The organism is Bacillus sp. 204(2023) (genome assembly GCF_037027505.1).
In the GTDB taxonomy this organism is placed as follows: Bacteria; Bacillota; Bacilli; order Bacillales; family Bacillaceae; genus Bacillus; species Bacillus subtilis.
On record NZ_JAXCHE010000005.1, the window covers coordinates 57,672 to 173,014 of the forward strand.

Consider the following 115,343-nt stretch of genomic DNA (forward strand, 5'->3'; position numbering starts at 1 on the left):
GGAAGGGCTGTTTATATTGGGATGCACCATTTGGCGCTTTCTGTATAAGATAAAGATATATAGGATAAAATATTGCTGGATAAAACGACGCGGCATGAAAACTCTGCGAATATTGTCGATGAATTGGCTCTTAACAGTTGAATAAACAATTCCACCCTGTTAAAATAATTAAAGAAAGCAGAAATGATTTTTTTTGGCTATGACGGGACGTTTTTTGTCATAGCGGGACATATAATGTCCAGCAAAAAAGGAAGGAACGTTTGAGTCATGAACCAGTTAATACAAGCTCAAAAAAAATTATTGCCTGATCTTCTGCTCGTTATGCAAAAGAGGTTTGAAATCTTGCAGTATATCAGGCTGACAGAACCCATCGGGCGAAGAAGCCTGTCTGCCAGTCTCGGAATCAGCGAGCGTGTGCTGAGGGGCGAGGTTCAGTTTTTAAAGGAACAGAACCTAGTCGATATTAAGACAAACGGCATGACATTGACAGAAGAGGGCTATGAACTGCTTTCTGTTTTGGAAGATACGATGAAAGATGTTTTAGGTTTGACTCTTTTGGAAAAGACATTAAAAGAACGTTTAAATCTGAAGGATGCCATTATCGTATCCGGAGACAGCGATCAATCCCCATGGGTCAAAAAAGAAATGGGAAGAGCGGCTGTCGCATGTATGAAAAAAAGATTTTCAGGCAAAAATATCGTCGCTGTAACTGGCGGTACGACAATTGAAGCTGTCGCCGAAATGATGACGCCGGATTCTAAAAACCGCGAGCTTTTGTTTGTGCCTGCAAGAGGCGGTTTAGGCGAAGACGTGAAAAACCAGGCGAACACCATATGCGCGCATATGGCGGAGAAGGCTTCAGGCACTTACCGGCTTTTGTTTGTTCCGGGACAGCTGTCACAAGGCGCCTATTCATCTATTATTGAAGAGCCTTCTGTCAAAGAGGTGCTGAACACCATTAAATCAGCGAGTATGCTGGTTCACGGAATCGGCGAAGCTAAAACTATGGCTCAGCGCAGAAACACGCCTTTAGAAGACTTAAAGAAAATAGATGATAACGACGCGGTGACGGAAGCGTTCGGCTACTATTTTAACGCGGACGGCGAAGTGGTTCACAAAGTGCATTCTGTCGGAATGCAACTGGATGACATAGACGCCATCCCCGATATTATTGCGGTAGCGGGCGGATCATCAAAAGCCGAGGCGATCGAGGCTTACTTTAAAAAGCCACGCAACACGGTTCTCGTCACAGACGAAGGAGCCGCAAAGAAGTTATTAAGGGATGAATAATCCCTCAATATAAATATCTCTCACTTATTTAAAGGAGGAAACAATCATGGCAGTAAAAGTCGGTATTAACGGTTTTGGTCGTATTGGACGTAACGTATTCCGCGCAGCATTAAACAATCCTGAAGTTGAGGTAGTAGCGGTTAACGATTTAACAGATGCTAACATGCTGGCTCACCTTTTACAATATGATTCTGTACACGGAAAATTAGACGCTGAAGTTTCAGTTGACGGTAACAACCTTGTTGTTAACGGCAAAACAATTGAAGTTTCTGCAGAACGCGATCCTGCTAAACTTAGCTGGGGCAAACAAGGCGTTGAAATCGTAGTTGAATCTACTGGTTTCTTCACAAAACGCGCAGACGCTGCGAAACACTTAGAAGCTGGCGCGAAAAAAGTAATCATCTCTGCTCCTGCTAACGAAGAAGATATCACAATCGTTATGGGTGTTAATGAAGATAAATACGATGCGGCTAACCACGATGTTATCTCTAACGCATCTTGCACAACAAACTGCCTTGCGCCGTTTGCAAAAGTACTTAACGATAAATTCGGCATCAAACGCGGTATGATGACAACTGTTCACTCTTACACAAACGATCAGCAAATCCTTGATCTTCCGCACAAAGACTACCGTCGTGCGCGTGCAGCAGCTGAAAACATCATCCCAACATCAACTGGTGCTGCTAAAGCAGTTTCTCTAGTTCTTCCTGAACTAAAAGGCAAACTGAACGGTGGAGCAATGCGTGTTCCAACTCCAAACGTTTCTCTAGTTGACTTGGTTGCTGAACTGAACCAAGAAGTAACAGCTGAAGAAGTAAACGCAGCTCTTAAAGAAGCGGCTGAAGGCGACCTTAAAGGAATCCTTGGCTACAGCGAAGAGCCATTAGTTTCTGGCGACTACAACGGAAACAAAAACTCTTCTACAATCGATGCTCTTTCTACAATGGTTATGGAAGGCAGCATGGTAAAAGTAATCTCTTGGTACGATAACGAAAGCGGCTACTCTAACCGCGTTGTTGACCTTGCAGCTTACATCGCAAAAAAAGGTCTTTAATTTATAGCTGAAAAAGGACCTGACTTGGTTCTTTCGAATAGAAGCGCTATAATGAAAGCGGACAAGGGAAGGGGACGGACTCCCTTTCCCTTTTTCCATGAAGACCGGCTTTCAGAAAACGCTCTGTGATAGAGAAACGACCGCGTTTTAAGCAGCTTTGCCGGCGCTTTCGCCTAAGGCCGCTGCCCTGGCTTTTAGACGAACTGCCCTGTGCCGAAAAAGACTGCGATCTGCCCTAGCGGAGTTATCGCTTGAACAGACGGTTTCACGTTTTTCGTGCTGTATGCAAACCATTTTGAAGGAGGATCTCCTAGGCATGAATAAAAAAACTCTCAAAGACATCGACGTAAAAGGCAAAGTTGTATTCTGCCGCGTTGACTTTAACGTTCCAATGAAAGACGGGGAAGTAACAGACGATACACGTATCCGTGCTGCGCTTCCAACAATCAAACACCTTGCAGACCAAGGCGCAAAAGTCCTTCTTGCGAGCCACTTAGGCCGCCCGAAAGGCGAAGTGGTTGAGGAGCTTCGTTTAACTCCTGTCGCTGCACGTCTCGGCGAACTGCTTGGCAAAGAAGTGAAAAAAGCGGATGAAGCATACGGAGATGCTGTAAAAGTACAAATTTCCGAGATGAAGGACGGAGACGTTCTTGTATTGGAAAACGTACGTTTCTATCCTGGTGAAGAGAAAAATGACCCTGAGCTTGCAAAAGCATTTGCTGAGCTTGCAGATGTATATGTAAATGACGCATTCGGTGCTGCCCACCGTGCTCACGCATCTACAGCTGGAATTGCCGAGCATCTGCCAGCAGTTGCAGGTTTCTTAATGGAAAAAGAGCTTGATGTACTTGGAAAAGCGGTTTCCAATCCTGACCGCCCGTTCACAGCGATCATCGGCGGAGCGAAAGTAAAAGACAAAATCGGTGTAATCGAAAGTCTTCTTGATAAAGTAGACAACCTGATCATCGGCGGAGGTCTTGCTTATACTTTCGTAAAAGCGCTTGGCTATGAAGTCGGTAAATCTCTTCTTGAAGAGGATAAAATCGAGCTTGCGAAATCATTTATGGACCGCGCTAAAGAAAAAGGCGTTAACTTCTACATGCCTGAAGATGTACTCGTTGCAGATGATTTCTCTAACGATGCAAACGTGAAAATTGTGCCGATCTCTGAAATCCCTAGTGATTTAGAAGCAATCGACATTGGTACGAAAACACGCGAAACGTATGCTGACGTCATCAAAAACAGCAAACTTGTCGTGTGGAACGGACCAATGGGCGTATTCGAAATCGACTTGTTCGCTCAAGGAACAAAAGCGGTTGCGGAAGCATTGGCAGAGGCGAAAGATACATACTCTGTCATCGGCGGAGGAGACTCTGCGGCAGCGGTTGAAAAATTCGGCCTTGCTGACAAAATGAGCCACATCTCAACAGGCGGCGGCGCATCCCTTGAGTTTATGGAAGGCAAAGAGCTTCCAGGGGTAGCTGCACTGAACGATAAATAATCTCAAAACTGCTATAAGGAAGTGGAACAGATGAGAAAACCAATTATCGCCGGTAACTGGAAAATGAACAAAACACTCGGCGAAGCTGTCAGCTTCGTTGAAGAAGTGAAATCTTCCATTCCAGCAGCAGACAAAGCTGAAGCTGTTGTTTGCGCGCCAGCGCTTTTCTTAGAAAAGCTTGCTTCTGCTGTTAAAGGCACTGACCTAAAAGTCGGCGCTCAAAACATGCACTTCGAAGAAAGCGGCGCGTTCACAGGCGAAATCAGCCCGGTTGCTCTGAAAGACCTTGGCGTTGACTACTGCGTCATCGGCCACTCTGAGCGCCGTGAAATGTTCGCTGAAACTGATGAAACAGTTAACAAAAAAGCACACGCAGCTTTCAAACACGGCATTGTGCCGATCATCTGTGTAGGTGAAACGCTTGAAGAGCGTGAAGCCGGCAAAACAAATGATCTTGTTGCTGACCAAGTGAAAAAAGGCCTTGCTGGTCTTTCTGAAGAACAAGTTGCTGCTTCTGTTATTGCGTATGAGCCAATCTGGGCAATCGGAACAGGCAAATCTTCTACAGCGAAAGATGCGAATGACGTGTGTGCGCATATCCGTAAAACCGTCGCTGAAAGCTTCAGCCAAGAAGCTGCAGACAAGCTTCGCATCCAATATGGCGGAAGCGTAAAGCCTGCAAACATTAAAGAATATATGGCAGAGTCCGATATTGACGGTGCTTTGGTCGGCGGCGCGAGCCTTGAGCCACAGTCATTCGTTCAATTATTGGAGGAAGGTCAATATGAGTAAAAAACCAGCTGCACTCATCATTCTTGATGGGTTCGGATTACGTAACGAAACAGTAGGGAACGCAGTCGCTTTAGCGAAAAAACCGAATTTTGACCGCTATTGGAACCAGTATCCTCATCAAACATTGACTGCTTCAGGCGAGGCTGTAGGTCTTCCTGAAGGGCAAATGGGGAACTCCGAAGTAGGTCACTTAAATATCGGTGCGGGACGTATTGTGTACCAAAGCTTAACACGCGTAAATGTTGCCATTCGTGAAGGAGAGTTCGAACGCAATCAAACATTCCTTGACGCGATCAGCAACGCGAAAGAAAACAACAAAGCCTTGCACCTGTTCGGTCTTTTATCTGACGGAGGCGTGCACAGCCATATCAACCATTTATTCGCACTGTTAAAGCTTGCGAAAAAAGAAGGGCTGACAAAGGTTTATATCCATGGCTTCCTTGACGGCCGTGATGTAGGTCCGCAGACAGCGAAAACGTACATCAACCAGTTGAACGATCAAATCAAGGAAATCGGTGTGGGTGAAATCGCCAGCATTTCCGGACGTTACTACTCTATGGACCGCGACAAACGCTGGGACCGTGTAGAAAAAGCGTACCGCGCAATGGCGTACGGCGAAGGCCCATCTTACCGCAGCGCCCTGGATGTTGTTGATGATTCATATGCAAATGGTATCTACGATGAATTCGTGATTCCATCTGTCATCACAAAAGAAAACGGTGAGCCTGTTGCGAAAATCCAAGACGGCGATTCTGTGATTTTCTATAATTTCAGACCGGACCGCGCCATCCAGATTTCCAACACGTTCACAAACAAAGACTTCCGTGACTTCGACCGCGGCGAGAATTATCCAAAGAACCTGTATTTCGTCTGCCTGACTCACTTCAGTGAAACAGTTGACGGCTATGTAGCGTTTAAACCGATAAATCTTGATAACACAGTCGGAGAAGTATTATCTCAGCACGGGTTAAAACAGCTTCGAATTGCAGAAACTGAAAAGTATCCGCACGTCACGTTCTTTATGAGCGGCGGCCGTGAAGCTGAATTTCCGGGTGAAGAGCGTATTCTCATCAACTCGCCTAAAGTTGCAACGTATGACTTGAAGCCTGAGATGAGTGCGTATGAAGTGAAGGACGCGCTTGTCAAAGAAATTGAAGCTGACAAGCATGACGCGATCATTCTTAACTTCGCAAACCCTGATATGGTCGGCCACTCCGGAATGGTTGAACCAACAATTAAAGCAATTGAAGCAGTGGACGAATGCTTGGGCGAAGTCGTTGACGCGATTCTTGCTAAAGGCGGACATGCCATCATTACCGCTGATCACGGTAATGCTGACATTCTGATTACAGAATCAGGCGAACCGCACACTGCGCATACAACAAACCCAGTCCCTGTGATTGTAACGAAAGAAGGCATTACGCTGCGTGAAGGCGGAATCCTAGGCGACCTTGCACCAACGTTATTAGACCTTCTTGGTGTTGAAAAACCGAAAGAAATGACAGGAACATCTTTAATTCAAAAATAATTTGAAATCAAAAGGAGAGACAAAACTCATGCCATACATTGTTGATGTTTATGCACGCGAAGTATTAGACTCCCGCGGCAACCCAACAGTTGAAGTTGAAGTATATACAGAAACAGGAGCTTTCGGCCGCGCATTAGTGCCAAGCGGAGCTTCTACAGGTGAATACGAAGCGGTTGAGCTTCGTGACGGCGACAAAGACCGTTACCTTGGAAAAGGCGTGTTAACAGCTGTTAACAACGTAAACGAAATCATTGCTCCAGAGCTTCTTGGCTTTGATGTAACTGAACAAAACGCAATCGATCAGCTTTTAATCGAGCTTGACGGTACTGAAAACAAAGGCAAACTTGGTGCGAACGCAATCCTTGGCGTATCTATGGCTTGTGCGCGTGCTGCTGCTGATTTCTTACAGATTCCTCTTTACCAATACCTTGGAGGATTCAACTCAAAAACGCTTCCTGTACCGATGATGAACATCGTAAACGGCGGAGAGCATGCTGATAACAACGTGGATATTCAAGAATTCATGATCATGCCTGTAGGTGCTCCTAACTTCCGTGAAGCACTTCGCATGGGCGCTCAAATCTTCCACAGCCTGAAATCAGTATTAAGCGCAAAAGGCTTAAACACTGCTGTAGGTGACGAAGGCGGATTCGCTCCAAACCTTGGTTCTAACGAAGAAGCGCTTCAAACAATCGTTGAAGCAATCGAAAAAGCCGGCTTCAAACCTGGCGAAGAAGTTAAACTTGCTATGGATGCTGCATCTTCTGAGTTCTACAACAAAGAAGACGGCAAATACCATCTGTCTGGCGAAGGCGTTGTGAAAACATCTGCTGAAATGGTTGACTGGTATGAAGAGCTTGTTTCTAAATACCCAATCATCTCTATCGAAGACGGACTTGACGAAAACGACTGGGAAGGCCACAAGCTTCTTACTGAGCGTCTTGGCAAAAAAGTTCAGCTTGTTGGTGACGACCTCTTCGTTACAAACACGAAAAAACTTTCTGAAGGTATTAAAAACGGCGTAGGCAACTCTATCCTGATCAAAGTAAACCAAATCGGTACATTGACTGAAACATTCGATGCGATCGAAATGGCGAAACGCGCAGGCTATACAGCTGTTATCTCTCACCGTTCTGGTGAAACTGAAGACAGCACAATCGCTGACATCGCTGTGGCAACAAACGCAGGACAAATCAAAACAGGTGCTCCGTCTCGTACGGACCGTGTTGCGAAATACAACCAGCTTCTTCGCATCGAAGATCAGTTGGCTGAAACTGCTCAATACCACGGTATCAACTCTTTCTACAACTTAAACAAGTAATAAAAAGACCGCCGGGATTTTCTCGGCGGCTTTTTTATGCAAACTTTCCTAGCCTCAGCTTTTATTCTCCGCCTATCTCATTACCTTGATTTGGTAACTAATGTTCATTTTGTTGCATTTTAAAGGAATCAAGACAGCAAAACCGAAAAGAAAGGGGGTGAATAAGAGGAGGAATGTAAAAATGAAAATGATTTTGATGTCAGCGGCACTGGCTGGAAGCGTCATATGGGGATCTTCAGCTGTACAGGTGAACGGGATACAGTCTCATTCTATTTCTGAGATGGCTCCGTTGTTTGATGAGGAGCATGCATATGAAACCATTCATGAACTGAGTGAGGTCATAGGTCCGAGAGAAACAGGGACAGAGAAAGAAAAAGAAGCAGCGTCATACATATCGAAACGGATTCAAGATGAGGGGTTAGCTGTTTGCATTCAGCCATTTCATGTGAAAACATATTATTCTGGTTCAGTCATGGAAGGCGATCATGAATATCCAATACGATCAGCGGATAAGAGCGCTGTGGAAAATGAAGAGAGAGTGGAGGGTGCGGTCTTAGACGGAGGCTATGGGCTCAATCTTGATGAAAAAGAAGCCAAGGGGAAAATCGCCGTTATGAGAGAGGGAAAAATATCAGTATCTCAGAAATTAAAAAACGCCCAAGATGCCGGCGCAAAGGCTGTCATTATTTATAACAGCAAGACAAAACCTCTCGCTATCCGACCGGTAAAACCAAAACATATCACGATACCGGCTGCCGGAATGAAAAAAGAAGACGGGGAAGCTTTACTGAAAGAAAAGCAGGCTGTCATTCAATTTAAGGACTATCGAAACCGCACTTCACAAAACATAATAGGGACACGCAAAGCGCAGCACACAAAACACCCGGATATTCTTTATGTAACTGCGCATTATGACACAGTTAAAGATGCACCTGGGGCTGATGATAATGCATCAGGCACATCCGCCGTACTAGAGATGATTGAGCAAAGCAAGCACCTTCCCAAAAACAAAGAAATCCGTTTTATCTTTTTCGGAGCTGAAGAGCTGTGGTCAGCGGGTTCCTCATATTATGTCAGTACGCTTACCTCGGATGAAATCAAACACAGCCGTGCAAACTTTAATGCTGATATGATTGCGACTGACTGGAAAGACGCAAGTCAAATGTATATAACGACCCCGGATGGCAAGAAAAATGCAAGTGTCAATTATGCGGTGAATGCTGCCCAGAGAGCACAGCTTGAAGCACCTCGTCTCACACAGCTGGGATACTCGGACCACGTATCATTTTATGAAGCGGGCATACCTTCGGCTAATTGGATTTGGCTCAGTCCGGATACGCAAGAGCCTGGGCCATGGTATCACACCGAAAAAGACAACATCGCACATATCAGCAAAGAAAGATTGAACGAAGCGGGACAGCTCTTGTTATCTGCAGTACAAGAGGCAAATATAGATTAAAAAACAGGCCTCGGCCTGTTTTTGAAATTTTCTATATATTCTTTCAAATAGAGGAAATATTCTCATTATCCCCCTGATAAATACCTTTTCTTAGGCACGAAAAATTCCCCTTAATAGTAAATCGCATCATAATGCCCTACCAAATAAAAGGAGACAAAGCCCATTTACCGTTTTTTTACTTTTGTTATAATTGCAGTATCGATCGATAATTGTTTAATTTTGTAAAAATATATCCTTTTCTATCTTATAGGGGGTCCAAAAATGAATCCTGTCACAAAAGAAGCTCGAAACCTCAGTCATAAGCGGCTTTTAGAATTGATTGAAACAAAACAGGCTGTTGTAGGTGTATTGGGGATGGGATATGTGGGTTTTCCTCTTGCATTAGAATGTGTCAATAAAGGATACAACGTCATCGGCTTTGATAGGAATAGCGAAAAAGTTTCTTTGCTGAAAGACGGGCACAGCCATATTCGAGATGTAGACGATAGCCATTTAAAAGAGGCACTTCACACAGAGCGTTTTCAAGTGAGTGAGAATATGTCTCTCATAGAACACTGCGACATTATTGTGATATGTGTTCCTACACCTTTGAACAAAAAAGATAAGATACCCGACCTTAGCTACATAGACAGTGCAGTTGACACCATGCTGGCTTACGGAAGGCCAAATCAGCTTTTAATTTTAGAAAGTACAACCTACCCGGGCACAACAAAACAAAAAATTGCTGACAGAATGGCAGCAGGGCGGCAGGTCAACATAGGCTCCGATTTCTTTATAGCTTATTCACCTGAACGAATTGATCCTGGGAACAGCCATTACGAAGTCGCCGATATCCCTAAAGTGGTTGGCGGAATGACCCGGACTTGCACAAAACTTGCCTCAGCGTTTTACAACACCATCGTTACAAGCATTCATCCAGTAACCTCACCTGAAGTAGCAGAAACAGCTAAACTCCTAGAGAATACCTACCGTTATGTAAATATAGCTCTCATCAATGAAATGGCACTCAATTGCCGAGAACTTGATATTGATATATGGGAAGTGATCAATGCGGCAGACACGAAGCCGTTCGGGTTTCAAAAGTTCAGCCCGGGCCCTGGGGTAGGCGGCCATTGCATACCGATTGATCCTTTTTATTTTAAATGGATAGCCAATCAAAAGGGATTGCAGACAAAGCTGATTGATTTAGCGGATGAAATCAATTCTGAAATGCCATTTTCAGTGTCCGACTATGCCATGAAGCTGGTTGATAAAGAACACTGCAATATTTTATTAATAGGTGCTGCTTATAAAAAAAATACCAATGATTCTCGTGAGTCTTCTGCATTTGCAATTATCGATGCTTTAATGAAAAAGGGATGCACGATAGATTACTATGATCCTTTTATCAGTGAAATCTGCCTGGAAGACGGCAGCATCAAGCACTCCGTCCCTTTCACCAAGGAGCAGATCAACCAATATGATGTCGTCATTATTCATACCGATCATGATGATATCAATTACAGTATATTGCAGGATACAGCTCCTATTATCTTCGACACGAGAAACATTTGCAGAGAAAAAATAGCTGATAATGCAAAGCTTGTCACACTTTAGGAGGGAACTGTCATTAGTAAACAATTTATCTCTTTTCACAGACCTGATATGACAAACGAAGAATTGGAAACTGTAGTTGAAACGATCAAGTCGGGGTGGATTTCAAAAGGTCCGAAGGTGATTGAATTTGAGAAAAAGCTTGGCGAATGTCTGGGAGCGGAGCACGTAATCAGCTGTAATTCAGGAACTGCTGCCTTACACATGGCTTTGCTTGCACTCGATGTAGGAGAAGGAGATGAAGTCATTGTTCCAAGCTTCACGTTTTGTTCAAGTGTAAATGTCATTTTGCATGTAGGAGCAACCCCGGTGTTTGCCGACATTTGCGAGGATGATTTATGTATAGATCCGGAAGATGTCAGACAAAAGCTTTCACCGCGGACAAAAGCGGTCATTGCGGTCCATTTTGCAGGTTATCCGGCAAATTTGGATGAGCTTAGCAGCATATGCAAGGAAAATGGACTGTACTTGATTGAAGATGCCGCACACGCGCTTGGGACAAGGTATAACGAGAGGATGATCGGCACGCATGGAGATGCCGTATGCTTCAGCTTTTATGCCACCAAAAATATAACGACGGGAGAAGGAGGAGCTCTTATTCTTAAGGATGAAGAGGCTGCCGAAAGAGCAAGACTGTATGGATGGCATGGCATTACAAAAAATGCTTGGAATCGATACGGTGAAAAGGGCAGCTGGCGATATGATGTTTTACTTCCCGGCTTTAAGTACAACATGACAGATATCCAGGCTGCTCTTGGGCTCATTCAATTGAAACGGGCTGCTGAGATCCAAGAAAAACGGACCAGAATCGCAAACTATTATGCGTCTGAGCTTATCAATCATCCAGAAAGAGCAGAACTTCCTTTAACAGACATCCCAAGCCATATCACACATTCCTGGCATTTGTTCATTCTGCGGGTGAAAAAACACGGAGAAATGGACCGAGACCAGTTTATTGAAGAGATGAAAGCGAAGCATATTGGGTTGAGTGTCCACTTTATCCCTGTGCATATGCATCCCTACTATAGAGAGCATTTTCCTGCAAAGCTGCCGGTAACTGAACGCATCTTTCCTGAAATTGTATCGCTGCCACTTTATAGCCAATTATCGAAGGAAGATTGTCAATACATCGTTCAATCAATTAAAGATGTTTTATCTTTGAGCCAGGAGGTCGGACAATGAAACACATTGCTATCTTAGGCGGAGCAGGTTTTATAGGAAGTGAATTAGCGGGGTTATTACAGAAGAAAGGCTATCATACGATCATCGCTGATCAAAAAAAGCCGGATTTTCAGGCAGAATTCCGCCAAACCAATATTTTAGACCGTCAATCGCTTCGGGAATCATTAAAAGGAGCAGATGCTGTCGTTCATTTAGCGGCAATGGTCGGAGTAGACAGCTGCCGCAGCAATGAAGAGGACGTAATCAAGGTGAATTTTGAAGGAACGAAAAACGTAACGGAGGTATGCAAGGAGCTGGGGATCAAGACCCTTCTTTTTTCCTCCAGCTCAGAAGTGTTCGGAGATTCGCCAGATTATCCATATACGGAATCAAGCCAGAAGCTCCCTAAATCCGCTTATGGAAAAGCAAAATTAAAGTCTGAGGAATATTTGAAGGAGCAGGCATCAGCCTCACTGCATGTCAGAGTTGTCCGATACTTTAATGTGTACGGCCCGAAGCAGCGTCAGGACTTTGTCATAAATAAGTTCTTCAGTTTGGCCGAAGCTGGCGCGGAGCTTCCTCTTTACGGAGACGGCGGCCAAATCAGATGCTTCAGCTACATTAGTGATATCGTGAACGGAACATACCTGGCGCTGCTGCACAAAGGGAGTGCCTATGAAGATTTCAACATAGGAAACGATCTGCCAATCACTATAAAAGGACTGGCAGAGAAAATCAACGTGATGACTGGCAGGGAGAAAGAGCATTATACATTTAAAAAGCTGGGCGAGGATGGTGTCCGGGGGAAAGACATTGAAATTTTTAAACGTGCTCCTTCGATCGAGAAGGCAAAGCGTCTGCTTGGATATGCTCCTAAAATTAACCTAGATGAAGGCCTGAGGCTGATTAAAATTGAAAGACAAAAACAAAAACTTCCATTATCCTGAAAACCCCAAACAGATCAAGTTTCCGATTTATCCGGGGCAGCTTTCAGGCAGAAGTTTTTTCACCCACTTAATCTCAGCTAAAAGAACAACGTTGGCAGAAAAATTGGAAAAACGCTATGGAAAGAGCATCGAATTGACTTCGAGTGGAAGCGCGGCGTTGGTGCTTGCATTGACATTATCCGGAGCGGGGACTGGAAAAGAAGTGATTTTTTCATCATTTAGCTGTCCGAATGTAATTGATGCTGTGCTTCAAACCGGAGCTTCCCCAGTGTTTGCCAATCTGGATAATGATTTGTCCCTATCCTTTGAAGATGTGAAAAACAAAGTGACCGAGAGGACATGCGCTGTCATTTTGACACACGTTTACGGCCGGCAGGAAAACATGAAACTTATCGAGTGGGCGAAAGAAAAGCGTATTCGTGTCATTGACGATGCCGCTCAGGCCATGTTTACAAAACAAGACGGAACCTTTGCAGGCGGTTTGGGGGATTTCGGCATCTTGAGCTTTGGGCCGTCAAAGCCCCTCGGCAGTATAGGGGGCGGAGCGTTAATCGCCCGAAAAGAAGTTCTGGACAAAAACGGCAGGCTGCCGATGGAACAGCGAAAGCAAGTCAATGCTGATTATAATGCTTATATGAGACAGCAGCGAATACAGGCTTTGATGAGATCTAGGACTCTATCTTTCTTATTCAGAAAAACGGGTGTTCAGACCTCTATGAAAACGAGCAAGCTTGAAGTCCTTCCGGAAAAACCTGCTACTGTCCCTTTATTGCGAATGCATCCAGTAAGGCAAGCCATTATCGAATACCAGCTGTCAAAGATGGAGCGGCTGGTGAGAGACTCATCTAGAAATTTGGAGACGGCAAGATACATTTTTGCACGGGCAGAAGAGTTATACGGGATCAAGATGATTCAGCCGCAGGAGGGAGAAAGCCTGAACTATTTGACAATCGTCTTCCCTCATGAAGGGGAAAGGTACGACTGCTCTGCTTATTTAGCGGCAAAAGGGATTCAAACCTGCTGGAACTACCTTCCGCTTCACCTTATTCCGCTGTATCAGCCTTATTCACGGCAAGAGGATGAACATTCTCTGTGGAAAAGGGTTCTTTCACTGCCGTTCAAACCGCCTCTTGGCACAGAGCAGGTGAAGTATATTGCTGAAACCGTTTTAGCGTATGCAGAGCAAAAGAATAAGAAATGAATGTTGGTGATATATCGTGCAAAAAACAGCATTTTCCGTAACGCCTCAGGCTTGGGAACGGGCCGCTGGCATTTTTCAGGCTGGATTGTTTCAAAGCTATGATTGGGGGAAGCTCATGGAGGAGCTCCCCAATACCTCGTTTCACCCTGTTAAGCTGACATCGGACGGCGGACAAGTGATATATGTTCCGGTGTTTGAGCAGAATGGCTTGCTCAGCGGGAATATGATAGGATACGGCGGCGTCATTTCAGACCGTCCGATTTCATTTGAATGGCTGCAAAGCGAAATCAAGGCTTTATTTGGACAGAAATTATCGCGGCTCCTGCTTCCGCATGGCCAAACTTCTTTTATCGAAGAAACGGGAGAACATTGGGCGGAAAAAGCCACACACATATTGCCGCTTCCCGATACATTTGAAGAGCTATGGACAAACTGTTCAGGAAAAGCCCGGACTGCCGTCAGATATGCGGAAAAGAAAAATGTGTCCGTCCGCCTTATCGGACAAGAATCACTCTCTGAGTTTTACGAATTGTATAAGGCGCATACAGCAGCCATCGGTGCAGCCTATATGCTGAGTCAGGATTTTTTTCAAAAGCTGCTAGAAAGCCTTGGAAGGCAAGTCTTTTGGGTGGGGGCGTTTCTTGAGGCTGACATGATCAGCAGCAGTATTTTTCTATATGACCATTCCCATTTCTATTATTGGCAGAATGTAAACAGCCCTGCCGGAAAAGAAACGCAGGCCTCTTATTTGCTGATGCGGAACGCTTTATCATTCGCCATCGGCAAGAAACTGCAATGGGTTGATTTTGGATATTCCCACAGTAAAGAAATTGCCAGACCGAAACGATATTGGGGAGCTGAAGAGAAACGATGTCGACATTTCACAGAAACGGAGTAAAAGTGGTAAGCGGCCATCAGTCCAGTTATCTCCCCTGGTATGGTTTTTTTGAAAAAATCCATAAATCAGATGTATTTGCCATTCACGATACAGCCCAGTTTGAGAAAAAGGGATTTCTCAATCGGAACAGAATCAAGACTTCCCAAGGCCCCATGTGGCTGACTGTTCCTTTGCAGATGAAAAATTATAAGGATATCGAGCTTCGTGATATGAAAATCGACCAAGAGCAGGACTGGCGGAAGAAACACTGGATGGCGATTAAAATGAATTATGCGAAGGCTCCCTATTTCGAGGAATATCAAATGTTTTTTAAAGATGTCTATCAGCGGGAATGGGAGTACCTTCATGATTTAAATATGTTCATCATTAATTTTTTTCTGCGGGAACTTCGCATATCGACGCCAATTTGCTATGTGTCGGAGCTCGAATGCCGGAATGAAAAAAAGAGTGATTTTGTGCTCGCGCTTTGTAAAGAACTTGGAGCTGATCACTATTATTCAGGCAGCCAAGGATCAGACTATTTAATAGAAAGTGATTTTGATAGAAGCGGAATTACAATCGAATACCAGCAAATCAGGACCATTCATTATCCGCAGTTGTTCGGAGAGCACATTCCTCACCTCTCTATGCTTGATATGCTTATGAACTGCGGCGCGGATATTTGCGAGACGTTAATCAAAGGGGGACAATATGATGAAAGTAATGGTATTTGCGGCGCACCCGGACGATGAAATTATCGGCGTCGGCGGAGCATTGGCGAAACATGTCCGTCAAGGAGACAGTGTGTCGGCTGTCATTATGGCTGAAGGAAAATCGTCTAGAAAAGAAGACTATGAAAAACCTTGTGATTCAATCATGCAGCATTCCTATAGTGAAACGGAACAAGCGCTTAGCACGCTCGGCATAAGCGATTTTGTCAGGTTAAATCTTCCTGATAACAGGCTGGATTCAATGGATTTGCTGGATGTCGTAAAAGAGGCAGAAAAACAAATTGAACGGTTTCAGCCCGATATTGTATATACACAATACGGCGGTGATATTAATATTGACCATGCCGTCGTATTCAGAGCGGTGATGACGGCAACCCGCCCGCTTCCAGGTCATTCAGTAAAACAGGTTCTGGCATACGAGACCTTATCCTCGACAGAGTGGAACTACTTGAAGAAGGATCAATTCCATGCGAATTTCTTCATTAATATAGAAGAAGAGCTTGAATTGAAGCTGAAGGCCATGGCGTGCTATGATTCGGAGCTGAGGGATTTCCCGCATCCGCGATCCTTGCAAGCGATAGAAAATAACGCATACGTATGGGGAGCTAAATCGGGTTTTTCTGCAGCAGAAGCATTTATGCTTGTGAGAGGAACGTGGTGACGGGATGATTGCGCAAATACCGTTTTTCGGGTTAGACCCGAAGCAAATCGATAAAAAGTGGGTCGAAGCAGGATACGGTCTTGAAGCCAACATCTTCGACGGAAAGTCGTTTGAAGAAACCGATTATGTGCAAACCTTCAAGCGGACACTTGATTACACAAAACAGCTTGAGCCGTCATTATTGACACTTCATTTTCCCACCGACAATGCGGATTATGTTCACGAAGCGCATATAAAGGACCGTCTGCTGCATTTTGCAGAGCTTGCGGATAGGTACGGCGCTAAGGGCATAACTGTTCATGCCAATCAATTTATGTCCGTTGAAGAATTTCAAAGCTATGATTTAGAAGGAAACCGCAGAAAAGTCATTGAATTTTTTGCGGCGTTTGATGATGAGCTGAAAGGAACAGATATATGGATTGGAGTCGAAAATCTGCCGATTATCGGGAATCTGGGCGAAGACTTTGACCCGATTTTTATTTATCCTGAGGATTTTGAGGAGCTGGTTCAGCTCGGTTTAAAACATGTCGGCATTACATGGGATTTGTGTCATTGGGCCATTACCTATCAGACACATCTGTCATCATCACTTATGTTCAGGGATGAAAAGCTGAGATACCCTGATTTTTTTCAGTTTCTTTCCTTAAAGGACAGCATTAAACATTATCATTTCAGTTCGTTTCGCCAGCTAGCCTTCCCGCATGGTGATGTCCGTTGTTTTGAAGGGCGTCATCCCGCTGAAGGAACGATTAATGAACCGTTGCTCAGACAAGCGGCGGAGATGTTAAAGGAGATACACCGCGGGGATGGCACGGGTATCGTATTTGAAGTGATGGAAGAGGACTATACACAAAGAAAAGAATCATGGAGAACATTAGAATGGTTCGGCGGTGCTTCTGATGAAGAAAAAAAGCGGACGTAATTCGGCATATCGAACACCAAATTATGCAAAGCTTTGGTCTGCACAAGTATTTTCTTCCGCGGCGGATGGCGTCTGGCTCATCGCGCTTCCGCTTCTAGTGCTCGATTTGACCGGAAGCAAAATATTGGTCGGTGTGATTTCTTTTATCGAGCTCGTTCCATTGACATTCGGAATGTTTACCGGACCTTTAATTGATTCATTACGAAAAAAATCCATATTGTATGTGTGTAATACCGGAAGAGCAGTCATTATGATTCTCTTGGCAGTCCTTAGTGCGAACGGTTTGTTAACTGTATGGATCATTGGTATATGCGCATTTTGTTTATCGCTGCAATCGATGCTCTTTTCCCCGGCGAAAGTGGCGCTTATTCCGCTGCTTGTCCCTCAGAAACATCTCGATCAGGCGACTTCATTAATTAACACTAGCGAACTTATTGGTCTGATCGTCGGAAAGCTGATTAGCGGCGTTTTGATTGCGGCGATTCCGTTTGGGCTACTGTTTCTCATAAATGGGACGGCATTTTTCGTATCCGCTGCATTGATTGCCCTTATTCACATTTCAGAATCTGTTGGCCTAAAAAGCAAAGGGGCAGAAGCCCTTAAGACAGGCTACAGAATGCTGAAGGGCAACTCATCTTGGATGACTGCTGTCGGTTATTTTTTTATCGTAAATCTTGTCATTGCCGGGTTTATTTCTGTAATGGGGCCGATTCTTGCAGTGGAACGTTTTCATGAGAACTATTCCGTATGGTTCGCTATCATGTATTCAATGTTTCAGGGCGGTATGCTCTTAGGGAATCTTGCTGTATTTTTCAAGTGGAATACGAAGCGGCTAGAACGGCTTTATCCCAGAACTTTAACAGCGGTAGGGCTGCTCATTATGTTTTTGTTTTTTCCGCTTAGCGGGCTGGAATGTGCCATTTTTTTGGTGCTGGGCGTCATCATTTCCTATATTGATGTACAAACGGTTCTGTATTTTCAAAAGACGGTTCCGACTGAATACTTCGGAAGAATATTCGCGCTTATTTTTTCTATCGTAAAGATGGGAGAACCTCTTTCAGCAGCTGTTTACACAGTGCTTCTTGTGTTTATGGACGCTGATTATATTTTTCTGGCTGTCGGTCTGGCTCTCGTCCTGACTTTTTTTATACTGTCAGTGAGGAAAGGAATGCAGCGGGATACCGGAAAAAAAGCGAACCAGTTTTTTTAATTTCTATATAAAAGAGCTGCCGATGATCATGCGGCAGCTCTTTTATTAAAGATCCAAATAAAGCCTTACCATATCGCGGCATTGAATCCCGTTTTCAAAAATGTCCTCATCATAATGTCTGACAAAGAAATCGTGGTCGACCGCCTGAAGGCGGAATCCGCATTTTTGATAGAGAGAAAGCTGATGAATGCTGGAATTCCCCGTGCCGATTTCAATCGTGTCCGCCCCCAGCTCCTTCGCTTTTTCGATGGCGTCAAGTACAAGCTGTTTGCCAAAGCCCTTCTTCTGAAGAGATTCTTTTACCGCAATATTTACAATTTCAACTGTTTGCGGCCTTGTTTTTAGCAATACATAAACACCTGCAAGCTCATCACCGGCCCAAGCTGTGTAACATTCTCCCCTCTCAAGATATTCATCTACAATGTCTTTCGATGGATCGGCGAGCAGCAATAGATCATATAATTCGTCATTTGTTTCTTTTCCTAATTCAATCCTGAGCTTTTGCATATTCGTACCACCTTTTTTAGTCTGATAGACATTTAATTTTTTCATTCGTTCCCAATTTCATTCTGTTTTATTATAAAATATGAAAAGCAGTAAATGTTATCAAATTAGTAGAATAGGAGGAAAGTCATGTTTTTTTGTAAGAATTGCGGCTCCCAGAATAATGAAGGAGCCAAGTTTTGTAAACAATGCGGCACCCCGATCGGAGGGGGCAGCAAACAGGCAAATCAAGAAACAGCTAGCACTGCAGAAACAAGGCAGGCTCCGCGAAAACCGATCCCAAAGAAAACCATCATTTTATGGAGCAGCATTGCCGCGGCGTGCGTTATATTATTCGCCGCATATAAAACCGGAGCGTATTTTACTTCAAAGGATAGGTTAGTAGACAAGTTTGAACAGGCCGTAAATGATGAGGATCAGGACCAAATCGCGACTCTGCTTACACCGGTAAATGACAATCTTAAACTCACTAAAAATAATGTAAAACCGTTTCTTACATATTTGAAGGATCATCCAGACAAAAAAGATGAACTTTTTGCATCGCTCCGTGAGGAAACAGCCCAGAAGGATATCGTATATGCGGAAAAAGACGGAAAAAGCCTGCTGGTATTTGACCATTACGACTTAAAGGTAGCACCTGTTTATTTTGAAGTGACCAGCAATTATAAAAATACCGATTTATATGTCAATAAAGAGGAAGCCGGACCTGTAAAGAAAGCAGATCAAGCACAAACCCTCGGTCCGTACATTCCCGGTGAATATACAGTCTCAGCCAAACTGAAAAACGATGTCGTCGATCTTGTGAAAAAGGAAGACATTCAGGCGGTTGGCGATAGCAGCTTTCGTGTTGATCTCTCATTGGAAGCAGACGATGTGACATTCAGCTTAGCGGATGACATCAAGAGCGGGAAGGGAGATTTGCTGATTAACGGCAAGCCGATTCATAAAGACCCATTCAAATCCGTAACATACGGTCCGCTGCTGACAGATGGATCAATGACAGCTTCAGTCGAGGCAGAATTTCCGTGGGGAAAAACAAAAACTGCCGGCGTTCCGATCGATGATAAAGAAATGGAGTTAACGTTAATTCCTGATCAAGATACACAGGAACAGATTATGAACACAATTGTCAAAACAACAAAACAATACTCCAAAGCTCTATCTGATGGGAATACAGCCCAGATGACAGAGGCAAGTGCCAATTGGAAGGCGGAGACGAAGGACACCGTTGATTCTATGAAAAGCGCGGATTCATACTTAAAAGATAGATACTTGGAAACTGATTTTGACCTGGACACATTTGCCCTCTCTCAGAAAAACGACGGAACGTGGCAGGTATCGGTAACAGGAAAAGAACTTCACCAGTCTTCTTCGTATAACGACTATACAAAATCTGAAATGACTGACGAAAGTCCGAGTTATGAATATCTTCTTTTATATGATAAAAAACAGAAAAAGTGGATTTTCGAAGATGCAGAATCAACATTCCAATCTGCAGGCACAAATATAAAGAAAATCAAAAATGATAAACCAGAGACATACACTTCCGCCTGGGCTGGCTCGAAAAACAAAGGCAGTGAAAGCTCTGCAAGCGGCGATGTTACAGATGAACAAGTGACATTATTTATGGGCAGTTATCTGCAAAGTCAGGCAGATGCCGTGAATCAAAATAATTTCTCACTGATGGAAGACAGCCTTGAAAAAGGCAGTTCCCTTTATTCCGACCAGCAGCATCTCGTGTCGAAATTAAATAAAGAGGGGACAACAGAAGACTTTAATAACTATGAAGTGAAAAGCTGGAGCCAAAATGGGTCGGCTGTCACGATTAAGACGTATGAAGAATTCTATATCACAAAATCAGGCGGCAGTCCAAAGCTCAGAACATATAACTGGACTTATACCGGCGTAGTGAAGAACGGAAGAATTTACTTAACGTCTATTCAATAAAACAACCCCATCACCAGCAGGTGATGGGGTTGTTTTTAAAAGAGCATATAACGGAAAATTTCTTTGACATAGTGTTCGATAATAAGCTGAAATGTAACGCAGATGATCAGATAAATTACAATCGTTGAGTAAATGACATCAACCTTCCCTTTATATGAATGCTGGTAACTGCCCAGCATCGCAGGAGGAATGGCGAAGAATGCACCGATTAAACCAACGGCTAATATGGTAAAGCAAATGTCTGTATGTAATAAAAAGAAGAAAAGGGCAAGAATCAAAATAGCCGTGAACGGTATGAGAAACGCTCCGAATCTTGAGAATGAATCCTTGAAAGATACTTGGTTTCCCGCGATTTTCAGGGCAAAAAAGATGCATGCATGCAGGCCAAATAGAAATAAAATAAAATAAATGGTTGGCTCTAAGAAGATTGCTGTAAAGCTTACGCTTCCGGGACCGTCTGAAAAAAGAATATAAAACATCAAAGGGGTCAGCAAACTAAAAAGAACCATCGTAATGATTGCGCTGATCAGCTGCTCTCCGCCTGTTGTTTTACATTCCTGATAAGGGCGTTTCAGGACGGATAAGACAAATGAACCGAACTGTTTTGCTGCTTGCTTTGCAGCGGCTCCGGTTTGAGCTGGATGCTGGTGGCCTGATTGACCGGGGAGCGGTGATCCGCATTTCTCACAAAAATTTCCGCCATCTGTTTGATGGCCGCATTGAGGACAATACATAAAATAACTCCTTTACCTGTATTATAGGGAAAATAGACTAATAGTTTTATTATAAAAGAAAAAAGTTGTAAAGTAATCAATATTCATACAAAAAAGACACGAGCCCGATAGCAGCTGTGTCTTTTTTTATCTAGTTATTCATATATTTCTCAAATACATCCCCAAAATCCTTAATATGATACTGCGAGCGAACGGATGTCAGCCAAGTGAATCCGAATTCGGTCAGCTCTTTGTATTGCGTTTCAATATTAACGTGCTCAGGGCGGGTATGGTGAAGAATCGTCACTGCTTTATCTAAGCTTTGCTCCGCTTGATTGATTAAAATGTCATTTTCATAGGTTGTTTCAGCGATGCGAAGCAGTGCTTTATAAAGGTCTTTTAACTTTTCAATCTGGTCTTTGTGGACATCAATGTCGAATTGTTCACCGCCCAGCTTGAACTTAATTTCAACATCCAAATCCACTTTTCCGGCAGTTTCAAGAAAAACGTCAGAGATTTTATATTGCGAATAAGGATAGCGTTTCAACGTTCGTTTCGAGGAAGTGGCGCGTTCGCCGTCTACATGGATCAGGGCCAGGTTCGTAAAGCAATACTCGTCTGCTTTTGTTTTAATCAAGAAATAAATTTTCTCATTGTCTTCATGCATGACATAATCATCTGCGTCTGTTTTGTCATAGTCCTGAGGTTCGATAATTTTTCCGATATCAGATAAGCCCAAGGCATCTGCCGCAATTTTTTTGAACATCTGTATACGTCCTTCCTATTCAATTTGTCACTTCATTGTAGCATGGCGCGTTTCTGACAGGCTATAAAGGTTTACCGGGAAATCGCCTCCGGGTAAAAGGGTGGAGAATAATTCTATTTCCTGTGCAGAGACTATCAACAAGGAGGTATATGATGTTCTCATTCATCGTTCACGTCTTCATTTCTTTATTCGCAGTATCGAATCCGATCGGAAACGTACCGATATTTCTGACGCTGACAGAGGGCTATACTGCAGCGGAAAGAAAAGCGATTGCCCGGAAGGCAGCTATTTTATCCTTTTTTATTCTCGCGGCTTTTTTGGTTTTCGGCCATCTTATCTTTAAACTGTTTGATATCAACATTCACGCGCTCCGAGTGGCGGGCGGCATATTCATTTTCGGCATTGCCTATAATCTATTGAATGCGAAAGAATCACACGTGCAATCTCTTCACCATGATGAACATAAGGAAAGCAAGGAAAAAGCGGATATATCAGTCACACCTTTATCCATTCCGATTATTGCTGGGCCCGGAACGATTGCAACAGTAATGAGCCTTTCCGCCGGTCATAGCGGCATTGGTCATTATGCGGCTGTCACGATCGGCATAGCCGCCGTTATTGCCCTGACCTTTCTCTTTTTCCACTATTCTGCTTTTATCAGCAGCAAACTCGGAAAAACCGAGATGAATGTGATTACCAGACTGATGGGATTAATCTTAGCTGTGGTTGCGGTCGGGATGATTGGTGCCGGGCTGAAAGGCATGTTTCCGGTCTTAACCTCATGATGCAAAAAGCAGCTCTCTTATTTTAGAGAGCTGCTTTCTTTTGTTTTCGGCACATACCGAAAGACTTCCTCACTCTCAAAAAATTCAATCAACCTGCTCAACCAATCATAGTAATGAAGCCATTCTTTTAATTCATTCAGCAGCTGATTGACTTTCTCTTCCGCTTCCGGGGTAAGCCCGTCCCTTTGTAAAAGATCACTCAGCTCCCGGTTTAATTTTTTATACAGCACTTTGTTTTTGCTCACGACCTTTGTCCAATTCGCCGCGAATAAAGAAATGAAGGTTTGATAATAATCCTGCTCGACGTCATAAAGGTCTTTTCGTACGCCTTTTTCAAACACCTTTTCGGCGATATTGGCATCGATCATTTCACGGACAACCTGGCTCATCCTTGTTTTGCTCATGCCCGTTGCCTCAGAGAGCTCGCTTAAGGTCATTGGTTTTCGATTCATATAAATAATTCCGAGCACACGTCCGACAGTTGAAGGCATTCCAAACGTATGCATATTTTCGGCAATCCTCTCAATGAGATGCTCTTCAGCATGTTCAATGATGTCGAGAGCGGTTTTTTTCACAGCTGATCATCCCTTCAAATGGCAATTGATGGTGTCAATATATCATATTTCTTCCTGGTGTTGAAAATAGCTGAATGCAGAGGAAGTGGGAGGTATCCGGCGTAATTGTAAGAACACCCTTTCCGTCTCGGTCATAACAATAAATAATCTATAAATAACATATAATTTCAACACATTGTAAACTTTTTATTTTACAAAGTTCAAACTATAATAAGGATTATACTTTTCAGAAAATTTAAAGGAAACCTGCGGAGGTGCACGGATTGCTGAAATTGGAACAAGTGTCAAAAGTATATAAAGGCGGCAAAAAAGCTGTGAACAGCATTGATTTAGATATTGCCAAAGGTGAATTTATCTGTTTTATCGGCCCGAGCGGCTGCGGAAAAACGACGACGATGAAGATGATCAACAGACTGATAGAACCATCGTCTGGAAGGATTTTTATCGACGGAGAAAATATTATGGAACAGGACCCGGTTGAGCTGAGAAGAAAAATCGGCTATGTGATTCAGCAGATTGGTTTGTTCCCCCATATGACCATCCAGCAGAACATCTCACTCGTACCAAAGCTGCTGAAATGGCCTGAGGAAAAACGGAAAGAACGGGCGCGCGAGCTGTTAAAGCTTGTGGATATGGGCCCGGAGTATTTAGACCGTTATCCGCATGAGCTCAGCGGCGGACAGCAGCAGAGAATCGGCGTGCTGCGCGCCCTGGCAGCGGAACCCCCTCTCATTTTAATGGATGAACCGTTCGGAGCGCTTGATCCGATTACGCGTGATTCCCTTCAGGAAGAATTCAAAAAACTGCAGAGAACCTTAAACAAAACGATTGTGTTTGTAACCCACGATATGGATGAAGCGATTAAGCTTGCTGACAGGATTGTGATATTAAAAGCGGGAGAAATCGTTCAAGTCGGCACACCTGATGAGATTCTTCGAAATCCGGCAAATGAGTTTGTTGAAGAATTTATCGGGAAAGAGCGCCTGATTCAGTCAAGACCGGATATCGAGCGGGTAGAGCAAATGATGAACAGAACGCCGGTGACGGTATCTGCGGACAAAACGCTTTCTCAGGCGATTCAGCTGATGAGAGAAAAACGTGTTGACTCGCTGCTCGTTGTGGACCGGCAAAACGTGCTGAAGGGCTATGTTGATGTGGAAATGATTGATCAAAACCGCAAAAAAGCGAGCATCGTTGGCGACGTATACCGTTCAGATATATATACCGTTCAAAAAGGGGCGCTTCTTCGCGATACAGTCCGAAAAATTTTGAAGCAGGGGATCAAGTATGTTCCGGTGGTCGATGAACAGAACCATTTAGCAGGGATTGTGACAAGAGCGAGCCTCGTTGATATCGTATACGATTCCATTTGGGGCGACGAGGAAAACCAGCTCATGACGATCTGACCAGGGGAGGAGCTCTTTTAAGATGAATCAAATGATGACTTTTTTGCAAACGAACGGCGGAGAGCTGTTGTATAAAACAGGAGAGCATTTATATATTTCACTCATAGCCGTTGTATTGGGCATTATCGTTGCAGTGCCGCTCGGCGTTGCTCTTACCAGAATAAAAAAAGGCGCAGGTGCGGTTATCGGTTTCGTAAACATTGTGCAAACCCTGCCGAGTCTGGCGATTTTAGCCTTTTTTATTCCGCTTCTCGGCGTAGGAAAAGTGCCTGCGATTGTCGCTTTATTTTTCTATTCGGTGCTGCCGATCCTGCGCAATACGTATACCGGCATTAAAGGTGTAAATAAAAACCTCCTGGAATCGGGGAAAGGGATTGGCATGACCGGCTGGGAGCAGATTCGGCTCGTTGAAATCCCGCTGGCGATTCCCATCATCATGGCGGGGATCCGCACATCAACGATCTACCTAATTGGCTGGGCGACACTTGCGTCGTTTATCGGGGGAGGCGGCCTTGGGGACTATATTTTTATCGGCCTGAACCTATACCAGCCTGAATATATCATTGGCGGTGCCGTGCCTGTCACAATTCTGGCAATTATTATTGATTATGTGCTGGCTGTGACAGAACGAAAGGTGACGCCGAAAGGCTTGCAAGGGATGAAGGAAGTTTCGTAAGGAGTTGGCTCTGTTGAAAACGACAAAAATCAAATGGCTTGGCGCGTTTGCTCTCGTCTTTGTCATGCTGCTAGGCGGCTGCTCTCTGCCGGGTCTCGGCGGCGCTTCTGACGACACAATCAATATCGGGGCGCAAAGCATGACAGAATCAGAAATTGTAGCAAATATGATCGCGCAGCTTATTGAACATGATACAGATTTGAATACTGCTTTAGTGAAAAACCTCGGCTCAAACTATGTTCAGCACCAAGCGATGCTGGGCGGTGACATTGATATTTCAGCCACGCGCTATTCCGGAACAGATTTAACAAGCACCCTCGGCAAGGAAGCGGAGAAAGATCCGAAAAAAGCGCTGAACATTGTGCAGAACGAGTTTCAAAAGCGCTTTTCTTATAAATGGTTTGATTCCTACGGCTTTGATAACACGTATGCCTTCACCGTAACAAAAAAGTTTGCGGAAAAGGAGCATATTAACACCGTGTCTGACCTGAAGAAAAATGCCTCCCAATATAAATTAGGCGTCGACAATGCTTGGCTGAAACGAAAAGGCGACGGGTATAAAGGCTTTGTCAGCACATATGGCTTTGAATTCGGCACAACTTATCCGATGCAGATCGGGCTTGTCTATGACGCAGTCAAAAACGGGAAAATGGACGCCGTTTTGGCTTATTCAACGGATGGACGGATTAAAGCATATGATCTGAAAATCTTAAAAGACGATAAGCGTTTCTTCCCGCCGTATGACTGTTCACCGGTGATTCCGGAAAAGGTGCTTAAGGAGCATCCGGAACTTGAGGGTGTGATCAATAAGCTGATTGGGCAAATCGACACGGAAACGATGCAGGAACTTAATTATGAGGTGGATGGCAAGCTGAAGGAGCCGTCTGTCGTAGCAAAGGAATTTTTAGAGAAACATCATTATTTTGACTAAGAAAAGAGGTGGATCATATGGAAGTACTACAGCAGCTTGGCACATACTATTCGCAAAACGGCGGTTACGTGATGCAGGAATTTTACCGTCATTTTCTGATGTCGGTGTACGGCGTTTTATTTGCCGCCATTGTTGGAATTCCACTCGGCATCCTGATAGCCAGATACAGAAGATTAAGCGGATGGGTTTTTGCGGTCACGAACGTCATTCAGACCATCCCGGCTCTCGCCATGCTCGCCGTGCTGATGCTTGTCATGGGGCTGGGCGCTAATACGGTGATATTGTCATTATTTCTGTATTCTCTTCTGCCGATTATCAGAAATACGTATACTGGGATTATCAGTATTGAGCACGCCTATCTTGAATCCGGAAAAGCAATGGGGATGACAAAATTTCAAGTGCTGCGGATGGTCGAGCTTCCGCTTGCGCTTTCTGTTATAATGGCCGGCCTGCGCACCGCGCTTGTCATTGCCATCGGCATTACGGCCATCGGGACATTTGTCGGTGCTGGCGGTCTCGGGGACATCATCGTCAGAGGATCAAACGCCACAAACGGAACCGCGATTATATTAGCGGGAGCGATCCCCACAGCTCTGATGGCGGTGATTGCCGATTTGGTCATGGGCTGGCTTGAACGAGCATTAAGCCCGATTAAAAAGAAGAAAAGAAACTATATTATAGCTGAAAGAAAAACCACCTCTATTTAAATCAAACAGGGGTGTTTTTTTTATGAAAAACCTGTGTTAGTCCCGTTAAACGATACTTTCCAGCGTTGAAGTTAACAAGCATTTTTAAAAAAATCTTCAAATATCAGAAGGGAATTACCAATTTTAAGGTTGTTTTGAGAAAAGATTCAAGTTATAATAATAATACATTTATACAAACATCTAAATGTCTAAATGTTTTTTGAAAAGGAGAAAACGCTATGAATAATGTTTTCAAAGCTATATCAGATCCAACAAGGAGAAAAATTTTGGATTTGTTAAAAGGAGGGGATATGACTGCGGGAGATATTGCTGAGCATTTTAATATCAGCAAACCGAGTATTTCGCACCACTTGAATATTTTAAAGCAAGCGGAACTCATAAGTGACCACCGCAGAGGACAATTTATTTATTACTCTCTAAATACAACAGTACTTCAAGACTCAATAAATTGGATGCTTAACTTTATAAATAAAGGGGATAACGATTTATGAAGAAAAATATATTTTCCATAATTATTGTTTGTTTGAGTTTCTTGACTTCAATTATATTTTATCAGTACCTTCCGGAAGAAATACCGATACAATGGTCAGGAAATAAGCCGGCTGCCTTTATATCTAAACCTCTAACACTTTTTATTATACCTGTTGTTATGCTTATTTATTATCTTACTTTTTATATGTTAACGATTAAGTCTACGCAAAAAAATAAAGCATTGCTTTTCCTAGCTTCTAATAATATGTTAATCCTTTTATATATTTTACAACTCTCAACTCTATTGATAAGTTTAGGATACGAATTGGATATTGATTTAATAATTGGGCTTGGTGTTGGTATCTTTTTAATTATTGGTGGAAATTCAATGCAGCTAGCAGAACAAAACCATCTTATTGGATTAAGGACACCTTGGACATTAAAAGATGAGACTGTTTGGAAACTGGGAAATCGCTTCGCCTCTAAAGTACTTGTAGTGTGTGGTTTTATAATAGCTGTTCTTTCATTTTTTACAGGAGAATATATAATTCTTATTATGATTGTGCTAGTTCTTTTAGCATTAGTTATTTCAACACTAGCTTCATATCTTTACTACAAAAAATTAAACGGTTCACGTTGAAAAAGTGTCTTGCGGAGTAATCCGCAAGACACTCAATTATAATGGATTATTGATGAATCAATTTTAGGGTTTTTGCAGCAGCCGCTTCTAAATCAGAATTATTAGAAGCTGAAGAGGAATATTTGGCAACGTATTTCCACACTGCAGTTGTTACCGCGGCAGCCGTTTGTAATGCAACTGCGTTAACGCCCACAACATATAAATATCCAGCTGCTACACAGACGGCATAAAGCCCACAAGATGGAGTTACTTTATTAGAAGAGTATTTTACGTTTTCATTTTTCTTGGCATATTTTTGGATAAGTTGGTCTGCTTTGGTCATATTTTCAATGAGTTTTTTAGGGTCTTTGCTGTCAATCGATTGTTTCAATTCATCCATATATTGTGGTTGATCTTTTTTTATAAATTTGACTACATCATTTACTAACTTTTTACCTTCTGTACTATTTGCCTCTTTTACGAGTTTAGGGTCCAAATCGTTTGAAATTAATTTACCAACTTCCCCTTGTCCAAATAAAAGTCCTCTAAAGTAATCTTCTCCAGAAAATGTATGGTTTTCTTTAGCAGATGTACTTGATTCCTTAGAGAGTCCTACTAATGAAAAAACCAATATCGTCACCATGGAAACAATCAATAGCCTAAGTAATTTACTTTTCAAATTATTATACCTCCATTAAGTTATTTCTCCATTATCTAAATGTTAGCTATGAAACAATTTTGTAAGAAACTTGACTGATTCACCTCCTATTCTTTTGAAATTTCTCTTTCCTTTTACATATATATATTTAAATAAAGGAGAACACCAATTCATAGTGATATTTTGTTGTACAGGATGCAGATATATAATTAATGCTGATATCATGATCAAGCCGAAACTTACAATACCAATGCTGAATATGATCCCGACATGAAATAATATTCCTAAAACAAGAGCAATTCTCTTTATTCTGATATTTGAAATGATACTTGCTGCTAAGAACAACTCAAAAATAGTTACTAACCAAGTGATGACAACAATAAAATTGCTTTCAAGTAGTGGATTCAATAAGTTAAGTTGATATTCAGGTAATCCAAACACCGGATCAGAAAAGAAATAGTAAATTGCTGTTCCTTCTGCCCACTCTTTATTTTTCAATCGCTCTAAAGCTGCGTTTAAATAAATGATAAAAACTTGAATTTTAATTATTGTCATTATATAAAACAATACTGTCTTCTTTGTGAAAGATTCATTATTGTTTTTCTTTATATTCCAATGATTTCGCCTTGAATCTAATAATGTAACAGGTAATATAAGAAAAGAAAGAACAGTTGCAATTTGCTCTCCACCATCGATAGTTAAAGCTGAAGTTTGAATACTATAGCAAATATACCAGTGAAATAAACCGGTAAATCTAGGTCTCCACCCTATAACCACTAAGGTTAATATAAAAATCATTAAGTATCTTATAATCTCAAAATTGATACTATATTCTTTAGCAAAACAAAAGGCGGTAGGGATATAGACATTTTCACATGTGACATTATTTGCACTATAACTAAATAAAATATCAGTACTATTAAATAATAGTACTAGTAATGTTGAGAAACCAAGTAAACTTCTAAAAAGTGCATATGTATTTTTCCATGGATTATAGGTGTCAATATAACCTTCTAAACTATTTAATATCTTCATACTATTTTTATTTTTAGCACCTTTCTTTCAAAAGAGGTAGTTTGTTTAAAGTCTATCCAATACCATGAGAGTGGTTTTTGGCGATATATTAGGTATTCTCCTTTGCTAAGATGTATATAATCTTCATTTTTCTTAACCTTAATAGGCTTTATTTGTTTCTCTAAATTTGTGCAGGAGTTGTTGTTTTCACAAGTTTTCCAATTCTTTGGATCGATATTCTCTACAATTTTGCCTAATTCTATTGCCTGAACTCTTCCTTCTCTTTTTATCCCAAAAAAATTATTGGGAAGTGCATTAGGTAACTTTAAATTTTCTTTTGTGTGAAATGAAATGTTTTCTTCTGTAGGGCTTTTACTATAAAAGCCAAAGCCTTGGGGAGACAATTGTTGCAAAAAATTTCTTTTGAACAGTGGATTCTGAGGTGAAATATTACTAAAGTAATAAGAAGAAAATAATAGGAAACATATAGTCATTACAGTTATAATTCCCTTTTTTTTGATTTAGATTACCTCCTCTAAGCTAATATAATCATTTCAAAAAGATTATATAATAGCTAGTCAGAATAATCAACAAAAAATGGATAATAAATAAATTAATGTAAATTATGCATTATTTTGTTTATTTCCTTGCAGTTTGATATTCAACCATTTGGACTTAAAAAAGTTCCCAGAATTGAATTTGGGAACTTTTTACGTCTTCGGCACATATTTAAAAATTTCTTCGCTCTCAAAAAACTCAATCAAACGGCTGAGCCAATTATAATAATCAAGCCATTCCTTTAATTCTTTTAGCAGTTCATTCACTTTTTCTTCCGCTTCAGGAGTAAGCTCTTCATCCAACACGCTAAGCAGCTCCCGATTGAGTTTTTTATGCATCATTTTGTTTTTGCTGACGACTTTGCTCCAGGTGGCTGAAAACAGCGTGATAAATGTTTGATAGTAGTCCTGCTCAACCTCATATAAATCTTTTCGGACGCCTTTTTCGAACACCTTCTCGGCAATGTTGGCATCAAGCATTTCCCGCACTACCTGGCTCATGCGTGTTTTGCTCATGCCGGTAGCCTCAGATAATTCCGTAAGCGTCATCGGTTTTCGATTCATATAAATAATGCCCAGCACTCGTCCGACGGTAGAGGGCATTCCAAATGCATGCATGTTTTCCGCGATTCTTTCTATAAAATGGTCCTCGGCTTGTTCAATGATCGTTAACGGATCTTTCTCCAACGGTTTCATCCTTTCAGCTAACAATTCCGATGTCAATATACCACATTTTTGATACGGCGAAAATGCTGTCAAAAGAGAATTTGGCAGGAAATTGGAGCAATAAGGAGATCAACACACGTCAATGCGGGTAAATCAGCGTTTACACATACTTTATAAATAATATGAACAAATTGTAAACTTTTTATTTTATAAACTTTATTCTATAATGGAAAGCATTCAATTGTCTGAAAAATTAAATTTAAACTGAACAAATTGAATAAACTTAATTTTGGAGGTGCGATGTTTGCTGACATTAGAAAATGTCTCGAAAACATACAAGGGCGGCAAAAAAGCCGTGAACAACGTAAATCTTAAGATTGCAAAAGGCGAATTTATCTGCTTTATCGGGCCGAGCGGCTGCGGAAAAACGACAACAATGAAAATGATTAACCGATTAATTGAGCCTTCCGCCGGAAAGATTTTCATTGACGGCGAAAACATCATGGACCAGGATCCTGTAGAGCTCAGGCGCAAAATTGGCTATGTGATTCAGCAGATCGGCCTGTTTCCCCATATGACCATTCAGCAGAATATCTCACTCGTCCCAAAACTGCTGAAATGGCCGGAGCAGCAGCGGAAAGAACGGGCGCGTGAGCTTTTAAAATTGGTCGATATGGGGCCAGAATATGTAGACCGTTACCCTCATGAATTAAGCGGGGGGCAGCAGCAGCGAATTGGTGTATTACGGGCACTTGCCGCGGAGCCGCCGCTTATCTTAATGGATGAACCGTTTGGGGCACTCGACCCGATTACGAGGGATTCCCTCCAGGAAGAATTTAAAAAACTGCAAAAAACCTTACATAAAACCATCGTATTTGTTACCCACGATATGGATGAAGCGATTAAGCTGGCAGACCGGATTGTGATTTTAAAAGCGGGAGAAATCGTTCAAGTTGGAACGCCCGATGACATTTTAAGAAATCCGGCAGACGAATTTGTTGAGGAATTTATCGGCAAGGAGCGGCTGATTCAGTCATCCAGCCCGGATGTTGAACGGGTTGACCAGATTATGAACACACAGCCTGTAACGATCACCGCGGATAAAACGCTTTCTGAGGCCATTCAGCTGATGAGGCAGGAACGGGTCGATTCATTGCTGGTCGTTGATGACGAGCACATTCTGCAAGGCTATGTCGATGTTGAAATCATTGATCATTGCCGGAAAAAGGCCAATCTCGTCAGTGAAGTTTTACATGAAGATATATACACAGTACTGGGCGGCACACTGCTACGCGACACGGTCCGCAAAATTTTAAAACGGGGTGTCAAATATGTTCCCGTTGTGGATGAAGACCGACGCCTGATCGGAATTGTGACGAGGGCAAGTCTGGTCGACATCGTGTATGACTCCCTCTGGGGAGAAGAAAAGCAGCTCGCAGCATTGTCATAGGGAGGGGCGATAAGTCATGCATCATATTGTTCAATTTTTGCAAACCAATGGGGGCGAGCTTCTTTATAAAACATACGAGCATATTACGATATCGCTCATTGCTGTGATCTTAGGTGTGCTGGTTGCCGTCCCCCTCGGGGTTGTGCTTACTAGAATGAAAAAAGGAGCCGGCACCATTATCGGCATTGTCAATATCATTCAGACGCTGCCGAGTCTGGCCATCCTCGCTTTTTTTATCCCGCTCCTTGGTGTAGGGAAGGTTCCGGCCATTGTGGCTTTGTTTTTCTATTCCGTATTGCCGATTCTTCGCAACACGTATACCGGCATTCGCGGCGTCAACAAAAATCTGCTCGAATCTGGTAAAGGCATCGGAATGACGCCGGCTGAACAAGTCCGCTTGGTGGAGCTGCCGCTTGCCGCGCCAGTGATCATGGCGGGAATCAGAACATCGACGATTTACTTAATCGGCTGGGCCACGCTTGCTTCCTTTATCGGAGGCGGCGGATTGGGTGATTACATTTTTATCGGACTGAATTTATATCAGCCGGAATATATCATAGGGGGCGCGGTACCTGTCACGATATTGGCAATTGTGATTGATTATGTGCTGGCAGTTGCTGAACGAAAACTGACACCTGCCGGCATGCAGAGATTGAAGGAATTGTCATAAGGAGGCGGCTCATGAAAAGAAAATATCTCAAATTAATGATAGGTTTAGCACTTGCGGCAACGCTGACGCTGAGCGGCTGTTCGCTTCCTGGTCTCAGCGCTGCTGCAGACCAGACCATTAAAATCGGCGCGCAAAGCATGAGCGAATCAGAAATCATCGCCAGCATGCTTGGCCAGTTGATCGAACACCATACTGATCTCAAAACAACAACGATTAAAAATCTTGGCTCCAACGCGGTGCAGCAGCAGGCTTTAATGAATGATGAAATCGACATTGCGGCCACAAGATATACGGGAGACGCGCTGACAGGCACGTTGAGAATGGAACCTGAAAAAGATCCGGACAAAGCGCTGGCGCTTACTCAGCGGGAGTTTAAAAAAAGATATGATTTAAAGTGGTATGACTCCTACGGGTTTGATAATACATATGCCTTTACAGTCGGCAAGGAGCTGGCCGACCAATACCATTTAGAGACCGTATCAGACGTTAAAAAATGGGCGCCGCAATTAAAGCTGGGCGTTGATAACTATTGGATGAAGCTCAAAGGAAACGGCTATCAGGATTTTACGAAAACCTACGGCATGACATTCGGCGGCACGTATCCGATGCAGATCGGCCTTGTGTACGACGCGGTGAAAAGCGGAAAAATGGACATTGTGCTTGCGTATTCAACCGATGGAAGAATCAAGTCCTATGGTCTCAAAATGCTAAAGGATGATAAACAATTTTTCCCGCCGTACGACTGTTCTCCGGTTGTTCCGGAAAAGGTGCTCAAAGAACATCCTGAGCTTGAAGGCATCATCAAGAAAATGCTCGGAAAAATCGACACAGCCACGATGCAGGAGCTTAACTATGAAGTCGACGGCAATCTCAAAGAACCGTCTGTCGTTGCCAAGGAATATTTAGAAAAACATCACTACTTCGAATCGTGAAAGGGGGAAGAGGTCAATGAACGTGCTTGAACAGTTAATGACGTATTACGCGCAGAATGGCAGTTACGTCATGGATGAATTCGGCCGCCACTTTCTCATGTCGGCTTACGGCGTATTGTTTGCCGCTGTCGTCGGGGTTCCGGCCGGAATCCTCATCGCGCATTTTCGCCGTTTGTCAGCCTGGGTGTTTGCCGTAACAAACGTTATTCAAACAATCCCGGCGCTCGCTATGCTGGCCGTCTTAATGCTTGTTATGGGGCTCGGCACAAATACCGTGATTCTATCATTGTTTCTGTATTCCCTGCTGCCGATTATTCGAAACACGTACACAGGCATTATCAGTATTGAGCATGCCTACTTAGAATCGGGAAAAGCAATGGGCATGACGAAATTCCAAGTGCTCAGAATGGTTGAGCTCCCGCTCGCACTTTCTGTCATTATGGCGGGCCTTCGCACGGCTCTCGTCATTGCCATCGGAATTACAGCGATTGGCACATTTGTCGGTGCCGGAGGCCTTGGGGACATGATTGTCCGCGGCTCAAACGCAACAAACGGAACTGCGATTATTCTAGCCGGAGCGATACCAACTGCGGTAATGGCGGTAGGGGCGGATTTGCTCATGGCCTGGCTGGAGCGGGCATTAAGTCCGGTGAAGAAAAAAAGAACCGGGGCGAAACACGTTCAATCAGCTGCATAGAATAGAAAAAGAGGCTGGACTCCAGCCTCTTTTTTCTATTTAAATCGTAAACTGACCCATCTTCTCATTAAGCTCCTTCGCCAGCTGCTCAAGCTCTTCAGCATTTTGAAGCACTTGATCCATTGAATGGGCGGATTGCTCGGTTATTGAAAATGTTTCTTCAATGCCGGCAGCCGACTCTTCGGATACAGAAGCGATATTTTCAATCGATTGATTGATGGTAATCGATTGGTTTGTTAACTGTTTCAGGCCATCCGTTACTTCCTTAATGCTGTCTGCAACATGAGTGACGGATTGCTTGATATGCCGCATAGCCTGCCCGGTGTCTGTCAGGTTTTCCGTTCCTTTTTCGACTTCTGTAAAGCTGCTTTCCAAGTACGTAATGACAGTGTGGATCTCCTGCTGTGTCCCGCCTACAATCCGGGTAATATCCTGCACGGAATCAGAAACGCCGTCAGCCAGCTTTCTGACCTCCTCTGCCACAACGGCGAAGCCTTTGCCGCTTTCTCCTGCGCGGGCAGCTTCAATCGCGGCGTTAAGGGACAGCAAATTCGTTTGCTCGGCAATTCCGTTGATGACTTGAACGAGCTTGTTGATATCCTGAGAATGCTGTTCCAGTGATCTCACTTTATACACGGCTTCTTCAACAATATGATGGATGGTTTTCATTTGCTGTAATGACGTAGCCATATTTTCGTTTCCGCTTACCGCGAGTTCGAGAACGTTTTGAGACGTATCGCTGATGGTGATGCCGTGATTATAGGCTTTATCAATGCTTTCGGTGAACTCATTCATCGATTCGGCAATCGTCACCGCGTCTTGGGCCTGCTGTTCAGAGCCCTCAGCCATTTCGTTCATCGTCTCGGTAATATGTTTGCTGCCGGATCTTGTTTCATTCGTTGCGGTTGCAAGCACCTGTGAAGAAGAAAGAACCCGGCTTGATATGTCTTTAGAATATCCGACAATATCTCTCAGATTCCCTACCATTTTTTGCAGCGCTTCATTCAGATCACCCAGCTCGTCTTTTGAGTTGAGCGGCTCCATATCGTTCGACAGATCGCCTTCGGCAATATGATTGGCAGATTCCTTCATGCGAATGATAGGCTTTACAATGTTTCGCGTGATATAAAGCCAGATGAAAATGCTGATGAGGATCGATGCTGCCACAAGCAAAGCAGTGTAAATGAGCCCTTTATGATAGACGGCCTTCGTTTCTTTTACCGCTGTGTTGCTGCCTTCTTGATTTAAGTCAACAAGCTGAGTGATTGTTTTTTTCATATCCTCAAAGCTGGCCTCAGTCTGAACCAATAAACCTCTTGCTTTGTCCATGTCATTCGTGCGGCCGCTTTCGATAATTTGCGCATGAATATCCATATAGGTATTCACTTCAGTTTGAAGCTGCTCGAACAGTTTCTGCTCTTTATCAGTGGAGATTGTTATTTCGTAGTTATCGAGCTTTTGGTTAATGTCTTCCATGATTTGATTCATTTCTTGATCAAGTGTATCCATTTTGCTTTTGTCTGTATAAATCAGAAAGTCCTTTTCTTTAGAAGACAGGTGCTCGGTTACATAATTAATCGATGTGATTTCTTTGATGCCGTCAATCCATTTTGTGTTGATTTCATCTGTTTTTTGAATGATATGCTGCATATTAAGAACGCCTATTCCGCCTACAAGTAAATTGATCAGGATCAGTGTCAAAAATACCAGGCTGAATTTGCGGGAAATCGTCAGTCGCATATAGTGGTCTCCTTTAAAAACGTAATGTGTGGATGTACTATATATCGGCTGAGAAATCGTTTTTTCACCTGGAAAAAAATAAAAAACGGCTCTTTTCTCGTCTTTGAGATCAGAACCGTTTTAGCAATTAGTCAAGAAAGGAAGGGTCAATCCATTCAGTCGCCCATTTAGATATCTCACCTAAAATGGGGGCTAACGCCTTTCCTTTATCGGTCAATGAATATTCGATGCGAACCGGAGTTTCAGGGATGACATCCCGCTTTACTACTCCTTCAAGCTCAAGTTCTTTCAGCCGTTCTGACAGAACTCTGCCGCTTAGATTTGGAAGTGCTGCTTCAATTTCGCTAAATCGCTGCGACCCGTTCAAGAGCTGAAATACGATTAAAGCGACCCAGCGTTTACTTAAGATGTCGACTGCTTTTTCAAATCTAGGACACATTTCTGATTGGTTCATACTTTTCACCTCGTCTGTCACTATTATAACGCAAATAACGAGGGAAGGTATGCGAGCGTGATTGATAAAATATAGAAAGAGAACCAGGAGATTATGAGGAAGAGGCGCGTTTTTTTGCTTCTGAAGACAAAAAATCGAAGTATTTGCTGAGATTTTCAATATCCTGCTTTGAGAGATGTTCCCATTTTTGACTATTGAAAATCGGGAGGTGCTCCGCTCCGCGAGTGACAGCCGTCTGGTAAATGTCATAAACGGATTGATAGCTTTCAGATGCTTCGCGGATTTCTTCAGGAAAGGCCTGAATATGGCCTGCGGCGGCCATTAGGTTTTCGTACGGCACTTTCAGGACGGCTGCCAGTTTTTTAATCGTGGCAGGTTTTGGCGTGCCGCGCTTGCCGTTTTCAATTTTTGAAATGGTGGCAGAGCTGATGCCTGAGTACACCGCAAGTTGATTCACTGTCAGTTTGCGGGCGCAGCGCAGCTCCCGTAATTGCTGTCCGAACGGTGACATGGTCTATCGCCTCACATTTCTATCAAGAGTCAGTCATCAGCAGACCGTTTTTTGGCTTCGTCTGAAATAAACGAAAAATAATGATCCAGCATGAGCAAATCTTCTTTATTGAGATATTGCCACTTTTCGTTCTCAAGAAGCGCAAGGTTTTTCAGGTCATAGGCCTCCGCTTTTTCAAGCAGCTTGCACTTCGTTTCATAAGGGGCCCTGGCTTCATGCACTTCTTCGATGTAACCAGCCTTATACATAAGCCCTTCATAAGGGATTTTTAAGGCTTCCGCCAGTTTTTTGATGGTGGCAGGTTTGGGAACGCCCCGTTTTCCGTTTTCGATTCTGGAGATGCCGGCCGCGCTTACGCCTGAATAAGTCGCCAGCTGGTTGACTGTTAACTTTCTCTCTTCACGCAATGCCCGTAATTGTTCGCCAAAGCTTTCCATATATCTCACCCCGTCCCTCACTGTTACTCATATTTTAGTATGTTTATTGACTAAAGGGAATAGGCAGACTGGAAATGTATTGACAAAAGTTAACATAAGCCGTAATGTAAAAGTATAGAAAAAAGTTTTTCAGGAATGGAAGGTGAGGAAAGTGCCAGTAGAAAAGATACAGATTAGACGTGATTATGTCTTGCAGTATATGGTTAATAACGATTATTCCCTTAATCAGCTTGCGCTGGAAATCGGAGTCTCACCCGCCACACTGAGCCGCGTGCTGAATGGAGAAAGAAGGCCGGGGCAGCTTGTGATTGGTAAAATGCTTCACTATTTTAATTTGAAATTTGAGGATCTTTTTTACTATGATTTTGTTGACAAAAGTCAATGAGATAGAGAAAACGCAAGGAGATCCAAGCTTTTTCTATCTTGAATGATGTGTCAGCACACAAACCCTGTCACCAGCTCATTGCACGTTTTCCATTGTTTTGTCGGCAATTGATGTCCCTGATATTCCAATCTGAAAAATTCGGCATGTCTGCACGCTCTTCGGTAATAGCCTGCGTTTGTAAAGGTCCAGTCCCGCAGGCCGCCATACATAAACAGCATTGGCATGTTTAGGCGGGGCAGCTGTTCAATGCAGTTGTAGCCAAGCGAATCCAGATAATACTGATGCCAATGGGCCTGGTCTGCTTTTTTCATATGGTCTGTTAATATGCTGCGAAGCTGTCTGTCTTTTGTGTGGCTGCCAGCGAGGATTTTCATGAGCAAACCGGGGTTTTTTTCAAGCAGATACATTCCCAGTTTGTGCAGCTTCTGGCCGATTACGTTATGAACAGCGGGGTAGGCGCCGGACAGAATAAGGTGTGACACTTTGTCCGGGCGGGTGAAGCCGATATGCTGCGCGATTAAGCCTCCGGCAGAATACCCGAATAACACAGCTTTATCAATGTGCAAAGCGTCCATGAATTGCGCGATCTCGTTTGCGTAATAGGAAATAGACGCTGGCTGATCGATGTGATCACTATCACCGTGGCCGCTTAAATCGGGAAAAATCACCCTGAAATGCTTGGATAGAAGGCGCTGATAATAAAAAACCTTGCGTCCCATGCCCGGCGGGTGGATAAAAATGATAGGGATTCCCTGTCCATATTCTTCATAAAAAAGATGTTTCCTGCTGTCTATGCTGATAAGCGGCATCGCTTTTCTCCTTTGACCTTTTCATATGAATAGGGTAACCAAGATAAAACGTCTTATCCGGCCTTTTGGCGTCTGATACAGCGTGACATGCCAACCCTTTTCATGTAAAATAGAAGTAATGTAGCCAGTGAGTCTGGAGGTGTATGGGATGCACGCAGTTTTGATTACCTTGTTGGTTATCGTCAGCATTGCACTTATTATTGTCGTTTTGCTTCAATCCAGTAAAAGCGCCGGATTATCTGGTGCGATTTCAGGCGGAGCGGAGCAGCTCTTCGGGAAACAAAAAGCAAGAGGTCTTGATTTAATTTTGCACCGCATTACGGTAGTGCTGGCAGTCTTGTTTTTCGTGTTAACGATTGCGCTTGCTTATATCCTATAGGGCAATGTTTGTATAAGGTCTGATGTGAAGTCAGGCCTTTTTCACGTTTCTGGCTGATATTCAAAACGTTTTTTTCTGATTAAACTGTGGAAAACTATAATGATCGTGCAGATAGAAAGGGAGACATGAGCATGAAAGTTGTGACACCAAAACCATTTACATTTAAAGGCGGAGACAAAGCGGTGCTTTTGCTGCACGGCTTTACAGGCAATACAGCGGATGTAAGGATGCTGGGACGATATTTGAATGAACGCGGCTATACGTGCCACGCGCCTCAATATGAAGGACATGGCGTCCCGCCTGAAGAACTTGTACATACGGGGCCCGAAGACTGGTGGAAAAACGTAATGGATGGCTATGAATACTTAAAATCTGAAGGCTATGAGAGCATTGCTGCCTGCGGACTGTCGCTTGGCGGGGTTTTTTCGCTGAAATTGGGTTACACTGTACCCATAAAGGGAATTGTCCCAATGTGCGCACCGATGCATATTAAGAGTGAAGAGGTCATGTATCAAGGCGTTCTTTCATACGCTCGCAATTACAAAAAGTTTGAGGGGAAAAGCCCGGAGCAAATTGAAGAGGAAATGAAGGAATTCGAAAAAACGCCGATGAATACCCTCAAGGCGCTGCAAGACTTAATTGCTGATGTGCGGAATAATGTCGATATGATTTATTCACCGACATTTGTGGTGCAGGCCCGTCATGACCACATGATTAATACCGAAAGCGCCAATATTATTTACAACGAAGTGGAAACTGATGATAAACAGCTGAAATGGTACGAGGAATCAGGGCATGTCATTACACTCGACAAAGAACGTGACCTCGTCCATCAGGATGTGTATGAATTTTTAGAGAAGCTCGATTGGTAATCAACAGGAGGTCGGATAATGGAAAAAGAAGCATTTATGGAAAAGCTTCTCTCGTTTATGAAGGAAGAGGCGTACAAACCTCTGACCGTTCAGGAACTTGAGGAGATGTTAAATATTACGGAAGCCGAGGAGTTTAAAGAGCTAGTCAAAGCGTTAGTCGCCTTGGAAGAAAAAGGGCTTATCGTACGGACGAGAAGCGACCGCTACGGCATTCCGGAGAAGATGAATTTAATAAAAGGAAAGATTTCAGCCCATGCGAAAGGATTCGCCTTTTTGCTGCCTGAGGATTCGTCGTTAAGTGATGTGTTTATTCCGCCTAATGAGCTAAATACGGCAATGAACGGCGATATCGTCATGGTGCGTCTGAATTCACAGTCAAGCGGCTCCAGGCAGGAAGGAACCGTCATACGGATTTTAGAAAGAGCGATTCAGCGGGTTGTCGGCACGTATACAGAAACGAGAAACTTCGGCTTTGTCATTCCGGACGACAAAAAAATCACGAGTGACATCTTCATTCCGAAAAATGGGAAAAATGGAGCTGCGGAAGGGCATAAGGTTGTTGTCAAGCTGACGAGCTATCCTGAAGGCCGCATGAACGCAGAGGGTGAGGTTGAAACCATTCTCGGCCACAAAAACGACCCGGGCATTGATATTTTATCGGTCATTCATAAGCACGGCCTGCCGGGAGAATTTCCAGCTGACGCGATGGAACAGGCATCAAGTACGCCTGACACGATTGATGAAAAAGATCTGAAAGACCGCCGTGATCTCCGTGACCAGGTGATTGTCACCATTGATGGTGCGGATGCGAAGGATTTGGATGATGCAGTTACCGTGACGAAACTTGATGATGGAAGCTACAAGCTTGGCGTTCACATAGCTGATGTCAGCCATTACGTAACCGAAAACTCGCCGATTGACAAAGAAGCGCTTGAAAGAGGGACAAGTGTGTATCTGGTTGACCGTGTCATCCCGATGATTCCGCACAGATTGTCAAACGGCATCTGCTCCTTAAATCCAAAGGTTGACCGCCTGACGCTTTCTTGTGAAATGACAATTAACAGTCAGGGACAGGTGACAGAGCACGAGATCTTCCAAAGTGTCATCAAAACAACGGAAAGAATGACATATTCAGATGTGAATAAAATTCTTGTTGACGATGATGAAGAGCTGAAGCAAAAATACGAGCCTCTTGTTCCGATGTTCAAAGACATGGAGCGCCTGGCTCAAATTCTTCGCGATAAGCGGATGGACCGCGGCGCCGTTGACTTTGATTTCAAAGAAGCAAAGGTGCTTGTTGATGACGAAGGAGCGGTTAAAGACGTTGTGATCAGAGAACGCTCTGTCGCCGAGAAGCTGATTGAAGAATTTATGCTTGTAGCAAACGAAACAGTGGCAGAGCATTTCCATTGGATGAACGTCCCGTTTATATACCGGATTCACGAAGAGCCGAATGCTGAAAAGCTGCAAAAGTTTTTAGAATTTGTGACGACATTTGGCTATGTGGTGAAAGGAACGGCGGGGAATATTCATCCGCGCGCGTTGCAAAGCATTCTGGACGCTGTGCGTGACAGACCAGAGGAAACGGTTATATCTACTGTTATGCTCCGTTCGATGAAACAGGCGAAATACGACCCGCAAAGCTTGGGGCACTTCGGTCTGTCAACGGAATTCTATACGCATTTCACATCGCCGATCCGCCGTTATCCGGACTTAATCGTTCACCGCCTGATCCGAACGTATTTGATCAACGGCAAAGTCGATGAAGCGACTCAGGAAAAGTGGGCTGAACGCCTGCCGGATATCGCCGAACATACATCATCAATGGAGCGCCGTGCAGTTGACGCCGAGCGTGAGACGGATGATCTGAAAAAAGCGGAATACATGCTTGATAAAATCGGTGAAGAGTTTGACGGCATGATCAGCTCTGTGACAAACTTCGGAATGTTCGTCGAGCTGCCGAATACAATTGAAGGACTCGTCCATGTCAGCTTTATGACAGATGACTACTACCGCTTTGACGAACAGCATTTCGCAATGATTGGCGAGCGGACAGGCAACGTCTTCCGCATCGGGGATGAAATCACAGTCAAGGTTGTCGATGTCAATAAAGATGAGCGCAATATCGACTTTGAAATTGTCGGCATGAAGGGCACTCCGCGGCGTCCGAGAGAATTGGACAGCAGCCGGAGCAGAAAACGCGGAAAGCCTGCCAGAAAACGTGTTCAAAGCACCAATACACCTGTTTCTCCAGCTCCGTCTGAGGAAAAAGGGGAATGGTTCACTAAGCCGAAGAAGAAAAAGAAAAAACGCGGCTTCCAGAATGCGCCGAAACAGAAACGGAAAAAGAAGAAATAGCAGCTCAACCAGCAAATAGGGCCGCAGCGCTCTATTTGCTTTCTTTCGGAAACAGCTTTTCATTGTAGCGGTACGTGACATTTGGTAAAATAGAGCGTATCGCAAAAGGTGGACAGTTTTTCCTTAGAGAGAGGAGGTTCTGGCATGCCAAAAGGGTCAGGAAAAGTATTATCTCAAAATAAGAAAGCCAACCACGATTATTTTATAGAAGAAACCTATGAAACAGGCATCGTTCTGCAAGGAACCGAAATCAAATCGATTCGCGCCGGCCGCGTAAACCTTAAGGATTCCTTCGCCAAAATCGAACGGGGAGAAGTGTTTCTCCACAATATGCACGTCAGCCCATATGAGCAGGGAAACCGCTATAACCACGATCCGCTTCGGACAAGAAAGCTGTTAATGCACCGCAAGGAGATTAATAAGCTGATCGGGTTAACAAAGGAAAAAGGCTATTCTCTCGTTCCGCTGAAGCTGTATTTAAAAAACGGCTTTGCCAAAGTGCTTCTCGGCCTTGGAAAAGGGAAGAAGAACTATGACAAACGGGAAGATCTGAAGCGCAAGGACGCGAAGCGGGAAATCGAAAGAGCGTTCAGAGACAGTCAAAAAGGCTTCTAAAGGCATAGTGCTTGATTCGAAAATCAGGCCTGTGCTATACTGTGTTCACGATCAGATCACGACGCCATTCATTTGAAGGATTTGACAATTGAAAAGAGCCGTGATCATGTTATAATAAGACTATAGCCAGTTTGAGTGAGAGCTTGATATTTTCTCCCGTATTTCCCTTATACCAAGGGGACGTTACGGATTCGACAGGGATGGATCGAGCTTGAGCTGCGAGCCGAGAGGCGATCTCGTAAACACGCACTTAAATATAACTGGCAAAACTAACAGTTTTAACCAAAACGTAGCATTAGCTGCCTAATAAGCGCAGCGAGCTCTTCCTGACATTGCCTATGTGTCTGTGAAGAGCACATCCAAGTAGGCTACGCTTGCGTTCCTGTCTGAGAACGTAAGAAGAGATGAACAGACTAGCTCTCGGAAGGCCCGCCCGCAGGCAAGAAGATGAGTGAAACCATAAATATGCAGGCTACGCTCGTAGACGCTTAAGTAATCGATGTTTCTGGACGTGGGTTCGACTCCCACCGTCTCCATACATACTGACAATAAAGCAGAACCTCTTAAGAGGTTCTGCTTTATTTTTTCTCCAAACCACAGGCACCAAAAAGTGCGTACTTCCATTTCAAACCCAGCTGTTTCATACTGATTGCAGAGCAGATGTTTCACCAATCAGATTTCTGTCAATAAATAAGAGGAATCAAAAACGGAGGGATGAATAATGAAGCTGAATTTACAAGGAAAAACCGCATTGGTGACCGGTTCGACATCAGGGATCGGAAAAGCTATTGCCTCTTCATTAGCTGAAGAAGGTGCGGCAGTGATCATTAACGGACGCCGGGAAGAGAAAGTGAATCAGACGATAGATGAACTGAAAACACAACATGCTGAAGCGGTTCTTTATCCGGCCGCATTTGATTTGGGAACTGAAGAAGGCTGCAATGAGCTGTTTCAGGCATATCCAGAGGTTGATATTTTGGTCAACAATTTAGGGATTTTTGAACCGGCGGAGTACTTTGATATTCCCGACGATGAATGGTTTCGTTTTTTTGAAGTGAATATTATGAGCGGTGTAAGGCTGACACGCAGGTATTTGCATAACATGATAGAGAAAAAAGAAGGGCGTGTGATTTTCATTGCCAGTGAAGCGGCGATTATGCCGTCACAGGAAATGGCCCATTACAGTGCGACAAAAACGATGCAGCTGTCCATTTCCCGCAGTTTGGCGGAGCTGGCAACCGGCACGAATGTCACAGTCAACACCGTCATGCCGGGCTCTACCTTAACAGAGGGTGTGGAAACCATGCTGAACTCGCTGTATCCTGGTGAAAACCTGACTGTTCAAGAAGCTGAGGCACGTTTTATGAAAGAAAACCGGCCGACATCTATTATTCAAAGACTGATCCGTCCGGAAGAAATCGCCCACTTCGTTACATTTTTAAGCAGCCCGCTTTCCTCTGCGATCAATGGCGCGGCACTTCGGGCGGACGGCGGTTTGGTCCGCAGTGTCTTTTAAACCTCTCCCAACAGGAGAGGTTTTTTATATATTGTTGATTTCCATAAATTTCTGACGTATAATATCGGTACCGAAATAGTTTTCTTGGTACCGAAAGCGGGGGATTAATGTGGAAAAAAGAATTATGGCGGAAACCATCCGGCTGATCAAGCAGAAAGGATTTTCATTTACGATGAATGATTTGGCGGCAGCGCTGGGAACGAGCAAGCGGACGCTCTATGCATATTATTCATCTAAAGATCAGCTTGTTGAGGCGGTTGTCGAACAATTTATAGCTGAAATGAAGCAAATAGAAAGAGACATCTATGAAAATGAAAGTTTAAATGTGCTCGAAAAGGTGAAACAAATGCTGATCAGCCTTCCGCAGGGGATGGAACTGCTGAACATGGGATTATTAAATGAACTAAAGAAATACCATTACGATGCGTGGCTTACATTAGACGCGTTTATTAAGGAAGAATGGGCGATTGTCCTAGCATTATTAAACGAGTGCAAACAGCAAAAGAGAATCAGAAACATCAATCCGGACCTGTTTGTTCACATGTATATAGGGAGCATCAATCAAGTGTATGACCCTGAATATCCGCTGAAACATCAGTTCACGACAGGAGAGGTGCTTGAATCAATTGTAGATGTTTTGTTTAACGGTATAACAGCTGATGAGGAGGCTGATGCGACATGAATTGGGTGTTTCTATGCTCGGCGATTTTGTTTGAGGTTGCGGGAACGGTCAGCATGAAGCTATCGTCCGGTTTTACAAAGCTTATTCCCAGTTTGCTGTTGATTTTCTTTTATGGAGGGAGTCTTTTCTTTCTGACGCTTACGCTTAAATCCATTGATGTATCAGTTGCTTATGCTGTATGGTCAGGGATGGGAATTGTCTTGATTACAGTCGTTGGTTTTTTGTTTTTTCAAGAACATGTGAGTGTCATGAAAGTCATTTCAATTGGATTGATTATTGCCGGTGTTGTGTCTTTAAACCTGATCGATCATGCTAGGGTGTCTGAGCCGGTACATAAAAGCGGGCAGTACAAATGAAATATATGAAGCTGTTTTTTCTCGTGACTGATATCGGTTTTATCTTGTACTGGCTGTCAGCCGGGTTTTCGCTCATACCGGAAAGCTGGGCTTTTAAACATCATGACCATCCGTTTATGATCGCTTGGAACTGGTCTTTTTTTCCGCTGGATATCCTGATTTCTGTCACAGGGTTGTACAGCTTGTACCTACAGCGGGTGAATCGTACTGACTGGAAAATGATGGCGCTGATTTCTCTTGTGCTGACCTGTTGTTCAGGTCTGCAGGCGATATCATTCTGGACATTCAGCAGGGACTTTGATCTTGTATGGTGGCTGTTTAATGGGTATCTATTGATTTATCCTTTATTTTTTATTCACCTGCTCTTGAAGGAAGGCAGAAGGACAAAACAGTCCTGACAGGTGCCGCTTTTATGATAATAAACTGATGTAATGAAGCAGAGACGGTATAAGTCTCTGGTTTTTTATCGGGCGCACCAATTGAGAAGCTAACCGCGTTTTTGGGCATACTAAAGCGAAGAAACGGGAAAAGTTCTACACATTCATTGAAAAGGATTTTGTCAAATGAACAAAACTGCTGCGAACAATCAAAGAATCATGCCTATCGTGAAGGATGCCTTTCGCATTCATGCAAATCCATTTCCTTGGAAAAAGGCTATCGGATCAGGTTTCGCTTCAGGGTTTCCTGTGCTGGTCGGTGCATTGGCAGGTCACACGGATTACGGATTAATTGCAAGTATCGGAGGCTTTGTTTATTTATATGCGGGCGGTGAATCGTACAAAAAGCGCGCCTTGAAGCTGCTCTTGGTTTCTATTGGGATCGCCCTCTCATTTGGTTTAGGGACGCTTTTGTCTGGGACGCTTTGGATGATGTCGGCTGTTTTGGGGCTGATCGGTGCAGCGGCGATGTTTATTTTTAGCGCGCTCGGCATTCAAGGCCCTGCGCCAATGTTTTTTGTCCTTGCCTTTTTAGTCAGTTCCGGGCTGCCGGCCGATCCTTCACAAGCGCTGTTCAGAGCGGGACTGACGTTTCTCGGCGGCATTTTCGCCATGGGCATCGCTTTAATCGGCTGGTTATGGAACAAGCATGGACCGGAGGGAGCGGTGCTGCAAAAAACATATCATCAGCTGGCTGCATGTCTTTCAGCCGTCGGAACGCCAGGCTTTCATAACGCACAGCATCAGACGGTGCTCATGCTTAGAACAGCCCGCCAAACGGTTCTTGGGAAAGGGAATAAATGAAAAAAATCGCAGCATGATGAACGATTTTTCCGCCTCCTTGAAAAAGCTGACGATATATTCATTGCCATTATTCATTTTTCAGCTGAAACGCCGGACAGAGAGACCGCGCAGATTGAAGAGGCACTTCGCCAAACCGGAGATATGCTTGCGAATGCACGGGTTTTCAATACGTTTCAGATTAATGAAAATGAATCTGAGTCTAGGCGGAAGCTGTTTGAAGAAAACAATGAGGTTTTGCATATCGCTTCAGGACGTTTTGATCAGCAGCTTGACGGGGAACTGAGCCGCCTGCCATCCTCTTTTTACTTTTTGAGAAATGCTTTTGACTGGAAGTCTCCAGTTTTAATTAGAGCGTTAAAGTACGGAATTGTTCTGTTTGCCGCCGATATGTTTGCCCTCGCATTCGGCTTTGCACGTTCCTATTGGATTCCGCTTTCGGCAGCAGCGGTCATGCTTGGCACTACTGTTGTTTTTACGCTTCACAGGGCTATTCAGCGTTCGGCCGGAACGGTGATCGGTGTTATACTGGCAGGCGCAATCCTGTTTTTTAAGCCGGGCGGTATTTATATTGCGTTTTGTATTGCAGCGCTGCAATGTCTTCTTGAGATTCTGATCGTCCGCAATTATGCGCTGGCTGTTCCCTTTTTAACCGCAAATGCGCTTGTTATCACAGAAAGTATGCATGGCGGCGCGGGCGCCGGTTATTTTATAATAGCGAGACTGACTGATGTAGCTTTTGGCAGCGTGATCGGGCTGTTGGGAACAATGCTTTTGTGGCGGCGGTTTTCAACCAAGCGGCTGCCAGAACTTGTGCGGAATGTCATCCGGTTGGAAGGGCAGTTTATGGAGAAACTGTTAACCGGGCAGAATGCCGACGAACACAAGTTAAGGGTGAGTCTTGTCAGGCTTCGGGATGCGTATGACAAGGCGATTGGAGAGTTTCCTCACGCGAATGCGGATGCGCTCTGGCCTGCCATTTCCGGTGCTCAGCACTTAGGGTACTATTTGCTCTCGGCGCAAGCTCACCGCCGTCCGCCTGCTCCGTTTTCTGATGAAGAGATCAACCAGCTGCGGGCGTTTTTTGAACAGGCTGAGCAATCCTTTATCATGAAAAGGATGCCTGCGGATATTCAAGTGCCGCATGTTCCTCATTATCCTCGAATCAGTAAAGAATTGTCCGGGCTGTATTCAGGCTTGAGAACCGCTTTTAAAAAGTAAGCTGTTTGGAAAGTTAAATAATCTTTAATTCGAGATGTTTTACTTGAAAGTAAATTTCTTTGTCTCTATAATAAAGTCTAAGAGAGACAGAATAATCATTATGCATCTGTATGATAATAATTGATGTGTGATTTTTAAAAACGAAAGGGCTGGTAAAAATGGCAAAAGTATTATATATCACTGCTCATCCGCATGACGAAGCAACTTCGTACAGTATGGCAACAGGTAAAGCATTTATCGAATCTTACAAAGAAGCGAATCCAAATGATGAAGTTGTACATATCGATTTGTACAAAGAAAACATCCCGCACATTGACGCAGATGTATTTAGCGGATGGGGAAAGCTTCAGTCAGGTACAGGCTTTGAAGAGCTTTCTGAAAGCGAAAAAGCGAAAGTAGGCCGTTTGGGAGAGCTTAGCGATCAATTTGCATCAGCTGATAAGTATGTATTTGTTACTCCTTTATGGAACTTCTCATTCCCGCCAGTGATGAAAGCGTATCTCGATTCTGTTGCTGTTGCAGGAAAATCATTCAAATACACAGAACAAGGCCCTATTGGCTTGTTGACTGATAAAAAAGCAATTCATATCCAAGCGCGCGGCGGCTACTATTCAGAAGGCCCTGCGGCTGAGATGGAAATGGGGCACCGCTACATCGGCATCATGATGAACTTCTTTGGCGTACCATCATTCGATGGCATTTTCGTAGAGGGACATAATGCGGAGCCTGATAAAGCACAGCAAATCAAAGAAGACGCGATTGCGCGTGCGAAAGAAGCAGGAAAAACATTCTAATGAAAAAGCCTCCCCTTATTTGGGGAGGCTTTTGTTTTAGTGCTCCAGCATAATGGTTCGTTTCTCTTTACTGCTTTTCATCGCGGCTTCAATGATGCGGATGACATTAATACCTTCCTCAGCAGTGACTGGCAGCGCAGCACCTTCCCGTATGCTTTCCGCTATTTTGCGGTAATAAGTAAGGTAGGAGCCATTTACTGATGGGATCGTTTCTGTTTTTTTGTCGGAGCCACGAATGGTTGTAAGCTGTCCGTAAAACTCCGGATCATCTGCACCCCAGCTGTCATCCTCTGGTTTTCTTCCCGCTCTGAGTGCGTCTTCCTGTCCGTCAATTCCGTATTTGATAAAACTGGAATCTTTTCCATGGATTTGATAACGAGGTCCGTTTGCCGGAACGATTGATCCTCCGTATAGAATGGCTTGAAGCTTGCCATAATCCAGGGTTAAATGAAAATAGTCAACCGTTTCGGCATTTTCCCGCTGGGCCATCACGTTTGCAGTCACGGCTTTAGGCATCCCAAACAAATGCAGGGTTTGGTCTATGATGTGGGAGCCGAGATCATACAGCGTACCAGTGGCAATGCCTTCTTTTTCCCGCCACCGCGCTTGAACTTCAGGTCTGTAGCGGTCATAGGAAACTTGATATGTATTGATATCTTCAAGAGATCCCTCAGAGATCAGCTTTTTAATCGTTAAAAAGTCGTTATCCCAGCGTCGGTTATGATATACGCTTAATAATACGCCTTTTTCATCGGCAGCCCTTTTTAATGTTTCCCCCTCTTCGGCTGTTGCTGTCATTGGTTTTTCCATCACAACATGTTTTCCGGCCTGTATGCATGCCATAGCATGCTCGTAATGAAGGCCGCTCGGGGTGGTGACAATGACAAGCTCAATGGCAGGGTCATTTGTGATTTCCTCAAGCTCATGTACAACCTCAGCATCTGGAAAGTCCCGTTTCACTTCTTCTGTCCGAGATGTCATGATTTTGCTGATGTGATATTCATCCAGAACATCCAGCAGCGGCCCGTGAAAAACAGAACCGGACAATCCGTATCCTAATATTCCAACCTTGATCGTATCCACTTTTCTTCTCCCCTTTAAAAGCGTTATCAACAGAAGTATATACCCTCCTGATCAAATGGTAAAACCTAACTGATTCATTTTTTGCGTCGGCATGCTTAGACAACCGTTTGGACAATCAGTATAATGGGAATTAATATCATTAAACAGAGGTGTACGCATGGAAAAGCATAACGAACATAAAACATTAAACCATAAAAGCTCGAAAGAAAAAGATCAGATTACAAACCGGCTTAAGCGGATTGAGGGCCAGGTCAGAGGCATTCAAAACATGGTGGAAAACGACAGATATTGTGTAGATATTCTTGTGCAAATTTCAGCTGTTCAGGCGGCAATGAAAAATGTGGCGCTTCATTTGCTTGAGGATCATGCCCATCATTGTGTAGCAGATGCCATCAAAAGCGGAGACGGGGAACAGGCCATTTCTGAGCTTTTGGACGTATTTAAAAAGTTCACAAAATCATAAAGCGTTTTTTTATTGTAATACCCTACGGGGGTATGGTAGGATAAAAATACAAAGAATAAACAGGAGGAATTGATATGGAACAAAAAACATTGCAAGTTGAAGGAATGTCTTGTCAGCACTGCGTCAAAGCAGTAGAAACAAGCGTAGGAGAACTGGACGGCGTCAGTGCCGTTCATGTCAATCTGGAAGCGGGTAAAGTCGATGTTTCGTTTGATGCTGACAAAGTATCAGTCAAAGATATTGCGGATGCGATAGAAGATCAGGGCTATGACGTAGCCAAGTGATTCAAGGTATCGCGCCTTTACGGAGGCGCGATATTTCTTTTATTTTTATATACCCCCCAGGTGTATATAAAGGAGTGAGTATGTTGAGTGAACAAAAGGAAATCGCGATGCAGGTCTCTGGTATGACCTGTGCGGCATGTGCTGCCAGAATTGAAAAAGGCCTGAAGCGGATGCCCGGTGTCACGGATGCAAATGTTAATCTGGCAACGGAAACATCAAATGTAATCTACGATCCTGCTGAAACAGGGACTGCAGCGATTCAGGAAAAAATAGAGAAGCTGGGCTATCACGTCGTTACAGAAAAAGCTGAATTCGATATTGAGGGCATGACCTGTGCGGCTTGCGCCAATCGGATTGAAAAACGGCTTAACAAAATAAAAGGCGTCGCAAATGCTCCAGTAAACTTCGCTTTAGAAACAGTTACGGTCGAATACAATCCAAAAGAAGCGTCTGTCAGCGATTTGAAAGAAGCGGTAGATAAGCTTGGATATAAGCTAAAGTTGAAGGGTGAACAGGACAGTGAGGCTGCTGCTACTAAAAAGAAAGAAGAACGGAAGCAAACAGCGAGACTGATTTTTTCAGCTGTCCTGTCGTTTCCATTGCTTTGGGCGATGGTGAGCCATTTTACATTTACATCATTCATTTGGGTACCGGATATATTTCTCAATCCGTGGATGCAATTTGCGCTGGCGACACCAGTCCAGTTTCTGATCGGCTGGCCGTTTTATGTGGGTGCGTATAAGGCGCTCAGAAATAAAAGCGCCAATATGGATGTATTGGTCGCCCTCGGTACGACGGCTGCTTACGCTTATAGTCTTTATCTTACTTTTCAAAGCCTTGGCTCTCACGGGCATACAGACGGCCTTTACTATGAAACAAGCGCGATTTTGCTGACGCTGATTTTATTAGGCAAGTTGTTTGAAACAAAAGCAAAAGGCCGTTCCTCGGATGCGATTAAAAAGCTGATGAAGCTTCAAGCGAAAACAGCGACTGTTGTAAGAGACGGACAGGAGCAAATCATCCCGATCGATGAAGTGCTTGTTAATGACATTGTTTACGTCAAACCTGGCGAACGAATTCCTGTCGACGGAGAAGTGATTGAAGGCCGCTCAGCGGTTGACGAATCGATGATTACAGGAGAAAGTCTTCCTGTTGACAAAAATCCTGGTGACAGCGTGACAGGTTCAACCGTTAACGCAAACGGCTTTCTGAAAATTAAAGCTGTCAACGTCGGAAAGGATACTGCGCTTTCTCATATCATCAAAATTGTTGAGGAAGCACAAGGGTCAAAAGCGCCGATCCAGCGTCTCGCTGACCAGATTTCAGGTATTTTTGTGCCCATTGTATTGGGGATTGCCGTTCTCACTTTTCTCATTTGGTATCTTTGGGCGGCTCCTGGCGATTTTGCCGAAGCGATCAGCAAGTTCATTGCGGTTCTTGTCATTGCCTGTCCTTGCGCCCTCGGTCTTGCCACTCCGACGAGCATAATGGCTGGATCTGGACGCGCTGCTGAATTCGGGATTTTATTTAAAGGCGGCGAGCATTTAGAAAAAACACATCGTCTCGATACAATTGTTCTTGATAAAACCGGAACCGTGACAAACGGGAAGCCGCGTCTGACGGATGCCATTCCATTCGGCCGTTTTAAAGAAAAAGATTTGCTTCAATTTGCAGCGGCAGCCGAAACGGGATCAGAGCATCCGCTTGGCGAAGCCATTATTGTTGGCGTGAAAGATAAAGGGCTTGAGATACCGAAGCTAACCCGTTTTGAAGCAAAAGTCGGCGCAGGCATTTTGGCTGAAGCCGGAGGAAAAAGCATTCTCGTCGGCACAAGAAAATTAATGGAGAGCGAACAGGTTGAGCATGGGGCTCTTCTCGCCAAAATGGAAGAGCTAGAGGCAGAAGGAAAAACAGTTATGCTTGTATCCATTGATGGAGAAGCAGCTGGGCTAGTAGCGGTTGCAGATACGATTAAGGACACGTCACGGAAGGCTGTTGCCCGTCTGAAAGAGTTGGGCCTTGATGTCATCATGATGACAGGAGACAATCGCAGAACCGCAGAAGCCATCGCGAAGGAAGCGGGAATTGCGAATATCATTGCGGAAGTTCTTCCTGAACAAAAGGCGGCGGAAATCGCCCGCTTGCAAAAAGAAGGCCGCCAGACAGCAATGGTAGGCGACGGAATTAACGATGCGCCGGCGCTTGCCACAGCTGACATCGGCATGGCGATTGGAACTGGCACGGACATTGCCATGGAAACAGCAGACATTACACTGATTCGCGGCGATCTAAACAGCATTGCAGACGCAATCCGCATGAGCAGATTGACAATGAAAAACATTAAACAAAACTTATTCTGGGCGCTTGGCTATAACAGCCTCGGCATCCCAATCGCAGCACTTGGATTTTTAGCACCGTGGATAGCAGGAGCAGCAATGGCATTCAGCTCCGTTTCCGTTGTTCTGAATGCTCTTCGTCTGCAAAAAGTAAAATGAAAAACCGGCTATATGCCGGTTTTTGTTTTTCATTGACACTTTCTTGGAAAACAACATATAATAGGTGTAACTTATATATGATTATATGCTCATATATATAATAAATACAATACTCATTGATACGCTTTGAAAAGGGAACCCTAAATCGGAAGGTAAGGTGAGACTAGTGAAACAGGAATACGTTCTGGACGGTTTGGATTGCAGCAATTGTGCCCGAAAAATCGAAAATGGAGTCAAAGGCATAAAAGGCATTGACGGATGCGCGGTAAATTTTGCGGCAAGCACCTTAACTGTCTCAGCCGATGGGAAAGAAGAGCAATGGGTCACGAATAAAGTAGAGAAAAAAGTGAAATCAATTGATCCGCATGTAACGGTTCGCCAAAAGCATAAAAAGAAATCAGCTGATGATGGCTATCGTAATCGAATGGTCAATATGCTGATCAGAATGGCGGCGGCTGTCATTCTCGGCGCAGCGGCATATTTGGTTCATTCTGGAACCATTGAATTTTTCCTATTTCTCGCTGCTTATTTGATCATTGGCGGTGACATTGTCATCCGCGCAGTCAAAAACATCATTCGCGGCCAGGTGTTTGACGAACATTTCTTAATGGCCCTTGCCACAATTGGTGCTTTTCTGATTCAGCAATTTCCTGAGGGAGTCGCCGTTATGCTGTTTTATCAAATCGGTGAGCTTTTTCAAGGAGCCGCGGTCAGTCGTTCCAGAAAATCAATTAGTGCGTTAATGGACATACGGCCTGATTACGCCAATCTCAAAACAAAGAACGGCATCGAACAGGTTTCCCCGGAGGACGTTCAGACAGGAGACATCATTGTGGTTAATCCGGGAGAAAGCATACCCTTGGACGGTAAGGTCGTGCAAGGGTCAGCGATGGTTGATACATCTGCTTTAACAGGTGAGTCCGTTCCGAGAAAAGCTGCGGAAGGACAAGATGTAATGTCAGGCTTTATCAATCAAAACGGCGTTCTGCATATTGAAGTCACAAAGGGCTATCAGGAATCAGCAGTATCAAAAATATTAGACTTGGTTCAGAATGCGAGCAGTCGTAAAGCCTGGACAGAAAACTTTATCACGAAGTTTGCCAAGTATTATACACCTGCTGTGGTGATCATTGCGGTATTGCTGGCCTTTGTTCCGCCGCTTGTTCTTTCTGGCGCCGCGCTTTCCGATTGGGTGTACCGCGCGCTTATCTTTTTAGTGATTTCTTGTCCTTGTGCGCTTGTTGTCTCTATTCCGCTCGGTTTCTTCGGCGGAATCGGAGCGGCCTCAAAGGCCGGAGTGCTTGTAAAGGGAAGCAATTATTTAGAAGCCTTGAATCAAGTCAAATACGCGGTGTTTGATAAAACGGGAACACTAACAAAAGGCAGCTTTGAAGTGACAGAAATCAAACCCGCGGAAGGTTTTACAAAGGATAGATTACTTGAAGCGGCGGCATACGCTGAGCTTCATTCACAGCATCCGATTGCTGAATCTGTGCGTAAAGCTTACGGGAAAATGCTTTCCTCCGATGAGATAGAGTCATACGAAGAAATCCCCGGCCACGGCATTTTTGCAAAGGTAAATGGAACTGAGATCCTTGCCGGGAATAAAAAGCTCATGGAAAGAGAACAAATTGAGGATGTCCCGGATGAAAATGCTGGAACAATCGTACACGTTGCTGTTGATCAACGCTATGCCGGAGCAATCATCATAGCGGATGAAGTAAAGGAAGACGCAGCACAGGCGGTTGCTGATCTGAAGTCGCTTGGGATCAAACAGACAGCTATGCTGACGGGTGATTCGAAACAAACGGGAGAAGCCGTCGGAAAACAGCTTGGGATTGGTGAGGTATATGCAGAGCTGCTGCCGCAAGATAAAGTCGCGCAGGTCGAAGCATTAGAATCTAAGCTTTTGCCTAGTGAAAAACTCATTTTTGTCGGTGACGGCATCAATGATACACCGGTGCTTGCACGCGCAGATATAGGGGTTGCGATGGGAAGCCTTGGCTCAGACGCCGCGGTAGAAGCCGCAGACATCGTGCTGATGACAGATCAGCCGTCAAAAATAGCAGAAGCGATTCGGATTGCGAAACGGACACGGCGAATCGTGTGGCAAAACATCGGCTTTGCTTTAGGTGTGAAAGCGATCTTTCTCATTCTTGGTGCATTTGGAATTGCGACCATGTGGGAAGCGGTTTTCTCAGATGTCGGCGTTACACTGCTTGCTGTGGCGAACGCCATGCGCGTCATGCGTCTCAAAAACAAATAAATTGTCGGAGAGAATTCATTTTTTCGGGGTTTTCTTATCAGCGCTTGTCTTGTTAAAATAAAGAAGTGGGTCAATTGCGATCCGCTTCTTTTTTAATTTTAAAACGATGAGGTGTCGGAGTGAAAAAGAAACAGCAGTCTTCTGCGAAATTCGCGGTCATCCTTACGGTTGTGGTTGTTGTATTGCTAGCAGCCATTGTCATCATTAATAACAAAACGGAACAAGGTAATGATGCGGTGTCCGGGCAGCCGTCTATCAAAGGGCAGCCTGTGCTTGGCAAGGACGATGCACCGGTAACTGTAGTAGAATTCGGAGATTACAAATGTCCGTCTTGCAAGGTGTTTAACAGTGACATCTTTCCAAAAATACAAAAAGACTTTATTGATAAGGGCGATGTGAAATTTTCTTTCGTGAACGTCATGTTCCATGGAAAAGGTTCAAGGTTAGCGGCTCTTGCATCTGAAGAAGTATGGAAGGAAGACCCTGACTCTTTTTGGGATTTCCATGAAAAGCTGTTCGAAAAACAGCCGGATACGGAACAGGAATGGGTAACCCCAGGCCTCCTTGGTGATCTTGCAAAAAGCACCACAAAGATAAAACCTGAGACGCTCAAGGAAAATCTTGATAAGGAAACATTCGCTTCTCAAGTGGAAAAGGATTCTGACCTTAATCAAAAAATGAACATACAGGCAACACCGACGATTTACGTCAATGATAAAGTGATCAAAAATTTTGCGGATTATGATGAAATCAAAGAGACAATAGAAAAAGAGCTGAAAGGGAAGTAACGATATGAAAAATAGAATCGTATTTTTATATGCTTCCTGGGTTGTGGCTCTTATTGCTATGCTGGGCAGCCTGTATTTCAGTGAAATCAGAAAGTTTATTCCATGTGAACTGTGCTGGTACCAGCGTATCCTCATGTATCCGCTCGTCCTGATTTTAGGCATCGCCACCTTTCAAGGGGACACACGAGTGAAAAAATATGTGCTCCCGATGGCGATTATAGGGGCATTCATTTCGATCATGCATTACTTAGAGCAAAAAGTGCCCGGCTTTAGCGGCATTAAGCCATGTGTCAGCGGCGTGCCGTGCTCGGGCCAATATATTAACTGGTTTGGTTTTATTACGATTCCATTCTTGGCCCTGATTGCTTTTATCCTGATTATCATTTTTATGTGCCTGCTGAAAGGCGAAAAATCTGAATAACAAAAAAAGCGCCCGCGTATGCCGGACGCTTTTTTAATTTCGCAAACTCATGTCCATCAGCAATAGCGGTATTCCCTCTAAATTTATCTTTTTTTCTCATAAAAATGTTATTGATTTTACGCTTGAGCGATTATAAAATCTAGAGGTCGTCAGAAAATTTAACAAACATAAAAGGGAGTCATCAGAATGGCTTGGGAGCTGCTCAGTGTGATTGGCATCATTGCGTTTGCAGTCAGCGGCGCAATTGTTGCGATGGAAGAGGAATATGATATTTTAGGAGTTTATATATTAGGGATTGTCACAGCTTTTGGAGGAGGAGCGATCCGCAATTTGCTGATCGGTGTTCCGGTGTCAGCGCTATGGGAGCAGGGAGCGTACTTTCAAATCGCGCTTTTATCTATTACAATTGTGTTTCTGTTTCCGAAGCTGCTGCTGAAGCATTGGAATAAGTGGGGCAATTTATCAGATGCGATCGGCCTCGCTGCTTTTGCTATCCAAGGCGCACTGTATGCCGTCAAAATGGGCCATCCGCTTAGTGCCGTGATCGTGGCTGCTGTGCTGACGGGAAGCGGGGGCGGAATCATCCGTGACCTTCTTGCCGGGCGCAAACCGCTTGTGCTGAAGGCAGAAATTTATGCAGTCTGGGCGGCTCTCGGCGGTTTAATCGTCGGCTTGGGCTGGCTGGGGAACTCGTTCGGCTTATACGTTCTGTTTTTCGTGCTCGTTGTTTGCCGGGTTTGTTCCTATATGTTTAATTGGAAGCTGCCAAACCGTTCTTTTCGCTTAGATAGTCAGTAAAATAAAAGAAACCTCTCCATGACGGAGAGGTTTCTTTTATGGTAGCCTGCCGGGATCAAATAAAAAGTCCTTTTCGAATGCTGACCGCGCAGAGCAAAGCTATTTGAAATTAATAGGTAGCCCAAAAGGTATAGCTGATGGTTTTTTTAGTTCCTGTGTTAGTGAATTTGAATCTGTATTTTGTTTTGTAGCTTTTAGAAGCTTGTTTGTAACTTAAATTTGTAGAGCCTTTTTTCGTTGCGTAAAAAGTTTTAACATTTTTCCAGCCTTTATTTGTCTTTTGTTGCAGAGTTGCTGTAATTTTCCCGCTGCCTGATCCATTTGATGTCATGTTGGCCCAAGTTCCTCGTCCTGGATAATAAATATGAAAAGTTGGCGAGTAAGTATAGTTTTTAAATGAGCCCGAATGGTAATGAGTACTCCATATTTGACCTTTTTTAACCCAATCTTTAGCTTCCGCTTTGTTGTTTACTAGGTCAATTGACGTAAAACTTGTTACGGCTACGACGAATGCCAGCAACAACATAGATAGCTTTTTCTTCACTGAGTATTTCCTCCTAACTAATTCTGGTTCTTTCTTCATGTTCATATCATAAACCGAGAGAAATAATGTAACATCGTCCTATTCTCCCAAATGAAAAACTTTAATTTGTTGAAATGTGTCGAAAATGGGTGAAAAATGACTATTTTACTGCGACTATAGATACGATAGCAGAGATGTAGTTGCTTTATGGAAGATGACAATAACAGCCAGTTTAGTCATTCTTCACGTTAGATGAACAGACAAATACGGTAAAGCTCTGCGGTGTTTTTAAAATGAAAAAGATATATTATATCGAAGATTGAAAGGAATAAGGAATCGATACTGATGAAAGAGAAGATTCGCAACCTAAGAAAAGCACGTCCAACAGTGATCAATGTGAAATCATAAGAGAAAAAACCGATTTCGAGTTGAAATCGGTTTTTTCTGCATATAAATAACCCAAACCTTGATTGGTATTGGGTGAATGTGCTAAGATAAATTGTATTTGCCAGTTTCGTCATACATTCTATATATGTATCCAATTATATTTTACAGTATTTCATCTATGTTTGTCAACTATTTTCTGGAGGTGCCGTTCATGAATCAGCAGGATAAGGAATGGAAGGAAGAGCAGTCGAGAATAGATGAGGTGCTGAAGGAGCTCGAAAAAAAAGAGCGGTTTCTGGAAACGTCTGCGGGCGGGTTGAAGCATGATATCATCGGATTAAGAAAAAGCTTTTGGGAGGATGTTAAGGTTAATTTTGATGATGCCCATGAAGCGATTGAAACGATGGCAAGCATTAAGCAGCAGGCAGAGCTCCTGTCTGATCGGGAACACAATCATCGGCGCATGGATCAGCAGCTCAAACGAATTCATCAATTAAAAAAATCGCCTTATTTCGGCCGGATTGATTTTATTGAAAACGGCGAGGAGCAGGCAGAGCGAATTTATATCGGTTTAGCTTCCTGTTTGGATGAGAAGGAGGAACACTTTCTGATTTATGACTGGAGGGCGCCGATATCAAGTTTGTACTACAATTATTCCCCAGGAAAAGCGGAGTACGAGGTGCCCGGTGAAACGATAGAAGGGGAAATGGTGCTGAAACGCCAGTTTATGATCAAAAACGGCGCTCTCAAGGCGATGTTTAATACCGATATGACGATTGGTGATGAAATGCTGCAAGAGGTATTAACCCATCACTCCGATACCCAAATGAAAAACATCGTGTCTACGATTCAGAAAGAACAAAATCAGATTATCCGTAATGAAAAAAGCAAGATCCTGATCGTGCAGGGAGCGGCTGGCAGCGGGAAAACATCGGCTGCGCTTCAGCGTGTCGCTTATTTGTTATACAGGCACCGCGGCGTCATTGATGCCGGACAAATCGTTTTGTTTTCTCCCAACTTCTTATTTAACAGCTATGTATCCTCTGTTTTGCCTGAGTTAGGAGAAGAGAATATGGAGCAGGCGACGTTTCAGGAATATATCGAGCATCGCCTTGGCCGCAAGTTCAAATGTGAAAGCCCCTTTGATCAGCTCGAATATTGCCTGACCGAAACTAAGGAAGGCGATTTTCCAACAAGGCTTGCGGGAATCACATGGAAGGCGGGTTTATCCTTTCAGCAATTCATTGATGAATACGTCACACGGCTTTCCTCTGAAGGGATGATTTTTAAAAATATTATATTCCGCGGACAAAAGCTGATCACAAAGGAGCAAATTCAATCCTATTTTTACTCATTGGATCAAAATCACTCCATTCCGAATCGGATGGAGCAAACCGCGAAGTGGCTGCTGAGTGAGCTTAACAAGCTTGAGAAAAAGGAACGGCGAAAGGATTGGGTCGTTCATGAAGCTGAGCTGCTTGACAAAGAGGACTACTTGGACGTGTACAAAAAACTGCAGGAAAGGAAACGGTTCAGCGAGAGTACGTTTAACGATTATCAAAGAGAGCAGCAGCTGCTTGCCGCCATCATTGTGAAAAAAGCTTTCAAACCGCTCAAGCAGGCAGTCAGGCTCCTTGCATTTCTTGATGTTTCACAGCTGTATTTGCAATTGTTTTCTGGCTGGGGAGGAAAATTTCAGCATGAGAAGATGGACGCGATAGGTGAGCTGACCCGTTCGGCATTTACGGATAATAAATTGCTTTATGAGGACGCGGCACCGTTTCTTTATATGCAGGATCTGATTGAGGGCAGAAAGAAAAATACGAAGATGAAACATCTATTTATTGACGAAGCCCAGGACTATTCACCGTTTCAGATGGCTTACATGAGAAGCATTTTTCCGGCTGCCAGCATGACAGTGCTCGGTGATATCAATCAGTCCATCTACGCGCATACCATAAACGGGGATCAGCGTATGGATGCGTGCTTTGAGGATGAGCCTGCTGAGTATGTTCGTTTAAAGAGAACATACAGATCAACAAGGCAGATTGTCGAGTTTACCAAAGCGATGCTTCAAGATGGAGCGGATATTGAGCCGTTTAATAGAAGCGGGGAAATGCCGCTCGTTGTCAAAACTGAAGGACATGAGAGCCTTTGCCAAAAGCTCGCGCAAGAAATTGGCCGGCTCAAGAAAAAAGGGCACGAAACAATAGCCGTCATCTGCAAGACAGCGCAGCAATGCATACAGGCACACGCCCACATGAGTGAATATACAGATGTTCGCCTGATTCATAAAGAAAATCAACCATTCCAAAAGGGTGTTTGCGTGATTCCGGTGTATTTAGCGAAGGGAATTGAATTTGACGCAGTGCTTGTCTATGATGCATCTGAAGAACACTATCATACAGAGCACGACCGCAGGCTTTTATATACTGCGTGCACGCGTGCGATGCACATGCTGGCGGTATTTTATACAGGTGAAGCCAGTCCGTTTGTAACCGCTGTGCCGCCTCACTTATATCAGATTGCTGAATGAAGAGAAGGGAGTCCTTCTCTTTTTTCTATTTACATGAAGCATAGCCGTTTTATCATTAGGATTCTTAATAGTTATCATCATGTAAATATATTTTACTTAAGCCTAGTATTCCGGTAAAGTTCAATTAGATGCAATTTTCGATCAGTTTATAACTTTGTGAGGTGGATACGTTGCAACTTCAGGTAATGAACAGTCCGTTTAATCAGGAGCAGGCAGAGCTCCTTAACCGCCTTCTGCCGACCTTGACCGAATCCCAGAAAATCTGGCTGAGCGGATATTTATCCGCTCAATCTGTTTCCGCCCAAGAAGCTGCGGGTACGCCGGCGGCAGCTGTGTCAGCGGAAGCACCGGCACCGGCCGTTTCAAAAGAAGTGACCGTTCTTTATGGTTCACAGACGGGAAACGCACAGGGGCTTGCAGAAAATGCCGGCAAGCAGCTTGAACAGAGCGGTTTTCAAGTGACCGTCTCATCCATGAGCGATTTTAAGCCGAATCAGCTGAAGAAAGTAAACAATCTTTTAATCGTCGTCAGTACGCATGGAGAAGGCGAGCCGCCTGATAACGCGCTGTCGTTTCACGAATTTCTGCACGGAAGACGGGCGCCTAAGCTTGAAGACCTGCGCTTTTCCGTTTTGGCGCTTGGTGACAGTTCGTACGAATTTTTCTGCCAGACAGGGAAAGAATTTGATCAGCGCTTAGAAGAACTCGGCGGAAAACGGATTTCTCCGCGCGTTGATTGCGATCTTGACTATGATGAACCGGCAGCCGAATGGCTTGAGGGTGTATTGAAAGGATTAAATGAAGCTGGGGGCGGAAGCGCCGCGCCTGCGTCGGCGGCTGCGTCACAAACCGGTGAGTCTTCGTATTCCAGAACAAACCCGTTTCGGGCTGAAGTGTTAGAAAATTTAAATTTAAACGGCAGAGGATCAAATAAAGAAACACGTCATGTGGAGCTGTCTCTTGAAGGATCTGGCCTGACTTACGAGCCTGGTGACAGCCTCGGCGTCTATCCGGAAAACGATCCGGAACTTGTCGAGCTGCTCCTTAAGGAAATGAATTGGGACCCGGAAGAAATTGTGACGCTTAATAAGCAAGGTGATGTCCGTCCGCTGAAAGAAGCGCTGATTTCTCACTATGAGATTACCGTTCTCACAAAACCGCTTCTTGAACAGGCAGCCCAGCTGACAGGGAACGACGAGCTTAGAGAGCTTTTAGCCCCGGGAAATGAGGAGAATGTAAAAGCCTATATTGAAGGGCGCGATTTGCTTGATCTCGTCCGTGACTATGGCCCATTTAGTGTATCTGCGCAGGAGTTTGTCTCGATTTTGCGAAAAATGCCTGCCCGCCTTTATTCGATTGCAAGCAGTTTATCCGCAAATCCGGATGAAGTGCATGTAACAATCGGCGCAGTCCGCTACGATGCGCACGGCCGTGAACGAAAAGGCGTCTGCTCGATTTTGTGCGCGGAACGTCTGCAGCCGGGAGACACACTGCCGGTTTATGTACAGCACAATCAAAACTTTAAGCTTCCGAAAGACCCTGAAACACCGATTATCATGGTGGGCCCTGGGACAGGCGTCGCACCTTTCCGTTCCTTTATGCAGGAGCGTGAGGAGACGGGAGCGGAAGGAAAGGCATGGATGTTCTTTGGCGATCAGCACTTTGTCACGGATTTCCTTTACCAGACAGAGTGGCAGAATTGGCTCAAAGACGGTGTGCTGACAAAAATGGATGTGGCGTTCTCACGTGATACGGAAGAAAAAGTATATGTGCAACACCGCATGCTTGAACATAGCGCAGAATTGTTTGAATGGCTTCAAGAAGGAGCGGCTGTTTATATTTGCGGAGATGAAAAGCATATGGCGCATGACGTCCATCACACATTGCTTGAAATTATCGAAAAAGAAGGCAATATGAGCCGCGAAGAAGCGGAGGCTTATCTTGCCGATATGCAGCAGCAAAAACGCTATCAGCGTGATGTATATTGATTTGACTTGAAAGGAGTTTTTCAACATGGTGACCAAAATTCTAAAAGCACCGGACGGCTCTCCAAGTGATGTTGAACGCATTAAAAAAGAAAGTGATTATTTGCGCGGCACGCTGAAAGAAGTGATGCTCGATCGAATCAGTGCCGGAATTCCGGATGATGACAACCGCCTGATGAAACACCACGGCAGTTATTTGCAGGATGACCGCGACCTCCGAAATGAACGCCAAAAGCAGAAGCTTGAGCCCGCATATCAGTTCATGCTGCGCGTGCGTATGCCAGGGGGCGTCTCGACGCCTGAACAATGGCTTGTCATGGATGACCTGTCCCAGAAATACGGGAACGGCACATTAAAATTGACGACACGTGAAACGTTCCAAATGCACGGGATTCTGAAATGGAACATGAAGAAAACCATTCAGACGATCCACTCAGCACTTTTGGATACGATCGCAGCCTGCGGAGACGTAAACCGTAACGTCATGTGTGCATCAAACCCTTATCAATCTGAAATCCACTCAGAGGTATACGAGTGGTCTAAAAAATTAAGTGATGATCTGCTGCCGCGGACGAGAGCATATCATGAAATTTGGCTTGATGAGGAAAGAGTTGCCGGCACGCCGGAGGAAGAAGTCGAGCCAATGTACGGACCGCTCTATCTGCCGCGGAAGTTTAAAATCGGTATTGCCGTTCCGCCGTCTAATGATATTGACGTCTTTTCACAAGATCTCGGATTCATTGCGATTGTCGAGGATGGCAAGCTGATCGGTTTTAACGTGGCAATCGGTGGCGGTATGGGAATGACGCATGGCGATACTGCGACATATCCGCAATTAGCCAAGGTGATCGGATTCTGCCGGCCTGAGCAAATGTATGACGTTGCTGAAAAAACGATTACGATTCAGCGTGATTACGGCAACCGTTCTGTCCGTAAAAATGCGCGGTTCAAATACACAGTTGACCGCCTCGGTTTAGAAAACGTAAAAGAAGAATTGGAAAACCGTCTCGGCTGGAGTCTGGAAGCAGCGAAGCCGTATCATTTCGATCATAACGGCGACCGCTACGGCTGGGTGGAAGGCATCGAGGATAAATGGCATTTCACGCTGTTTGTCGAAGGCGGCCGTATAACGGATTACGATGATTATAAGCTGATGACGGGCTTGCGGGAAATCGCCAAAGTTCATACAGGCGAGTTCCGGCTGACAGCCAATCAGAACTTAATGATTGCGAACGTTTCAAGCGATAAAAAAGAAGAAATCAGTGCTTTAATTGAACAATACGGACTAACTGACGGCAAGCACCATTCAGCGCTCCGCCGCAGCTCGATGGCATGCGTCGCTCTTCCGACCTGCGGATTGGCAATGGCTGAAGCAGAACGTTATTTGCCGACCCTGTTAGATAAGATTGAAGAGATTATTGACGAAAACGGCCTTCGTGATCAGGAAATCACCATTCGCATGACAGGGTGTCCGAACGGCTGTGCACGTCATGCACTCGGTGAGATCGGATTTATCGGAAAGGCGCCGGGCAAATATAATATGTATCTTGGCGCTGCGTTTGACGGAAGCCGTTTAAGCAAAATGTACCGTGAAAACATCGGTGAAGCAGACATTTTAAGCGAGCTGCGCATCCTTCTTTCCCGCTATGCGAAAGAACGTGAGGAAGGCGAGCATTTCGGTGACTTTGTCATCCGTGCGGGCATTATTAAAGCAACAACTGACGGTACGAATTTTCATGATTGAGAAAACTAAGAAGAGAGACAGGGAATAGCTTCCTGTCTCTTTTTTCTGTAATTTGCTCTGCTGCAAAAAAGTTCACTATGAGCATATCATGAGAAAAAATACCCTAAAAAGGGTACTATAAAAGAAGACAAGTGTGGAGAGAACTCCTGCGAAACCACATAGCGTATGCAAGGCCACCCTAGCTCAAGGGCTTTTAGACAAACAGATTTTTTGGCTCATCATGCCGACACACAACAGACGAAGGAGGTCATGCATTTGGACATATTTTTAGTTGTGCTCGTATTATTAACGATTATTGCGATTTCTAATATCGTGAACCGGTTTATTCCGTTTATTCCGGTGCCGCTGATTCAAGTGGCTCTTGGGATTCTTGCCGCCTCATTTCCACAGGGTCTTCATTTTGAATTAAATACCGAATTGTTTTTTGTTCTGTTTATCGCGCCTCTGCTATTTAATGATGGAAAGAGGACACCGCGGGCAGAGCTTTGGAATTTAAGGGCTCCGATTTTATTGCTTGCACTCGGCCTTGTATTTGCGACTGTGATTGTAGGCGGCTACACGATTCACTGGATGATTCCTGCTATTCCGCTGGCAGCGGCCTTTGGACTTGCGGCCATTCTTTCACCGACTGATGTCGTCGCTGTCAGCGCATTATCAGGAAGAGTGAAAATGCCAAAAGGGATTCTTCGCCTGCTGGAAGGTGAGGGGCTGATGAATGACGCATCAGGTCTGGTGGCCTTTAAGTTTGCGATTGCAGCGGCAGTGACTGGTGCATTTTCATTAGCACAAGCGGCTGTCAGCTTTGTCTTTATTTCTCTCGGAGGCTTGCTGTGCGGGGTTGTCATTTCATTTTTGATTATTCGTTTTCGCCTATTTCTGCGCCGCCTTGGCATGCAGGATGTCACGATGCATATGCTGATTCAAATTCTGACGCCGTTTGTGATTTATTTGGCAGCTGAAGAAATCGGCGTTTCCGGCATTTTAGCTGTTGTGGCTGGCGGTATTACCCATGCGGTTGAACAGGATCGTCTGGAATCAACGATGATCAAGCTGCAAATTGTCTCCTCAAGTACGTGGAACATTATTTTATTTATTTTGAACGGCCTGGTCTTCGTTATTCTCGGCACGCAAATCCCTGATGTTATTTCTGTTATCTTTAACGACACTGCCATCAGCAACATGAAGGTGATTGGCTATATCCTAGTCATCACATTTACGTTAATGCTCCTGAGATTCCTGTGGGTGCTGTTCTTCTGGAACGGCAAATGGTTCTTTAATAAAGATCAGAACATCTATAAACCGGGTCTTCGTTCGACGCTGTTAATTTCGATTTCCGGTGTGCGTGGAGCAGTAACGCTTGCAGGTTCTTTTTCTATTCCGTATTTCCTGGAGGACGGTACGCCGTTTCCGGAAAGAAATCTGATTCTCTTTTTAGCAGCCGGCGTCATTTTATGCACGCTTGTCATTGCTACCGTTGTGCTGCCGATTCTGACTGAAAAAGAAGAAGAGGACGAGGAACGAAACAAGAAGCTGCTGACGGCGAGACGCAAATTGATCAAAACAGCCCTTCAAACGATTAAAGAGGACATGAATGAGACAAACAAAACGGCCTCTCTTGCGGTGATAGCTGAATACAATGAGAAAATGAAAAATCTTCGTTTTCAGCAATATACATCGTCTAATCGCATCAAAAAGCACGAGCGTAAAGTCCGTGCCCAAGGGGTTAAGGCAGAGCAAGAGGCGCTGATGAAAATGCTGGAGCGGGGAGACATCCCGGAAGAAACAGCAAATGTGCTGCAAGAACGATTTAACGAGTTGGAAATTTTGTATGCGAACCCGTTTAAAGTCGGATTATCAAAAACAAGGCTCAAGAGGCTGATGTATTGGATTTTCTTCGGTGAACATAAAAAGCCGGAGATGTCGATTTTAAATGAAGCGGGATTGATACGGGCAACAAGAGTGAAAACAGCAAAAGCAGCGATAGAATATCTGGAAAAACATAAGACGGAAGAGCATAAAGAAGTGTTTTTATCTGTCATTACATTCTATAAACAGTTAATTTTCAGGCTGGAGCACAGCCATCATGAGCTGAAATCAAGCGCCCATTTTGAAAATCAGAAGCTGGAAGTGAAGCTGAAGGCTGTGCAGGCGATCAGAAATGAAATTCAAACGCTCTTTGAGGAGAGGGAAATTTCCCGGGACATTTCCCATGAGCTTCGCCAATACATTAATGATGTCGAAGCCGCCATGCTTGAAGGCGGCGAATAAATGCAGCAAAAAAGCTGGTGCGTTAGAGCGCCAGCTTTTTTTATATTAAGGGCGATGAAATGCGACAGTGCTGCCATCCCGGTCGAACCAGCCTCTGAAGGCCCAGTTGATCCAGCCGCCATCGCCTTTGTTTGTAAAGGTTCCGTCTTCAAATACCCAAATGCCATACGTAATGCCGTCGTAAACGGCTGAGCCGTAAAATTGCACACCGTTCAAATGATCTTCATATTCCTGGCTTAAATTAAAGACCATGACGTTATATTTTTGGCCGGACGCGTAGAAGGAAGACTCCATGAGGTTTTTCACAAAGCCATCCCTATTCTGTGCGGATTTGATGGCATCAGCGATCTGGTTGGCAATTCCAAGTACATCCAGGTTGACGTTTAAACCTACATCAGCGGCAGTTGTTCCAGCAGTAGTTGTCTGCGACATCTTCGGAGCAGGATTTTCTTCAGCGGAAGCAAAGGACAAAGGGGCAATTGTCAAAGCGGCACCAAGAGCAAGTGTCATTGGGATACGAATACGTTTCAAGTTGTTTCCTCCTTTGTTTTCATTTGGTTACACTACACGCATACCCTGCTCAATGTATTTGTAATCTCAATATTGTTAAAATAGGAAAAAAATAGTGTTTGAATTTGCCTGTGCTGTGAAAAAAGAAGCAAAAAGAGGGTCTTAAGCGTATTATTGGTATCGGCTGAGAGGAATGTGAGATAATATAGACGCTTACATTTCAGTGAAAGGGTGGATGTTCAAGTGCCAACAAGTTTAAAAGATACTGTAAAGTTACATAACGGAGTTGAAATGCCTTGGTTCGGTCTGGGTGTTTTTAAAGTAGAAAATGGTAATGAAGCGACTGAATCAGTGAAAGCGGCAATTAAAAATGGTTATCGCAGTATTGATACAGCAGCGATCTACAAAAATGAAGAAGGCGTTGGCATCGGGATTAAAGAATCCGGTGTGGCAAGAGAAGAGCTCTTCATCACATCAAAAGTGTGGAATGAAGATCAAGGCTACGAAACAACGCTTGCTGCCTTTGAAAAAAGCCTGGAAAGATTACAGCTTGATTACTTAGATTTATATTTGATCCATTGGCCTGGCAAAGATAAATATAAAGATACATGGCGCGCGCTTGAAAAGCTGTACAAAGATGGCAAAATTCGCGCGATCGGCGTCAGCAACTTCCAAGTTCATCATTTAGAAGAGCTGTTGAAAGATGCTGAAATCAAACCGATGGTGAACCAAGTTGAATTTCACCCTCGTTTGACGCAAAAAGAATTAAGAGATTACTGCAAAGCGCAAGGCATTCAGCTGGAAGCGTGGTCTCCGCTCATGCAGGGACAGCTTTTGGATAACGAAGTGCTGACACAGATTGCTGAAAAACACAATAAATCTGTGGCTCAAGTGATTTTGCGCTGGGATCTGCAGCATGAAGTTGTAACCATTCCAAAATCCATTAAAGAACACCGTATCATCGAAAACGCTGATATTTTTGATTTCGAATTGTCTCAAGAAGACATGGACAAAATTGACGCATTAAATAAAGATGAGCGTGTCGGCCCAAATCCTGATGAGCTTCTGTTTTAATCAAAAAACTCCCCGTTATGGGGAGTTTTTTTAGTGCGTTTTTTTCTGTTGAATGAAAAACAGCATCAAAAAGGAAATGACAACAATACAGACGACCCACGCCCAAGCAAGGGTATTGTTGCCGGAATCCAATGCGACATATATCGCCGTCGGCAGTGTTTGCGTAACACCGGGGATGTTTCCTGCAAACATGAGTGTTGCGCCAAATTCTCCGAGCGCCCGCGCAAGGCTGAGGATGCACCCGGTCAGTAACGAAGGATAGGCAAGCGGGACGGAGATATGGATAAACACTTTCCATCTGCTAGCGCCGTCTACCATTGCCGCACCTTGTATATCGGGATCAATGTCAGCAAATCCGGTTTTGGCTGATTGATACATAAGCGGAAAGGCTACAACAGCCGAGGCGATCACAGCGGCCCACCAGGTGAAAATGACAGGCTGCTGGAAAATCCACTCGATGGCTTGTCCGATGAAGCTGTGCTTTCCGAAAATGACGATCAAAATAAAACCGACAACAGTAGGCGGAAGAACGAGCGGAAGCATAAAACATGTTTCGAGTGCCGTTTTTCCGAAAAATGATGCCCGTGACATCCATGCTCCAGCAAGTGTTCCGAGAATAATGACAACAATTCCGGCAACTGCCGCCACCTGAAAGGAAAGCACAACGGGTGTGAAAAATTCTGAAACGCTTATGCTACTCGGCAGTAAAGCCATATTTCTCAAATACTTTCATTGCTTCATCAGATTGCAGGTATTCGTAAAATTCCTTCGCTTCCTTACGGTGTTTTGTATCTTTTACGATTCCTAACGGATAGACAATTGGGCTGTGTGTATCTGCTTTTGCCTCGTCAATAATGTTGACCTTTTTCGAGACCAGGGCATCTGTTTTATAAACAATACCTGCGTCTACATTGCCGGTTTCAACATAAGAAAGAACTTGGCGAACGTCTTTTCCATACACAATTTTATCCTTCACTTTGTCCCATAAAGACAGCTTTGTCAGTGATTCTTTCCCATAAGCTCCTGCCGGTACGGATTCCGGAGTGCCAAGAGCGATTTTTTCTGATTCAGCCAGATTGCTGAAGCTTGTGACAGGTGAATCTCCGTTTTTCGGTACGACCAGCACAATTTCATTACCGACTAATTCAGTGCTGTCTTTTTTTGCGATATCTCCATCATCCACCAGCTTTTTAAATTTATCCTCAGCAGCTGAGAAGAACAGATCTGCTCCTGCTCCTTGAGAAATCTGTTTTTGCAAGGCGCCGGATGAGCCATAGTTATCTTGGATGGTAATATTTTGATGATCTTTTTCATAATTTTTTTGGATTTCCTCAAGTGCATCCTGAGCGCTGGCGGCAGCTGAGATGGTTAACGTTACTTTTTTCTCGCTGTCCGTTGAAGACTGGTTTGAAGAACAGCCTGCTGCAAGGAGAAAAGCAGTTAAGGCTGCGATGAAAATAGAATACTTCTTAAACATGATTGCACCCCTTATCATTAGATATAACTAATTATAACTGATTATGTTTGGTTTATGTGGGTTTTTTTACATTCGGCGAAAAGGTATAATAAAATAGGAGAGTGATGATGATGAATGAAACCTCTTCCTATACGATAGAAGAAGTTGCAGGTCTGCTGAAGGTATCAAAGCTGACCGTTTATGATTTGATTAAAAAAGGCGTGCTGCCTGCTTACCGTGTCGGAAGGCAGATGCGTGTGGATGAAGAAGATTTAAAGCAATATAAAACGAATATGAGAATGTCTCAGCCCATCGCTGCAACAGAAGCGCCGAAACAGGTGCAGGAGGCTGAGCCGGACGGCAGACCGAATGTCATGATCAGCGGACAGGACATTTCGATGGATCTCCTCAGCAAGCATTTGGAGAGTGCCATTCAGGAGACGCCGCTCCGTAAATACAAAGGAAGCTTAAACAGCCTGATTGATATGTATCAAGGCAAGTGTGACATTGTCAGCCTCCATTTGTACGATGCTGAAACGGGCCAGTATAACGCGCCTTATGTGAAGCGGATTTTGACAGGTGAACCATTTTGTCTCATCAATGTCGTTCTCCGCAAAGCAGGACTGTATGTGCAAAAAGGGAATCCGAAAAACATTCAAGGCTGGAAAGACTTGAAAAGAGCCGATATCCGGATCATCAACAGGGAAAAGGGTTCTGGCGCAAGGGTGCTCCTTGATGAACAGCTTGGCTTGCTTGGTGTGAATCCGGCTGATGTAAAGGGATACGGCGATATCGTGACCGATCATTACGCTGCCGCTTCACAAGTTTCAAGCGGACAGGCTGACGCGGGAATCGGGGCACAGCACGCGGCACATATGGGCAGTGTTGATTTTATCCCGCTCATCGACGAACAATATGATATCGTTGTTTTGAAAAAAAATGAGCAGCTGCTCAAAGTCGTGAAGGAGATTTTGAATTCTGAGGACTACAAGGCGAATTTGTCTCATTTAAACGGCTATGAAACGAAGCTGACTGGCAAGGTGATGTTGGAAACGTAAAAAATCCCTCTTGATAGAGGGATTTTTTTCATTCGGAAAACCTGAGCAGGTCACCATTTAAAATTTTATCAGAGAGAGAAAGTTCTTCGTTTGCTTTCTCCTTGTAAGGGAGGCACGCATCCTGATCTTCCAGCACTTCACCTGTTTTTTGGCTATAGCACGTGTTCTTTGTGTATATATAATCGTTCGTAATAAAGCTGCCGTTTCGCAGAACGGCGAATGGGGTGCGGTCGCCCGACAGCAAATCATTGCCGAATTGGATATCGCCTTTTGTCTCAACGCCGAGCAAATGCATCAGCGTCGGCCTGACGTCGACCTGTCCCCCGGCATCAGGGATGGTTTCCGGCTTTTGATCGGTGATTCCCGGGATATGTATGATAAACGGCACCCGCTGGAGCTGAACGTTGTCATACGGTGTGATTTCGTCTTTCCCTAAAAACTCAGCCATTGCCTCGTTATGGGCTTCAGAAATGCCGTAATGATCTCCCATAAATACGATCATCGAATTTTCGTATAAGCCTTCGTCCTTCAGTTTTTTGATAAAATGCTTCAATGCCTCATCCTCATAGCGAACCGTGGTCACATAGCGGTTTAACAGATCACTGCTTGAATCGAATTCATCTATCAGCTGATCCTTTTCATCAATCTCAAACGGAAAATGATTCGTTAACGTGATAAAACTGCTGTAGAACGGCTGCGGCAGGCTTTTCAGCTTTTCGGCGGACTGCTCTAAAAATTCTTTGTCTTTTAAGCCCCAGCTTGTCGATGTCCCGGGAGTGACATGAAAATCATCAACATCAAAAAAGCGGTCAATGCCAAATGTATCGTACATGACATCTCTGTTCCAAAATGTTTTATGGTTAGCATGAAAGACGGCTGAATAATAATCGTGCTGCTTCAGCGATTTATACATCGTATGAAATTGATGGTCGCTTTTCGTGAAAAAGACGGCGCCGCTAAGGGAAGGATACAGTGAGTTAGCGACGATAAATTCTGAATCTGATGTTTTGCCTTGTTCTGTTTGCTGATAGAAAAGATCAAAGGAATAGCTTTTTTTAATGAGATCATTCATAAATGGGGTAATTTCTTTTCCATTTACTTTTTCATTCAGAACAAAGCTTTGGGTCGATTCAAGTGTTACAAAGATGACATTGCGCCCCTTTGCAAGACCGAATTTGCTTTGATCAGGCTTGCTGTAATCAGCCTCTGTGTAGTTTTTAATGGCAGTTATACTGTCTTCATCGGCAAAAGCTTTCGCGCTGATATTAACAGTCTGAGAAATTGTATCGTAAATATGGAACTGAAACAGGCCGATGCTTTTGACTAGCATTTCCCGGTCAAAAGAATGTGCCAAAAGCTTCGGCTGCTGTACTTCTGCAAGTGCCAGTGTGCATAAAAGCATGCCGCAGGAAGCTGCATAGTACCGTTTGATCGTGCGGGGAGCGGCTTTTGTCTGTGGGTGTTTGGTTTTTCTGGCGAACAGCAGCAGAAAAACCAAATCCACAAACAGGGCGATAAACAGAGGATGGAACAATTCTTTTACACTGCTGCCCATATCGCTCATGTTGCTGGCCTGAAATAAAACCGGAATGGTAATAAAATCGATATAAAAGCCGTAAAAAATCGTATTAGAGATCAAGATAACAGTCAGAACCAAATTGGCAATCAGCAAAAAAGCCCGCTGCTTGTTTCCTTTCAGAAGCAGGCCGATCCCGAATAAAGGAAGAATAAAGCTGAGCGGGTTGACCAGCAGCATTAGCTCCTCCAACAGAGTATCGATTTGCAAATCAAAGCCGAGTTTATATATCACATACGTTTTGATCCACATAAATAAGATCGAAAAACATAAAAACCGCTGATTGTGAAAAAAGGTTCCTTTCATCAATATGACTCCTCACGTTTTCTTGATCATCTGCATGAAATGCTTCTTAAGTAAAACCTACTAAAAACAGCCGGTTCAGACAAGTCTCAGCACTCATGTTTAAAACATGCGCCCATGAAACAGCATATAAAAGTAGTAACATGAAGCAAGGGTCAGGCCGGCTAGCACGAGCTGCTCAGAAAAACTGCCTGTCTTCATATATAATGGAAGCCGAACGCGGATCGTTGAAGGGAATAATAATTTGATTCCGTTCACCGTCCAAGCGTCAAGAATCAAGTGGCTCGCCATTCCGATCATCAGGCCGGCTGATATGTTTTTATCTGGAATGTATGTAGAAGTGATAAAAAACATGATGAGCATAAACAGCAAGCTGTGTGTAAAGGTGCGATGGCCAAAAACGGAGCTGACCACTTTCGATAAAATAGGAAATCTTCTCCCGATTTTGCTTTGTGTGTGGCAGATATCGGGTATTAATGCTCCAACCGCGCCTGACGCAGCCATAAGCACTGGATCAAATCCATAATAATAAGCCGCTGCCGTACAAGAAGCGATGCCTCCCATGATGTGTGTTTTTCCTGTCATTTGCCGCTTCTCCTTTTATCTTTTGCAAAAAATCTCTGAATTACAAATATATCAAGAGAATGTATGTTTGATCAACAGGACTTTGGACGATAAAAAATATCCCGCATAATTTTTCATGAAAGAGGCATCTTAAACATGTACCTATTTTTTAAAAGAGGTGATACGAATGGGTTTCTTTAATAAAGATAAAGGAAAACGTTCCGAAAAAGAAAAAAACGTAATCCAAGGAGCTCTTGAAGATGCTGGTTCAGCTCTAAAAGATGATCCGCTTCAAGAAGCTGTGCAAAAAAAGAAAAATAATCGATAACCACATGCGGATAGAGCTTGGCTCTATCCGTATTTTCCATCTGTTCCCTTTGACAGATCATCCTTTCTTTGATAACCTTCTGGGAGTAACTGAATAATTAAATCCTCACTCTTTCTCAGTGAGGTAGAGGTTGCGCGGATGATAAGTCACACATGCCAGGCTGACAGGAGCTGTTAAACATGTGTAAAAGGCATCAGCGCCGAAGTGTGGAGAAAGCCGATCCTTCTCTATGCTGGGACTGTATCTGAATAAGTGCAGGACTGCCGCGTGCTTTTTCGCGGAGGGCTATCCGGAGATCAAGGGTGTGTGTTTCTTTAAGCATGGACTTTTGTTCAGGCTTTTTTTGCGTTTATATGATCTCGGGGTCTGGTCCGTACAAAGAATCATGGAGGTACTGGAATGGAACAGACAAAAAAATGGGGTTTTTGGTTATTAACGGCGTTTGTCGTTGGAAATATGGTTGGATCAGGAATTTTCTCCTTGCCGAGCTCGCTTGCTTCAATTGCGAGTCCGTTTGGAGCTACGTCCGCCTGGCTTTTGACAGGTGCCGGCGTGCTGATGATTGCACTTGTGTTCGGACACTTGTCCATTCGCAAGCCTGAACTGACAGCGGGACCGCAAAGTTATGCAAGAGCGCTGTTTTCTGACCCGAAAAAAGGCAACGCTGCCGGTTTCACAATGGTGTGGGGCTACTGGGTGGCGAGCTGGATCAGTAACGTGGCGATCATCACAAGTCTCGCCGGTTACTTGACTTCGTTCTTCCCGATCTTGGTTGATAAACGTGAGATGTTTTCGATCGGCGGGCAAGAGGTGACACTCGGCCAATTACTGACGTTTGCCGTATGTACGATCTTGTTATGGGGAACGCACGCGATTCTTGTTGCCAGCATTAACGGCGCAAGTAAATTAAACTTTGTCACAACGCTTTCTAAAGTATTAGGTTTTGTCTTCTTTATCGTTGCCGGTTTATTTGTGTTTCAAACGGCATTATTCGGTCATTTTTATTTCCCGGTTCAAGGAGAAAACGGCACAAGCATTGGAATTGGCGGCCAGGTTCATAACGCCGCGATTTCTACACTGTGGGCGTTTGTCGGAATTGAATCCGCGGTGATCCTGTCCGGCCGTGCGCGCTCTCAGCGTGATGTGAAACGTGCGACAATTACCGGCTTGCTGATTGCCTTGAGCATATATATTATTGTGACTTTAATTACGATGGGTGTTCTGCCGCATGATAAGCTTGTCGGCTCTGAAAAACCATTTGTTGATGTACTCTATGCGATTGTTGGAAACGCGGGAAGCGTGATTATGGCGCTTTTGGCTATCCTTTGTTTATTCGGAACGATGCTCGGCTGGATTTTGCTTGGCTCTGAGGTGCCATACCAAGCCGCTAAAGCAGGAGATTTCCCGGCATTTTTTGCAAAAACGAATAAAAAGGGAAGTCCGGTCATTGCACTCATTATTACAAACGTCATGTCACAGGTCTTCATTTTCTCGGTTATTTCCCGGACAATAAGTGACGCATTTACATTTTTAACGACAGCGGCTACACTCGCATATTTAATTCCGTATCTGGTATCTGCAATCTACAGCTTGAAGGTAGTCATCAAAGGTGAAACGTATGACCAGCTGAAAGGCTCCCGTGTAAGAGACGGATTGATCGCAATACTGGCGTGTGCATACTCCGTGTTTGTTATCGTAACAGGCACAGCAGATTTAACGACATTTATCCTCGGCATCGGTTTATTCTTTGTCGGCTTGATCGTTTATCCATTTGTGAGTAAGAAGTTCCAGAAAGAAAAACAAGCATAATGAAAAGACACCTGATTTGCTCAGGTGTCTTTTTTATAAATCACAATTTCTCCTGTTAGGAATCCGTTCGTTAAATATGCAAAAAACGTTTTTCAGTCTCTCCAGCATAAAAAAACTGATCGTGATGAGGATGCAGCTTAATATGAATGGCTCAAAGAAAATATCCGATATGATTCAAATTGAGCCGTTCCTTATAAATAAGCAAAAGAGCCGCGGGCAGGCGGCTCTTTTGTTTATTTAGTCAAGCTTTCCGTAATATACTCCAGTTGTCCTTCTAATGAAATCGGGTCTGTGAAATAGAAGCCAATCGGATCAATCTTGTATACATGGCCATTTTTAACGGCATTCAGGTTCTTCCAAATGGAGCTGTCAAATACGCCGCCATCATCACCGCCTGATTGCCATGGGCCCGCGAAAATGTAATCCCCGGCGAAGTCAGGGAGCTTCTCTAATGAAATACTTGTATAACCTGGCCCCTGGTCAATGGCTTTTTCTTTTGTCAGCTTTGTAGCCTGCAGGCCGAGGTCTTTGTAAATGATGCTTCCGCCTCTTCCAAAGTCTTTACCGAATACGTAAATGTCTTTTCCGTTCGTTTGCATAATGGAAATGGTTTTGTCACCGACCGCTTTTTTGATTTTTGTTTTAGCGGCAGCAACTTTTTTATCCCACTCGGCCAGCCATTTGTCAGCTTTATCTTCAGTTCCCGTCATTTTTGCAAATTCTTTCAGCTGTTCGATGTTGTCGAGCTTATCGTATTTTACTGCGACAGTCGGCGCAATTTTTTCAAGCTTTTTAATATCAGCGCCCTGTGTTGTCCAGACGATAATCAGGTCAGGGTTCAAATCAATGACCTTTTCAACCGAAGTGCCGTCTCCGATGTTTTCAACGCCGTCGGTTTTTCCTTTGTAGTAAGGGTTTTTAAATACATTCTCAGGCGCACCGACAACGTTGATGCCGAGTGTTTTGAAGTAGCCGTAATAGCCGTCTGCCATGACAACCACCCGTTTAGGATGCTTCGGGATTTTTACATTTCCGTTTTCAGCCTTGTATGTAAAGGTTTCTGCGCCTTTTGAATCAGAGGCAGAACCTTTGCTTTCTGAGTTATTCCCGCAGGCTGCCAGCGCTGCAATCAATAACAGGGCAAAAAACGCGGCTCCGAGTTTCTTGTATATATGGGTCATATCTCATACCTTCTTTCTAAAAAATAGATGAAAAAGAGAATCATTATCATCTGTGATTATACCACTGCAAGTGCCGGTTGACACGATATTTTTGCAAATGCATTTTCATTTTTGTTCAAAACACGCTATTAAATCAGCTGAAAAAAGTGATATACTGAAACAGCAATTGATAATCATTATCAGTAACAGAAAGGAAGTACGGCAGTTGAGTCAACATAAAAATATACAGACTGCATCAGAAGAAATCCAATGGACGTCAAGGACATATGGCGCGGTCATTGTCCTTATTGCAGGTCTATGCCTGCTTTGCCTTGGCGCATTTTTATCCATATCCCTCGGTGCAGCGGATATTCATTTGCGCACTGTATGGGACGCCATTTTTCATTATCAGCCGACAAAGACATCTCACCAAATTATACATGATCTTCGGCTGCCGAGAACGGCTGCTGCCGCGCTTGTAGGCGCATTGTTGGCAGTGTCGGGAGCAATCATGCAGGGGATGACGAGAAACCCTTTGGCAGAGCCTTCGATTATGGGTGTGACATCAGGCTCTGCGTTTGCGGTTTCAATTGCGTTTGCCTTTTTTCCCGGGCTTTCTGCAATGGGGCTTGTGCTATGGTCCTTTGCGGGAGCGGGGCTGGGGGCATCGACGGTAATGGGCATCGGCATGTTTTCAAGGGGCGGACTTACGCCTGTAAAGCTTGCTCTGGCGGGTACGGCAGTTACTTATTTCTTTACCGGCATTTCAACTGCCATTGCAATCCGCTTTGATGTCGCTCAGGATATCAGCTTTTGGTACGCAGGCGGGGTAGCGGGTGTGAAATGGTCAGGGGTCCAGCTTTTGCTTATTGCAGGGGCTGTCGGTTTAACGCTCGCGTTTTTCATCGCCCGGTCTGTGACAGTGTTAAGTCTCGGTGACGATCTGGCAAAAGGGCTTGGACAATATACATCAGCAGTGAAACTGGTTGGCATGCTTATCGTAGTAATTCTGACCGGAGCTGCGGTTTCCATTGCCGGCACTATTGCATTTATCGGGCTGATCATTCCGCATATTACCCGTTTTTTGGTCGGTGTGGATTATCGGTGGATCATTCCTTGCTCGGCGGTGCTCGGTGCTGTTTTGCTTGTTTTTGCTGACATAGCGGCCAGACTCGTAAATGCGCCCTTTGAAACGCCTGTCGGCGCGCTGACTTCTCTGATCGGCGTTCCCTTTTTCTTTTATTTGGCACGTCGTGAAAGGAGAGGGCTGTAATGAAAACAAAAACAAACAAACCGCTTATTGTAATGGCTGTGACCTTTTTGCTTATCGTGGTGGTCTTTTTTATCAGTCTCAATTTGGGCGTTATCAAAATTGCACCGCTTAAAACGCTTCAGATCTTTTTCGGCCAAGGAACGGCGCGTGATGAACTTGTCTTATTTGAGTTCAGGCTGCCCAGGATCATCCTTTCTTTGCTTGTTGGAGCAGGGATCTCCGTAGCTGGAGCCATTTTGCAAAGCGTGTCTCAAAATGAACTTGCCGAGCCTGGTATTCTCGGAATTAACGCCGGCGGTTCACTTGCTGTAGTGCTTTTTATATACTTTTTTCAAGGGTCAGCTTCAGATCTTAGCTTTTTCGGAACATTTATGCTGCCGTTCAGTGCTTTGGCAGGAGCAATCCTCGCTGCGTTTCTCATTTATATTCTGGCATGGAAAAAAGGCGTGACACCGATTCGGCTGATTTTAGTCGGCATAGGGGTGAATGCCGGATTCAATGCCCTGTTGCTGATTTTTCAGCTTAAGATGGACCCTCATGATTTTATGCAAGCCGCGGTTTGGATATCCGGCTCAATATGGGGGGCGAACTGGAATATGATCTGGGCGATTCTCCCTTGGATTGTGATCTTGCTTCTGTTTACTTTATATAAGGCACGCTATTTGAACATTATGCAGCTCGGAGACCAATTGGCGACCGGGCTGGGCACCGCTGTTGAAAGGGAAAGACGGATTCTTCTTCTGGCAGCGGTCACTCTTGCCGCTTCATGCGTGGCAGCTGCGGGGGGCATTGCGTTTCTCGGATTGATCGCGCCGCATGTGGCTAGAAGGCTGACCGGTCCACGTCACCAGACGCTGATACCGATCTCCGCCTTCATCGGCTCATTCCTGTTTTTGCTTGCTGATACGCTGGCGAGAAATGTATTGGCACCATCAGAAATTCCGGTCGGACTTGTCATTTCCGTGCTAGGTGCGCCTTACTTTATTTATTTATTGATGAAAGCGAATTAGGAGGGGGCCGAATATGAATTCATTATCAACGGAACAGCTTGGAATCGGTTATGGCGACAGGGTGATTGTTGAGGATTTAAATATATCGATTCCTAAAGGGAAAATTACCACCTTAATTGGCCCGAACGGCTGCGGGAAATCAACGATTTTAAAAACAATGTCCAGAATTATGCGTTCACATGCAGGTGCCGTCTATTTAAACGGCAAAGCGATTCATAAAATGTCTACAAAGGACATTGCAAAAGATATGGCGATTCTTCCACAGACACCTGAAGCGCCGAGCGGCCTAACAGTGCACGAATTGGTGTCGTACGGCAGGTTTCCGCATCAATCAGGATTCGGCAGATTAAATGACGAAGACCGCCGGATTATCAAATGGGCGCTTGAAGAAACAGGCATGGCTGAATATGCTGAACGGCCGATTGAGGCATTGTCAGGCGGACAGCGTCAACGCGTGTGGATTGCCATGGCGCTTGCGCAAGGGACGGAACTGCTTCTGCTGGATGAACCTACAACGTATCTTGATCTTGCACATCAGCTTGAAATTCTGCAGCTGCTTGACAGACTCAACAAAGAGCAAGGGCGGACGATTTTAATGGTCATTCATGATCTTAACCATGCAGCTCGTTTTTCTCATTATATGATCGCGCTCAAAAAAGGCACGGTCATCAAGGAAGGAACTGCACTGGAGGTCATGACACCAGACATTTTGAAGCAGGTATTTCAGATTGATGCCGAAATCGTGACTGATCCCCGTACAAATAAACCTGTATGCTTGACATATGACTTGATTAAAAATGAAAAAGAGCTAGTTACTGTATGAAAAAATCCCGGTTCGAAGCCGGGATTTTTTTTATTCGGCTTTGAAAATACAATTTTTCTATTTGATTCCGTCATTTCAATAAAAGGATTGCAAGTCTTTTTGAATTAATAGATAATATTGGTTAGAATGTTTCGAAAATATTACATAGTTTACAGAAAGAGGAGATCGTTGTGTCCAAGAAGAAAAAATGGCTTATTGGCGGTGCGATATGTGCCGGTGTGCTTGTATTGGCTGGGATCGGCGCTGGCGGTTTTTACTTTTTTACCCACATGAACCAAGTTGCCGTATCATCGGAGCCCTATGCTGAATCGGTCGCGGTATACATGGGAGGAGATTCAGAATCAGGCCAAACGTTTTCTGGAAAGGTTGAACCTGAGAAACAGCAGAAAGTATACATAGATTCAGAAAAAGGCAGCATTAAAAAAACATACGTCAAAGAAGGCGATCAGGTTAAAAAGGGCGATAAGCTTTTTGAGTATGAGGGCGAGGATCATTCTGATGAAGTGGAGCAAGCCAATTTGCAAATTGAAATGACAAATCTGCAAATCAACCGTTTGCAAAAATCAATAACGGAAACGGAAAAGAAGCTGAAAGTTGCAGGAAAAGAAGAGAAAACCCAGCTTCAAGATGAACTTGACCAAGCCAATTTCGATTTGAAAACAAGCCAGCTTGAACTGAAGCAGCATCAAAAAGAACTGGCTGGCCTGACGAAAAACAAAGGTTCCAATGTCATTACAAGCAAGCATGACGGAATCGTTCAAAGCGTCAATCAGGATATCGCTGACGGTGCAACAGGTGACCAGGCAGCAGGCCCGTATATCCAGATTGTTTCGACGGGCAAATATCTGGTCAAAAGCCAAATCAATGAGCTGTTAATGGACACGATCAAAAAAGGCAGCAAAGTCAGGGTCACGCTGAAAACAGGCGGTGAGGGCGAGTGGAAAGGAAAGGTCACCTCGATCGGCAAGCTTCCAGCGGGAGCAGGCGAGGGTGAAGAATCAGAAAGCTTTGCTGATGAAGAAATGAATCCCCAGTCCTCTAACTATCCTTTCACCATTTTATTAGACAGCCATAAAGGTCTTGAAGTCGGCTATCATGTCAACATCGAAGTGATGAGTGATAATGCTGATGCGGATACGATCAAGCTGCCGTCCGACATGGTCATTCAGGATGACGGCGAACCGTACGTATGGAAAGCTGATGAGAATCAGAAAGCGGTTAAGCAGCCTGTTGAAATCGGAGAGACTGATGAAAATGACATGGTGGAAATTAAGAGCGGCCTGACGCCGGAAGATTATGTGATCTATCCTGATCCCGCGGTCAAGGAAGGAAAGCAGGTTACAGTCAATGCTGACACTGAATAATATTTCGAAGTCGTACAAGCTGGGAAAAGAAGAAGTTCCAATCTTGAAACATATCAATCTGACTGTTCAGGCGGGGGAGTTTTTAGCTATTATGGGGCCTTCAGGTTCTGGAAAGTCAACGTTAATGAATATTATCGGCTGTTTGGACAGGCCAACCTCAGGAACCTATATGCTTGACCAGATCGATATATTGAAAGGGAAAGACGGGGCTTTAGCCGAAATTCGCAATGAATCAATCGGGTTTGTGTTTCAAACTTTTCATTTGCTGCCGCGTCTCACCGCGCTGCAAAATGTCGAGCTGCCGATGATCTACAATAAAGTGAAGAAAAAAGAGAGAAGGCAACGGGCATATGAAGCGCTGGAAAAGGTCGGATTAAAAGACAGGGTCTCCTACAAACCGCCTAAGCTGTCCGGCGGCCAAAAGCAGCGGGTGGCGATAGCGAGGGCCCTTGTCAATCAGCCGAGGTTTATTTTAGCTGATGAACCGACCGGGGCGCTTGATACCAAATCAAGTGAACAAATTTTGTCACTGTTTTCTGAACTGCATCGGGAAGGCAAGACCATTATTATGATAACCCACGACCCGGACGTCGCCAAAAAAGCTGACAGAACCGTTTTTATCAGAGACGGAGAGCTGGTATTAGATGAGAGAGGGGATATCAGCCATGCTTGAACATATTCGAATCTCCTTTCAATCCATTTTCTCTCATAAATTAAGATCCATTCTGACAATGCTCGGCGTGATTATCGGCATAGCGGCAATCATCGCGATTGTTTCAATGCTGAAGGGCCAAAGTGAGCAATTAAAGCAAAGTATGATCGGCATGGGAAACAACGCCATCAATGTTGTCTACCAGCCGTCTGGCGGAGAAGAGGAGAGCGGCGGCCCTCAGGTGTCGTATGCGTCCGCGCCGCCTGTAACGGAAGAAACAGTAAAGGCGATCAAATCAGATCCGATGGTCAAAGGGTTATCCTTATATTACTTGTCAGAAGGCGCGAGCGTTTTTCATTTAACAAACGTTTCGTATCCCCAAGTGTATGGAGTGGACGATGATTACTTCGACATGTTTCCAATCCGAATAACCGAAGGGAGAAAGCTGACGGAAAATGATTTAAACAGCACACACCAAGTGGTGATGATCAATGAAGCTGTCAGAGATGAACTGTTTCCGGACGGAGAAGCTCTGCATAAAAACATTGAGATGAATGGTGTGCCGTTTAAGGTCGTCGGTGTTTTTAAAGAAAAAAATCAACAGGAAAGCATGTTTGAAGGCGACTACGCAAACCCGGTTTTGTACGTGCCGAAAAAAGTGTGGCCGCTTATTGAAGGGTTTGACGCGCCAACGCAGATTGCCGTGCAGGCTGATTCTTCTGAGCATATCCAAGAAGCGGGTGTAATGGCTGCAGATCTTTTAAATCAGGGACTGTCAGAAGCTGAGCTGGAAAAAGCAGAGTACAGTGTAATGGATCTTCAGGAGATCGCGCAGGAAGTGGAGTCCTTTAATCAGTCATTTGCATTGCTGCTTGGCGGAATCGCCAGTATTTCACTTTTGGTGGGCGGTATCGGCGTCATGAACATTATGCTCGTTTCCGTAACGGAGCGCACGAGGGAAATCGGAATTAAGAAAGCGCTCGGTGCTAAGCGGCGTGTGATTTTATTTCAATTTTTAACCGAGGCTGTTGTGCTGACAAGCATTGGCGGAATACTCGGTGTGCTGGCGGGCTTCGGCATCGCCAAGCTGCTGACGGTCATTTTTCCAATGCCTTTTATCGTCTCCATTCCAGCTGTTGTCGGAGCACTCATCTTTTCAATGGCAGTCGGCATTATCTTCGGCTTGCTTCCGTCTATCAAGGCTTCGAAGCTTCAGCCTGTAGACGCGCTTCGCTATGAATAAAAAGAACGCATCCAATTGGAATGCGTTCTTTTTTTTAGCTGGGAAGAGCCGAGTTGCATTTGTCTAAAATCAAAAAAACGGCTGCGACGATCATTTCTTCTGTGGTGGACAGCCAGATGTCGCTGATCAATTGGTCTGTTGTATGAGCAGTCATCCACAAAAACAGCAGCTGTACGATGCCGGCAAGGAGAATGAATAGACGTTTTCCTGTCTTGAAAAATGTAAAGCTATGTATCATCAGCCTTTCAAATGGTTCAAAGAATAATCCTAGAACAAGGAATACCACGGCAAAAAGCAGGACATGAGCTGCTGAGCGGTAGCTCGTTCCCGCTAAAGAAAACAATATATAGATGACAGCAAAATAGGTCAACACCACTGCTGCTGCGGCTAGCAAATACTTTATGGAGAGCCGCAATAAGCGTTTTGAAGGGTTTTGATGTTTCACTGGTTCAGCTCCTTATGAAGGCTTGCAGAGAACGAGTGCTCTCTGCAAGCCGCATTTTATTTACTGCATTTCTTTTTCACTACTGGGTGCTTTTCTTTTGAAAGCACATCAGTAAAATCTTTGCCCAAGTCAAGGTGCGCTTGAACAAATGTTTCAGGAAGCATGGCAAGCCATTGGTTTAAAGATACATCAGCATAATGGTCGTCTTTGAAGATTTCTAAAAAGACAAGCGGTTCATCCCCGATATTTTCAACGTAATGACCCATTGCAAATGGTACATACCCTACATCCCCGGCTTGGTAATTAAATGTTCTGGCATGGCCGTCAGATGCAAAAACGGTCATTCTAGCTTTACCGGAGATGTAGTATTGCCATTCGTGGGTATTCGGATGCCAGTGCAGTTCTCTCATGGCGCCGGGTTCTACTGTTACGAGCGCTGATGCGATGGTTTTAGACACTTTGAAGTTTGTCGAATCTGCAATGTATACTTTTCCTCCCTCAGATTCGATCGGCTCTTGTTCAAGAAGGCGGTAAGTAAATGGATAAGGCACTTCGCCATTCGGCCCTTCCACAATATCATCTTTTAAGCTGCCAGGAAGTTGGTTTTCAAATATATATTTTTCTTTGCCAGGTAAATTGGCAATCTCTTCTTTTGTCACGCCGAAGTTCGCAGCAATGACTTCTTTTGGAGTGTGGGCAAGCCAATCTGTCAGCTGGAACGTGCTGTTTTCAGAGAATGATCCATCGTCAAACACGAGCAGGAACTCAGCTCCCTCATCCAGCGCTTGGATGGAGTGCGGAAGGCCTGAGGGGAAGTACCAAAGGTCTCCTTCACCTACATCGTCAATAAAGCTGCGCCCTTTTTCATCTACAATTGTGACCCTTGCACTTCCGTAAATCATATAAGCCCATTCAGCTTCTTTATGCCAGTGAAGCTCGCGAATCGCGCCTGGCTTCAGCCGCATATTTACGGATGCAAGGTTTTCTGAAATCGGCAATTCACGTACTGTCACTTCACGGGCATATCCGCCTTTTTCTAATCGGTTATGAGTATCAGAGAACGAAAACTTCATATTGCTGACGGTGCCATGATCGGTTTCAGGCGGAACGAGCATATCAGGGTTTTGCCGGTCTCTTTCAATATTGCGCGGGATTTTTACCGTTGCTCCTTTGTCTCCTCTAATAGGCTGCGGAATGTCATTTAGTTTTTTCATGAAATGTTTCCTCCTTAAATGTAAATGTGATAGCAGAAAGAGAAGGTGAAAGGCCTTTCGTTTTCCCTTCTGTTTTGTTAAGTGAAAAAAACCAGTGAAAAGTCAACTTCGATTGAAAAATTATTTTTTTGCATGATCTTTCAGTTCTGTCATTAGTTCTATTAGTTGATCAAACTTCTTTTCGAATCGGGTCAGCAGATACATTGCAATCAGAGCGGGAAACCCCAAATTGCCGATCTGTTTTACGACTTCCTCTATAAAAACCTGATCCATAGGAAAATACCTCCCTTCTTTTTCTGCAGTCATGTATGTAAGTGAAGGAAATCCGATAAAACGTAAACTGCTGCAAAGTATTTTGGAAGACACTAGTCGGAAAGTAGTAGTTTACTTTTTTTTGCTTTCCTTCATTTAATTTAGTAGGGAGGCGGTTTGATGGACTATCAAAGTCTTTTACGGTCAAAATGTAAGGAGATAATGAAGCATCCCATCGTGAAGCATTTTTTGAGCAATCCTCAGCATTACCGTTTGTTCAAAAACGTAATGGAAAGCCCTAACGAAAAAGATGCAAAATCATTGGACGAGCTATTTAAGCAGTTTTATAAAGAAATCCGCATCGTCAAGTATATGAATTCAATGATTCGTATCTTTTCTATTGATTTTGATAAGCGGGTTCGCAAAAATCAAAAACGGTATCCGCTGACGGTTGATCATCCGGAGGCAGGAGATCGGCTTCCTTCCGAAACAGGAAGCGATGCATTTGAAGAATTTTTAGACAGGCAGGATGATTTGAGCCAGCATGTTCAGGATTATCAGCTCTACCAAGCGATTCAGAAGCTGACTGACAAACAAAAAAGTGTGCTGACAAAAGTGTATCTTCACGGTGCCACGATGCAGGAGATTGCAGATTCATTAGGGGAGTCCCGACAAAACATCTCCAACATTCATAAAAAGGGGCTGGAGAATATCAGAAAGCAGCTAGCGGCGCAAAAAAAGGGGGAAAAGTAAGCTGTGAACGGCCAGTTTGAACAAAAAAAGAGACAAAAAGACGAGACTTATGACATTGAGCACCTGATTGCATGCTTTTCACCGATGATCAGAAAAAAACTCAGCAATACGTCCTATCAAGAAAGAGAAGATTTAGAGCAAGAGCTGAAGATCAAAATGTTTGAAAAGGCTGATATGCTTTTGTGTCAGGATGTCCCGGGATTTTGGGAGTTTATTTTGTACATGGTAGATGAGAACTCATAATACTTTCATATGAAAAAACATCAAAAGGGAGCGCTTGTTTGCTCCTTTTTTGCTGTTTTGATTTGCCAAGCTCCAATGTATTCAAAAATGTACCATAAATAAACGATATAATGATAAGATGAAAAAAACAGTGACAGAAAGGAACATAAAAGTGGAAAATGCGTCAATTTTAATCGTAGACGATGAGAAAGCGATTGTGGACATGATCAAACGCGTTCTCGAAAAAGAAGGTTATCGAAATATACTGGATGCGGCAAGCGCAGAAGAAGCAATTCCCGTTGTGAAGGCCAATAAAGTTGACTTGATTGTGCTGGATGTCATGATGGGCGGAATGTCCGGTTTTGAAGCCTGCACATTGATCAGAGAGTATTCAGACGCTCCGATTTTTTTCCTGACGGCAAGATCATCCGACGCGGACAAATTATCGGGCTTTGCGGTTGGAGCTGATGACTATATCACAAAACCATTTAATCCGCTGGAATTAGCGGCGCGGATCAGAGCACATCTCAAGCGTACATATCAATCGAAAGAAACGAGTTCAAATCAAACCTACACATATGATTACTTTACTTTTTCTCCGCAAAATGCCGAGTTGATCGTAGGCGGGGAAGCCGTTGCCTGTTCAGCCCAGCTTCTGCAGCTTTTGCAGTATTTTTGTGAACACCCTAACGTGGTGCTTTCCAAAGATCAAATATATGAAAAAGTATGGGGCTATCCTTCCTACGGTGACAACAACACCGTCATGGTTCATATTCGCAAGCTTAGGGAGAAGATTGAGCGCGATCCGAGCAATCCGGAGTATATTGTAACCGTTCGAGGTCTCGGCTATCGTTTTATCCCAAATCCTGAAGGCAAGCGGTCATGAGGTTAAGATGGAAGTTTTTGTTTCACTTTTTCGGCCAGATGCTGATTGTGATCCTGCTGCTTACGGTTATGCTTGTTGCGTCGTTTTTCTATTTAGACGCCCGTTTTAGCGATGCGGAATCCAATTCAGGGCTGACGAAGGCAACGACCGACACACTTGAGGCATATCTCGATGTAAACGAAGACGGGACATGGGAAGTGGATAATTTCCTTAAGAAATCTGTTGATAAACAGCACGGCTGGATGCAAATCATTGATTCGGAAGGAAACACTGATTATTCCTACGGCGTGCCAAAAGACGTGCCGGGCACCTATACCAAGAAAGAGCTTTTGTCTATTTATAAAACCAAAAAGCTTCATAACTATAAACTGAATTATTGGGCCATCAATATTGAAGATAAGTCGTATCTTCTATTGTCCGGCTGGAAATCAAAAAGTGAACAGCTCTTGACTTCCGTTGAAAAGCGCGAACAAAAGATAGACTCACTAGCGCACTATAAGTCCAGTACCATCGACTATATTAAACGGAAAAAAGGCGCCATTTACCTGTTAGACAGCAATGGAAAGATTCTCGACAGCATCAACAGCACAAAAAGCGAAAGAAAAACGATGAACCAGCTGGAGCTGCTTAAATACAGCTCTAAGCCTTGGAACTATAAGCGGGAAATTTCCGTTAAGATCCTCAATAAAGACAGATGGATGGTCGCTACGGTGCCGAACCCAGTCTATGTAACCGATCAGGAGTTTAACAAATCATTCCTGAAGGTTGTATTAAAAGCGATGTTTCTCGTGATGGCCGTTTTGTTCATGTATATCATTTGGATGACCGTTTGGTATATGTTCCGATTCGGGCTGCCGATTTTTCACACGATTAGATGGCTGGTCAATCTGTCAAAAGGGAAGCTTGAGGAACCTAGAAATCGGGAAGGCCGTCCTGTCAGCAAAAATAAAAAGGGAAAAATCAAACAGCCGTACCGCTTCTTCGGTGAGATATTTGAATCAATGGATCAGCTGACTGAAACGCTGAGAAGGGATAAAAGAAACAGAGAAAAAATCCAGGCGACAAGGGAAGAATGGATTGCCGGTTTGTCACATGACTTAAAAACACCGCTCAGCAGCATTTACGGCTACAGCATGATGCTCGAGTCGAAGCAGTATGACTGGTCGCCGGAAGAAGTGAAAGAAATGGGGCAGGTTGTCAGAGAAAAATCTGAATACATGTCCAAGCTGATTGAAGACTTAAATTTAACGTATCGGCTGAAAAATGATGCTCTTCCTATTGAGAGAAATCTCACTAGCCTTATCCCGTTTTTTAAAAATGTCATTGAGGATTTTAAGAAAAATCCGTTTTCTGAAGGCTATGATATCTCGTTTGTATCCAAAGAAGAGCATATTGAATTTGCCCTTGATGAAGCGTGGTTCAGGCGCATATTAGAAAACCTCCTTGGGAATGCCGTGAAGCACAACGACAAAGGAACAGAGATTCAAGTCATTCTGGAGCAAACAAAAAATCATATATCTTTAAAGGTGAAGGACAATGGGAAAGGAATGGATGAAGAAACGATTACCCATTTGTTTAACCGTTACTACAGAGGGACGAACACAAAAGATTCAACTGCCGGAACGGGTCTCGGGCTCGCGATTGCCAAGGAGCTTGTCCATCTGCATAACGGAACGATACATGTGAACAGCAGAATGAACATTGGAACGGTCATTACCATCCTTTTTAAAAAACATTAAACATCAAGTGGTTTGGACACCTCTTTGCCGGGAATAACAATATATAGACTGAAGCTAAAGAGGTGTAACACATGGATGCAGTATTGGAAGCAGACACTCGGGCAGTGATTGGAGAAGGCCCGTTATGGGATGAAGAAAACGGCCGCTTATATTGGGTTGATATCCTGGGAAGCGAGCTTCACATCTTTAACCCTGAAGAAAAAATCAACCGATCGATCAAATTCAAATCCTTTGTGACGGCGCTTGCGAAATATTCAAAGGATGAACTGATTATGACGATGAAGGACGGGTTTTACCTGTATCATCTTCGGGATGACAGCTTGGAAAAAATTAAACAGCCGAAGGACATGCATGAGAGCCTGAGATTTAATGATGCTAAATGTGACCCGTACGGAAGGCTTTGGGCGGGGACGACGAGCATGGAAGGCGAGCAAAAACAGGCGTCGCTGTACCGTTTGAATCTAGACGGCAGTCTTGTCAAAATCAAGGATCAAGTCTCCACCTCAAACGGTTTGGATTGGGACCGCGAGCGGAATTTGATGTATTACATCGACACGCCGACGCAGGAGATTGTGCGTTACAGCTATGATCCTCAAAGCGGAGATGTTTCGAATCCAGAACCTGTCTATCGTTTTGATCAGTCAGACGGATTACCGGACGGCATGACAATTGACCAAAATGGCATGCTGTGGGTGGCGCTGTTTGGCGGCAGCCGCGTTGTTCACATTGACCCGTTTCAGAAAAAAGAAATCAATTCAATCAGCGTGCCGGCTAAATATGTCACGTGCTGCGCGTTCGGCGGCAGAGACTTAAAAACCCTTTACATTACAACGGCAACAGAACAAATGACAGAAAAAGAGAGATACGAGCAGCCTCACGCTGGAGGGTTGTTTTCAGCACAACTGGAAACAGGCGGATATCAGCCGGTACCATTTGCTGGAGACGTATAAAAAACACGCATCCGAAACACGGATGCGTTTTTTTATACTACAGAGAACGGATAATGCCGCCTTCCACACGCTGTGCAGTGCCGTTAATGGCGGATGCGGCGTCAGACGCGAGGAATACGATTGTGTTAGCGACTTCTTCTGCTGTCGCGTATCGCTGAATAAGTGAGGTTGGCTCATTGACCTTGAAATAGTCTTTGATAAATGTGTCTGTATCCTGGCCGGCTGCTTGTGCGGCACCTTCCATATAGGATGCCACGCCCTCTGTCCAAGTAGGTCCCGGGAGCACTGAGTTGACCGTCACATTTGTGCCTTTTGTCATTTCAGCCATTCCTCTTGAAAGGCTGATCAGTGCCGTTTTTGTCATTGAGTATGGAATCATCGTTGGCAGCGGTTTGACGCCTGCTTCACTTGCAATATTTAAAATGCGGCCGCTGTTTTTGGCAAGCATTTTTGGAAGGAAGTGACGGCTTGTCCGAACGGCGCTCATCACGTTCACTTCGAAATATTGATTCCACTCTTCATCTGTCACATCGGCAAAGTCTTTTACCTCGAAGAAACCAAGGTTGTTGACAAGGATATCAATATCACCGATTTCATTTACTTTTTCAATAAAAGCCGCTGCTTCATCTGTTTTTGACAAATCGGCAGCAGCACCGTGCACCGTTCCATATCCAGAAAGCTCTTCAATCGTGCGATCAACAGTCTCCTGTTTGCGTCCGTTGACAATGACTGCCGCACCCTCTTGCAGAAAGCTTTTTGCGGCGGCTTTCCCGATACCGGACGTCGAGCCGGTGATTAAGACGAGTTTGTCTTTTAGCTGTAAATCCATAAGAATCATTCCTTTTGATAGATGATGGTATTAAGTATACAAGATCAAATTTAGTATTTACGAGGATTTTGCTCCCATGCATAATACGGGGAAAAGTCATTCAGGACGCATATACAAGCCTGTCAGTCATATAGTATAATTACTCCGAAAAAAGGATACGAATGTCAAATAGGTGCCGGTCCGTGAACAACAGCCGGCTTAAAAGGGAAACCGGTAAAAGCCGGTGCGGTCCCGCCACTGTAATTGGCCAAGCGCCAAGAGCCAGGATACCTGCCTGTTTGGTCAGCACGAATTCTGCGAGGACAGATGATGTGTAAACAATAGGCTTTTTTGTGTTGTTTACAGCATCTTTACCGTCGTAGAGATGCTTTTTTAGTTCGTTTAGGAGGAAAAGATTATGAAAAAACGAGCCGGGATATGGACTGCGCTCCTGTTGGCTGCTGTTATGCTGGCAGGCTGCGGCAATCCTGCGGATCAGAAGGATTCAAAGGCAAAACAAAAAACAGAAGCGTTTCCTGTCACCATTGATGATGCGTCAAACCAAGATGTAACCATCAAAAAAGAGCCAAAAAAGATTGTTTCATTAATGCCGAGCAACACAGAAATTACATACGCACTCGGCCTTGGTGACAAAGTGGTCGGTGTCACCACAAACGATACCTATCCAAAGGAAGTCAAAAAGGTTGAGAAAGTCGGAGATATGAATGTAAATGTTGAAAAAGTCATTTCTCTAAAACCAGATCTCGTTCTGGCCCATGAGTCTTCCATGTCAGCATCAGCGGATGCCATCAAACAGCTGAAGGACGCGGGCATTACAGTGCTGACTGTCAATGATGCACAATCATTCTCCGAGGTGTACAAATCAATTGAAATGATCGGAGAAGCTGGCGGGGCGGAGAAAAAAGCTGATCAGCTCGTGAAAAGCATGAAATCAGATCTAAAGGATATTCAAGAAAAAGCGAAAACCATTTCAAAAGACGAGGAGAAAAGCGTATTTATCGAGGTTTCTCCTGATCCTGACATTTATACAACCGGAAAAGATACGTTTATGAATGAAATGCTGAATGTCATCCATGCTAAAAACGCAGCTGCGGATCAGACAGGATGGGTGCAAATGACAGACGAGGCGATCGTAAAACTCAATCCTGATGCAATTGTTACAACGGACGGTGTGAAAGCGAAAGCTGTGGAAAAACGCGATGGCTGGAGCGAAATCAATGCTGTGAAACATCATCGTGTATATGATGTGGACCCTGATCTTGTGATACGTTCCGGTCCCCGTCTGATCGAAGGGGTCGAAGAACTTGCGGAAAGCATTTACCCGGATACGTTTAAGGAATAATCGTTATGCCGCATATATCATTGGTTTCTCATTTTTAGCCGTGAGCATCATCTTAGGAATTTCTTGCGGCAGCCTGCATATTCCTATTCCCGCTGTTTTTCGTGTCTTTTGGCATCAAGGTTTCGGCGGCTCTATTGGTTCTGATGATCCGATGTACACTAATATTATGATGAATATCAGACTGCCGAGAGTTGTGCTGGCCGCCCTTGTGGGGGCGGCTCTTTCTATTGCAGGGGCCGCTTTTCAAGGATTGTTGAAAAATCCACTTGCTGATCCCTATACGCTAGGTGTGTCATCCGGTGCTTCAGTCGGAGCTGTTGTGACTCTGTTCTTAGGTCTGCACCTTCCTGTCATCGGAGGGTTTACACTCCCGGTTGTGAGTGTAGCCGCGGCACTTGCCACGATGGCGGCGGTCCTTTTCTTCAGCCGCCTCGTTCATGCTTCGATGTCTGTTTCCACCCTCATTTTGACCGGTGTCATCACCAACTCTTTTTTGGGCGCATTTATTTCTCTTATCATCGCCTTGACAGGAGACAACCTGCTTCCGATTGTGCATTGGCTGCTTGGCAGCGTCTCAATGAGGGGCTGGAGCTATGTTATTTTGTTTCTCCCGTTTTTTCTTTTGGGAACCATTTTATTGATTATAAACGGAAGGGAATTGAACGTGATGACATATGGAGAAGATAAAGCAAAGCTTCTTGGAGTCAGCGTTCAGCAGAGGAAGATGATGATTCTAATAGCCGGATCTCTTTTGACGGGAAGCGCTGTGGCAGTATCGGGTACGATTGGCTTTGTCGGCCTTGTGATTCCGCATATCACAAGGCTTTTGTGGGGAACGGACCATCGGCATTTACTGCCGCTGTCCGCCTTGCTCGGGGCAGGATTTCTCGTTTTAGCCGACCTGCTTTCCAGAACCATCATTGAGCCGATTGAACTGCCGATCGGGATCATTACGTCCTTGGCGGGAGCGCCTGTGTTCGCTCTTATTTTAATTCGGCAGCACCGCGGGGGGAGAAGCTTATGATGAAGGCAGAAGGGCTGTCGGGAGGATACGGCGACAGCCGCCTAATTAACAATATCAGCTTAACAGTGGAGAAGGGAGAATTTCTCGGAATTCTTGGCCCTAATGGAAGCGGAAAAACCACGCTTTTGCACTTGCTGACAGGTACGCTGCCGGCCAAGGAAGGCAGCGTTTATCTGGCCGGAAAACTGCTGGCGGACTATAAACCGAAGGAACTGGCGCAAATCATGGCCGTCCTGCCGCAAAAAACGGATCAAGCCTTCACCTTTACCGTCGAAGAAACTGTAGCCTTTGGCAGATATCCATTCCAAACGGGGCTGTTCAGACAGCAGACTGAAAAGGATGAAGCCATTGTACAGGATGCAATGGAGCAAACAGGAGTGGCCGATTTTGCGCAAACGCCGATTCGCGAACTAAGCGGAGGGGAACAGCAGCGGGTGTATTTGGCACAAGCTTTGGCGCAGCAGCCGCGTATTTTATTTTTGGACGAGCCGACTAATTTTCTCGATCTGGCTTATCAAAAAGACCTGCTTGATCTGATCAAACGCCTGACGAGAGAAAGCGGATTGGCAGCTGTCAGCGTTTTTCATGATCTGAACACCGCAAGCCTGTACTGTGATGGGCTCATGTTTATGAAAAACGGTACCGCTGGTCCTAAGAAAAAACCGGAATATGCTGTCACAGAACAAAGCATAAAGGCGGTGTACGATACAGATGTCACCGCCTTGGTACATCAAAGCTCACCTAAACCGATGATTGTGATTCAGCCTGAAAAGGATAGCGTGAAGCGGCAGTCTATTCCATTTGAAGCATTGCTCCAAGCGGGGCGTGATGACATTCTTCTGCAAACGGAAATCCCGCTTCGAACATTGTCCTCGACGCCTATCGGTGCTGGGTTTTCGTGGAGCAGGACGCTGATCCATAAACGGCTGCCAGATCAGCCAGATCCGATAGAAGGACTTACGGCCTGTCTTTCAGAAAGCGGTTTTCAACTGCAGGAGACGTGTGCGATGGCTTCTTCAGAAAGACTTGACCGTTTCGTGTATCGAACGTATGAAGACAGAGAGTTATCCGTTTTCGTATGCGTTCAGACCGGCTTTTCGATTTGGATTTTGATAAACGGCTATGCGGCAGATCAATTCTTCATCAAAGCTCTTATGGCTGCCGAAGCAGAACGGACGAAAGTGCTGGGAGACGGAGGAGGCACAGGTGATATTCTCATCGCCTCGACTCAAACTCAGCAATCCGAAAACATAGAACAGCGGCTGAATCAATTGATAAAGAAAGGGACAGCTGAATGTGTAAAAGAGGCTGCTGAGTTGTTTGAATAAGTCTGTAAAGGAGATTCAGGGTATGAAACTATATACAAAAACAGGCGATAAGGGACAAACGGGCTTAGTCGGGGGCAGAACGGACAAGGACAGCCTACGCGTCGAAAGCTACGGCACGATTGACGAGCTTAACAGCTTTATCGGGCTTGCTTTGGCAGAGCTTTCCGGGCAGCCCGGCTTTGAAGATCTGACAGCCGAGCTGCTGACCATCCAGCATGAGCTGTTTGACTGCGGAGGCGATCTGGCAATCGTCACAGAAAGAAAAGACTATAAACTAACGGAAGAATCTGTTTCTTTTTTAGAAACGCGCATTGATGCCTATACAGCAGAAGCACCGGAACTGAAGAAATTTATTCTACCAGGCGGATCAAGGGGTGCTTCACTTCTCCATATCGCCCGCACCATTACAAGGAGGGCAGAACGAAGAGTGGTGGCGCTGATGAAATCGGAGGAGATTCATGAAACAGTGCTGCGTTATCTCAATCGTCTGTCCGATTATTTCTTTGCCGCCGCCCGTGTTGTGAATGCAAGAAGTGGTATTGGCGATGTAGAATATGAAAGAAGTGCCATTGTGTTTCGGGACCGAAACAGCAGTGAATCATAAAAAGTGAAAACGAAAGCCGGCGTGTTCAAATACATGCTGGCTTTTTTGTTTTTCACTCTGTCAATTTCCCATTTTACGACAAAAAATGAACCTTATGAATTATTGACTGAAAAATGGAAAAATGAGATATTGTAATAAATAGATGTAAAAAATAGGCAGTGGGGGGGCTCTGATGGATGGTGAATTTAATTGAAAGTGATAGCATCTGGAAGAGAAATTTCAATTATCTGTTTTTCTCAAGAATAGTCAAGATATCCGGCGATATGTTCGCATTTAATTCAATATTATGGTTTTTAATTTATGACGGCAAAGGTGCGATCGGCACTGCTTTATTGATTGCTGTCACTTTTTTGCCGGAAGCCGTTCTGGCGCCTGTGACGGGGCCTTTTATGAAACAGACCACGCTGAAATTTTGGATGTACTTTTCAGATCTGACAAGGGCGGCGATTGTTTTGATTATCCCTCTATGTCATTTTGCGGGCTTCTCTCCGCTGTGGTTTGTCATGACGCTTATGATTGTGCATTCAGCTACTGGAGCTGCCTACAATCCCGCCTCTATCGCTTTAATTCCTCAAATCGTCAATGAACAGGGCATTCAAAAAGCAAATGCTGTGCTGCAGTCCTCCGCTCAAATTGTCAGGCTCGGGGCTGTCACATTATGCGGCGCTTTTCTTACATTTATCAGCCCTTCTTATACCATGCTTATCGCACTTGTGCTCTATCTGGTGTCAGGTTTTCTCGTTCTTTTTATTAAGTACACTGCAGTTGAATCTCAATCAGAGTCTGCGGTTGTTACACAGAGAGGCACATATATCGGAAGACTGAAACGCGGCTTTAGGCTCGTCAGAAAACACCAGATTTTATATCCGCTCGCCATTTACTGTATCTTTATGAATTTCGCGGCTGCCCCATGGGAAGCGCTCTCTGCCGTATACGTTGCAGAAGATTTAAATGGCCAGCCGATCGTATACTCGCTTTTAAAGGCCACCACCGCCGCGGGCGCGTTTTTATTAGGGTTTGTGCTGGCGAAAGTCAAAGTAAACAGATACGGCTTGTTATTCGTCACTGCCGGCATTATTGAAGGATTTGCTTTCTTTATTACCGGGATGAACACCTTTTTGCCGCTCGTCTTTTTCGCTGCTTTTACCTTTGGTGCCGCAGTCAGTGCTGTTAATGTTCCTGAGTACACGATTATCCAGACGTCTGTGGATAGTGAGGATCAGCCGCAGGTTTACGCCGTTATACATATGATCTCCAATATTTCGATCCCTGCCGGAGCTGTCATTTGCGGGTATGCCGCTAATGCTTTCGGCTCAGGAACAGTGATTGCTGCCGGCGGGATTGTCGAAATTATTGCGGGTATCGGAATCTTGCTGTTTACAAAACTGGCCAAAGCAGAAAGGTCCGACCTGATTAAAGAAAGGGAAGCAAGTGTTCATCTGTAAAGGGTTTTGAAACGCCATGCCTCGTGCATGGCGTTTTTTTGTGCCAATGGGTCCGGTGCGAGATACGACTCCGGTCTTATATAAAAATCAATCTCTGATTCGTTTTGCATATCTTCCAACTTGTATAAGATGAAGACAAGGAAAACGAAAGGAGGATCTGCATGAAGATAAACAAGAAAACAATAGGCGGATTCTTATTAATTGTATTTGGGATCTCCGTCTTTTTTGGAGGAGGAAGCTTCGGCTTTATCATCCCGCTCGCCATCGGGAGCTTAATGACATACGCAGGAGTCAAAAGGTTTGCCGCGGGAAAAACCATCACGGGAATCATCGTGGGCGGTATCGGAGCCATTATGCTCATCTGCTCACTTCCGTTTGTCGTCGGAATCGCATTGGCAGCCGCTATGGTGTATTACGGCTGGAAGCTAATGAAAAACGGATCAGCTGATAACGGTGTATCATCTTTTGATCCTGAACCGGCTTCTGCTGCCTACCAATCTCACTTTGATGACGAATGGGAAGAATTTTTGAAGAAAAAATAATATCAATATATTAGGAGGAATTAGGTATGGTATTAAAAAGAATCAGAGACATGTTTGTTGCGTCAGTTCATGAAGGACTTGATAAAATGGAGAATCCAAAGGTGATGCTGAATCAATATGTACGCGATATGGAAAGCGACATCGCAAAAGCAAAGCAAACAATTGTGAAACAGCACACGATTGCCTATCAATTTAAGAAAAAATATGAAGAAGCCGCTGAAGTGGCTGGCAAACGGAAAAATCAGGCACAGCTCGCATTTGACGCGGGTGAAGAAGAACTGGCGAAAAAGGCGCTGACTGAAATGAAGTATTTAGAAGGGAAGGCGGCTGAGCATAAAGCTTCCTATGAACAGGCAAACAGTCAGCTGGCTGATCTGAAAGAGCAGCTGGCTGCACTTGAAACAAAGCTTCAGGACGTAAAGGATAAAAAACAGGCGCTGATTGCGCGGGCAAATGCGGCGAAAGCTAAAGAGCATATGAATACGACATTTGACAAAATTGACAGTGAAAGCGCGTATCGTGAATTTTTACGTATTGAAAATCGTATTGAAGAAATGGAAATCCGCGCGAATTATTCAAAGTCAGCGGAAGCCGGCACAGAACTTACAGGTAAAGAATTCGCAGACGATGTGGAAGCGGAGATTGAAAAAATGCGGACACTTTCACTGCAAAAATCAGACCAGACACAAGCGGCAAATGAATAAGCGGAACGGGGAAGGATTTGCGGTCAAGTCCTTCCCTTCCGCACGTATCAATTCGCAAGCTTTTCCTTTATAATAGAATGAATGAGAAGGATGAAACCGAATGAAAAAAATGCTTGGCAAACTGTTGATCACTGCCGGTATTCTGGTTTTTTTCGCCGTCGTCGTAAAAGATGTGTTTGCTGCAGGCCTGGGTTTCATAAATGGCACAGAAGCCGATTCAGCCAGCGCATCGCCGCGGGACATTGACAGCATGGTCATTGAATCGGATAGCAAGGATGTCCAGATTATAGCGGAAGAACGAAGTGACATTTCGGCACGCATTTCAGGAGACTCAGGAAAGTTATTTGTTACTGAAAACAAAAGAAAACTGGAGCTGACCGTAAAGGAAAAAGAATTTCAATTTTTGAATGGGTTTAACCGTTCGACTCTTATCGTCCGGCTTCCGTATGACTACAAAGGTGATCTGACAGTGCGAACCTCAAGCGGGGACGTGTCTGTGGTCGGAAATGACCATCTTGCGCTTTCCGGGCTGAACGCAGTATCTGCGAGCGGAAATACGAGCGTGACGGACGTCCGCCTTCAAGACCTGAAAGTGAAGGCATCATCTGGGGATGTTTCCATTTCAAATACCGTCTCCAAAACAGCCGGCATTGATTTAGCTTCAGGGGACGCAAATCTGGTTCATGTATCAGGCTCTCTTGATGTGAAAATGACTTCAGGAGATTTTAATGCTGTATTGAAAAAGGTAACCGGTCCCGTATCTGTCACGCTGACAAGCGGTGATGCCAATCTAAGCCTTCCCAAAAACGGCAGCTTTACAGTCAAAGCGAAATCAGCGAGCGGTGACGTCAGTTCGCCGTATTCTTTTGCTGACAAAGCACATAAAGAACAGCATCACATCACAGGCACGCAAGGAAGCGGCCAGCATCCAATCGACATCAAAACGGACAGCGGGGATCTAGCGATACGGTAGCACCAGGCAGAAGAAAGGAGGCGGACACCAGGAATGACAAAAAAACAGCTTCTCGGATTGATCATTGCTTTATTCGGCATCAGTATGTTTTTGCAAATTATCGGAATAGGCGATCTGCTGTTTTGGCCGCTCTTTTTTCTGATTGCCGGCTATTTCCTTAAAAAATATTCCCGTGATTGGCTTGGCTCCGTCATGTATATCTTTGCCGCGTTTCTATTTTTGAAAAACCTCTTCAGCATCACCTTTAATTTATTCGGCTATGTGTTTGCCGCATTTCTGATTTACGCCGGCTACAGGCTTGTCAAAGGGAAGCCGATATTCGAACCGAATGAGAAACAGGTCAACCTCAATAAAAAAGAACATCATGATCCGCCAAAAGATGTAAAACATCCCGACATGCGCAGCTTTTTTATCGGTGAGCTGCAAATGATGAAGAAGCCGTTTGACCTGAATGATTTAAATGTCTCTGGTTTTATCGGTGATATCAAAATCGATTTATCTAAAGCGATGATTCCTGAGGGAGAAAGTACAATCGTCATTAGCGGAGTCATTGGAAACGTTGATATTTATGTACCATCGGACCTTGAAGTGGCTGTCAGCTCAGCTGTTTTTATAGGTGACATCAATCTGATCGGCTCGAAGAAAAGCGGATTAAGCACGAAGGTATATGCCGCGTCAACCGATTTCAGCGAGTCAAAGCGCCGTGTCAAAGTGTCCGTTTCCTTATTTATCGGTGATGTGGATGTGAAGTACGTATGAGAAAAAAAATGCTTGCCAGCCTCCAATGGCGCGCCATCCGCATGACAACGGGAATCAGCCTGCTCCTTTTTGTTTGCCTGATTTCCTTTATGATGTTTTACTATCGGCTCGATCCGCTTGTTTTGCTGTCATCAAGCTGGTTCGGAATTCCGTTTATCCTGATTTTGCTTCTGATCAGCGTGACCGTCGGTTTCGCCTCAGGGTATATGTACGGCAACCGGTTGAAGACAAGGATTGATACATTAATTGAATCCATTTTAACCTTTGAAAACGGCAATTTCGCTTATCGGATACCGCCGCTCGGTGATGATGAAATCGGCCTGGCCGCCGATCAGCTGAACGAAATGGCGAAGCGCGTGGAGCTTCAAGTCGCATCCCTGCAGAAACTTTCCAATGAACGTGCGGAATGGCAGGCTCAAATGAAGAAGTCGGTTATCTCAGAAGAACGCCAGCGGTTGGCCAGAGATCTTCATGATGCGGTCAGCCAGCAGCTCTTTGCCATATCGATGATGACATCAGCCGTGCTGGAACATGTCAAGGATGCTGATGATAAAACAGTCAAGCGGATCAAGATGGTCGAGCATATGGCAGGCGAAGCCCAAAATGAGATGAGGGCGCTGCTGCTCCATTTACGGCCTGTTACCCTTGAAGGAAAAGGGCTGAAGGAGGGCCTTACGGAGCTTTTGGACGAGTTCCGAAAAAAGCAGCCGATTGATATTGAGTGGGATATACAGGACACAGCGATATCCAAGGGTGTTGAAGACCACTTGTTCAGAATCGTGCAGGAGGCCCTTTCAAACGTATTTAGACATTCAAAAGCGTCAAAAGTAACCGTGATTCTGGGCATAAAGAACAGCCAGCTCCGTCTGAAGGTGATTGATAATGGAAAAGGCTTTAAAATGGACCAGGTGAAAGCATCCTCATACGGCCTGAATTCTATGAAAGAACGTGCAAGTGAAATCGGCGGGGTCGCCGAAGTGATTTCAGTAGAAGGAAAAGGCACCCAAATCGAAGTGAAGGTCCCGATTTTCCCGGAAGAAAAAGGAGAGAACGAACGTGATTCGAGTATTATTGATTGATGATCATGAAATGGTCAGAATGGGGCTCGCGGCTTTTTTGGAGGCGCAGCCCGATATTGAAGTCATCGGCGAAGCATCGGACGGCAGCGAAGGTGTTCGGCTTGCTGTGGAACTGTCGCCTGATGTCATTTTAATGGACCTTGTCATGGAGGGCATGGATGGCATTGAAGCTACAAAGCAAATCTGCCGCGAGCTTTCTGACCCGAAAATTATTGTGCTCACTAGCTTCATTGATGATGACAAAGTGTACCCGGTTATTGAAGCTGGCGCGCTCAGCTATCTGTTGAAAACCTCAAAAGCGGCAGAAATCGCCGATGCCATCCGCGCCGCAAGCAAGGGAGAGCCGAAGCTGGAGTCAAAAGTGGCGGGAAAAGTATTATCTAGGCTGCGCCACTCAGGTGAAAACGCGCTCCCGCATGAATCGCTTACGAAACGGGAGCTCGAAATACTCTGCCTGATCGCAGAAGGAAAGACAAACAAAGAAATAGGCGAGGAACTGTTTATTACGATTAAAACAGTCAAAACACATATTACCAATATTTTATCAAAGCTGGATGTCAGTGACCGGACGCAGGCGGCGGTGTACGCACACCGAAATCACCTCGTAAAATAGGGGCCGCTATTTGTTCGCGCCTTTCGTTCCGAAGTCTCTGACAACCACGTTGACCCGGTAGTCTATTTCCGCATTGCTGAAATAATCCTCATCCCATTTTCTTGAAATCTTTTTCCACTTTTGAGGATAATGAATTCTGACCTCGTTTCCCAGCCCGGTGACGTCCGCTTTGATCTCTTTCTGCAGTTTCCCTGTAATAAATGCTGTTACTGTATCGTGTACCCGTTTTTCAACTGTCTTTTCAATACTTTTGATATATGAATCCTTAAACGAATCTTCATTGGGATTCCAATCCTCAGATAGACGACCTTCAATATTTCGGGTGACAGTGAATTTGAACTTCCCGTCCTTGTAGGCCGTCTTGATCTTCCGATTGCTCGAATATACTTCATAAGAAAAGAGATGGCCATCGCGCTTCAAGTCAATGACGCCTCCCTCGACAGTGCCTGAAAATAAGTTGATATTTTGAACCTCAATCGGGGTGAGATCCCGGTGCCATAATTTATTTTTTATGATTGAGGCTCCGTTTATCGCGAGCTTGCCGTTTTCCTTACCGACATGTGGGATGAGGAATGAATCGTCAGAGGTTAAGTGTTCTGAGATCTCCCCCAATGTAACTGGCTCCATCATTCTGATCGTCACCTTATTATTCTCTGTCAGATCATATATCACGTTGGATGCGGGCTCGCCTTCATCATTCATGTTAAATATATCCTTAGTTCGGCCGTTGGTGATAAAGACGTAGGAACTCCTCCTTGTTCCGTTGTCTCTGACAAACTGGTTAATGATCGCGTCCATTCCAATTTGATCCGCAATCACGCTTTTGGAAAGCAGAATGAGACGCAAATGCTGTGAAAACGTAGGATTATGCTTTAATGCAGAGGTTCTCATCATTTGATGGACAGTTTCACCCTTTGTGATAGAAAGCTGTGTCGGATCAGATGAAGAGCCCTCCTTGGCGCTGATTTTTTTCGGCACGAGAATTTGCTGTGTCAGCTCTAAATTTTCATCGTCAGGCTTGTCTAGCCCTACTCCGATCACTAAGCTTAATTCCTCGATATTCTCACTGTCCCAGCATCCGGACAGCAATAGGGTGCATATAAACATACATAAAATCCGGATTTTCATTTTGCTGTAATCCTCCTCTTGAGAGCTACAATGAAAAAGAGAATGAAGGGAAGCAGAAACAGGGAGACAAAAATATAGCCAAGATAATCGCTATACACCATGACTTGATTGGCGTCATCCGGCCAGAGAGAAAAATAAAAGACCGTTATGCCGATAATCACCATGCTTGTTTTAGTCGATAATCCGAATGTCTTCTTTAGCCCGTTAGCGGCAAAATATCCGTAAATGACAAAAGTCGTGAAAAACTGGATAATCCAGACGACCAGTAAAAAGGATTCAAACCGTTCAATGAATATGCCTTTAAGCTCAAAGGACTGAAAGAGAGAAATGGTCGGCCAAATCAGCGTTTTCACCTCGGGAGCGGTCAAAGCTCCGACAACGAGAATATACGTCAAGATATATAAAATAATCGGAATCAAAAATCCTATAGATGCATACCTGAACGTGTATTTCTTTTTCTTCATATTTTCAGGGAGAAACAGCATTACTTCCATTCCTAAAAAAGAGATGGAAACAACAGTAAGGGAGTTTGCAATGGGGCCAAGGCCTTGGCCTAAAACAGGACGCAAATTATTAATATCAAAAATTTTAAAACTGATCCCAAACACAACCAGCAAAATAATAATGGTTACCGTTAAATAAAAGGGAAACAGCCGCGACACATCACTTAAGCCCCCAACAATTAAATAAATGCCGCAGCAAATAAACGTTAAAATAATGACTTGAATTGGGGTTCTCTCCAGCAGGAAAAACTTCACCATTTCAGCCATTGCCCGTGTCTCGAAGCTGGCTACGCCGAGGAAATAGCCGCAGATCAAAAGGCCGATGATGCTGCCGATCCATTTCCCAAGCCCTTCCTTCAAATATTCAAAGAGTGAAGGGTATTGATGTTTTTTCTGAATGAGCGTGTTTAAATAAATGAAGAAAATAAAAATGAAACCTTCTAATATCAGCGTGATCCAGCCGTCAGGCGTATTAGCCTTAGTGGTCAGCGCTCGCGGCAATGTTAAAAGTCCGGCCCCAAGCATTGTATTTGCAACAATAGAAATACCTTGAAAGGTATTAAGTTTCAGTGGAGTCTGTTTTTGGCTCATTTGGATTATTCGCCTCTTTTGGTTTGTTTTTAATTGGGAGACGGATAATGGAGTCATCCGTATTTTTCAGGCTGAAGAATCCATTCGGCGAAAAATACGGAGACCCAAAGCTCGTTTGTCTCGTTAAGTGCGTATAAACGACAAGCATAAATAAAATAATGCCGTACAGCCCTAAAATAGCGGCGGAAAACATCGAAATAAAACGCAGCACCCGGAAAGACAGACCCATTCCGTATTGAGGAACGGTAAAGGATGCCAGGGCAATGACACTGACGACAATAACCATAATCGAACTGACGAGATTCGCTTCTACAGCCGCCTGTCCGATGACTACGCCCCCGACGAGGCCGATCGTCTGTCCGAGCGGATTGGGGAGACGCAGCCCGGCTTCTCTTAGCAGCTCGATGGTGACTTCCATCAGCAGGGCTTCAAATATCGGAGGGAACGGCACGTTTTCCCTGTTCGCCGAAATCGTGACGGCGAGTGCGGTCGGCAGCAGCCCTTGATGGAAGGAAACGAGTGCAATATAAATCGATGACAAAAACAAGGTGATGAAGATAGAAGCAAAGCGCAGCGACCGGATAAGAGATGCTGAAATCCAGCGTTCATAGTAGTCATCCGGGGATTGCATCAGGATGCCGAGAGAAACCGGCACCAGCAGCACAAATGGTGAACTGTCGACCAAAATTGCCACACGGCCGTTAAACAGGGCTGAAGATACTTTGTCAGGTCTTTCCGTATTTTGAATCTGCGGAAATGGTGAATATTTATTATCTTCAATGAGCTCCTCGAGCGTTCCGCTGTCCTGGATATCCTCCAGCTGGATATTTTTAAGCCGCGCCTTCACTTCTTTTATGACGGACTTTTTTGCTTTGCCTTCAATGTACATAATGGCTGCCGGCTTCAGCTTGTTTTCGCCGATCATGATTTTTTTGGTGATCAATTTCGGATGAGAGGTTCTTTGTCTGATCAGAGCGAGATTTGTATCAATATCCTCTACAAACGCAACTTTTGGGCCGCGTACCACTTTTTCAGTTGTCGGCTCTGTCAGGCTTCTTGTTTTTTTCTTTCCTGTGGTCAGAATATAGGCTTTATCCAATCCGTTGATAAACACAGCACAATTGCCGTTGAGAATCGATTCAATCGTTTTTTTTGCGGTTTCAATAGGTCTTGCGTCAAGCTGGTCAAGGCGTTTTTTGACCTGGTCAAGCGTTAAGGTCTCCTCATCTTTAATCAAAGTTTTAATGGCTTCTGACACCTTATTCTCATCAGTCATTTCACTGAAATAGAGATAGTAAAAAACCAGTCCGTTCGCAAGCATTTTTTTGTTTTTCACCAGATCATCGTTTTCTTTTAATTTTGGGAGCACCAATGCTAAATTATCGTGTATATATTCCTTAAACTCTGTTTGTTCCAATGAGGTCACCTCTTATCCAAAACCTTAGTAGAGGTTATCTTTTCCTGTTAAAAAAATGATATACTGTGTTAGAGTATTTCATGGAGTAAGTTTTTTTATGAAAGCGGAGGATACGAAGTGGCACAGGTAAGGCTAGCTGGAAAACAAGAAGAAATTGAACAGCTCATTAGATCATTTGAAAAGCATTATGATGTCTCTTACACATCAAAGGAGTACGGAAGGACGAATCCAAAATACAAATATTCAAAGGATTCCCGCGTATATCTTGAATTAAAATTAAAATCTGCCAAGATCGAAAAATAAAAAGGATTTTTTGTGTCATTGGCGAATTATGATCTATTGAAGCAACCGTTATGGAGGGATACATAAATGGAATACAGAATTGAACGAGACACCATGGGAGAAGTAAAAGTTCCTGCTGATAAATTTTGGGGCGCCCAAACACAGCGAAGCAAGGAGAACTTTAAGATCGGTTCTGAAAAAATGCCGATGCGTGTTGTGAAGGCGTTTGCAATATTAAAACGAAGCACAGCTCTAGCTAATAAACGCCTCGGCAATCTGGATGCTGAAAAAGCAGAAGCGATTGCAGCGGTTTGTGATGATGTGCTCAAAGGCAAGTACGATGACAACTTCCCGCTTGTCGTATGGCAGACCGGAAGCGGCACACAAAGCAATATGAACATGAACGAAGTGGTAGCCAACCGTGCGACTGCTTTATTAAAAGAGAAGAACTCTGATCAAACGATTCATCCAAATGATGACGTGAACCGAAGCCAAAGCTCAAACGACACATTCCCGACTGCGATGCATGTTGCCGCTGTTTTGGCTGTTTACGAGCAGCTTGTGCCGGCGCTTGATCAGCTTCGCAATACACTGGATGAAAAAGCAAAAGCATACAATGATATTGTCAAAATCGGACGCACGCATCTTCAGGATGCTACGCCACTGACCCTCGGACAGGAAATCAGCGGATGGGTTCACATGCTGGACCGTTCGAAGGAAATGATTTTGGAAGCGACAGATAAAATGCGTGCGCTTGCAATTGGTGGAACGGCTGTCGGAACGGGTATCAACGCCCACCCAGAGTTTGGAGAGCTTGTCTCAGAAGAGATCACTAAGCTGACCGGCCAAACGTTCAGCAGCTCACCGAATAAATTCCACGCCCTGACAAGCCATGACGAAATCACTTATGCGCATGGCGCATTAAAAGCGCTTGCGGCTGACTTGATGAAAATCGCGAACGATGTCAGATGGCTCGCCAGCGGACCTCGCTGCGGCATCGGGGAGATCGTCATTCCTGAAAATGAACCGGGAAGCTCCATTATGCCTGGTAAAGTCAACCCGACACAAAGCGAAGCGTTAACAATGATCGCAGCGCAAATCATGGGGAACGATGCGACAATCGGCTTTGCGGCGAGTCAGGGGAACTTTGAACTGAACGTGTTTAAGCCTGTTATTATTTACAACTTCCTGCAATCTGTGCAGCTGCTCAGTGACGGCATGAATTCATTCCATGATAAATGTGCTGTCGGTATTGAGCCTAATAAAGAAACCATTCAGGAAAACCTGTCAAATTCATTAATGCTTGTTACGGCGCTGAACCCGCATATCGGTTATGAAAACGCGGCGAAAATCGCCAAGCTTGCCCATAAAGAGGGATTGACGCTCAAAGAAGCAGCTTTGAAGCTTGAATTGCTGACAGAGGAGCAATTTAACGAAATGGTTAAGCCGGAAGACATGGTAAAACCAAAGGCGTAATAGAAAGAAAGAACGGCTGCTTTTTAAGCAGCCGTTCTTCTAAATATGTTGCTGTTTTAATAAATATTTAAGCTGCTCCGCATCTTTGGCGAGAGCTTCAGACTCCGTCAGATTATGAATCATTCCTTTTATGATCGCCAGCTTCGGTGTTTTTTTCTTCATTTCTGCTTCAAGTATGTCCAAGCTCTCCGATAATTCAAGAGAGGAGTTTGTGTGTAAGCTGTTAATTTTGTCACGTAGGCTTTTCACAATCGATTCAGTCAGCGGGTCAGGCCGTCCGTGCGTAAGAGGCCCGAATAAAGAGCTCGCCTCTTCCAATGTGATGAAAGGCTTATCATTTCGTTCAGACATGCCTTTTACCATATCATCAATTCGATTCATAATGATATCAGCTAATTGAGACGGCTTCACAGTGTACCCGAGCAAAATCATGCATTCCAGGTAAATCTGGCTGATACCCTCTATTAAAAAACAAAGCTCAGCAGTGTACGGTTCCGCTTTTTTTCCATAGATGTTCAGCAGGCTGTCGATATGAAATTGAAGTGAGGACTGGCGGATTTTTTTTGCGCATTGCTCTACTTCTTCTGTGTAAGGCAGAGAACCCTCCTTCAACTGCATGCTGATAAAATCTTTGTGTTCAAGAATGTTTTCATAGAGGACGGTCAGCTGTTTACGGTAAGCCGTTCTGGGGCTGTCGCCCTTCGTTTTAATATTTAAAATTCGGGTAAACGTTTTATCATAATAGTAGTTCAGCATAGAGAGAAGAAGCGCTTCTTTCGAAGGAAAATAAATATAAAAAGCGCCTTTAGATATTTTGCATTCTTTTGCGATTTCCTGGACTGATGTTGAGTTGTATCCTTTTTGGGCAAATAGTTTTAAGGCTGTTTCAATAATCAGTTTTTCTTTTTCCTTCAATGGTTCCACCCTTTCGGAGCCCGGAGGCCTGCTAGGATATGACCATATAGTCACACCGTCTGTTATAAAATTAACCTTATTGTAACTTGTTTTTTTATCATGTATTATTTATATTATAAATTGAGATGACCGAATGGTCAAAGCTCAAGCGAAAGGGTGAATCTAGAATGAGAGAATTGGACGAAATGATCAGCCGCTTGCGAAACAGAGGAATCAAAGTGGAGAAAGTCAAATATCCGAAGCAGACCTTGTCAGAGAAAAAATGGGTTCATCAATGCAAACAGCCGCTCAAAACAAATTACAGAGATTTTAACGGCTATTCTTTCACATAAAAAAATAGACTGCAAAACATCTACAGTCTATTTTGGCACTGCTATGCGGTATGTTACACCCGTTTTGTCATTTTCAATTGAGATAGATGCCTTATGAAGAGTTAAAATTCGTTTTACGATGCTTAGACCAATGCCGAATTCGCCTTTCTTCCCTTTATTAAAAGGCTCATAGAGGCTGGAGAGCATCTCATCTTCAATATGCGGACCGTCATTTTTAATGGTGATCACGATATTTCGATCATCTTGTTTCATGCTGATTTCTATTTTTGTCTCAGCATAGCGGATTTGATTTTCCAAAATGTTTTCAAGGAGTTTGTTCCATTGCTCCGGATCGCCCGGCATCAAAATATCCTCTTCTACATCAATTTCCCACGATAGTTCTTTCCGCGCCCACTTCAATCGTTCGATGACTTCTTCTGTCACTTCCACAATACTGAACATGTCGTGCTGCACTTTTTGCTTCGCTAAATAATCCAGCTTCGTTAAATATAATAAATCCTTTATTTTTTTCTCCAGCTTAAGGGCTTCGCATTCAATAACATCTACAGTGTTTTCAAGGTCTCCTTTAGGAAAAATCCCGTCTTTAATTGATTGTGTATAGCCTCTGATGACCATGACCGGCGTTTTTAAATCATGGGAGATATTTTGCAATAGGGTTCTTTCTGTTTCATCCTTTTGCACAAGCTTTTGGCGCATCTCTTCGATGGTATGGCCCAATTTGCCGATTTCATCTTTCCGGTCCACTTTTACTGGGTCATCCCAATCCTGTTCAGAAATCCGTTTGACGTGTTTTTCAAATGATACAAGAGGCCTTGATAAATACTTTGCAAGCCAAATAGCCGGAATCCAGCTTAATAAAATGACGACAGCTATAATAAACAGAAGCTGTTTGAACAAGGTATAGGCCAAATCGTCCCGATAAGAATCAAGCGCGTAAGAGAGCATCATCGCTGATTGTCCATTGACTGAAAGTCCCTTTTTAATGACAAAAAACACTTTCTCTCCATTGACGTCGGCGCTGTAACGTTTCTTTTTAGCTTCCTGCTTATCAGCCAGCTTGTACACCTTGTGGATAAATGAAGATGACAGAATGCTTAAATCCTTGTCTGAAGAAGCCTCTTCATTTTCAGGAAGGAGCACGTGCTGTACGGAGCGGACAGTTGTCGGCGCCGTCGCTTCTTCGCTGTAATAGCGCCTTTCAATCGAACCTGGCAGGCGGTATTCTGTCAGAACATGCTGCTCATTTTCAATCGTCGTATACGTTTCATTAGTGAAAAAATCTCGCAGCGTGTTTGAAAATAACACAAGCAGTAAAATCGATATCGCTAACAGGATGCCGGATATGACAACCCATATCTGAAACGCGAGCGGCTTGTTTTTCATGATGACATCATCCTGTAGCCGAAACCGTAAATCGTCTCCACCTTCAATTCAGGCATCTTTCTGCGCAGTCTCCGGACGAGATCATCAACGACCCGGTCTGTTCCGAAGTAGTCATGCCCCCACACTTTTAGGAGGATATCCTCACGAGAGTACGGATGCCCTTTATGATGGATAAATAATAGCAGCAGATCAAATTCCTTTGACGTCAAATTGATGATATTCCCGTTTTCGTCATAGACCTCGCGGGCGTCTTCAGCGACCCGATACGAGGAGACGGCAATTTCATTTTTTTGTACAGGAGGAGCTTCCTTATATACGAGCTGCAGCAGCTTTTGCACACGGATAATCAGCTCCCGCGGCAGAAACGGCTTTGAAATGTAGTCATTGCTGCCAAGCTCTAAGCCAAGCACTCTGTCAATATCCGCATCTCGGGCGGAAATAAAAATGACCGGCACGTCAGGATCTTTCGCCTTGATTTCTTTTATTAATGTATAGCCGTCGGTATCCGGCAGCATGATATCGAGAATCCATAGGTGGGGAGACGGTGTCATTTTCTTTCTGGCGTCTTCACCTTTCGTAAAAGATGTAATGTTCCAGCCCTCATTCTCTAAATACTTCGTCAGCAGTTCATTCAGGTTATCCTCATCTTCAACTAGATAAATGGTGTATGACAAGGCACTTCACATCCTTTCAACGTCATTATAAACTAGTTTTAACATACGGCAGGCAATTTTCATAATTTCACATATTCTTTTCATTTTTATCCCACAATGTTTGTTTATGATATGGTTAAGGGAAGAAAGGAAGAGAAAAAGAGCGAGGAAGATGTAGGATGATTAAACATATTCTATTTTGGTGCTTTGCTTTTCTCCTCATTATTGGGACAATTGAACTTGTACATGCGATGAATATGTAACGATAAATGAATAACCGTTAAAGGAGTGTAAGAACATGGATTATCGACGTGATGGCCAAAACGATCAACATCAAACTGAATCTTCACATACAGAACAGCAGAATACAGAAAACCAGAAGCTGATTGGACATTCTGAACAAGAATTGCTTGACGCGCCTGTATCGTATGAAGCGGGACGGCAGGAAACGGCTTCTGCTTTAGAAATGGAAAAGCAAGAAACGGCTGTGAAAAAAGAAAAGAAACGGAGAGCCGCATGGCTGAGCCCGATTTTAGGCGGTATTATCGGCGGGGGCCTCATGCTTGGCATCGCGCCTTATCTGCCGTCAGACCAAAATCAGGCGACCGAGACCGCTTCCGCAAATAAACAGGTGCAGTCTGATAATTTTACAACGGCGCCGATAACGAACGCATCAAACATCGCTGATATGGTAGAGGATTTAGAGCCTACGATTGTCGGAATCTCAAATATCCAAACCTCTCAAAATAACACATTCGGCACGGGAGGAGGCTCCAGCTCAGAAAGTGAAAGCGGAACCGGGTCAGGTGTTATTTTCAAAAAAGACAGTGATAAAGCGTATATCATTACAAACAACCATGTCGTTGAAGGCGCGAACAAGCTGACTGTTACACTATACAACGGAGAAACGGAAACTGCCAAGCTTGTCGGCAGCGATACCATTACTGATTTGGCAGTTTTGGAAATCAGCAGCAAGAACGTCAAAAAAGTGGCGAGCTTTGGTGATTCTTCACAGCTGCGCACTGGCGAAAAGGTAATCGCTATCGGTAACCCGCTCGGACAGCAGTTTTCCGGTACGGTGACACAAGGCATCATTAGCGGACTGAACCGGACAATTGATGTGGATACAACACAAGGGACGGTGGAAATGAACGTGCTGCAAACCGATGCAGCGATCAACCCGGGGAACAGCGGAGGCCCATTAATCAATGCAAGCGGCCAGGTCATCGGCATCAACAGCTTGAAGGTGAGCGAAAGCGGCGTGGAATCACTTGGATTTGCGATCCCAAGCAATGATGTCGAGCCGATTGTTGACCAGCTGCTGCAAAACGGGAAGGTGGACCGTCCGTTTTTAGGCGTGCAGATGATTGACATGTCACAAGTTCCTGAAACTTATCAGGAAAATACGCTCGGCCTGTTTGGAGATCAATTGGGCAAAGGTGTTTATGTAAAAGAAGTTCAAGCAAATTCACCGGCAGAAAAAGCAGGTATTAAATCTGAGGATGTCATTGTCAAACTAAACGGTAAAGACGTGGAAAGCAGTGCGGATATCCGTCAGATCCTTTACAAAGACTTAAAAGTCGGAGATAAAACAACAATCCAAGTGCTGCGAAAGGGAAAAACGAAAACGTTGAACGCGACACTGACCAAGCAGACAGAAAGCAGTTCAAGCTAAGAAAAAAACAAAAAGCTGAACCCAAATAGGGTTCAGCTTTTTTTATCCTAAGTAAGAGGAAAGCATCCACACTTGTTTTTCAACTTCTTCAATTAATCCGACAAACAAGTCCGCTGTCGCATTGTCTTGATTTTCTTCAGCCAGGCCGATCACGAATTTAGATTCGCTGCTGATTTGTTTGTAGTCGTTTACCAATGCTTGTACCATTTCTGAAGCTGATGTTTCGTTTCCGCCGTCTGTGATAGATGCATGCTCAGTGTATTCTTTCACTGTGGCAACAGGCTGTCCGCCAATCGCCAGCAGGCGCTCAGCGATTGTATCGACTGTTTCAGCCGCATGGTCATAAAGTTCTTCAAATTTCTCGTGCAATGTAAAGAAATGAGGCCCTTTCACATACCAATGGAAACGGTGGAGCTTAGAGTATAAAAGAAACCAGTTTGATAATTGTGTGTTCATTGAATTCTCAACTAATGTTTGATTTGTTTTTGCATTTTCAGTTTTCATAAGATAACGTCCTCCTTGTGATCTGTTGATTTAATTATACCATATACTAAATAAAAATCAATACTAAATTATAATAATTATAATTTAGGTTATTTGAATAGCTTTTTCTTCAGGATAGACTCCCACGCAGACCAAGGAAAAAGCGATCGGAATAGCAGGGTGAGCTTGATGCCCTTTCCGATCGGGTATCGCAATTTCTTTATGTGCTGTTTTGTTGCCAATTGATAAATGAGGTCGGCAACCTCTTGGGGATCTCCGCTTTCTTCTCCATTTTTTTGAACATAGGAAAGGATCTTTTTATAGTATTGATGATAGGCTGAATCGTCAGCAGGCACCGACATAAAATTTGATAATGACGTTGACCAGATCGATGTCTTGTATGAGCCCGGCTCGATCAAAGCGGTTTCGATACCGAACGGAAGCAGCTCGATACGCAGGCTTTCAGAAAAACCCTCCAATGCATGCTTGGAAGAAACATATGGCGACAGCGCTGGGAATCCGGTCAGTCCGCTGATGCTGCTCACGTTTATAATCTTTGCGCCGCCATGCTTTCTTATGTAAGGCAGAACGGTTTTTGTCACATGGATCACACCGAAGACATTCGTTTCAAATTGTTGTCTGAAATGTTCCATCGGCACATCCTCGATAAATCCTCCATAAGCCGTTCCGGCGTTGTTAACGAGTAAGTCGATTGGGTCGTAAGCACTAATGGCTTTTCCGAATGAGATTATAGATTGTTCATCGGTGACATCGAGAGCTGTAATGTGGATGGAATCAGACACATTGTGTGCTGCAGCCAATTCTCGAAGCTGTTCCGCTTTTTCAGGCTGTCTTGATGTGGCTATCACGAAAAATGATCGGGCAAGCTTTACAGCTGCCAGCAGACCGAAGCCGCTGGACGCTCCTGTTACGATTGCTATTTTTTTATTCATCCTAACCCTCCTATTAAACTGCTACAGCTATTGTACTATCCTGAACACGAAATGACGCCTGTAAAAGAAATTTTTATACAACAATTCAGAATTGTTCTATAATAGAACGAAAGAAGGAAAGGGGTTTTGTGATATGGCGCTGCAAGGGGTAGGCCAAAGATGGGATCTTGATTCATTTTTTAAGGGCGGGAGCCAATCAGAAGAATTCAAAGGATATATTGAGAAGCTGTCACAAAGTCTGCGTGCATTTCAAGACATGACTGATGCGTTTCAGGTGCCTGAATCGCCTGAAGAGGCTGAAGGGCTGACCGCGTTGCTTGATTTATTCGAACAGACATCCGTCAAGCTTCAGCAGGCCGGCGCGTTTGTTGCCTGCCTTCAGGCCCAGAATATCAATGATCAAAAGGCTATAGAGCATCAGGCGCTCATGAACCGGCTTTCCGCAGATTTTCAATCGTCGCTCGTTACATTAGATCATAAACTTGTGGACATTGATCAAGAAGTGTGGAATAGGTTGTTAACAAAACCGGGATTGCGCGATGTTTCTTACATATTAAATGAAAGAAGACAGAGGGTTGCCGAAAAGCTTAGCCCCGGTAAAGAAAAACTGATCGGGAACCTTGCCGTGGACGGATATCACGCTTGGAGTGACTTATACAATATGGTTGTCGGGAAAATGACGATCCCGTATGAGGAAAACGGTGAAAACAAGCAATTGTCTGTCGGTCAGGCGGAGAATATGATGGACCATCAAGACCGTACTGTCAGAAAAACAGTATATGAACGTTTCCGCCAAGCATGGGAAAGCAAGCAGGATCTTTTCAGCAGCACGCTGAATCATTTGGCGGGATTCCGGCTTGAAACCTATAAAACGCGCGGTTGGGAGAATGTCCTGAAGGAACCGCTGCAAATTAACAGGATGAAAAAAGAAACACTTGATACGATGTGGCAGGTCATCACTGAAAACAAGAAGCCGTTCGTTCAGTTTTTGAACCGGAAAGCATCCATGCTCGGCCTTGAAAAACTCAGCTGGTACGATGTCGAGGCACCGATCGGTTCTGACGGAAAGGCCTATTCGTATGATGAAGCCGCAAATATCATTACCAGCCAGTTTTCAACGTTTGGCAAAAAACTGTCCTCATTCACTGAAAAAGCGTTTCGGGACGGCTGGATTGAGGCGGAAGACAGGAGTGGAAAAAGAGTCGGCGGCTTTTGCACCAGTTTTCCTGACAGCGGGGAATCCCGGATTTTCATGACATTTTCGGGCAGCGCCTCAAATGTCTCTACTCTTGCGCATGAACTCGGGCACGCGTTCCATCAGGAAGCAATGCTCGACGTCAGGCCGTTAAACCGTTCCTACGCCATGAACGTTGCAGAAACAGCTTCAACGTTTGCAGAGATGATAGTGGCGGACGCGACTGTCCAGCAGGCCGAGACGAGGGAAGAAAAGCTTGTTCTTCTGGAGGATAAAGTGCAAAGAAGCGTTGCGTTCTTCATGAACATTCACGCAAGATTTCTATTTGAAACGAGATTCTACGAGGAACGAAAGCGGGGAGTGGTACCGGCCAGCCGCTTGAATGAGCTGATGGAAGAGGCGCAAAGAGAGGCATACTGCAATGCGTTAGAAGAATATCATCCGCTTTTTTGGGCATCAAAGCTTCATTTTCACATCACGAGGGTGCCGTTTTACAATTTCCCTTATACATTCGGCTACCTGTTTTCTCTTGGCATTTACGCGCTGGCGCTTGAAGAAAAAAACGCATTCGAAGAGAAGTATATGGCGCTATTGCGAGATACGGCTTCTATGACAGTGGAGGATTTGGCGATGAAGCATTTGGGCGCTGACATCACGAAGCGCGATTTCTGGGAGAATGCCATCAAGCTGGCTGTGCGTGACGCCGAAACCTTTTTGCAAATGACCGAATCTTAAAGAAAAGCCGTGGCGTTAAATGCCCCGGCTTTTTCAATTCTTCTCTGAATGAGGATTTCATTCTCTGGATATACCTAAAATAAATGGAATCCTACAGGGGGGAAACATATGCATTTGATCAGAGCAGCCGGGGCTGTATGTCTCGCAGTGGTTCTGATTGCGGGCTGCCGTCTCAATGAAGACCAGCAGCAGGCAGAAGGAGAAAATACAGCCGTCACCCAGCTGAAGTCCGTTCCCTACAGCAATTTTTCGCTTCGTGTGAGCTACGGGGATGGTGAGCATAACCGTTATGAAGGAATCTATACAAAGAACGGGA

Annotated in this window: 113 protein-coding genes, 1 other RNA gene, 2 pseudogenes and 2 riboswitches (1 of these 118 only partly in view); of the genes and pseudogenes, 83 read left to right on the forward strand and 33 right to left on the reverse strand. The window is 44.3% G+C overall.

The features are described from left to right. Positions 1-267 precede the first annotated feature (267 nt). The 16 genes from cggR to WA279_RS11865 all read left to right on the forward strand — a co-directional run bounded on the left by cggR (position 268) and on the right by WA279_RS11865 (position 18,248). Positions 268-1,290, forward strand: coding sequence for a gapA transcriptional regulator CggR (cggR, locus tag WA279_RS11790; RefSeq protein WP_009968188.1), 1,023 nt, complete (start codon positions 268-270; stop codon positions 1,288-1,290). A gap of 46 nt (positions 1,291-1,336) precedes the next feature. After that, positions 1,337-2,344, forward strand: coding sequence for a type I glyceraldehyde-3-phosphate dehydrogenase (gap, locus tag WA279_RS11795; RefSeq protein ID WP_003219957.1), 1,008 nt, complete (start codon positions 1,337-1,339; stop codon positions 2,342-2,344). Between the two features lie 316 nt (positions 2,345-2,660). Continuing rightward, complete coding sequence (locus WA279_RS11800; protein WP_336155478.1) at positions 2,661-3,845, forward strand: phosphoglycerate kinase; 1,185 nt, start codon at positions 2,661-2,663, stop codon at positions 3,843-3,845. Between the two features lie 30 nt (positions 3,846-3,875). Then, on the forward strand, positions 3,876-4,637 hold the full coding sequence (gene tpiA, locus WA279_RS11805; protein WP_003243394.1) for a triose-phosphate isomerase: 762 nt from the start codon (positions 3,876-3,878) through the stop codon (positions 4,635-4,637). Next, a complete protein-coding gene (gpmI, locus tag WA279_RS11810; protein ID WP_003228330.1) occupies positions 4,630-6,165 on the forward strand; it encodes a 2,3-bisphosphoglycerate-independent phosphoglycerate mutase in 1,536 nt (511 codons plus the stop codon). Before tpiA ends, gpmI begins: the two co-directional genes overlap by 8 nt. A 28-nt stretch (positions 6,166-6,193) precedes the next feature. Further along, complete coding sequence (gene eno, locus WA279_RS11815; RefSeq protein WP_003228333.1) at positions 6,194-7,486, forward strand: phosphopyruvate hydratase; 1,293 nt, start codon at positions 6,194-6,196, stop codon at positions 7,484-7,486. A 181-nt stretch (positions 7,487-7,667) separates the two neighbouring features. Beyond that, positions 7,668-8,945, forward strand: coding sequence for a M20/M25/M40 family metallo-hydrolase (locus tag WA279_RS11820; RefSeq protein ID WP_336155479.1), 1,278 nt, complete (start codon positions 7,668-7,670; stop codon positions 8,943-8,945). A gap of 261 nt (positions 8,946-9,206) precedes the next feature. Continuing rightward, the gene (locus tag WA279_RS11825) at positions 9,207-10,541 is read left to right on the forward strand and encodes a nucleotide sugar dehydrogenase (RefSeq protein WP_336155480.1); all 1,335 of its coding nucleotides are present in this window, start codon (positions 9,207-9,209) and stop codon (positions 10,539-10,541) included. 48 nt (positions 10,542-10,589) lie between these two features. After that, the gene (locus WA279_RS11830; RefSeq protein ID WP_336155481.1) at positions 10,590-11,720 is read left to right on the forward strand and encodes a DegT/DnrJ/EryC1/StrS family aminotransferase; all 1,131 of its coding nucleotides are present in this window, start codon (positions 10,590-10,592) and stop codon (positions 11,718-11,720) included. Further along, entirely contained in the window at positions 11,717-12,646 is a 930-nt protein-coding gene (locus WA279_RS11835) for an NAD-dependent epimerase/dehydratase family protein (protein WP_063334676.1), read from the forward strand. Before WA279_RS11830 ends, WA279_RS11835 begins: the two co-directional genes overlap by 4 nt. Continuing rightward, complete coding sequence (locus tag WA279_RS11840; RefSeq protein ID WP_336155482.1) at positions 12,612-13,847, forward strand: aminotransferase class V-fold PLP-dependent enzyme; 1,236 nt, start codon at positions 12,612-12,614, stop codon at positions 13,845-13,847. The genes WA279_RS11835 and WA279_RS11840 overlap by 35 nt, the downstream gene beginning before the upstream one ends. A gap of 16 nt (positions 13,848-13,863) precedes the next feature. Next, positions 13,864-14,745 (forward strand): GNAT family N-acetyltransferase, encoded by an 882-nt coding sequence (locus WA279_RS11845; RefSeq protein WP_032726876.1) that lies wholly within the window; start codon positions 13,864-13,866, stop codon positions 14,743-14,745. After that, a complete protein-coding gene (locus WA279_RS11850) occupies positions 14,718-15,476 on the forward strand; it encodes a WbqC family protein (protein WP_336155483.1) in 759 nt (252 codons plus the stop codon). Before WA279_RS11845 ends, WA279_RS11850 begins: the two co-directional genes overlap by 28 nt. Further along, positions 15,439-16,116 (forward strand): PIG-L deacetylase family protein, encoded by a 678-nt coding sequence (locus tag WA279_RS11855; protein ID WP_015483702.1) that lies wholly within the window; start codon positions 15,439-15,441, stop codon positions 16,114-16,116. Before WA279_RS11850 ends, WA279_RS11855 begins: the two co-directional genes overlap by 38 nt. Before the next feature lie 4 nt (positions 16,117-16,120). Then, positions 16,121-17,038, forward strand: coding sequence for a sugar phosphate isomerase/epimerase family protein (locus WA279_RS11860; RefSeq protein WP_326208385.1), 918 nt, complete (start codon positions 16,121-16,123; stop codon positions 17,036-17,038). Beyond that, positions 17,016-18,248 (forward strand): MFS transporter, encoded by a 1,233-nt coding sequence (locus WA279_RS11865; RefSeq protein WP_124047919.1) that lies wholly within the window; start codon positions 17,016-17,018, stop codon positions 18,246-18,248. The genes WA279_RS11860 and WA279_RS11865 overlap by 23 nt, the downstream gene beginning before the upstream one ends. Positions 18,249-18,293: 45 nt before the next feature. Here the strand turns inward: WA279_RS11865 and WA279_RS11870 are convergent, their stop codons facing one another. Next, positions 18,294-18,755 (reverse strand): GNAT family N-acetyltransferase, encoded by a 462-nt coding sequence (locus WA279_RS11870; protein WP_336155484.1) that lies wholly within the window; start codon positions 18,753-18,755, stop codon positions 18,294-18,296. Between the two features lie 126 nt (positions 18,756-18,881). Between WA279_RS11870 and WA279_RS11875 the strand changes: the two genes are divergently transcribed. Further along, positions 18,882-20,699 carry a zinc ribbon domain-containing protein gene (locus WA279_RS11875; protein WP_336155485.1) on the forward strand — a complete coding sequence of 606 codons (1,818 nt, stop codon included), beginning with the start codon at positions 18,882-18,884 and terminating at the stop codon, positions 20,697-20,699. Positions 20,700-20,734: 35 nt separating this feature from the next. Here the strand turns inward: WA279_RS11875 and WA279_RS11880 are convergent, their stop codons facing one another. Together WA279_RS11880 and WA279_RS11885 are read right to left on the reverse strand one after the other, a co-directional pair. Further along, positions 20,735-21,433: a zinc ribbon domain-containing protein gene (locus tag WA279_RS11880; protein WP_172850025.1), complete on the reverse strand. Its 699-nt coding sequence runs from the start codon at positions 21,431-21,433 to the stop codon at positions 20,735-20,737. Positions 21,434-21,563: 130 nt separating this feature from the next. Further along, the gene (locus WA279_RS11885) at positions 21,564-22,178 is read right to left on the reverse strand and encodes a PH domain-containing protein (protein ID WP_003228342.1); all 615 of its coding nucleotides are present in this window, start codon (positions 22,176-22,178) and stop codon (positions 21,564-21,566) included. A gap of 149 nt (positions 22,179-22,327) precedes the next feature. On the opposite strand from WA279_RS11885, the gene WA279_RS11890 reads away from it, so the two are divergent. Next, on the forward strand, positions 22,328-22,963 hold the full coding sequence (locus WA279_RS11890) for an NAAT family transporter (RefSeq protein WP_305090653.1): 636 nt from the start codon (positions 22,328-22,330) through the stop codon (positions 22,961-22,963). A gap of 17 nt (positions 22,964-22,980) precedes the next feature. Here WA279_RS11890 and opcR read toward each other — a convergent pair whose 3' ends face one another. Next, complete coding sequence (opcR, locus tag WA279_RS11895; RefSeq protein WP_327828609.1) at positions 22,981-23,538, reverse strand: opuC operon transcriptional regulator OpcR; 558 nt, start codon at positions 23,536-23,538, stop codon at positions 22,981-22,983. Positions 23,539-23,801: 263 nt separating this feature from the next. On the opposite strand from opcR, the gene opuCA reads away from it, so the two are divergent. From opuCA to sdpI, 6 genes are all read left to right on the forward strand, one after another. Next, positions 23,802-24,944, forward strand: a complete 1,143-nt coding sequence (gene opuCA, locus WA279_RS11900; protein ID WP_003243370.1) for an osmoprotectant ABC transporter ATP-binding protein OpuCA — start codon at positions 23,802-23,804, stop codon at positions 24,942-24,944. 22 nt (positions 24,945-24,966) lie between these two features. After that, complete coding sequence (gene opuCB, locus WA279_RS11905) at positions 24,967-25,620, forward strand: glycine betaine/carnitine/choline/choline sulfate ABC transporter permease OpuCB (RefSeq protein ID WP_336155486.1); 654 nt, start codon at positions 24,967-24,969, stop codon at positions 25,618-25,620. Between the two features lie 64 nt (positions 25,621-25,684). After that, positions 25,685-26,551 carry an osmoprotectant ABC transporter substrate-binding lipoprotein OpuCC gene (opuCC, locus tag WA279_RS11910; protein WP_336155550.1) on the forward strand — a complete coding sequence of 289 codons (867 nt, stop codon included), beginning with the start codon at positions 25,685-25,687 and terminating at the stop codon, positions 26,549-26,551. Positions 26,552-26,568: 17 nt separating this feature from the next. Beyond that, positions 26,569-27,258, forward strand: a complete 690-nt coding sequence (gene opuCD, locus WA279_RS11915; protein ID WP_336155487.1) for a glycine betaine/carnitine/choline/choline sulfate ABC transporter permease OpuCD — start codon at positions 26,569-26,571, stop codon at positions 27,256-27,258. A gap of 218 nt (positions 27,259-27,476) precedes the next feature. After that, positions 27,477-27,749, forward strand: a complete 273-nt coding sequence (gene sdpR / locus WA279_RS11920) for a sporulation delaying system autorepressor SdpR (RefSeq protein ID WP_336155488.1) — start codon at positions 27,477-27,479, stop codon at positions 27,747-27,749. Further along, positions 27,746-28,369 carry an immunity protein SdpI gene (gene sdpI, locus WA279_RS11925; RefSeq protein ID WP_336155489.1) on the forward strand — a complete coding sequence of 208 codons (624 nt, stop codon included), beginning with the start codon at positions 27,746-27,748 and terminating at the stop codon, positions 28,367-28,369. Before sdpR ends, sdpI begins: the two co-directional genes overlap by 4 nt. Before the next feature lie 46 nt (positions 28,370-28,415). Here the strand turns inward: sdpI and sdpC are convergent, their stop codons facing one another. The 4 genes from sdpC to WA279_RS11945 form a co-directional block, all read right to left on the reverse strand. Then, positions 28,416-29,027, reverse strand: a complete 612-nt coding sequence (gene sdpC / locus WA279_RS11930; RefSeq protein ID WP_003243360.1) for a sporulation delaying protein SdpC — start codon at positions 29,025-29,027, stop codon at positions 28,416-28,418. 42 nt (positions 29,028-29,069) lie between these two features. Next, positions 29,070-30,041 (reverse strand): sporulation-delaying protein SdpB, encoded by a 972-nt coding sequence (gene sdpB, locus WA279_RS11935; protein WP_103750212.1) that lies wholly within the window; start codon positions 30,039-30,041, stop codon positions 29,070-29,072. After that, entirely contained in the window at positions 30,038-30,514 is a 477-nt protein-coding gene (gene sdpA / locus WA279_RS11940) for a sporulation-delaying system protein SdpA (protein ID WP_251188149.1), read from the reverse strand. Before sdpA ends, sdpB begins: the two co-directional genes overlap by 4 nt. Positions 30,515-30,730: 216 nt before the next feature. After that, positions 30,731-31,264, reverse strand: a complete 534-nt coding sequence (locus WA279_RS11945) for a GbsR/MarR family transcriptional regulator (RefSeq protein ID WP_336155490.1) — start codon at positions 31,262-31,264, stop codon at positions 30,731-30,733. Positions 31,265-31,547: 283 nt separating this feature from the next. Here WA279_RS11945 and opuBA point away from each other — a divergent pair, with 283 nt between their 5' ends. From opuBA to opuBD, 4 genes are read left to right on the forward strand one after another with little or no spacing between them, the layout of a single operon-like run. After that, positions 31,548-32,693 carry a choline ABC transporter ATP-binding protein OpuBA gene (opuBA, locus tag WA279_RS11950; RefSeq protein ID WP_251188147.1) on the forward strand — a complete coding sequence of 382 codons (1,146 nt, stop codon included), beginning with the start codon at positions 31,548-31,550 and terminating at the stop codon, positions 32,691-32,693. Positions 32,694-32,709: 16 nt separating this feature from the next. Next, entirely contained in the window at positions 32,710-33,363 is a 654-nt protein-coding gene (gene opuBB / locus WA279_RS11955; RefSeq protein WP_003228370.1) for a choline ABC transporter permease OpuBB, read from the forward strand. Positions 33,364-33,374: 11 nt separating this feature from the next. After that, complete coding sequence (opuBC, locus tag WA279_RS11960; protein ID WP_336155491.1) at positions 33,375-34,295, forward strand: choline ABC transporter substrate-binding lipoprotein OpuBC; 921 nt, start codon at positions 33,375-33,377, stop codon at positions 34,293-34,295. Positions 34,296-34,311: 16 nt separating this feature from the next. Next, on the forward strand, positions 34,312-34,992 hold the full coding sequence (gene opuBD / locus WA279_RS11965) for a choline ABC transporter permease OpuBD (protein WP_336155492.1): 681 nt from the start codon (positions 34,312-34,314) through the stop codon (positions 34,990-34,992). A 39-nt stretch (positions 34,993-35,031) separates the two neighbouring features. On the opposite strand, the gene WA279_RS11970 is transcribed toward opuBD, so the two are convergent. From WA279_RS11970 to rghR, 4 genes are all read right to left on the reverse strand, one after another. Next, positions 35,032-36,732, reverse strand: coding sequence for a methyl-accepting chemotaxis protein (locus tag WA279_RS11970; protein WP_336155493.1), 1,701 nt, complete (start codon positions 36,730-36,732; stop codon positions 35,032-35,034). Positions 36,733-36,859: 127 nt separating this feature from the next. Continuing rightward, positions 36,860-37,186, reverse strand: a complete 327-nt coding sequence (gene catR / locus WA279_RS11975) for a catDE operon transcriptional regulator CatR (protein WP_003242888.1) — start codon at positions 37,184-37,186, stop codon at positions 36,860-36,862. Positions 37,187-37,277: 91 nt separating this feature from the next. Next, on the reverse strand, positions 37,278-37,697 hold the full coding sequence (locus WA279_RS11980) for a helix-turn-helix domain-containing protein (RefSeq protein ID WP_336155494.1): 420 nt from the start codon (positions 37,695-37,697) through the stop codon (positions 37,278-37,280). 29 nt (positions 37,698-37,726) lie between these two features. Then, on the reverse strand, positions 37,727-38,134 hold the full coding sequence (rghR, locus tag WA279_RS11985; RefSeq protein WP_003220034.1) for a transcriptional repressor RghR: 408 nt from the start codon (positions 38,132-38,134) through the stop codon (positions 37,727-37,729). A 151-nt stretch (positions 38,135-38,285) separates the two neighbouring features. Between rghR and WA279_RS11990 the strand changes: the two genes are divergently transcribed. Next, the gene (locus tag WA279_RS11990) at positions 38,286-38,519 is read left to right on the forward strand and encodes a helix-turn-helix domain-containing protein (RefSeq protein WP_009968172.1); all 234 of its coding nucleotides are present in this window, start codon (positions 38,286-38,288) and stop codon (positions 38,517-38,519) included. Between the two features lie 33 nt (positions 38,520-38,552). Here WA279_RS11990 and WA279_RS11995 read toward each other — a convergent pair. Beyond that, positions 38,553-39,328: pseudogene (locus WA279_RS11995) on the reverse strand (alpha/beta fold hydrolase). Positions 39,329-39,476: 148 nt separating this feature from the next. Here WA279_RS11995 and secG point away from each other — a divergent pair. From secG to azoRB, 11 genes and pseudogenes are all read left to right on the forward strand, one after another. Then, positions 39,477-39,707, forward strand: a complete 231-nt coding sequence (gene secG / locus WA279_RS12000) for a preprotein translocase subunit SecG (RefSeq protein WP_003220028.1) — start codon at positions 39,477-39,479, stop codon at positions 39,705-39,707. Between the two features lie 131 nt (positions 39,708-39,838). Continuing rightward, positions 39,839-40,579, forward strand: coding sequence for an alpha/beta hydrolase (locus WA279_RS12005; RefSeq protein ID WP_003242610.1), 741 nt, complete (start codon positions 39,839-39,841; stop codon positions 40,577-40,579). A gap of 18 nt (positions 40,580-40,597) precedes the next feature. Next, positions 40,598-42,937 carry a ribonuclease R gene (gene rnr / locus WA279_RS12010; RefSeq protein WP_021480613.1) on the forward strand — a complete coding sequence of 780 codons (2,340 nt, stop codon included), beginning with the start codon at positions 40,598-40,600 and terminating at the stop codon, positions 42,935-42,937. A gap of 144 nt (positions 42,938-43,081) precedes the next feature. After that, positions 43,082-43,552 carry an SsrA-binding protein gene (gene smpB, locus WA279_RS12015; protein WP_003220025.1) on the forward strand — a complete coding sequence of 157 codons (471 nt, stop codon included), beginning with the start codon at positions 43,082-43,084 and terminating at the stop codon, positions 43,550-43,552. Between the two features lie 176 nt (positions 43,553-43,728). After that, positions 43,729-44,091: a transfer-messenger RNA gene (gene ssrA / locus WA279_RS12020) on the forward strand. A 182-nt stretch (positions 44,092-44,273) separates the two neighbouring features. After that, positions 44,274-45,068 carry an SDR family NAD(P)-dependent oxidoreductase gene (locus WA279_RS12025; protein WP_003228388.1) on the forward strand — a complete coding sequence of 265 codons (795 nt, stop codon included), beginning with the start codon at positions 44,274-44,276 and terminating at the stop codon, positions 45,066-45,068. Positions 45,069-45,177: 109 nt separating this feature from the next. After that, entirely contained in the window at positions 45,178-45,750 is a 573-nt protein-coding gene (locus WA279_RS12030; protein WP_080529787.1) for a TetR/AcrR family transcriptional regulator, read from the forward strand. Beyond that, positions 45,747-46,106 (forward strand): DMT family transporter, encoded by a 360-nt coding sequence (locus WA279_RS12035; RefSeq protein ID WP_336155495.1) that lies wholly within the window; start codon positions 45,747-45,749, stop codon positions 46,104-46,106. Before WA279_RS12030 ends, WA279_RS12035 begins: the two co-directional genes overlap by 4 nt. Further along, a complete protein-coding gene (locus WA279_RS12040) occupies positions 46,103-46,504 on the forward strand; it encodes a YvaD family protein (protein ID WP_268555037.1) in 402 nt (133 codons plus the stop codon). The genes WA279_RS12035 and WA279_RS12040 overlap by 4 nt, the downstream gene beginning before the upstream one ends. A 165-nt stretch (positions 46,505-46,669) precedes the next feature. Further along, a pseudogene (locus tag WA279_RS12045) lies at positions 46,670-48,565 on the forward strand (FUSC family protein). A 158-nt stretch (positions 48,566-48,723) separates the two neighbouring features. After that, positions 48,724-49,359 (forward strand): FMN-dependent NADH-azoreductase AzoRB, encoded by a 636-nt coding sequence (gene azoRB / locus WA279_RS12050; RefSeq protein ID WP_003235159.1) that lies wholly within the window; start codon positions 48,724-48,726, stop codon positions 49,357-49,359. Between the two features lie 36 nt (positions 49,360-49,395). Here azoRB and iolW read toward each other — a convergent pair whose 3' ends face one another. Next, positions 49,396-50,472, reverse strand: coding sequence for a scyllo-inositol 2-dehydrogenase (iolW, locus tag WA279_RS12055; protein ID WP_336155496.1), 1,077 nt, complete (start codon positions 50,470-50,472; stop codon positions 49,396-49,398). Between the two features lie 127 nt (positions 50,473-50,599). On the opposite strand from iolW, the gene csoR reads away from it, so the two are divergent. The 7 genes from csoR (at position 50,600) to WA279_RS12090 (ending at position 57,957) form a co-directional block, all read left to right on the forward strand. Then, positions 50,600-50,905: a copper-sensing transcriptional repressor CsoR gene (gene csoR, locus WA279_RS12060; protein ID WP_003228404.1), complete on the forward strand. Its 306-nt coding sequence runs from the start codon at positions 50,600-50,602 to the stop codon at positions 50,903-50,905. 74 nt (positions 50,906-50,979) lie between these two features. Beyond that, complete coding sequence (copZ, locus tag WA279_RS12065) at positions 50,980-51,189, forward strand: copper chaperone CopZ (RefSeq protein WP_003244260.1); 210 nt, start codon at positions 50,980-50,982, stop codon at positions 51,187-51,189. Positions 51,190-51,272: 83 nt separating this feature from the next. Further along, the gene (copA, locus tag WA279_RS12070; RefSeq protein ID WP_336155497.1) at positions 51,273-53,684 is read left to right on the forward strand and encodes a copper-exporting P-type ATPase CopA; all 2,412 of its coding nucleotides are present in this window, start codon (positions 51,273-51,275) and stop codon (positions 53,682-53,684) included. A 157-nt stretch (positions 53,685-53,841) separates the two neighbouring features. After that, positions 53,842-55,950 (forward strand): heavy metal translocating P-type ATPase, encoded by a 2,109-nt coding sequence (locus WA279_RS12075; RefSeq protein ID WP_336155498.1) that lies wholly within the window; start codon positions 53,842-53,844, stop codon positions 55,948-55,950. Positions 55,951-56,069: 119 nt separating this feature from the next. Beyond that, positions 56,070-56,738: a disulfide bond formation protein BdbD gene (gene bdbD, locus WA279_RS12080; protein WP_003228414.1), complete on the forward strand. Its 669-nt coding sequence runs from the start codon at positions 56,070-56,072 to the stop codon at positions 56,736-56,738. A gap of 4 nt (positions 56,739-56,742) precedes the next feature. Then, positions 56,743-57,159: a disulfide oxidoreductase gene (locus WA279_RS12085; protein WP_003228417.1), complete on the forward strand. Its 417-nt coding sequence runs from the start codon at positions 56,743-56,745 to the stop codon at positions 57,157-57,159. Between the two features lie 186 nt (positions 57,160-57,345). Beyond that, positions 57,346-57,957 carry a trimeric intracellular cation channel family protein gene (locus WA279_RS12090; protein ID WP_003228419.1) on the forward strand — a complete coding sequence of 204 codons (612 nt, stop codon included), beginning with the start codon at positions 57,346-57,348 and terminating at the stop codon, positions 57,955-57,957. A 109-nt stretch (positions 57,958-58,066) separates the two neighbouring features. On the opposite strand, the gene WA279_RS12095 is transcribed toward WA279_RS12090, so the two are convergent. Then, the gene (locus WA279_RS12095) at positions 58,067-58,501 is read right to left on the reverse strand and encodes a hypothetical protein (protein ID WP_042974768.1); all 435 of its coding nucleotides are present in this window, start codon (positions 58,499-58,501) and stop codon (positions 58,067-58,069) included. A gap of 577 nt (positions 58,502-59,078) precedes the next feature. On the opposite strand from WA279_RS12095, the gene helD reads away from it, so the two are divergent. The 4 genes from helD to WA279_RS12115 all read left to right on the forward strand — a co-directional run bounded on the left by helD (position 59,079) and on the right by WA279_RS12115 (position 67,400). Next, the gene (helD, locus tag WA279_RS12100; protein WP_336155499.1) at positions 59,079-61,403 is read left to right on the forward strand and encodes a DNA helicase IV; all 2,325 of its coding nucleotides are present in this window, start codon (positions 59,079-59,081) and stop codon (positions 61,401-61,403) included. A gap of 170 nt (positions 61,404-61,573) precedes the next feature. Next, entirely contained in the window at positions 61,574-63,391 is a 1,818-nt protein-coding gene (locus tag WA279_RS12105) for an assimilatory sulfite reductase (NADPH) flavoprotein subunit (RefSeq protein WP_336155500.1), read from the forward strand. A gap of 25 nt (positions 63,392-63,416) precedes the next feature. Beyond that, entirely contained in the window at positions 63,417-65,132 is a 1,716-nt protein-coding gene (gene cysI, locus WA279_RS12110) for an assimilatory sulfite reductase (NADPH) hemoprotein subunit (protein WP_015384634.1), read from the forward strand. A gap of 255 nt (positions 65,133-65,387) precedes the next feature. After that, positions 65,388-67,400, forward strand: a complete 2,013-nt coding sequence (locus tag WA279_RS12115) for a Na+/H+ antiporter (RefSeq protein WP_015714699.1) — start codon at positions 65,388-65,390, stop codon at positions 67,398-67,400. Between the two features lie 45 nt (positions 67,401-67,445). Here the strand turns inward: WA279_RS12115 and yvgO are convergent, their stop codons facing one another. Further along, positions 67,446-67,931: a stress response protein YvgO gene (yvgO, locus tag WA279_RS12120; protein WP_003243913.1), complete on the reverse strand. Its 486-nt coding sequence runs from the start codon at positions 67,929-67,931 to the stop codon at positions 67,446-67,448. Positions 67,932-68,153: 222 nt separating this feature from the next. Here yvgO and pgoN point away from each other — a divergent pair, with 222 nt between their 5' ends. Next, entirely contained in the window at positions 68,154-68,984 is an 831-nt protein-coding gene (gene pgoN, locus WA279_RS12125) for a glyoxal/methylglyoxal reductase (RefSeq protein WP_015483687.1), read from the forward strand. 30 nt (positions 68,985-69,014) lie between these two features. On the opposite strand, the gene modB is transcribed toward pgoN, so the two are convergent. Together modB and modA are read right to left on the reverse strand one after the other, a co-directional pair. After that, positions 69,015-69,707 (reverse strand): molybdate ABC transporter permease subunit, encoded by a 693-nt coding sequence (modB, locus tag WA279_RS12130; RefSeq protein WP_336155501.1) that lies wholly within the window; start codon positions 69,705-69,707, stop codon positions 69,015-69,017. Further along, positions 69,679-70,461: a molybdate ABC transporter substrate-binding protein gene (gene modA / locus WA279_RS12135; protein WP_336155502.1), complete on the reverse strand. Its 783-nt coding sequence runs from the start codon at positions 70,459-70,461 to the stop codon at positions 69,679-69,681. The genes modB and modA overlap by 29 nt, the downstream gene beginning before the upstream one ends. Before the next feature lie 110 nt (positions 70,462-70,571). Between modA and WA279_RS12140 the strand changes: the two genes are divergently transcribed. Then, positions 70,572-71,498 (forward strand): substrate-binding domain-containing protein, encoded by a 927-nt coding sequence (locus tag WA279_RS12140; RefSeq protein ID WP_336155503.1) that lies wholly within the window; start codon positions 70,572-70,574, stop codon positions 71,496-71,498. Between the two features lie 28 nt (positions 71,499-71,526). On the opposite strand, the gene WA279_RS12145 is transcribed toward WA279_RS12140, so the two are convergent. Next, positions 71,527-73,380 (reverse strand): LTA synthase family protein, encoded by a 1,854-nt coding sequence (locus WA279_RS12145; protein ID WP_336155504.1) that lies wholly within the window; start codon positions 73,378-73,380, stop codon positions 71,527-71,529. A 99-nt stretch (positions 73,381-73,479) separates the two neighbouring features. Beyond that, entirely contained in the window at positions 73,480-73,962 is a 483-nt protein-coding gene (locus tag WA279_RS12150) for a metal-dependent hydrolase (RefSeq protein ID WP_017696394.1), read from the reverse strand. A 166-nt stretch (positions 73,963-74,128) separates the two neighbouring features. Between WA279_RS12150 and sspJ the strand changes: the two genes are divergently transcribed. Continuing rightward, positions 74,129-74,269 carry a small acid-soluble spore protein SspJ gene (gene sspJ, locus WA279_RS12155; protein WP_003221612.1) on the forward strand — a complete coding sequence of 47 codons (141 nt, stop codon included), beginning with the start codon at positions 74,129-74,131 and terminating at the stop codon, positions 74,267-74,269. 116 nt (positions 74,270-74,385) lie between these two features. After that, positions 74,386-74,565: riboswitch (Lysine riboswitch) on the forward strand. Between the two features lie 103 nt (positions 74,566-74,668). After that, positions 74,669-76,078, forward strand: coding sequence for an amino acid permease (locus WA279_RS12160; protein WP_003228445.1), 1,410 nt, complete (start codon positions 74,669-74,671; stop codon positions 76,076-76,078). Positions 76,079-76,311: 233 nt separating this feature from the next. Here the strand turns inward: WA279_RS12160 and WA279_RS12165 are convergent, their stop codons facing one another. Further along, positions 76,312-77,259 carry an iron-hydroxamate ABC transporter substrate-binding protein gene (locus WA279_RS12165; protein ID WP_336155505.1) on the reverse strand — a complete coding sequence of 316 codons (948 nt, stop codon included), beginning with the start codon at positions 77,257-77,259 and terminating at the stop codon, positions 76,312-76,314. A gap of 205 nt (positions 77,260-77,464) precedes the next feature. Between WA279_RS12165 and WA279_RS12170 the strand changes: the two genes are divergently transcribed. The 6 genes from WA279_RS12170 to WA279_RS12195 all read left to right on the forward strand — a co-directional run bounded on the left by WA279_RS12170 (position 77,465) and on the right by WA279_RS12195 (position 83,603). Beyond that, on the forward strand, positions 77,465-78,511 hold the full coding sequence (locus tag WA279_RS12170) for a FecCD family ABC transporter permease (protein ID WP_169072850.1): 1,047 nt from the start codon (positions 77,465-77,467) through the stop codon (positions 78,509-78,511). Beyond that, positions 78,511-79,521 carry a FecCD family ABC transporter permease gene (locus WA279_RS12175; protein ID WP_336155506.1) on the forward strand — a complete coding sequence of 337 codons (1,011 nt, stop codon included), beginning with the start codon at positions 78,511-78,513 and terminating at the stop codon, positions 79,519-79,521. The genes WA279_RS12170 and WA279_RS12175 overlap by 1 nt, the downstream gene beginning before the upstream one ends. 13 nt (positions 79,522-79,534) lie before the next feature. Continuing rightward, positions 79,535-80,344 carry an ABC transporter ATP-binding protein gene (locus tag WA279_RS12180; protein WP_003243882.1) on the forward strand — a complete coding sequence of 270 codons (810 nt, stop codon included), beginning with the start codon at positions 79,535-79,537 and terminating at the stop codon, positions 80,342-80,344. A gap of 170 nt (positions 80,345-80,514) precedes the next feature. After that, a complete protein-coding gene (locus tag WA279_RS12185; RefSeq protein ID WP_015251242.1) occupies positions 80,515-81,708 on the forward strand; it encodes an efflux RND transporter periplasmic adaptor subunit in 1,194 nt (397 codons plus the stop codon). Further along, positions 81,692-82,381 carry an ABC transporter ATP-binding protein gene (locus WA279_RS12190; RefSeq protein ID WP_003228456.1) on the forward strand — a complete coding sequence of 230 codons (690 nt, stop codon included), beginning with the start codon at positions 81,692-81,694 and terminating at the stop codon, positions 82,379-82,381. Before WA279_RS12185 ends, WA279_RS12190 begins: the two co-directional genes overlap by 17 nt. Further along, positions 82,374-83,603, forward strand: a complete 1,230-nt coding sequence (locus WA279_RS12195) for an ABC transporter permease (protein ID WP_251188124.1) — start codon at positions 82,374-82,376, stop codon at positions 83,601-83,603. The genes WA279_RS12190 and WA279_RS12195 overlap by 8 nt, the downstream gene beginning before the upstream one ends. 34 nt (positions 83,604-83,637) lie before the next feature. On the opposite strand, the gene rsiO is transcribed toward WA279_RS12195, so the two are convergent. From rsiO to WA279_RS12210, 3 genes are all read right to left on the reverse strand, one after another. Then, entirely contained in the window at positions 83,638-84,048 is a 411-nt protein-coding gene (gene rsiO, locus WA279_RS12200; protein WP_336155507.1) for an acid stress-sensitive anti sigma factor RsiO, read from the reverse strand. Between the two features lie 56 nt (positions 84,049-84,104). Next, positions 84,105-85,262: an oxalate decarboxylase gene (gene oxdC / locus WA279_RS12205; RefSeq protein ID WP_336155508.1), complete on the reverse strand. Its 1,158-nt coding sequence runs from the start codon at positions 85,260-85,262 to the stop codon at positions 84,105-84,107. A 120-nt stretch (positions 85,263-85,382) separates the two neighbouring features. Then, entirely contained in the window at positions 85,383-85,535 is a 153-nt protein-coding gene (locus WA279_RS12210; protein WP_003244090.1) for a YvrJ family protein, read from the reverse strand. A gap of 201 nt (positions 85,536-85,736) precedes the next feature. Between WA279_RS12210 and sigO the strand changes: the two genes are divergently transcribed. From sigO to WA279_RS12235, 5 genes are all read left to right on the forward strand, one after another. Further along, positions 85,737-86,267, forward strand: a complete 531-nt coding sequence (gene sigO / locus WA279_RS12215) for an RNA polymerase sigma factor SigO (RefSeq protein ID WP_014477957.1) — start codon at positions 85,737-85,739, stop codon at positions 86,265-86,267. Between the two features lie 3 nt (positions 86,268-86,270). Further along, complete coding sequence (gene rsoA / locus WA279_RS12220) at positions 86,271-86,510, forward strand: sigma-O factor regulator RsoA (RefSeq protein ID WP_123373822.1); 240 nt, start codon at positions 86,271-86,273, stop codon at positions 86,508-86,510. A gap of 151 nt (positions 86,511-86,661) precedes the next feature. Further along, on the forward strand, positions 86,662-87,375 hold the full coding sequence (yvrH, locus tag WA279_RS12225) for a two-component system response regulator YvrH (RefSeq protein ID WP_003243545.1): 714 nt from the start codon (positions 86,662-86,664) through the stop codon (positions 87,373-87,375). Beyond that, positions 87,372-89,114 (forward strand): two-component system sensor histidine kinase YvrG, encoded by a 1,743-nt coding sequence (yvrG, locus tag WA279_RS12230; RefSeq protein WP_122894696.1) that lies wholly within the window; start codon positions 87,372-87,374, stop codon positions 89,112-89,114. Before yvrH ends, yvrG begins: the two co-directional genes overlap by 4 nt. A gap of 71 nt (positions 89,115-89,185) precedes the next feature. Then, a complete protein-coding gene (locus WA279_RS12235; protein ID WP_088326934.1) occupies positions 89,186-90,064 on the forward strand; it encodes an SMP-30/gluconolactonase/LRE family protein in 879 nt (292 codons plus the stop codon). A 37-nt stretch (positions 90,065-90,101) separates the two neighbouring features. On the opposite strand, the gene WA279_RS12240 is transcribed toward WA279_RS12235, so the two are convergent. Next, positions 90,102-90,893, reverse strand: a complete 792-nt coding sequence (locus WA279_RS12240) for an SDR family NAD(P)-dependent oxidoreductase (RefSeq protein ID WP_015384617.1) — start codon at positions 90,891-90,893, stop codon at positions 90,102-90,104. Between the two features lie 153 nt (positions 90,894-91,046). Continuing rightward, positions 91,047-91,185: riboswitch (cobalamin riboswitch) on the forward strand. A 105-nt stretch (positions 91,186-91,290) separates the two neighbouring features. On the opposite strand from WA279_RS12240, the gene WA279_RS12245 reads away from it, so the two are divergent. From WA279_RS12245 to liaR, 11 genes are all read left to right on the forward strand, one after another. Beyond that, positions 91,291-92,235 carry an ABC transporter substrate-binding protein gene (locus tag WA279_RS12245; RefSeq protein WP_336155510.1) on the forward strand — a complete coding sequence of 315 codons (945 nt, stop codon included), beginning with the start codon at positions 91,291-91,293 and terminating at the stop codon, positions 92,233-92,235. Continuing rightward, on the forward strand, positions 92,198-93,259 hold the full coding sequence (locus WA279_RS12250) for a FecCD family ABC transporter permease (RefSeq protein WP_032726839.1): 1,062 nt from the start codon (positions 92,198-92,200) through the stop codon (positions 93,257-93,259). The genes WA279_RS12245 and WA279_RS12250 overlap by 38 nt, the downstream gene beginning before the upstream one ends. Continuing rightward, positions 93,259-94,587, forward strand: coding sequence for an ABC transporter ATP-binding protein (locus tag WA279_RS12255; RefSeq protein WP_336155551.1), 1,329 nt, complete (start codon positions 93,259-93,261; stop codon positions 94,585-94,587). Before WA279_RS12250 ends, WA279_RS12255 begins: the two co-directional genes overlap by 1 nt. 22 nt (positions 94,588-94,609) lie before the next feature. Continuing rightward, positions 94,610-95,191, forward strand: a complete 582-nt coding sequence (locus tag WA279_RS12260; protein ID WP_042974726.1) for a cob(I)yrinic acid a,c-diamide adenosyltransferase — start codon at positions 94,610-94,612, stop codon at positions 95,189-95,191. 176 nt (positions 95,192-95,367) lie between these two features. Then, positions 95,368-96,636 (forward strand): MFS transporter, encoded by a 1,269-nt coding sequence (locus WA279_RS12265; RefSeq protein WP_003228502.1) that lies wholly within the window; start codon positions 95,368-95,370, stop codon positions 96,634-96,636. Between the two features lie 161 nt (positions 96,637-96,797). Next, complete coding sequence (liaI, locus tag WA279_RS12270) at positions 96,798-97,178, forward strand: cell envelope stress-induced membrane anchor protein LiaI (RefSeq protein ID WP_014480835.1); 381 nt, start codon at positions 96,798-96,800, stop codon at positions 97,176-97,178. A gap of 26 nt (positions 97,179-97,204) precedes the next feature. Further along, the gene (gene liaH, locus WA279_RS12275) at positions 97,205-97,882 is read left to right on the forward strand and encodes a stress responsive protein LiaH (RefSeq protein WP_336155511.1); all 678 of its coding nucleotides are present in this window, start codon (positions 97,205-97,207) and stop codon (positions 97,880-97,882) included. Between the two features lie 100 nt (positions 97,883-97,982). Next, positions 97,983-98,855 carry a LiaG family protein gene (gene liaG, locus WA279_RS12280; protein WP_336155512.1) on the forward strand — a complete coding sequence of 291 codons (873 nt, stop codon included), beginning with the start codon at positions 97,983-97,985 and terminating at the stop codon, positions 98,853-98,855. A gap of 33 nt (positions 98,856-98,888) precedes the next feature. Then, the gene (gene liaF / locus WA279_RS12285; RefSeq protein ID WP_123373830.1) at positions 98,889-99,614 is read left to right on the forward strand and encodes a LiaRS two-component regulatory system accessory protein LiaF; all 726 of its coding nucleotides are present in this window, start codon (positions 98,889-98,891) and stop codon (positions 99,612-99,614) included. Next, positions 99,611-100,693 (forward strand): two-component system sensor histidine kinase LiaS, encoded by a 1,083-nt coding sequence (liaS, locus tag WA279_RS12290; protein ID WP_014477944.1) that lies wholly within the window; start codon positions 99,611-99,613, stop codon positions 100,691-100,693. Before liaF ends, liaS begins: the two co-directional genes overlap by 4 nt. Then, positions 100,671-101,306: a two-component system response regulator LiaR gene (gene liaR, locus WA279_RS12295; protein ID WP_123373831.1), complete on the forward strand. Its 636-nt coding sequence runs from the start codon at positions 100,671-100,673 to the stop codon at positions 101,304-101,306. Before liaS ends, liaR begins: the two co-directional genes overlap by 23 nt. Before the next feature lie 6 nt (positions 101,307-101,312). On the opposite strand, the gene gerAC is transcribed toward liaR, so the two are convergent. From gerAC to gerAA, 3 genes are read right to left on the reverse strand one after another with little or no spacing between them, the layout of a single operon-like run. Beyond that, positions 101,313-102,434 (reverse strand): spore germination receptor protein GerAC, encoded by a 1,122-nt coding sequence (gerAC, locus tag WA279_RS12300; RefSeq protein WP_336155513.1) that lies wholly within the window; start codon positions 102,432-102,434, stop codon positions 101,313-101,315. Then, complete coding sequence (gerAB, locus tag WA279_RS12305) at positions 102,431-103,528, reverse strand: spore germination receptor protein GerAB (RefSeq protein ID WP_336155514.1); 1,098 nt, start codon at positions 103,526-103,528, stop codon at positions 102,431-102,433. Before gerAB ends, gerAC begins: the two co-directional genes overlap by 4 nt. Beyond that, entirely contained in the window at positions 103,497-104,945 is a 1,449-nt protein-coding gene (gerAA, locus tag WA279_RS12310) for a spore germination receptor protein GerAA (protein ID WP_038429601.1), read from the reverse strand. The genes gerAB and gerAA overlap by 32 nt, the downstream gene beginning before the upstream one ends. A gap of 117 nt (positions 104,946-105,062) precedes the next feature. On the opposite strand from gerAA, the gene WA279_RS12315 reads away from it, so the two are divergent. Next, positions 105,063-105,248 carry a YvzF family protein gene (locus WA279_RS12315; protein ID WP_003221676.1) on the forward strand — a complete coding sequence of 62 codons (186 nt, stop codon included), beginning with the start codon at positions 105,063-105,065 and terminating at the stop codon, positions 105,246-105,248. A 66-nt stretch (positions 105,249-105,314) separates the two neighbouring features. Beyond that, positions 105,315-106,703, forward strand: coding sequence for a class II fumarate hydratase (fumC, locus tag WA279_RS12320; protein ID WP_003228523.1), 1,389 nt, complete (start codon positions 105,315-105,317; stop codon positions 106,701-106,703). A 39-nt stretch (positions 106,704-106,742) separates the two neighbouring features. Here the strand turns inward: fumC and WA279_RS12325 are convergent, their stop codons facing one another. Further along, positions 106,743-107,618, reverse strand: a complete 876-nt coding sequence (locus WA279_RS12325) for a TetR/AcrR family transcriptional regulator (protein WP_251188326.1) — start codon at positions 107,616-107,618, stop codon at positions 106,743-106,745. 167 nt (positions 107,619-107,785) lie between these two features. Between WA279_RS12325 and spxO the strand changes: the two genes are divergently transcribed. Beyond that, the gene (gene spxO, locus WA279_RS12330) at positions 107,786-107,950 is read left to right on the forward strand and encodes an anti-adapter protein SpxO (RefSeq protein WP_003221681.1); all 165 of its coding nucleotides are present in this window, start codon (positions 107,786-107,788) and stop codon (positions 107,948-107,950) included. A 27-nt stretch (positions 107,951-107,977) separates the two neighbouring features. Here the strand turns inward: spxO and cssS are convergent, their stop codons facing one another. Both cssS and cssR read right to left on the reverse strand, forming a co-directional pair. After that, the gene (gene cssS, locus WA279_RS12335) at positions 107,978-109,333 is read right to left on the reverse strand and encodes a secretion stress-responsive two-component system sensor histidine kinase CssS (protein WP_003228527.1); all 1,356 of its coding nucleotides are present in this window, start codon (positions 109,331-109,333) and stop codon (positions 107,978-107,980) included. Continuing rightward, complete coding sequence (gene cssR, locus WA279_RS12340) at positions 109,330-110,007, reverse strand: secretion stress-responsive two-component system response regulator CssR (protein ID WP_003228529.1); 678 nt, start codon at positions 110,005-110,007, stop codon at positions 109,330-109,332. The genes cssS and cssR overlap by 4 nt, the downstream gene beginning before the upstream one ends. A 277-nt stretch (positions 110,008-110,284) precedes the next feature. Here cssR and htrB point away from each other — a divergent pair, with 277 nt between their 5' ends. After that, the gene (htrB, locus tag WA279_RS12345; protein WP_251188325.1) at positions 110,285-111,661 is read left to right on the forward strand and encodes a serine protease Do-like protein HtrB; all 1,377 of its coding nucleotides are present in this window, start codon (positions 110,285-110,287) and stop codon (positions 111,659-111,661) included. A gap of 42 nt (positions 111,662-111,703) precedes the next feature. Here htrB and mrgA read toward each other — a convergent pair whose 3' ends face one another. Further along, positions 111,704-112,165: a metalloregulation DNA-binding stress protein MgrA gene (mrgA, locus tag WA279_RS12350; RefSeq protein WP_014477938.1), complete on the reverse strand. Its 462-nt coding sequence runs from the start codon at positions 112,163-112,165 to the stop codon at positions 111,704-111,706. 89 nt (positions 112,166-112,254) lie between these two features. Next, positions 112,255-113,097 carry an oxidoreductase gene (locus WA279_RS12355; RefSeq protein WP_336155516.1) on the reverse strand — a complete coding sequence of 281 codons (843 nt, stop codon included), beginning with the start codon at positions 113,095-113,097 and terminating at the stop codon, positions 112,255-112,257. 133 nt (positions 113,098-113,230) lie between these two features. On the opposite strand from WA279_RS12355, the gene WA279_RS12360 reads away from it, so the two are divergent. Together WA279_RS12360 and WA279_RS12365 are read left to right on the forward strand one after the other, a co-directional pair. Beyond that, a complete protein-coding gene (locus WA279_RS12360) occupies positions 113,231-115,027 on the forward strand; it encodes a M3 family oligoendopeptidase (RefSeq protein ID WP_336155517.1) in 1,797 nt (598 codons plus the stop codon). 108 nt (positions 115,028-115,135) lie between these two features. Further along, positions 115,136-115,343, forward strand: the start of a protein-coding gene (locus WA279_RS12365; RefSeq protein WP_014665325.1) for a YusW family protein. Its footprint extends 230 nt past the window's final position; only the first 208 of its 438 coding nucleotides appear in the window; the start codon lies at positions 115,136-115,138; its stop codon lies beyond the right edge, outside the window.

Excerpts from the sequence above, each read along its gene's own strand:
- cggR (WP_009968188.1), top strand. The coding sequence starts at position 268 with ATGAACCAGTTAATACAAGCTCAAAAAAAATTATTGCCTGATCTTCTG.
- gap (WP_003219957.1), top strand. The coding sequence starts at position 1,337 with ATGGCAGTAAAAGTCGGTATTAACGGTTTTGGTCGTATTGGACGTAAC.
- WA279_RS11800 (WP_336155478.1), top strand. The coding sequence starts at position 2,661 with ATGAATAAAAAAACTCTCAAAGACATCGACGTAAAAGGCAAAGTTGTA.
- tpiA (WP_003243394.1), top strand. The coding sequence starts at position 3,876 with ATGAGAAAACCAATTATCGCCGGTAACTGGAAAATGAACAAAACACTC.
- gpmI (WP_003228330.1), top strand. The coding sequence starts at position 4,630 with ATGAGTAAAAAACCAGCTGCACTCATCATTCTTGATGGGTTCGGATTA.
- eno (WP_003228333.1), top strand. The coding sequence starts at position 6,194 with ATGCCATACATTGTTGATGTTTATGCACGCGAAGTATTAGACTCCCGC.
- WA279_RS11820 (WP_336155479.1), top strand. The coding sequence starts at position 7,668 with ATGAAAATGATTTTGATGTCAGCGGCACTGGCTGGAAGCGTCATATGG.
- WA279_RS11825 (WP_336155480.1), top strand. The coding sequence starts at position 9,207 with ATGAATCCTGTCACAAAAGAAGCTCGAAACCTCAGTCATAAGCGGCTT.
- WA279_RS11830 (WP_336155481.1), top strand. The coding sequence starts at position 10,590 with ATGACAAACGAAGAATTGGAAACTGTAGTTGAAACGATCAAGTCGGGG.
- WA279_RS11835 (WP_063334676.1), top strand. The coding sequence starts at position 11,717 with ATGAAACACATTGCTATCTTAGGCGGAGCAGGTTTTATAGGAAGTGAA.
- WA279_RS11850 (WP_336155483.1), top strand. The coding sequence starts at position 14,718 with ATGTCGACATTTCACAGAAACGGAGTAAAAGTGGTAAGCGGCCATCAG.
- WA279_RS11855 (WP_015483702.1), top strand. The coding sequence starts at position 15,439 with ATGAAAGTAATGGTATTTGCGGCGCACCCGGACGATGAAATTATCGGC.
- WA279_RS11860 (WP_326208385.1), top strand. The coding sequence starts at position 16,121 with ATGATTGCGCAAATACCGTTTTTCGGGTTAGACCCGAAGCAAATCGAT.
- WA279_RS11865 (WP_124047919.1), top strand. The coding sequence starts at position 17,016 with ATGAAGAAAAAAAGCGGACGTAATTCGGCATATCGAACACCAAATTAT.
- WA279_RS11870 (WP_336155484.1), bottom strand. The coding sequence starts at position 18,755 with ATGCAAAAGCTCAGGATTGAATTAGGAAAAGAAACAAATGACGAATTA.
- WA279_RS11875 (WP_336155485.1), top strand. The coding sequence starts at position 18,882 with ATGTTTTTTTGTAAGAATTGCGGCTCCCAGAATAATGAAGGAGCCAAG.
- WA279_RS11880 (WP_172850025.1), bottom strand. The coding sequence starts at position 21,433 with ATGTATTGTCCTCAATGCGGCCATCAAACAGATGGCGGAAATTTTTGT.
- WA279_RS11885 (WP_003228342.1), bottom strand. The coding sequence starts at position 22,178 with ATGTTCAAAAAAATTGCGGCAGATGCCTTGGGCTTATCTGATATCGGA.
- WA279_RS11890 (WP_305090653.1), top strand. The coding sequence starts at position 22,328 with ATGATGTTCTCATTCATCGTTCACGTCTTCATTTCTTTATTCGCAGTA.
- opuCB (WP_336155486.1), top strand. The coding sequence starts at position 24,967 with ATGAATCAAATGATGACTTTTTTGCAAACGAACGGCGGAGAGCTGTTG.
- opuCC (WP_336155550.1), top strand. The coding sequence starts at position 25,685 with ATGCTGCTAGGCGGCTGCTCTCTGCCGGGTCTCGGCGGCGCTTCTGAC.
- opuCD (WP_336155487.1), top strand. The coding sequence starts at position 26,569 with ATGGAAGTACTACAGCAGCTTGGCACATACTATTCGCAAAACGGCGGT.
- sdpR (WP_336155488.1), top strand. The coding sequence starts at position 27,477 with ATGAATAATGTTTTCAAAGCTATATCAGATCCAACAAGGAGAAAAATT.
- sdpI (WP_336155489.1), top strand. The coding sequence starts at position 27,746 with ATGAAGAAAAATATATTTTCCATAATTATTGTTTGTTTGAGTTTCTTG.
- sdpB (WP_103750212.1), bottom strand. The coding sequence starts at position 30,041 with ATGAAGATATTAAATAGTTTAGAAGGTTATATTGACACCTATAATCCA.
- sdpA (WP_251188149.1), bottom strand. The coding sequence starts at position 30,514 with ATGACTATATGTTTCCTATTATTTTCTTCTTATTACTTTAGTAATATT.
- opuBB (WP_003228370.1), top strand. The coding sequence starts at position 32,710 with ATGCATCATATTGTTCAATTTTTGCAAACCAATGGGGGCGAGCTTCTT.
- opuBC (WP_336155491.1), top strand. The coding sequence starts at position 33,375 with ATGAAAAGAAAATATCTCAAATTAATGATAGGTTTAGCACTTGCGGCA.
- opuBD (WP_336155492.1), top strand. The coding sequence starts at position 34,312 with ATGAACGTGCTTGAACAGTTAATGACGTATTACGCGCAGAATGGCAGT.
- WA279_RS11970 (WP_336155493.1), bottom strand. The coding sequence starts at position 36,732 with ATGCGACTGACGATTTCCCGCAAATTCAGCCTGGTATTTTTGACACTG.
- catR (WP_003242888.1), bottom strand. The coding sequence starts at position 37,186 with ATGAACCAATCAGAAATGTGTCCTAGATTTGAAAAAGCAGTCGACATC.
- WA279_RS11980 (WP_336155494.1), bottom strand. The coding sequence starts at position 37,697 with ATGTCACCGTTCGGACAGCAATTACGGGAGCTGCGCTGCGCCCGCAAA.
- rghR (WP_003220034.1), bottom strand. The coding sequence starts at position 38,134 with ATGGAAAGCTTTGGCGAACAATTACGGGCATTGCGTGAAGAGAGAAAG.
- secG (WP_003220028.1), top strand. The coding sequence starts at position 39,477 with ATGCACGCAGTTTTGATTACCTTGTTGGTTATCGTCAGCATTGCACTT.
- WA279_RS12005 (WP_003242610.1), top strand. The coding sequence starts at position 39,839 with ATGAAAGTTGTGACACCAAAACCATTTACATTTAAAGGCGGAGACAAA.
- rnr (WP_021480613.1), top strand. The coding sequence starts at position 40,598 with ATGGAAAAAGAAGCATTTATGGAAAAGCTTCTCTCGTTTATGAAGGAA.
- smpB (WP_003220025.1), top strand. The coding sequence starts at position 43,082 with ATGCCAAAAGGGTCAGGAAAAGTATTATCTCAAAATAAGAAAGCCAAC.
- WA279_RS12025 (WP_003228388.1), top strand. The coding sequence starts at position 44,274 with ATGAAGCTGAATTTACAAGGAAAAACCGCATTGGTGACCGGTTCGACA.
- WA279_RS12035 (WP_336155495.1), top strand. The coding sequence starts at position 45,747 with ATGAATTGGGTGTTTCTATGCTCGGCGATTTTGTTTGAGGTTGCGGGA.
- WA279_RS12040 (WP_268555037.1), top strand. The coding sequence starts at position 46,103 with ATGAAATATATGAAGCTGTTTTTTCTCGTGACTGATATCGGTTTTATC.
- azoRB (WP_003235159.1), top strand. The coding sequence starts at position 48,724 with ATGGCAAAAGTATTATATATCACTGCTCATCCGCATGACGAAGCAACT.
- csoR (WP_003228404.1), top strand. The coding sequence starts at position 50,600 with ATGGAAAAGCATAACGAACATAAAACATTAAACCATAAAAGCTCGAAA.
- copZ (WP_003244260.1), top strand. The coding sequence starts at position 50,980 with ATGGAACAAAAAACATTGCAAGTTGAAGGAATGTCTTGTCAGCACTGC.
- WA279_RS12085 (WP_003228417.1), top strand. The coding sequence starts at position 56,743 with ATGAAAAATAGAATCGTATTTTTATATGCTTCCTGGGTTGTGGCTCTT.
- WA279_RS12090 (WP_003228419.1), top strand. The coding sequence starts at position 57,346 with ATGGCTTGGGAGCTGCTCAGTGTGATTGGCATCATTGCGTTTGCAGTC.
- helD (WP_336155499.1), top strand. The coding sequence starts at position 59,079 with ATGAATCAGCAGGATAAGGAATGGAAGGAAGAGCAGTCGAGAATAGAT.
- cysI (WP_015384634.1), top strand. The coding sequence starts at position 63,417 with ATGGTGACCAAAATTCTAAAAGCACCGGACGGCTCTCCAAGTGATGTT.
- modA (WP_336155502.1), bottom strand. The coding sequence starts at position 70,461 with ATGTTTAAGAAGTATTCTATTTTCATCGCAGCCTTAACTGCTTTTCTC.
- WA279_RS12140 (WP_336155503.1), top strand. The coding sequence starts at position 70,572 with ATGAATGAAACCTCTTCCTATACGATAGAAGAAGTTGCAGGTCTGCTG.
- WA279_RS12145 (WP_336155504.1), bottom strand. The coding sequence starts at position 73,380 with ATGAAAGGAACCTTTTTTCACAATCAGCGGTTTTTATGTTTTTCGATC.
- WA279_RS12150 (WP_017696394.1), bottom strand. The coding sequence starts at position 73,962 with ATGACAGGAAAAACACACATCATGGGAGGCATCGCTTCTTGTACGGCA.
- sspJ (WP_003221612.1), top strand. The coding sequence starts at position 74,129 with ATGGGTTTCTTTAATAAAGATAAAGGAAAACGTTCCGAAAAAGAAAAA.
- WA279_RS12160 (WP_003228445.1), top strand. The coding sequence starts at position 74,669 with ATGGAACAGACAAAAAAATGGGGTTTTTGGTTATTAACGGCGTTTGTC.
- WA279_RS12165 (WP_336155505.1), bottom strand. The coding sequence starts at position 77,259 with ATGACCCATATATACAAGAAACTCGGAGCCGCGTTTTTTGCCCTGTTA.
- WA279_RS12175 (WP_336155506.1), top strand. The coding sequence starts at position 78,511 with ATGAAAACAAAAACAAACAAACCGCTTATTGTAATGGCTGTGACCTTT.
- WA279_RS12180 (WP_003243882.1), top strand. The coding sequence starts at position 79,535 with ATGAATTCATTATCAACGGAACAGCTTGGAATCGGTTATGGCGACAGG.
- WA279_RS12190 (WP_003228456.1), top strand. The coding sequence starts at position 81,692 with ATGCTGACACTGAATAATATTTCGAAGTCGTACAAGCTGGGAAAAGAA.
- WA279_RS12195 (WP_251188124.1), top strand. The coding sequence starts at position 82,374 with ATGCTTGAACATATTCGAATCTCCTTTCAATCCATTTTCTCTCATAAA.
- oxdC (WP_336155508.1), bottom strand. The coding sequence starts at position 85,262 with ATGAAAAAACTAAATGACATTCCGCAGCCTATTAGAGGAGACAAAGGA.
- WA279_RS12210 (WP_003244090.1), bottom strand. The coding sequence starts at position 85,535 with ATGGATCAGGTTTTTATAGAGGAAGTCGTAAAACAGATCGGCAATTTG.
- sigO (WP_014477957.1), top strand. The coding sequence starts at position 85,737 with ATGAAGCATCCCATCGTGAAGCATTTTTTGAGCAATCCTCAGCATTAC.
- yvrG (WP_122894696.1), top strand. The coding sequence starts at position 87,372 with ATGAGGTTAAGATGGAAGTTTTTGTTTCACTTTTTCGGCCAGATGCTG.
- WA279_RS12235 (WP_088326934.1), top strand. The coding sequence starts at position 89,186 with ATGGATGCAGTATTGGAAGCAGACACTCGGGCAGTGATTGGAGAAGGC.
- WA279_RS12240 (WP_015384617.1), bottom strand. The coding sequence starts at position 90,893 with ATGGATTTACAGCTAAAAGACAAACTCGTCTTAATCACCGGCTCGACG.
- WA279_RS12245 (WP_336155510.1), top strand. The coding sequence starts at position 91,291 with ATGAAAAAACGAGCCGGGATATGGACTGCGCTCCTGTTGGCTGCTGTT.
- WA279_RS12255 (WP_336155551.1), top strand. The coding sequence starts at position 93,259 with ATGAAGGCAGAAGGGCTGTCGGGAGGATACGGCGACAGCCGCCTAATT.
- WA279_RS12260 (WP_042974726.1), top strand. The coding sequence starts at position 94,610 with ATGAAACTATATACAAAAACAGGCGATAAGGGACAAACGGGCTTAGTC.
- WA279_RS12265 (WP_003228502.1), top strand. The coding sequence starts at position 95,368 with ATGGTGAATTTAATTGAAAGTGATAGCATCTGGAAGAGAAATTTCAAT.
- liaI (WP_014480835.1), top strand. The coding sequence starts at position 96,798 with ATGAAGATAAACAAGAAAACAATAGGCGGATTCTTATTAATTGTATTT.
- liaH (WP_336155511.1), top strand. The coding sequence starts at position 97,205 with ATGGTATTAAAAAGAATCAGAGACATGTTTGTTGCGTCAGTTCATGAA.
- liaG (WP_336155512.1), top strand. The coding sequence starts at position 97,983 with ATGAAAAAAATGCTTGGCAAACTGTTGATCACTGCCGGTATTCTGGTT.
- liaF (WP_123373830.1), top strand. The coding sequence starts at position 98,889 with ATGACAAAAAAACAGCTTCTCGGATTGATCATTGCTTTATTCGGCATC.
- liaS (WP_014477944.1), top strand. The coding sequence starts at position 99,611 with ATGAGAAAAAAAATGCTTGCCAGCCTCCAATGGCGCGCCATCCGCATG.
- gerAC (WP_336155513.1), bottom strand. The coding sequence starts at position 102,434 with ATGAAAATCCGGATTTTATGTATGTTTATATGCACCCTATTGCTGTCC.
- gerAB (WP_336155514.1), bottom strand. The coding sequence starts at position 103,528 with ATGAGCCAAAAACAGACTCCACTGAAACTTAATACCTTTCAAGGTATT.
- fumC (WP_003228523.1), top strand. The coding sequence starts at position 105,315 with ATGGAATACAGAATTGAACGAGACACCATGGGAGAAGTAAAAGTTCCT.
- spxO (WP_003221681.1), top strand. The coding sequence starts at position 107,786 with ATGAGAGAATTGGACGAAATGATCAGCCGCTTGCGAAACAGAGGAATC.
- cssS (WP_003228527.1), bottom strand. The coding sequence starts at position 109,333 with ATGAAAAACAAGCCGCTCGCGTTTCAGATATGGGTTGTCATATCCGGC.
- htrB (WP_251188325.1), top strand. The coding sequence starts at position 110,285 with ATGGATTATCGACGTGATGGCCAAAACGATCAACATCAAACTGAATCT.
- mrgA (WP_014477938.1), bottom strand. The coding sequence starts at position 112,165 with ATGAAAACTGAAAATGCAAAAACAAATCAAACATTAGTTGAGAATTCA.
- WA279_RS12355 (WP_336155516.1), bottom strand. The coding sequence starts at position 113,097 with ATGAATAAAAAAATAGCAATCGTAACAGGAGCGTCCAGCGGCTTCGGT.
- WA279_RS12360 (WP_336155517.1), top strand. The coding sequence starts at position 113,231 with ATGGCGCTGCAAGGGGTAGGCCAAAGATGGGATCTTGATTCATTTTTT.